Genomic DNA, 115,343 nt, shown 5'->3' with positions numbered 1-115,343 from the left:
ACAACCACGGTACCCTGCGCGTTTTTCAGCTTGTCAGCAATTTCTTGAACGATGACTTGTTTTGCTTCAATATTCGGCATTCGTGCACCTCCTTCTTCTTTATTGTTCGGAGTGGTAAACACCCCTTTGCAGTAGCTTGTTCCCAATCGTCTGTCGCCTTTGGCTCGGACTCTTGGACAAGCCTTGCATAGGTGCTGTTGACCAAATCAAAGATTTGGACAGCACCAGAGAAGTATAAAGCTCTCTCCACAACGGTGAAGAGAGCTTGGAAATTTCGTAATATCTAAACTCTTACTTCAGCCTCGGTAGGATGTTTAAACGACTGTCCCTACTGTCTATGGATGAAAGAAGCTTTATACAACTTTATTTAGTTTAACATTTCCGATGGAACCCGTCAATTAGATTTTTGCTGGGTTGATTTTGACACCAGGGCTCATGGTACTGGCGATGGTGACACTACGGAAATACTGACCTTTGGCAGCCGCTGGCTTTGCTTTTTTAATGGTTTCCAGCAGTGCACTCATATTGTCAAGGAGCTGTTCTTCGGTGAAGGAAGCCTTCCCGATAATAACGTGGATGATGTTGGTTTTATCCAAACGATATTCCACCTTACCAGCCTTAGTATCCTTAACAGCCTTTGCGATATCCGGGGTTACTGTACCGGATTTCGGGTTAGGCATCAGGCCCTTTGGCCCAAGAACACGCCCTAAACGGCCAACTTTCCCCATCATATCAGGGGTTGCAATGAGAACATCGAAGTCGAACCAGTTTTCTTTCTGGATCTTTTCAATGATTTCATCTTCGCCGAAGAAATCGGCACCAGCTTCTTCTGCTTCTTTGAGCTTGTCGCCCTTTGCGACGACCAGCACACGGACGTCATTCCCTGTCCCATGGGGTAATACCATAGCACCACGGACCTGTTGGTCTGCGTGGCGGGAATCAACACCTAGACGGATGTGGAGTTCGATACTTTCATCGAATTTTGCCGTTGCCATTTTTTTAGTCTGAGCGATGGCAGCATCCATATCGAACAGTTCTTGTCTGTCATAGGATTTGACAGCGTCCTGATACTTCTTACCTCTTTTCATATTGCCTCCTTGTGGTGGTTATAGCGGATAGAAAATACTTTCCTCCCACTTAAGGTGTGGCTTTCGCCACGGGTGTACTATTTCTTCTTCCGAATTATTCTTCTACGGTGATACCCATGCTGCGAGCAGTACCAGCGACCATGCGCATGGCAGCTTCAACACTGGCAGCATTGAGATCGGGCATTTTTAAGGTTGCAATTTCACGGACTTGATCCTGTGAAACTTTAGCGACCTTTGTTTTATTGGGCTCGCCAGAAGCTTTATCCACACCAGCTGCTTTCTTCAGCAGAACAGCTGCCGGGGGAGTCTTCGTCACGAAGGTATAGGAGTGATCCTGATATACCGTGATGACGACAGGAATAATCATTCCTGCTTCATTTGCTGTTTTTGCGTTAAATTCCTTACAGAACCCCATGATGTTAACACCGTGTTGACCCAGTGCAGGACCAACTGGTGGTGCGGGGGTGGCTTTTCCAGCCGGAATCTGTAATTTAATCAGTCCGATAACTTTTTTAGCCATACTAACACCTCCTTCATTTACTTAGTGAAGAATAGTTTTCCTTAAGTGTTCTTGATTTTTTCTATTTGTTCAAACTCCAGTTCAGTCGGGGTTTCCCGTCCAAACATGGAAATATTGACCTTAATTTTTGACCGTTCCATGTTGATTTCCTCAACCAGCCCGGCGAATCCTTCCAGCGGACCATCAACGACTTTGACCTCGTCTCCGACTTCCAAATCAATTCTGACGGTCGCCTGCTTAATCCCCATGCTTTTGAGCTCGGCCTTGGATAAAGGCACAGGCTTACTGGCCGGTCCAACAAATCCGGTAACGCCACGGGTATTCCGTACAACATACCATGATTCATCGGTCATAAACATCTCGACCATGACATAACCGGGAAAAAGCTTCTTTTCTTTGATGACCCGTTTGCCGTCCTTCGTTTCCACGACCTCCTGCACGGGCACCTGAACCTGAAGGATTTGATCCTCCATATTGCGATTTTCAACCGTTGCTTCGATGCTGGCTTTTACCTTATTCTCATAACCGGAATAAGTATGGGCCACGTACCACATCGGTTGATCGTTATTTTCATATTCCATAGTGTTCCTCAGTGCTATTTAGAGCCAATGAGCAAGGCCGCCAGCGCACCAAGTCCCGAGTCAACAACCCAGGTCATTAAAGTCATGATGGCTACGATCCCAGCGACAACCGATGTGCTTTTCATCAGTTCGTCACCAGTGAGCCAGCTGACCTTTTTGAGTTCCGCAAAGACACTTTTAATAAAATCAATGGCACGAACGATGATGTTCGGCTTTTTATTCTTAGCGGTCTTTTTAGGTGCTTTATTGGCTTTGCTGTTTCCGTCTTTGGCTTTCTTGTCCGCTGTCACTTCATTCTTTTCCTGCTTTACCACTTCTGGTGTCACAGTATTCTGTTTAGTGACATTGGACCGTTTCTGGCCTGACGGTTTGCCCTTTTTAGTCTTTTTCTTTGCAGCCATCTTTTTCCTCTTTTATCGACTGAAGCCAGTCTTACTTGGTTTCTCTGTGCAGCGTATGTTTCTTGCAGAAACGACAATATTTCTTTTCTTCCAAACGATCCGGATTATTCTTTTTATTCTTCATTGTATCATAGTTCCGTTGTTTGCATTCTGTACATGCTAAAGTAACTTTAACTCTCACGCCCAGCACCTCCTGTTACATTAATATCATTCATTATTTATAAACGAATCTTTACTTAAATTTGTTCACCGATACAGGATACCACATGAGATATCCCGCTGTCAACGGCACAATAAAAAAAGGCATAGGCTGCCTTTTCCTGACAATAGAATTATTATACCTGATTCTTTATTTTTTTTCAAGCTGTTTTTTCAAGGTTAACCATAAACCATCATAATTTTAGTCCCAACTGATAGCAATCCGTCGTTCGCCCGTCAATTTCCACAATATCCGGGAAAGTTCCCCATATTCTAAACCTGAATTTATGCGCCAGTCGGATACTCTTGAAATTATCTGCAAAGACGATAAGCATCAGATGCTTCAATCCTTCTTGACGGCTGACGTCAATAACATAGGCCATCAGGATGGATCCGATACCCTGGCTGTGGAAATCTGAATCAATATAATAGCTGAGTTCACAGGCCTTTCGGAACCCCTCCCGACCTGATCGATATGCATTAATCGCCATCCAGCCCAATACAAAGCCATCCTGGTCTGCCACGTAAATTGAATGGATCCCATCCTCATGATCCTTAAACCATTGCTTTCTTCCCTCCATGGTTACCGGCGTTAACAGTGCCGTCACCTCTCGCCCTGCAATGGCCATATTCAAAATATCCAAAATCCGCTGGTAGTCTTTTTTCTCAGCCTTTCGAATAATGACGTCATTTTTCTTCACTTCTGTCACAAATCCAAGCCTACTTTCTCTCATTTTTATTTTTAAATGCAATGATCACAGTTATGATGAAGAGAATACACACAAAACCCGCGATCCCGATAACCGGAGAAAGAACAATCCCCAAAAGGGCAATAAGTACTGGTGTACACAGTGCCAACAGGACTAATCCTCCCAAAAGGATGAGGTATTTTTTCCAATCATCCACAAGGTTCCCCCCGATGACTAAAATAATGAAAAAGTGCCTGGGTCCCTAAATCCCCGTACCCCTCTTCTTCCAGACAGCGATACATGGCCAAGACTTCTTTTAAGATAGGGAGTGACATCCCTTTCTTTTCCGATTCCTCCAGACTAATACCCAGGTCCTTAACCATATGTTTCAGGAAGAAGCCCGGTGCATCATCCCCTGCCACCATCTTCGGTCCGAGGTTAGACATCTGCCAGCTACCAGCCGCCCCTGCTGAGATGCTCTCAAGCATCCGATTCAGATTAAGGCCCTCAGCTTTACCATAGGCCAGGGCTTCACACACGCCGGAAATAGCCCCTGCAATGGCAATTTGATTGGCCATCTTTGTATGCTGGCCCATTCCCGCATCCCCTTCGTAGATGATATTGCTTCCCATGGCTTCAAAAATGGGCAGCATCTGGCTAAACACAGACTGATCTCCGCCAACCATAATAGAGAGTGTTCCTTTTTTTGCGCCGACATCTCCCCCTGAAACCGGTGCATCCAAAGCCGAAAGGCCCCGAGCTTTTGCTGCGGCGTAAATCTTCTGGGACAAACTGGGACTCGTCGTTGTCATGTCAATGAGAATAGTTTCTGGAGCCGCCATATCAATGATACCACCTTCACCGAAATACACTCCCTCAACATCCCGCGGGTAGCCAACCATGGTGATCACCACGTCCTGATTTTGAGCACAGGCTCCAGCATTTTCAGCCAAGCGTGCCCCATCCTGAACAAGACCCTCAGCCTTGGATTGGCTCCTATTATAAACCGTCAGACAATGTCCTGCATCCATTAAATTTTTTGCCATGGATTTCCCCATGACACCAGTACCGATAAATCCAATTTTCATCTGATTACCTGTTTCTAAAAGTATTTTGGTGAGCTATTATAGCATGATTATTGTCCCTTTGCCAACTTTTTTTCATAAAAATATAATCCTATTTACTGTCCATCCTTTTACAACGATCCCTTTACCACTTTCGGTCACTTTGTGATCTATTTTCATACCCTCCAAATGTTATGTCCTTTCCAGTGGTTTGTGAATGAAGGATTAATCTGTTGCAATTTAAATGGGTTTATGCTATCATAGCACCGGTTGCGCCCCCGTAGTTAAATGGATATAACAAACCCCTCCTAAGGGTTAGTTGTGAGTTCGATTCTCGCCGGGGGTGCCATATGGCACCTGGCACTGACTGTCCGTTATTCGACGGACTTATTTTTTTGCCTTCTCTTACACAGTAGAACTTCAACGAATATTTTGCATTGCATTTAATGTTTTTTTAAGGTATCATGACACCATATCAATTCGTAAATCCAGCTTTAAATTCTAGCCTTATAAACAGCATTACTTTTTGGAAATACCTTAGGGGAAGAAAGGGAATGATCACGCATGAAAAGGAAAGTTCTCATTGTTGATGACCAATCAGTTAACCGAAAAATTCTCAACAAAATTCTATGTGACCAGTATACCATTTTAGAAGCCTCAAATGGTCAGGACGCTCTGACGATTCTTAAAGATCAAGGGCCAACGATCTCGGCCGTTCTCCTCGACCTGATCATGCCCGTTATGGATGGATATGATGTGTTAAACACTTTATCGGCAGACCCAGCATTATCGTCTATCCCAATCATTGTTGCTTCCCAAATGGATAAAGAGGAAAATGAGGGCAAGGCCCTGGAACTTGGTGCCCGGGATTTTATTGTAAAGCCTTACAACCCCTCGGTCTTACGGAAGCGTCTTGACAACCTCATTGAGCTTTATGAATCGAATATTTACCTAAACCGAATTGAACGAGATCCTCTAACCGGGCTGTATAATAAAGAAACCTTTTACCGCCGGGCGACAGATATCCTGGAGAAGGACTCCAAGCTTGAATATACACTTTTAGTGGCCGATATCGAGCGTTTCAAGCTGGTTAATGACAGTTTTGGCCGGAGCGAAGGGGATCGGCTCCTTTGCTATATTGCAAAACAACTTGACCAAGCGGTCTCTGCCCGCTCTGGGATCTGTGCCCGGCTTAACGCGGACCATTTCGTTACACTGCTCCCGGAAGCCCTCAGTGAAAACACTTTTTCCAAAATTGTATCCATCACAGAGGAACATCTATCCCACTATCCCCTGAGCATGAAAATCTCTTTAAAATTTGGTGTTTACCCCATTATCGACCGGGAAATTCCAGTGGAAGGGATGTGTGATCGGGCGATTTTAGCCGCCGATAGCGCAAAGGGGCAATATCACTGTGTTTATACCTACTATGATGATTCAATCCGCACACGAATGCTGCGGGAGCAAAAAATTATCGACAGCATGAAAAACGCAGTGCAGGAAGAACAATTTTTGGTTTATCTGCAGCCGAAGTATGATTTAGAGAGCGAACGCATTGCTGGTGCCGAAGCCCTTGTACGGTGGGAGCATCCTGAGCTCGGATTTTTAAGCCCCAATGAGTTTATCCCCCTTTTTGAATCCAATGGTTTTATTACTGAAATGGACTGCTATATCTGGGATAAAACCTGTGGGATTATTTCAGACTGGGTACGAAAAAGCAAAAAATATGTTCCTGTTTCTGTCAATGTCTCCCGGAAAGATATTTATCAGGCTGATCTCCCGGCGATTCTTACCCGTATTACTAAAAAACATGGGCTTCGCCCAAGTCAGCTCCATTTGGAGATTACCGAAACCGCCTACACTGAAAATCCAGAGCAGCTGATTGGTATTGTCACTCAATTAAAGAATTTAGGATTCATCATCGAAATGGATGACTTTGGCAGCGGCTATTCCTCACTCAATATGCTTTCGGAATTGCCCTTAGATATCCTTAAGCTCGATATGCGCTTTATCCAAAAGGAAACGGATAAAGACAGTAGCCGCAATATCTTAAGCTTTATCATCAGCCTGGCAAAATGGATGAACTTATTAGTTGTTGCAGAGGGCGTCGAATCCCGTAACCAAATTGAACTTTTGCGCAATATGGACTGTACCTATGTCCAGGGTTATTATTATGCCAAACCCATGCCATCCACTGAATTCACTGCAATGTTAATGAATGCTCAATTGGCCGCTCCCATTTCCGCAGCGGACAAGGATTGGCAGGAAGGCGCCATCCATATCCATAAGGATAATGGCAATGAGGTCATGCTCATTGTCGACGATATCCAATTAAACCGTGCTATTTTGGCCGAATATTTTCAAAATGCCTACACCATCGTTGAAGCCGATAATGGAGAGGTCGCCTATCATTATATTGAAGAGCATTTTGATGAAATTGCGATTATTCTTTTGGATCTTATTATGCCAGTAGCTGATGGTTTTCAACTTCTCAAACGACTTCGGTCAAATCCCCTCCTTACGACGATTCCAGTAATTGTGACTTCCCAAGCGGGTGAAACCAGTGAGGCACAGGCATTTGAACTGGGCGCAAGCGATTTTATTCCTAAGCCGTATAATATGGATATCGCCATCCATCGGGTCCAGAATGTTACCGCCCGTAACGCCATTCAAACCTTGGAACGCGAAAAACGTATGCTCACCAAAATGAAGCAACTTGCTCTAGAAGCGAAACTGGACCAATTAACAGGAATTTATAACCGCATGGAAATGGAACGCCAGGTTCAGGAGTTTTTTTTGACCAATCAGGATCAATCTGCTATTTTTTTCATGTTGGATATCGATAATTTCAAAGCCATTAATGACCGCTTTGGACACGACCAGGGGGATGTTGCCATCCAACGAGTAGCCAATACCTTACAAACAATGTTTCGGGAGGACGATCTCGTCTGCAGAATGGGGGGCGATGAATTTGCTGTTTTTATGCGGGCACAGTTTACCCACGTCCAACTCATCCATCGTTTGGAACAAATGAGTACTAAATTACGCTTTAAAATAGGGCCTATTGAGGTCACTTGCTCCATTGGGGTCTGCATATCACCAAACTATGGCACTGAATATCAGGATGTTTATCATAATGCCGATGTTGCTTTGCTCACCGCTAAGCGTTTAGGGAAAAACCGCTATCATATTTTTGGTGGCGAAGCACGCCTCCCCGACCAAGTCATCCATCGTAATTTAGACTGGCTCCTCGACGAATCCAGCGATGCCATCGTCGTTATTGATCCTGAAACCTATGAAATTTATTATCTTAATGATGCTGCCTGCACCTTATCTGGAAAGAATAAAGAAACGTGTTTATCCCTGCCTTGTTATAAAGCAATTTGGAATAATTCCAAACCGTGTTCCCATTGTGTTCACATTAGTAAGTTAACACGTGATTATTGTGAGCATGAAATCCAATCGGAGTACTCTGAAAACAGCTATATCATCAAAGGAAAGCTCATCGATTGGGGAAATCAGCAGGCCCGAATCCAGTATATCCAGGATAATACTAATCGGGCCCGCATCTCCCGAAAAGCGGAATCTTTGGCAAAAGATCGCCAGTTACTCTTGGATTTACTTCCTGGTGGCCTCATCCGATATAATGCATCGACCTTGGCACTGACCTTTATCAATGAAAATATGTTAAATAATTTGGGCTATGACCAGGACACATTCCGCCAAAAATACAGGTATCGTTTCGACTTGATGATCCCCCCGGAAGATCGAATGCGTGTCTTAGAAGAGATCCAAGAACAACTAACACACGGCGATACCTATACCAGTCTCTACCCAATTGAAAGAATTGATGGCTCTTTCTGTACCGTCTACAGCACCGGTCACTATACTTCAGGCCCACGGGGTGGCGAGATTTATGCCAACCTCATAGAAGTCCCTCATATCACGGAAAAAAAGCCAGCTGACGTTTTGTGACGTCGGCTGGCTTTTTTTGGCAATAATTTTTTATGCCGTCAATTCTTTTGCCTTGGTTGCTGCACTCGCTGCATCGTCCGCATAACCATCGGCTCCAATTTCATCTGCAAATTCCTGGGTGATAGGGGCCCCACCCACTAATACCTTGAAGTCTCCCCGACTATCCATTTCGTTAAGCACTTCTACGGTACTCTTTAAAGAGGGCATGGTCGTGGTCAACAATGCCGACAACGCCACCACTTTGACATCGGGATTGGCTTTTACGGTTTCAATGAATTTTTCCGATGGGACATCCACCCCCAGGTCAATGACTTCAAAGCCAGAGCTTTCCAGCATCATCCCCACCAGGTTTTTCCCAATATCATGAAGGTCCCCAGCGACGGTTCCCAGGATGAGTTTCCCGGCTGCGCCTACAGAATCTCCGGCGAGATGGGGTTTGAGCACATCAACCCCCTTCTTCATAGCCCGGGCAGCGACTAACATTTCCGGAACAAAGATTTCATTTTTCTGGAATTTTTCCCCGACAATCCCCATGGCATCAATCATTCCAACATTTAAAATTTCATTGGGATCACATCCTTCTGCAACGGCTTCCTGAACTAATTGGACGACAACCTTTGATTTCCCACCACTGACTGCTTCTGCGATTTCTTGAATTTTAGACATTTTTCTACTCCTCTACTCTCTTAAATCTCTTTGAATATCCCGCTAATATAAAAAACTATTTCGTCGGCGGATTGCCGAATACGCCTTCTCGATAAGCACCAATGTATTCCATACAATAGTCATCCAGTCCCAATAGGGCTTCCGTTGCAAAAACCATTCCCATCAAGTCACGGTTTAAAGGATCAAATATCCCACTATCCATTCCAGCATTCATTGCCAGAACAGTAAAGGCTTGGTTAACCATCTTTCGGGCCGGCAGATTAAAGGAAATATTGCTGACAGCCCCGGTGACATGGATGGTGGGGTAAGCCGCCTTAATGGTTGTAATGACCTCTACCACCATGGCAATCCCATCTTCTGAGGTACACAGCATTTCTACCAGGGGATCAATATGAATCCGGGATGGATCGATACCAGCCGCATTGGCTCGGTCCATAATATTGTGAAAAACCCGGAGACGGTCCCCAGCCGTCTTAGGAATACCCGTATCATCCGACAAAAGGGCCACCACTTCCCAGGGCGTATCTGCAATAGCGGGGAAAACAATATCCATTTTATCCCCTTCGCCACTAACGGAGTTGATGATTCCCGGACGTTTACAATATTTCATCGCATCAATGCAGATTTGTGCATTGGGGCTGTCTACCGAAATGGGGGTATCGGTTACTTCCTGGACCAGGTCGATAAGCCACACCATTGTTTCAAGCTCGATGTCATCCCCCACAGATGCACAAACATCGATGTAGGTGGCACCAGCATCTGCCTGAGCCTTGGCAATCCCCCGAATATACTCTTCATCCCTAGCCGCAATGGCCTTCCCCATGGAGGGGATGGACCCATTGATTTTCTCTCCAATAATTATCATAGGCTACCTCACTTCTCTTGTGTTTATTTCATAGTCAAAGTATACCAGCTAGGGAAATTTTGGGCCATGTACGGATTATATGAAGGCATCGGATAGTTTTTTGTAATGGATTGGATAGATTGTACAGACGTTTGCAAACCATCATTCCTATGGTCATTTGACGATTTTGGATGTATAATGAATACTATATTTAAAATGAATACGTCTGTTAATGAGGAGAACCTATGAAAACAAAAGCCTATTTAAAAATGGATGCCGTCGGCGAGCAGTACCTATATCAGAATACGGACCGCTGTCCCAATGCCCCCCGTTATGAAGTCACCATGACTGAAACCATTGACCCTGATAAGCTGACTGCTGCACTCAATGATGTATACGCCCGCTTCCCACAAATGGCCGTTGGCATCGAAGAGCGCGGCAACTACATTGGCTACCGTGAAATCACAACCCCAGCGAAGGTTTATCCTGAAGAGGGACAAATCATCACCCTGGGCACCGAGGATTCCGACGGGCATTTAATCTATGTAACCTATGCCGAAAAAACCATTTATTGCGTGATCTTCCATGGCCTGGGAGATGGCCTGGGCTTTAATGTCTTTGTAAAATCCCTGGTCTTCCGCTATGCACAGCTTATGGGATATCCCGTAGAAAATGACGGCAGTATCCGCAGCGTGGATGAGCCCTTCGACCCCCTGGAAGCCGAGGATCAGGTGGAAAAGTACTGGAACCATTCCTTTGGTGCGCTTAAAACCATGCCCCACTACTCCGCATTTATGGTTCCCCTTGAAGAAAAGGAACCAGATGCGGGAGACACCATCGTTGAGATCAAGATTCCTTTCAAGGCACTCCACGGTGTAGCAAAGGCCTACCAGGCCTCGCCTTTAACCTTTCTATCCCCTGTTTTTGGAGCGGCAATTTATGAAAAATATGAAGAGCAGCTCGAACCGGGAAAACCGATTATTGCCGGCACCCCCATTAATCTAAGGCAGTTTTTCCCGACCCCTACCACACGCTATTTTGCAGTAACGGGGGGATTGGCCATCGGGAAAGCCTTCGATAAAAAGGATTTTTCTGAGATCCTTAAGGAAAACAAAGCCATTCTCGATGCACAAATGGATGGGGAATATCTCCTTAATGAATTTCTTAAGACCCTTCGATCATCGAAACCCCTCCTTGAAGCCAATATTCCCAATGAAAAGAAGCGGGAAATCGTGTACGAAGCTGTCACCTCCTTTCTGGATCAGTATACCTATCTGCTCACCAATATTGGGAACGTGGTCATGCCGGATAGCCTGCTGACCTATGTTGAGGACTTTAATGTGGTGCTTCCTGCGGGCATGACCCCCTTTACCATCGCGGTGACCTCCCTCAAGGGCATTATGACCCTCAACATTGCTCAATACAATAAAAGCACCGACATCTGTGAGCGCTTTGTGGAAATTCTAAACGCCCTAGATATCGGTGCGAAAATAAACCGGGTTTATTCCTTTCATACGATGCGGCAGTATCCGTAAAGCAGCATACTGTCCGGTCCTTTTATTATTCCTTCTCCACATCCCGCTCCCTTGCCTCGTCCAAAAGAAAGGACAGCAGCAAATGGTTTCGGGTCTGAATATTTTCCAAATCCACATCAAAGATCTCTTTAATCCGCTGGAGACGATAGAGTAAGGTATTGCGGTGAATGAATAATACCTTGGCCGTCTCCCGTTGATTGCGCTCATGGAGAAGGAATTCCCGCAGGGTGTCGTAATACTGGGTATCGTTTTTGCGGTCATGGGCCTTGAGCACCCGGACTGCCAGGTGGCGGATATCTGTGGTCAGATTCTCCCGGAGGACGTCCATGGCATAATCCAAGGCGTAATCCTCACAGCGATGGACCCGGCCTTCCGATCCTGCCCCATAGGTCAGGGCCATATCCGCCTGGAGATAGTAGCTGCATAAATTAAATACATTTTTAAAGGGATAGCTCACCCCGCAGCTGGTATCACTGGTGTTTAACAGCTCAATGAGCTCCTTAAACATCACGCTCTCCGGGAATTGGGCCAGATTTACAATGAGCATGATGGCCCCCTTGTACTCAAAGGTATAGCACCCCACAAAGGTTTTATCCATAATGCGCCGTACGGAATGGAGGATTCGATCCCCCGCCTCAGTACGAATCCGGATCAGCAGCTTTTCATCCGCCGCCATCCAGCCGATGGCATTGAGTCTTGCGACAATTTCTTCCTTGTCCACGGCTCCCCCTTCGAGGATTTCCAGAAAGACATGGGATTGGGAGGTCAGCTCCGAATCATCGGCATTGTATTCCTTCCAGGTTACTATCCGCCGGCCCAGGACCTGGAGAAGCTGGCACATTCCCTTGGTGAAGGTTGCATTGATTTCTCCAACAGAAATAAAGCCCACCAGCTCCTCCCCGGAAAATAGATTCTGATACATGGTCCGCCACCCCAAATAGGACAGGCGATGGACATAGGGCGTTTGATTGCGCTCGTACACCGATAGCTCCCGATTGTACTGGGCAATACGTTCAAAGGATGGAAAATGATTCTGCTCCAGGCTGTGATAGTATTCCAGATCCCCCTCCCCCAAATCAAAGGGGATGGTCGTCCCCAGGACCATGTAGCTGGCATCCATGACCACAATGGGGTTATCCCGGAACACCTCCCGGCTTTCATCCAGCATGGCCCGGATAGTACATCCCCTGAAAATCATAAGCTTGAGCTTCTCATCCCAATCCTTGTAATAATCGAAGGCTGCCAGGATCTTATTGTACACATCGTACACCGCCGTGGCATCCAATCCTGGAAATAAGAGGGTGTCTTTGCCGTGGGCGCAGAGCACCCCCTCCCGGGCACCACCAAAAAATTCCTTAATTCCCCCAATATACAGGGTATCTGCCTCTGTCTCCCCATCACTGGGGAAAAAACAGACATGCTGAATATCCGGCTTTCCCTCTTTGATATAAACCTCTTTATCATAATCTGCAAACCAATCTAACAGCAGATACATGCTGATCCTCATAATATCCCCCTCCCCCTCATAGTGATTCACATTTCACTGATAGCATATCATCCCCTGCCCTTGGGCACAATGTACAAAATGTCCAATTCACCTTCTCCCCAGGATATAATCCTTTGTACCTGGAATTAAGATCGATTGAGGGATGCCCGGGGAATGCCAAAGGCTTGCTCCAGGGTATCGAAGCGCACGGCCGGGGATGCCACCGAGTAAGTCTCCTTTCCTTCTGGGGTCCATTGGGTAAAAATATCCCCGGTAATGGCGCAGCTTCCCCCTGGCGTCCGGCGATTGACCATGCGCAGCTGTCGGAAAATAGACTGGGGGTGGTTCTCACAATAATAATTAAGGGCGATAAAATCCACAGGGTCAACAGGGTTCGTACTAAACTCCAAAATTGGCTCCGGGCCCTCGGCGGTTTCCCGGATCAGGGCCCACCAACTGCCTCCCTTAAAGTTGAGGCGGAAAGCCGTATCCACCAGATAGCGCCGGGACCCATCCTCAACGGGAAGGACCCCAGGGGGCATGGGGCCGCCGTAGCCCACATCCCCAAAGAAAAGCCGACCATCCATTTCAATGATGGTGCCCCGGTGAAGGACTGGAGGGGTAAAATCCTTCCCCCGTACAATCCGACAGATACAAGGCCATGCTCTAAAGCCACAGTCCCGAAGCAGGGCGTGAAATAAGGCGTTAAGTTCAAAGCAATAGCCGCCCCGCCTGCCGGTGATAATTTTTTGATAGAGCGCCCCAATCCTCAGATTGATGGGGGCAAGCCCCTCGAAGACATCGAGATTTTCAAAGGGGATGCTCATCTGATGGGCAAGGATCAGTGCGTCCAGCCAGGGGGTATCCCGGTGGATGGGTCCGGAAATGCCCAACCTTTCAAAATACCCATCTATATCTGGAATAGGCTCATATAATGCCTGATACATTTCTGTGATTCCTCCTCTACAATCATTAATTCAAACATTATACTCAGCCTCTAACCCCATGTAAAGCCCTGATGGATGTCTTCAGCTTCTTTCCTACAATGCGTACAGTTTTTCCCACGAATTCTTCTCGTGTTCGTCGGATTGAATCCCCTCTGGGAAGCTTATATAATGAATTTAGCGCAAAATGGTACCGTTTTATCGTTCAATCTTTTTTGGAGGGAGTATCTACATGTTAACACCAAAACAGAATTTTTTGGAAACCATCAAAATTGATGGTAAGCCGGATCGGCTGGTCAATCAGTACGAGGCCTGTATCCCCATTATGAATGATCCTATCCAGGTTTATACCCGGGGCAATCGGGTCCGGGGGAAAACCACCAATGACCGCTGGGGAACAGAAATCCTTTTCCCGGAGGACGCCCCAGGCCCCATGCCCCATGTAACCGAGGCCAATAAGGTTTGCCCGGATATTACCAAATGGCGGGAGTACGTTGTCGCTCCGGATTTAGTGGCCCATTGCTCCCAGGGGTGGGAACCGGCTCTGGAGGCCGCCGCCGCTGTAGATCACGATCAGTACCTCACCATGGGCTTTATGGGCACCGGGGTCTTTGAGCAATCCCATTTTCTCATGGGCTTTGAGGATACCCTGGTCAATCTATTGGAGGAGCCTGAGGCCATGCACGAGCTGGTGGATTACGTGGCGGAATACCGCTTCCAATACGCCAAGCTTCTGGTAGATAATCTCCACCCGGATGTCATCCTCTCCCATGACGATTGGGGCAGCAAGCTCTCCTTATTCATGCAGCCGGATACCTGGCGGGAATTTTTTAAAGATGCCTATATCCGCATCTACGGCTACATGAAGGACCACGGTGTCATCGTCATGCACCATGCTGATTCCTTCTGCGAACCCATCATCCAGGATATGATAGACATGGGAATCGATATCTGGCAGGGTGTGCTGCCGGAGAACGATATTTTAAAAATTCAGGCAGAAACCCAGGGGAAGATCACCCTTATGGGCGGCTTACGATCAGATTTTGATGTGGCGGATTACAATGAAGCCACCATCCGCCAAAATGTCCGCCAGGTGTGCGAAACTTACGGTCCCGGCGGTCACTTCATCCCCTGTATGACCTACGGCCTCACCGGAACCATCTTTCCGGAAGTGGACGATATCATTCGGGATGAAATTAACGCTTACAACCATGAAATCGATCCATTGAACTAAACTGTTTCTTTATCATTTATTCTACGAGAGGGATATTATGAGTGACAATACTGAAAACAAAGTGGGGACAAACACCCCTGAAAATAAGCCTTTAAGCAAGGCTCTACGTTATTTCTACGGTGTCGGGGACTGCGGTTTTTCCTTGATGACCAATGTTGAATCTTATTTCTTTAATTTCTTTCTGACCAACCTGGCCCAATTCAGCCTGGCCACCGTCACCATGATTACCACGGTAGCCAGTACGGTAGACGCCTGCCTGTCCTGGATCTACGGGGCGGTGCTCAACAGCATTAAGCCGAAAAAATGGGGACGGTATCGCTCCTGGCTTATCCTTCTGCCCTGGATGGTCCCCTTCCTCTTCGCCTTCCAATTTATGAAGATTGGAGATGGCCCTGTTTCCGCCATCATCATCATCGTTGCCGCCATCCTTTCCCATGTGGTTTGGAATTTCCCCTATGTGGCCAATGTCTCCATGATCGCAGTTGCCGGGAAGACCCCGGAAGACCGGGCTCAGCTGGCCTCTACCCGTGCGGCCTGGGCCAATCTGTCGAAGGTCATCTTCTCCTACGTGGGGGCTCCCCTGGCCGCCTTTTTCGCCGGTATCATCGGAGAGACCAGCCAATACGCCGCCACGGCCTTTGTCCTCGGTATCGTGATGGCCGTTCTGTATTTTGCCCATTTCAAAATGTTCGACGGCTATGAAGAAGTGGAAAACACCTCAGATGAAGATCTGGCAAGTGCCAAGGCCGCCCAGGATAAGGATAAGACCAGCGGCATGGACCTGGTCCGGGCCCTGGGTCAGAATCCACCCCTTATCATTCTGTTATTGGCAGATCTGGCCAAATGGTCCTTTAACTTTGTCTGCTCCGGGGTGGCGGTCTATTACTTTACCTATGTTGCCCACGATAAAGGCATGCTGGCCATGTATATTCTGATTTCCAATATCCTTTGTGTCGTTGGGTCCTACCTGGCTAAAAATCTGGCAGCTAAATTCTCCTCCCGGATGACGACCATCAGTACTTTTGTCATCATGGCGATCTTTATGTTCCTGGCTTACTTTATGTTCCAGAATATGTGGGCGGTCATTATCCTGATGTCCGTGGCCCAGTTTGGCTATGGCGTAGCCTATGCCCTGACCCCGGCCCTCTATGCTGATACCATTGTGTACTCCGAATGGAAAACGGGTAAAAATGCCACCGGCTGGATCAGCGGTCTCCAGAATGTGCCCCTGAAGGTAGCCATCATGACCCGGGGGATCATTATTTCCGGATGTCTGGCTGCTGGTGGCTTCAGCAGCGAAATCGACCCCGCCAGTGCCTCCATCGCCCTGCAAAAATCGGTGTGTATGGGCTTCATGACCATTCCGGCCATCGAGCTTCTCGTTGCTGCCGTTCTCCTGTTCTTTGGCTTTAAGATTACCCGGGATAAGGTGGAACAGTATCAGCTGGAAATCTCTGCCCGTCAAAACTGACAATGAAAAAGACACCACTTATCGGCGGTTTCCTGGCTGCAGCCATCCTCATCGGGATGTTTTTCGTCCCTGAAGCCGCCGGATTGACCGGTACCGGTATCCGTGCCCTGGGCATTATGATTGCCCTCATCGTCCTGCTGGTAACCGAAACCTTTCCCATTGGGGTGAGCTGTATTTTAGGCATCGCCCTGCTGGTTATCTTTGGGGTCAGCCCCACGGTTGCTTCGGCCCTTTCGGGGTATACCTCCCACGTTCTTTTCTTTGTGTTGGTCAGCTTTGGCATCTCCCAGGCCATTGTCAAGGTTCCCCTTTCCCGGCGTCTGCTGCGTTTTCTTATCCACCTTTTTGGCTATGAGAGCAAGCGCATTCTCCTGGCAATCATGCTCTGTGCCGGGTTGGTCTCCTCGATTATGTCCAACGTGGCCACCACGGCGGTCTTCATTACCATCGTCGAGGGAATCCTGGGGGCTTACGATCATGGCGTGGATCGGAAAAAAAGCGGCAAGGCCTTTATGATTGGCCTGCCCATTGCCAGCATGGTAGGGGGTATCATGACCCCAGCCGGCAGTCCCATTAATCTATTGGCCCTGGATTATCTGACCCAGGCCGGTATCCAGATTACCTTTGTCCAGTGGATGGTCATCGGAATTCCCATTGGCATCATCGGCCTTCTGCTTTCCTGGTTTATCATCAGCCGGGTTTTCTGTCCGGCTCTCCTGGGCGCCGGACGAATGGCGGCCTATTTGGAGTCTCTGGATATCCCAAAACACTTTGATGCCCAGGAACGCTATGTATTCATCCTGATTTCCGGCATCTTCATCCTGTGGGTATTGTCGTCCTGGATTCCTGTCTTAAATATTACCATTGTGGGCATCCTGGGATTTACCCTGCTCTTTTTGCCAGGCTTTTCCATTTTGACCTGGGGGGAATTCTGCGGCGAAGTCAGCTGGGCGGCTTTCTTCCTCATTGGAACCATGATGTCCATGGGCAATGCCCTGACCCAAAGCGGGGTCAGCGATTGGTTAGTAGGGACGGTGTTTCCTTCCTCAATGGCCATGCCCATCCCCATCATCCTTCTGGTGTTCAGCCTGATCTTCTTTGCCCTGCTCCTGCCCATTCCCTTGGGCCCGGTGCTCATCTCCATGCTGGGCGGACCCCTGACTGCTCTGGCCATCAGCTGGGGAATTTCCCCGGCACTGCTCATCCTGGCCCTGGCCATATGTGCGTCCTGCTGCTTTATTCTGCCCCTGGACACCGTCCCGCTTTTAACCTATGTTAAGGGCTATTATAAAATGCAGGAGATGCCCCGGGCATCCCTTCCCATCCAACTTAGTATTGCGGTTTGTATTGCCCTGTGGGTGCCCGTCGCCCTTGGTATCCTCGGTCTGGCTGGATAGCCTCAAAAAAAACATCTAAAGGAGAATAAAATGACAACCTTCAACCCTTCTGAACTCGATATTATCGGCGAATATAGCATGCCGGGGATCTACGGTGCGCCAGATTCCGTGGAACCCAAACGCAATTACCCCATTACTCCCAAGGAAAATATGCTGCGGATGCTCCGTGGCGAAATGCCCCTTTGGGTCCCTAACCAAACCACGGATAACAATGCCATCCAGCCCATGGTCATGCCCGATGCCACAGCCCGTGCCTTTGGGGGTACCGACTGGTTTGGTATTGAATGGGAGTACGAACCCCTGACCAAGGCGGCCATGGTTAAACCCGGAACCCGACGCCTCTCTGACATTACCCAGTGGGAATCGGAGATTATTTGGCCCGACCTTAACGCCATTGACTGGCAAAAGGATTACGAGGAGCACTACAAGGACCGCCTTGCAGAGGACCGCTTTTCATATTTTGTTATCGTCAACGGGCTCTTTGAACGCACGGCTGACCTCACCAGCTTTGAGGATACCTTCTGCTACCTTCTGGAGGAACCCGAGGCCCTCACCGCCTTTTTTGACAAGCTGGTGGACTGGCATATTCAGCTCATTCACATCGCCAGGGAGGTCTACCATGCGGATATGATTCTATTCCACGACGATATGGGCACCCAGATCAGCACCTTTTTCTCACCCAATACCTACCGGGAGCTTTTCCTGCCCCAGTACCAGAAGATCACCAAGGCCGCCCATGATTTAGGGATGTTCGTCTGCCTCCATTCCTGCGGCAACGTGGGCACGCTGATGCCCCTCTTTATTGAAGCGGGCTTTGATGCCTGGGAGGGACAGGACTCCGCCAACGATAAGGCTGACATCATGGCAAAATACGGTGCGGACCTGGCCCAGTGTACCCTATACATCGTCCCTGCAGATTTATCGGATGAGGACGCCGTGGCGGATATCCATAAACGGGTGGACGAGCTGGCGACAACCGGTCGCTTTGCCTGTCGCCTCCGGGATGAAAAGGCAGATCGGAAGGTCAACCTGGCCGAAGAACTCTACCGCTACAGCCGCCAGAAATATCTGGACCTTAAGGGTTGAGCGTGATAGAATACCTTAACACGAATCGATGGAGGTAAGGGCAGATGGTACAAGGGGATGCTTCCCAGGGTTTTCAACTGAATATCCAGGTGCTTTCCGATGCCCTGGAGGAGCATCTCTTTCCCAGTGAGATTCATCTCGGCCTGAACAAGCCCTGCCTAACGGGGGTTCGCCATTACCGGACGACCCCCATCCTTGATTCTTCCGTCGTCTACTTTCTCCGGGGGGATGATCTCCCGGCTAAGTGGCCAGCCCCCTATCTGAACCTCATCATCCTGGGGGATTGTGATGACAGCCAGATTCCCGGAGCTTTTTCATGGGTGCAATTTTCATCCACTGCCGATGGCGCCGTTCTCTTTTCCTTGGTTCAGGACATTTTTGATCGTTATGCTGACTGGGATATGGCCCTCCAACGTGCTCTATCCAGCGATGCGCCCTTTGAGGAGATGGCTAAGGTCAGTCTCCCCATCCTTAAAAATCCGATTTTTATCCACGACAGCGATTTCTATATCCTGGCCTGCCCCTGGAGCCCCGAAGGCATGGCTGGCTTTGACCGGGATGAACGGACCGGCCGCCGGATGGTGCTCTTCGACACCCTGAATACCTTCAAATTTGATGCGGAGTACACTCACTCCCTGGGTACCCATGGCCCCACCATGTTCTACAACAGCCCCAATGGCTATCGTATCCTCTACTTAAACCTTTGGTATGAAGGCCGCTACGAGGGACGAATCTGCGTTAACGAGCTTCGGCGCTCCATTGCCGACGGCGACTATTTATGCCTGGATTACCTGGGGCAGATGGTCTGCCAGCATATCGCCCGGTACAACGTGATTTGGAGCAGCTTTGTCAACGAAATTGACCCCTTCATTTCCAGGGTCCTTTCCGGTGAAGTCCTTAAGGACCATGAGATGCGTCTGAAGCTAGGCTACCTCCATTGGCATCCCGATGATGACTATCTGTGTATCCGTCTCCAGGCTCTGGAGTACGCCGAGGGGGAGCTCTCCCCCATTGGAGTCATCAGCTATATCGAGGCCCAGATCCGCCACTGCCACGCTTTCCCCTACGCGGAAGGCATCACCGTCATTGTCAATCTTACCCTGATTCAGTCCAGCACCTCTGCCATTTCATCCAAATTGGCCACCGTGATGCGGGAGGGGCTCTATCGCATTGGCCTATCCAATCCAGTGACTGGCTTTTCCCACCTTCCCAAGGCCTACCAGCAAGCGAATATTGCCCTGGGCTTCAGTATTAAATCAAACAGTATGATCTGGAGCCATGGCTTCAGGGAATATGCCCTGGATTTTTTTCTGGAAACAGCCAGTCAAAAGCTGCCTCCAGAGCGCCTTTGCCCCCAGGCTCTGTTGACCTTGAAGGCCTACGATGCCCAGCACCATGCCAGCCTTTACGACACCCTGGGCTGTTATCTGGAAAATGAGCGCAATGTCACCCGAACCGCCCGGGCTCTGTTCCTCCACCGGAGCACCCTGCTGTATCGGCTGTCCCGAATTGAGGCCCTCACCCACCTGGATCTTGAGGATCCCCAGCTTCGGCTGCATCTTGAGCTTTCATATCTTATGCTAAGCAGTACTGATTAAAGGAGAAATACCATGTCAACATCCCAAGAACAAGGCATCCACTTCGGCCGCCAATTACGGATATCCTATACACTCCTCACTATTTTGGTTTGGCAGGCGGTCATCATCATCGCCATCATGTGGCCCACTATCCCAGAATCCATCCCCACCCAATTTGCCTTAAACGGTGCCGTCACGGGCTACGGCAGCAAAACCACCTTGATTTTGCTGTGTGGTATTGGCATTGCCCTCTATGTCATGCATCTCATCCTCATTAATACCGTCCCGAAAAAAGCGGGGCCTCAACACTTCTTTGGTTATCGTCTATCCGCCTCGGCCAAAACCGACGATATTGCCCGGGGCCGAGAGATCATCATCGGACTGGTCACCTGTGTCGATGGTGCCATCGCCATTCTCCTGGACGTGGTCATCCTCTGTTCCGCCTTTGGCCTTCCCACCGGCCCCATCCTCCCCATTACCGCACTTTTGATCCTCGCCTCTATCCTGGTGTACGAGCACCGAATGAAGACAGTCCGTGTCCAGCTGGAGGAACGCATCGCCCACAAAGGGCATCCACTGCAAAGCTGAGGTTTCCCCATGCTTCCCACGAAAGACTATGCTGCCCCATATCCATTGCTCGATGGCTTTTATCCCGGTATCCAGATTATTATCGATGCCCTGGAAAGCCAGTATGGCGCCCTTGAGGTCTACCATCCGGATTTCACAAAACATTATTTAGGGGTCCGTTTTCTGGTGTCCCAGGATACGCCCTCCCCTCATTATCTCTATCTGGCAGAGAGCCATGGGGCTGCCCTCCTTAAGCAGTATCCCGGCGTCGACTGTATCATCGTCGGAGAAGCTTTCCAGGGGTTTTCATTTTCGAATGCCAAAGGCACCCTTCTTCACGTTCAAGGCACCCAAAGCCTGGAAGGGATGAGCGACTATTGCCACGCCGTCTTTGAGCGTATTTTCGCTTGGGATCGGGCCCTGATCAAGGCTATGGACAGCCAAACGCCCCTGGATGATCTCATCGAGGCCTCAAACACCCTCTTCGATAATCCGATCTTCGTCCACGATCGGAATTTCTTTATTTTATCCTGTCCCTGGCACGTTCCAGGGATGCTGGTCTTCCAGCAGGATATGAAAAGTAGAAAGTTGATTATCCCACCGAGTGTCATTAACGAGTTTAAATTAAGTAAGGAGTACCAGCACACCCTGACCACCCATGGCCCGGACATGTACTCCGCCGACCATCGGGGGTTTCGCATCCTTTATATCAACCTCTGGCAAAATAACCACTATCTGGGCCGGATCTGTGTGGATGAGCTGTCCTCGGAAATCAAGACCGGGGATGCCCAGCTTTTAGACCACCTGGCCTATTATGTACTCCAGGTGGTGGATCGACACAATCGTTTCTGGGTGGGCTCGGACCACTCCGGGGAGCAGCTCTTTACAGAGCTTTTGAGGGGAGAAGCGCCAGATCCCGGAGCCCTTTCGGATCTCCTCCATTATTTATCCTGGGAAGCAGAAGATACCTACCTATGTCTGAAGCTTTATAACGATCAGATGCGATTTACCGATCTCTCCTCCTCCAGCACCGCGGCCCTCATTGAAAGCCATGTCACTTCCAGCTATGCTTTTTTTTATGAGGATAGCATTGCCGTGGTGGTTAACCTGACCCACAGCGGGTGCCAGCCGGACCAGGTCATGATGAATATCGCCGTGGTCCTTCGGGAGTACCTCCTCAAAATGGGAATGAGCAACGTTCTCCCTGGCATCCACTGTCTGGGTAGCGGGTTCCTCCAGGCCGCCATCGCCCTGGAGGCGGGACAAAAGGCCGATGGCACCATCTGGCGTCATCAGTTTAAAGACTACGCCCTCTCCTATATGCTGGCTTGTGGCGAAGAGGCCCTGGCCGCTGATTATCTCGCTGACCCTGGGATTATTGCCCTCCGCCGTCACGATGCCGCCCATCCGTCCCATTTGTACACCACCCTCCAGGTGTATCTGGACTGCGAACGCAACCTGGTAAAGACCTCTGAGTGCCTGGGTATTCACCGCAGCACCCTCATCTATCGCCTATCCCGGATTAAAGAAATCATCCCCCTGGATCTGGACTCTCCGAGGAATCGAACGTATCTAAAGCTGTCTTTTTTGCTGCTCAATCAAAAAACTCGCCCGAAGGCGAGTGAAGCCCCAAAATGAACCCTTCCTTTTTTCTCTATCCCTTAAACAAAAACAACGCCGTATAGGCAATGGTATGCTCCCCATAATTGTAGGCAAGCCCATTATCCACACACAGCTGATTCACCAGCAGGCCATAGGCCTCCACAGAGGATGCCGCCGCCTCGGGGAAACGGCAGGGTGCATCGGGGTAGGCGCAGGTTTTACAGTGGGTACAGCTTCCCGCCGCAAGGGCCAGCACATCACCGGCTTTTTCCGTGTTCTCCTGGATCTGGCTGCGCAGCCGGGAAAAATTCTCCCAGTGGGTACTTCCCGCTGCCGCCATTCCCTCAAAGTCAAAGGAATCCTCCAGCTGTGCCACGGTTTGGACAATGAGGCCACAGTCACAGGCCAAAAGGGCACTGGCGCATTCCTCTAAATCCCCGCAGCCCGGAGGACAGGCCCAATTTTTGCCATACTGCCCACAGGCATTGGCCGCGCACATTTTTCGCACCTCCGGGTTGACCACCAGGGTTTCCATCTTCAGCGCGGCCACCTCAGAAAAGCCAGCCCCACGGGCCTGGTCCTTCCAATAAGTTAAATCCATCGACATATTCATTACCCCCTTTTTACCTATTATATCGGCTTTGCAGTCTTTCAAACCATAGATAATCTATCTAATTCCTAAAGACACCCAGAGGGGGATCCTTGTACAGTCCGCCCAATGGTTGATCAGGAATCTGATTCATGGATAAGATGGGCAACTACCGCCATCAGCTCATCCTCATCCTGAATGATAAAATCCGGTGGGGCGACCGCATCCTCCGGCAAGGGATTCCTTCGCCGATTGACCCAGATACTCTGCCAGCCCGCATTCTTGGCTCCCAGGACATCGTTGTGGAAGGCATCCCCAATAAACACACTTTGACCCCCATCAATGCCCAGCCGCTCTTCCACCATCCGAAAGGCTCGGATATCCGGCTTAGCCACTCCCATCTCCCCCGAAATAAAGAAGGATTTCTCAGGGAACCAATGCTTTAACCCCAACGCTTCAATTTTCCGGCGCTGATGGGGTCCCGGACCATTGGTGATAATCCCCATCACCACCCCCCGTTCCTTTAGCCAATCCAAAATCCGGATGATTCCCGGCAGCAGCTGCATATTTGCCTGATTCTTGGCATAAGCCTCCTGGAACGCCATGGCCCTGTCTTCAGATAGGATTGCCCCGCAATCCTCGAAGGCCTTACACACCCGATAAGCGTACATTTTCTCCGGTGGCAGCTCCCCAGCCTCCACCATGCCAAACACCTCATCACTGCGTACCCGGCTGCGTACGAAAAGCGTCTCGATAGGAAGCTCATCCCCATCCCCAAAAATTTCCCGATAAGCCCCTTCAAAAATATCCTTTTGATCGTATAAGGTATCGTCGATATCAAAAATAAAATTCACTCAATTTCCTCCGTTTTTTACGCTTTCTCTTATTATATCACAATCCTTTTTCCCCATTCTATGCTACAATAAGAATAATATTTTACAGGAGGTTTGTTATGGCCATTCAAAGGATTTTAGCCGTTTATTTCAGTGCTACTGGCACCACCAAATCCATCGTCACCACCATCGCCGAAGCCCTGGCCGGGCACCTCAAGCTGCCCATGGAAATCCTGGATTTCACCCTTCCCCAAAACAGACAAACACCCCTATCCTTTACCAAAGAGGACCTTGTCATCCTGGGGACACCAGTCATCGCCGGGCGTGTCCCCAACGTGCTGCTGCCCTATCTGTCCACTATGGAAGGGGGCGGCGCTTTATCCATCCCTGTGGTGGTTTTCGGTAACCGCCACTACGATGATGCCCTTGTAGAGCTCCGGGATATTCTCTTAGATGCCCACACCCACCCCATCGCCGCTGGTGCTTTTATCGGTGAGCACTCCTTTTCCCGTATTCTGGGTGCCGGCCGCCCGGATGACGAAGATCTCGCCACTGCTGTTTCCTTTGCCCACCAGGCCGCCGCATATCTGGAGGCCGCCACCCCTGTTGCCGTGGATGGAACACCCAAGCCCTACCGTGGGTATTACAAGCCCCAGGACCACCTGGGCAACCCCATTAATATCCTTAAGGTGAAACCAAAGACCAGTGATGCTTGTAATGGCTGTGGCCTTTGTGCCCACCGCTGCCCCATGGGCTCCATCAACCCAGGGGATTATACCCAAATTACCGGTATCTGTATTAAATGCTGTGCTTGTGTAAAAGCCTGTCCCCAGGCTGCCAAGTACTATGATGATCCCGGGTATTTATACCATCAACGCGAACTTGAGGAGATGTACCAAAGGCGAGCCCAGCCCCAATTGTTTTTTCCCAAGGATGCCGACTAGCCATTGAAAGGACTGACCTGCCATGCTTTTATTTCCCCTCAACTCCAAACTTGAAATTTTTGTCTTTATCTTAAATATCATTATGACCTTTGTCATCATTTTTTTGGAACGTAAAACGCCTAAAAGCACCTACGCCTGGCTTCTTTTTCTTTGGATTATTCCCATCCTGGGCTTTGTATTCTATCTCTTCCTCTCCCAAAACCTGACCCGGCGTAAAATTTATCGCTATGATACCCCAGAGGAAGAGGAGTACCAAAAAATGATGCTTGGAAAGAGCCTTATCCATTTCGGCTCTGATGACGACACCCAAAAACAGCTTTTTCACCAATACCATAACAACATTGATTACAACATTAACACCTGTGAAGCCTTTTTCACCAATAATAATTGCATTGACATCTATACGGATGGCCATGCCAAATTTGAAGCCCTCTTTAAGGCCATTGAGGAAGCAAAATCCAGTATCCACCTGGAATACTACATCATCAAATACGATGATCTGGGGCGACGACTTCTGACACTCCTTACGCGTAAGGCTTCCGAAGGGGTGGAAGTCCGACTCCTTTACGATGAAATGGGAGGACGGTATATCCCCCGACGAAAGCTAAAGGAATTTGCCCGGGCTGGTGGAGAATATGGGGCCTTTTTCCCCACTAAGCTCCGGGTGGTCAATTTGAGGGTTAACTACCGGGATCACCGAAAAATTGCCGTCATCGATGGACAAACCGCTTTTATCGGGGGATATAATATTGGCGATGAATACCTGGGGAAAAACCCTAAAATGGGCTACTGGCGGGATACCCATCTTCGGATTTCCGGCTATGCCGTATACGAACTCCAGAGACGATTCTTTTTAGACTGGCGCACCAGTGATAACATTGATCCCATCGATTTAGACCCTGGTTGCATTGGCCGTTATTATCCCGATATGCCAAAAATCTGTGGTGCCGGTATTCAAATCGTATCCAGTGGCCCAGATGATCCCAACCAGGTGATCAAACAGGATTTCCTGAGGATGATTACCAATGCCAAGGAACATATCTACATCCAAAGTCCCTACTTCGTCCCTGACGAAAGTGTCCTGGAATCCTTAAAAATCGCCATTTTATCCGGGGTCGATGTCCGGATTATGATTCCGGATAAGCCCGACCACATCTTTATTTATTGGGCAACCCTGGCCTACGTAGGTGAACTGGTGGAGTACGGTGCCAAAATTTATATTTATGAAAATGGCTTTCTTCATGCCAAAACCATCACCGTGGATGATGAAATCTGCGCCGTGGGCTCCTGTAATTTCGATATCCGAAGCTTCAGCCTGAACTTCGAATCCAACGCCTTTGTTTACGATCAAGGCACCGCCACCGCACTGCGTCATATTTTTCATAGGGATATTGAAAAATCTCAGCGCTATGATCTGGAGACCTACCGCAGCCGTCCCCGACGGATTAAAATCAAGGAATCCATCTCCCGATTATTTGCACCACTATTATAAAAAACGCCCCCTTATCCAGGGGGCATTCAAAGTGAAGACAAAGTGGTGTAGCACGGTCAGAGAGAGGATAAAAAAGATTCACCCCGGACCCCAGGCGCTGACGAACAAAGGGAAAACCCTCAGTCGTCAGTGCGCAAAACCTTCGGTTTTGATCAGGTTTAAGGCGGGTTTACTTTCTTAATTTGATGGCAACCAAAACGCCAGCCCGCAGGGGCAACCGGGGTTCTCGTATTTTTATCATCACCCTGACCTGGGTTTGTCGACACACTGAACGCCCCCTTATCCAGGGGGCATTATAGACTGTGTACAAAGAGGTACAGCCCTTACCGAGGGTTTAGTTCCAGCTCTGAAGCATCCAGAATCTCGGTAATCCGGGGTTCATAAGCCTTTCCAAAGGTTCCCCGGCGATCAAGGACCATGATCAGACCAAAGGCCGCCGCAGTGAGTAGAATCCCCGTGAAAAATGCGGTGATGGCTTGATCCCAGCCCAGGGCAGGCGCCGCAAAGAAACCTGCCACACAGCCTAAAATAAAGGCAACCAAGGGGATACCATAGGCAATACTCGTAGCCTTCATCACATTGCCAAATTCCATTTCCACAGCCACGGTATCTCCCACCACTGCACCCAAGGGATTCTGGGCCAGGGTGGTCATGGTCATCTTATCCTTACCCACCTGGCAGGCCCCACAATCACCACAAGCCGCATGGCGCTTAATGATGACCTTCGCTTTATTTCCATTTCGCTTTTTAACGATTCCAATTTCTTTCATGGGTTTACCCTCCTTTGAAAAAAAACGCCCCCGTAATGGGAGCGTCTTCCATTAAATTAATGGGTCATCAATGCTGATGCCCAGATCAATGAGCTGGTCCAGCTCTGCCGGTGCCGGCGCATCACTCATCAGACAGCTATGATTCTGGGTCTTGGGGAAGGCGATGACATCCCGGATATTATCAATATCCAGAAGCATCATGACAAGGCGATCCAAACCAAAGGCCAATCCACCGTGGGGCGGTGTGCCATATTTCAGGGCTTCTAAGAGGAAGCCGAACTGACGCCAGGCGGATTCCATGCTCATGCCCAGGGCCGCAAACATTTTTTCCTGGATGTCCTGGTTATGGATCCGGATGGAGCCCCCACCCAGTTCAACTCCGTTGACGACCATATCGTAGGCATCGGAGCGCACCTTGGCCGGATCGGTTTCCAGCATCGGAATATCCTCGGTCAGCGGTGCCGTAAAGGGGTGATGTTTGGCAGTATAACGGCCGGCTTCTGCATCGTACTCCAGGAGTGGGAAGTCAATGACCCAGAGAAAATTGAACTTACCTGAGAGGTCGAATTCCAGCTTCCGAGCCAGTTCCAAACGCAACTGGCCTAAAGAGGTACAGACGATTTCGTCGGTATCGGCCACCATGAAGATCATATCTCCAGGTTCTGCACCCATCCGGGCGAAGATGGCGTTCTTTTCTTCTTCGGAGATAAACTTTAAGATGGGGGATTTCATATCCTCTTCTTTAACATCAATCCAGGCCAGTCCCTTGGCCTTGTAAACCTGGGCAAATTTTTCCAAATTCTTGATGGTCTTTTTCGACAGCTTGCCCTGGGCATCCTTGGCGATGATGGCCCGGACAGAGCCGCCTTTTTTAATGGCCCCAGAGAAAACTTTGAACTCACTTTCCGCCAGGATGTCCGACAAATTCGTAAGTTCCATCCCGAAGCGGGTGTCTGGCTTATCGGAGCCATAGCGATCCATCGCTTCAGCATAGGTCATGCGCATAAAAGGGGTTTGAAGCTCAATCCCTCGGATTTCCCTGAAAATTTTGGAAATCATTCCCTCCATAATGGGCAGAATATCATCCTTAGTCACAAAGGACATTTCCATATCAATCTGAGTAAATTCTGGCTGACGGTCCTGACGAAGATCCTCATCCCGGAAACACTTAGCAATCTGATAATAGCGGTCCATGCCGGAAATCATCAGAATTTGTTTAAAGAGCTGAGGGCTTTGGGGCAGGCCAAAGAACTTGCCATTTTGAACCCGGGAGGGCACCAGGAAGTCCCGGGCCCCTTCTGGGGTTGGTTTCCCTAAAATGGGGGTTTCGATTTCGCAGAAACCTTCATCGTTTAGATAATTCCGGGCGATGGACATGACCTTTGCCCGGGTCATCAGGGTTTTCTGGTTCTTGGGTTTACGCAGGTCCAGATAGCGGTATTTCAGGCGAACGGCTTCGTTGGATTTATCATCATCCTCCACATAAATGGGAGGAGTGGCTGAAGTATCCAAAATGGTTAGATCCGTTACCATAACCTCAACCTCACCAGTGGGCATCTTGGGATTGACATTGGCGGCTTCCCGCATCCGGACGGTCCCTTCAATGCACAACACATATTCGCTGCGAACGGTTTCGGCCTCAGCAAAAACAGCAGGTGCCACTTCTTCATTAATCACTAATTGCACAATCCCGGAACGATCCCGGAGATCCACAAAAATAACCCCGCCCAAATCCCTTCGGCTATCGGTCCAGCCCGATAGCTTGACGGTTTGTCCATCATATGTTTTATTCATCTCGCCGCAAAGGGCGCTTCTAAAATGTGTTTTCATTATGCCTCCTGAAAAATTCACGTTTCATATCCCCTAATTATATTCAATAGACCCGTATCCTGTCAAGGAAGATTCTCGCTGTAAGCCGCAATCTTCCGTTCGATAATGGATGTGATCCGTTCATTATAGGTTCGGATATCTTTAACCGTGAATATCTTGCCGAAACGATCGGTATCCGCGTGGTATACTTTGCCGGAGGAGCCAGCTCCAATGCCGATGATGGTTTGACGTTCTGCCATCATCAGGATATTATAGATGCCGTCACAACCTGTCCGGGCATAACCAATGTTTTCCCCATTCCCCTGGGTGTACTTCTGGCGGTAAAGGTAGTAGGGGTGATATCCTCCGGCTAACGTTCGCCGGGTGATTTCCTCATAAAAGTCCTCATCGTAAAGCTGGGTCACCTGATGGCCCTGGGCCTCCTTGATGGCTGATCCCTTTTTAATGGCCAAGCTATGGACCGTCAGGTTTTCCGGTGCCATGGCGATGACCGCGTCTAAGGAATCCAACACCCGCTGGGGAGCCTCCTCAGCCAATCCGACAATGAGGTCCATATTCACGCTTTTAAATCCCACCTCCCGGATGATTTCCAGAGTTCTTCGGATATCCTCAGGGCTGTGGTTTCGGTTGATGGCCCTTAGGGTTTCGGCATTCATGCTTTGGGGATTGAGACAAACCCGATCCACACCGTGGCCCTTTAAGAGCACGAGCTTCTCCCGACTCGTCGTCTCTGGCCGCCCGGCTTCAAAGGTAAATTCCCGGAGATCCCGGTGGATGAAGTCCCCTTCCAGGGCATTTAGCAGGATTTCCAGCTGGGCCGCTGAAAGGATGGAGGGGGTGCCCCCGCCAATGTACAGAGTGTCGATGGTGAGTTCCTTTTCCCGCACCATCTGTGCCATGGCCTTTATTTCCAAGAGCAGGCTGGTCAGATAGGTCTCGGCCAATTGACCTTTTTTGTCGGCCACCGTGGAGACAAAGGAGCAGTAGCTGCATTTTGCCGGGCACAAAGGAACGCCAAGATAGACACTCACCCGCTTTGGGTCCAGGGGATAGACAATGGGCATCTCCCCCTGGGCCAGGGTAGCCGCCAGCATGGCCTTTTCCGGAGAAACATTGTAACGCTTCACCATCTGCTTCGCCGCCCCCTGGGTATCCTGCCCCTCCTTCACGATGAGCTGATGGGCAATTTTAACGGGCTTCACCCCGGATAAGGATCCCCAGGCCATGGGGTGCCCAAAGAATGTGACTAAAAACAGATAAAGAAACCCTTTGAAAGTATCTTTTTCAAGGGGTTTCCCGGAAAGATTATATTCTTTTTGATACTTCCTTCCCGCCTTATCCCATCCCTCAAAGGTCAGAATATCTCCGGCGTAGGTAATGTTAATATTCCGGGGGCCCTCACCATTAAAGACGAGCTCAGCAGCTGGGTCGAATTGCTGAATGAGCTCCAGACAGGGCTGCTCCCACAGCCCCGGCTGAAGCCCAAAGTTGAACCGGTTAATCATTATCCCCTCCGAACGAAGGGGTTCGCCCGCTTTTCATAGCCGATTACGGAATCTTCCCCGTGTCCCGGCAAGACCTTCATATCCTCGTCGTATTGGAGCAGGGTGCCCAGGGAATCGATGATTTGATCATAATCCCCACCGGGAAAATCCGTCCGTCCGATGGAGCCCTGGAATAGGGTGTCCCCAGTAATCATAAAGGTCTCATCGATGAAGGATACCCCTCCTGGGGTATGTCCTGGGGTGTGCACCACCTTCAGCGCCTCCCTTGGTCCGATTTTGATCTGATCTCCGTGCTGCATCAGCACGTCCGCTGCCTCGAAGGTCATGGGATTTCCCACCATAGTGGAAATGTTTTCCCCGGCAGAAGTCAGACAGCCGGCATCATCTCTGTGGATATACACCGGTGCTCCAGTCAAATCCCGGATTTCCTGAAGCCCACCGATATGATCGAAATGGCCGTGGGTCAAAAGAATCTTCGAAACCTTCAGCCCTTCCCTTTGGATGAAATCCACCACCCGATCATCGGGATAGCCGGGATCCACCACGGCAGCATCCTTCGTGGCCTTATCCCACAGAATATAACAATTGGCACCCATGGGGCCAACCATGAATTTTTTAACTTCCATCACTTACCTCTAAAAATTCTTCTCACTGTCCAGGAGGATCGTTACTGGGCCATCGCCAAGGATGGTCACTTCCATGTCCGCCTGAAACGCGCCAAAGGCCACCCTTTTAATGGGCTGGGCACTGATTTTCTCTACAAAACGTTTGTATTTCTCCTCAGCCAGTGCCACCGGACCGCTTCGTATAAAACTGGGGCGACGGCCCTTCCGGCAGTCGCCGTAAAGGGTAAATTGGGACACGACTAGCAATTCCCCATCCACATCACCCAGGGAAAGGTTCATTTTATCATCTGCGTCCTCAAAGACTCGAAGACCCACCACCTTATTGATGATATAATCCATATCTGCCTCCGTATCATTTTCCTTGATTCCCAGAAGCAGGTTAAATCCCTTCCCAATTTCACCAACCACCTCACCATCCACCGTCACCGATGAGGCCTTTACTCGTTGTATCACTGCTCGCATCGCTCCTCCTATACCCGCTTAACCGTAATGATCTCAGGAATTTTATTAATATTTTTAATGAGGAGATTCAGCTCTCTCCTGGACTTCACTTCAAAGCTGGCTTCAAAAAAATCATACTCCCCACGTTCATTTCGGGCGGTCAGGGCATTTAAAGGAATATTCATCTCAATAAAAAGCTTGGACAGTTCAATGAGCAGCTCTCGCTTCTCATGCGCTTTAATGTGAATTTCCGCATTAAAGCTGCCATCCACCCCAAATTTATTCCACTCCACCGTAACAATCCGGGACGGATCCGTAATATTCAGTACATTGGGACAATCCGTCCGATGGACCGAAATCCCGTTGGTCTGGGTGATGTAACCGATAATTTTATCCCCAGGCACGGGGTTACAGCATTTGGAGTAATGGACATCGATATCGCTCTGTCCAGCTACCACCACATTGCTGGTGGTTTTTCGCTTGGTGGTCGGTTTTTTAATGACAACCTCTTCCACCTCTTCCGGAAACTCTCCAGGGAAAAGAAGGCGCATCTTCTGGAAAACCGTTCCCATCTTCACCCCATTATACCCCAGGGCAGCGTAGAAATCATTAATGGTCTTGTAACCCAGTTTATCGCTGAGAATTTCCAGCTCGGCAGCACTGGCCAACTTGGTATCGGTCAGCCCTTGTCGCTTAAGCTCTGCCTCCAACATCAACTTGCCCTTGGAGACATTTTCTTCCTTTTCTTCCCGCTTAAAATACTGCCGAATTTTATTCCGGGCATGGGCACTCTTCACAAAATTCAGCCAATCCCGACTGGGTCCATTGGAATTCTTAGAGGTCATGACCTCCACAATATCTCCATTGTTCAGGGTATAATTCAGAGGCACAATTTTATTGTTAACCTTCGCACCTACACAGCTGTTTCCGATATCGCTGTGAATCCGATAGGCAAAGTCCAAGGGACAGGAGCCCATGGGCAACTCAATGACCTTTCCCTTGGGAGAAAAGACATACACCTCTTCGTTGAGAAGATCCACCTTAATGGTTTCCAGTAAATCCCCAGCATTATCCAGCTCGCTTTGCCATTCCATAATCTGGCGGAGCCAGGACATCTTATTCTCGTAGCGGAGCTCCTTACCCTTGCTTTCACCCATGCCCTCTTTATATTTCCAATGGGCTGCAATCCCATATTCCGCAGTTTCATGCATTTCCTTGGTTCGGATCTGGATTTCAAAGGGCTCACCATTGGGTCCGATGACCGTGGTGTGGATGGACTGGTACATATTGGGCTTTGGCATGGCGATATAGTCTTTAAACCGGCCAGGTATGGGCTTCCACTGGGTGTGGACGATGCCCAAAACCCCGTAGCAGTCCTTCACACTTTCCACAATCACCCGAACCGCCACTATATCGTAGATTTCATCGAATTGCCGGTGCTGAGCCTTCATCTTACGATAAATGGAATAAAAATGCTTAGCCCGGCCATAAATTTTAGCCTGAATCCCCACATCCCCAATTTTAACCTTGAGGACATCGATGACCTTGCCAATGTATTCCTCCCGGACCTGCTTTCGCATCTTTACCTGTTTGACCAGATGGTAGTAAGCCTCGGGATCCAAATATTTCAGTGCCAGATCCTCTAACTCTGCCTTAATGGCCTGGATCCCCAGACGATTGGCAATGGGGGCATAAATATCCATAGTCTCCCGGGATTTTTCCTGCTGCTTCCCAGGGGTCATGTATTCCAGGGTCCGCATATTGTGAAGGCGGTCCACCAGCTTAATCAGGATTACCCGGATATCCTTGGACATGGCCATAACCATCTTCCTAAGATTCTCCGCCTGATTTTCTTCCTTGGACTGGAATTCAATCTTCCCAATCTTCGTAACCCCTTCCACCAGCTCTGCCACTGTCTCACTGAACTCCTCAGCAATAAAATCGTGGGTATAGATGGTGTCCTCAATGACATCGTGGAGCAGGGCCGCCACAATGGTTTCCACATCCATGTGGTATTCCGCTAAAATATATGCCACTGCCACAGGATGGATAATATAATCTTCTCCGGATTTTCGCTTCTGTCCCGAGTGGGCCTTATCCGCCAGATCGAAGGCACGCAGGATCATCGTCGTATCCGCTGATGGATCGTACTGCTTAACCAGCTTGATGACGCTGTCGATTTTGTTACTTACTGCTTGGTTCGCCATGCGATGCCTCCTTTCTTATTTGCCATGTCAAAGCCATCCCTTAATAGGGATAAGAGACGATGCTGGATACAAAATAATCCTTCAGCAGATCCCGTCCACCCAATTCTGTCAATTCAATGACAAAAAGGGCCCCACACACCTCACCACCAAGGTTTTCCACCAAATCGATGGCGGCCTTCATGGTCCCACCGGTGGCCAGCAGGTCATCGATGATGAGTACCCGATCCCCAGGCTTGATGGCATTGTGCTGAATTTCAATGGTATTGCTGCCATATTCCAGAGAATATTTTTGGGAAACAACCTTTCCAGGCAGTTTTCCAGGCTTACGAACCGGCACCAACCCTGCACCTAAGCGATAGGCCAAGGCAGAGCCAAAAATATAGCCTCTGGCTTCAGGAATGACCACAATATTGACATCCAAAGCCTTGGCAATTTTATACAAATCATCAATCACCGCTCTAAAAGCATCCGGATCCTTAATCAGGCTGTTAATATCCTTAAAACTGATACCTTCCTTGGGGAATCCTTCGTACACTGAAATTTTGCTCTTAAAATCCATCTTAAAACCTCTCCTCTGATTCTTTAAGAAAGTACTGATTCGATCAATCAGCGCCTCCAAGATATTTCTTTAATTTTAGCACTAATGGGGCCTTTTGGATATCTTTTTTTTCATTGGTTTTACATTTCTTCCCATAAATAACCCCCCGTTTTAATTTAAATTCAATGAGTCCCACCTCATTCAGGGCATTTAAACCCACCAACAATTGAAAACTATTCATTCCAGGACAGTAAGACCGGACATCATCAAAGGGAAGCGCCCGTATTTTTTCAAAATCCATCATCTTGTAAACAGCAATCAATGCGTTGCGTTCAGGTAGCAATCTATTACAGGGATAGTGCCAGATTGGCAATGCCAGAAGATTCTCCCCCTCTTCCTTTTTTAGGGCAGACACCCACTCCCAGGCCTGCTGATGATCCATAAGGGGATCTCCCTTTAAATCCACCACCATGGGCTGGATGGTTTCATTTCCATTAAAGGCATTCATTTTTAGTTTGCAAAGCAGGGACACCGCTCCGCTCCGTACCTGGGTATCGCACTCACCCAAGCCAAAACCCACACACCGCAGGCCATCCACCGTAAAAGATAAATGATCCTGGTTTTTCCCCATTCGCCTTACATCTGTGGCGTGGACCTCCCCCATCTTAAAGACCGGGCCAGGGTTTCCAATACCGTAGGGCTCACAGAGGGCAAGCTCCTCCATCAGCCCTTCATCCACAGCATCCGCCGTAATCTCCCCATCATAATAGATGGTCTTTTTCAAATGTTTCCTGGCACCGGTAGACTTTCCCCAGTCCTCCAGGCCCTTTACAAGCTCTGGAATACGCTCAGCCGCCAGGGAAAACCCCGCCGCCTGCTCATGACCACCGAAGGACGCAAAGAGGGACGCACAGCTGGATAGGGCCGCGAAGATATCAATCCCAGGCACACTGCGGCAGCTCCCCTTGGCAACACCATCCTCTCCGATACCCATGACGATCACCGGATGATACCATTTTTCCTGAATCTTACTGGCCACAATGCCAATGACCCCAGAGTGCCATCCCTCACCAGCCACCACCATAAACAGATGATTGTAAAGACCTTCCGCCGCCACCTTTTTCTCCGCAGCGATTTGGATTTCCTGTTCAATATCCTGGCGTTTCTTGTTTTCATCCCTTAAAAAGCAGGCGATGGGCATGGCCTCAGAAATGGTCTCTGCCAGATAAAGATCCACTACCCGGCCCGCTTCTCCCAGACGTCCGGCAGCATTGATCTTTGGGGCAAGGACAAAGCCGATATTTCCAGCATTCACCACCTCAATCTCGCTGACCTCTATAAGGGCAGCAATCCCCGGTGTCAGGGGACCTTCATTCATGGCCCGGATCCCCAGGCTGACCATCACCCGGTTTTCATCCTTCAAGGGCACAATATCCGCCACCGTGGCCAGGGCAGCGCATTCCAGATATCCCATGAGATCCCCATCTCCCCCCTGTGCCCGGTCCAGCGCTTGAACCAGCTTAAAGGCAATGCCGGCCCCGCACAGCTCCGAGAAAGGATACTGGGAATCCGGGCGCTTGGCATCAATGATGGCCAAGGCCTCGGGAAGAGCCGCCTGGCACTCATGGTGATCCGTCACAATGACATCCATTCCCTGGGCATTACAAAAGGCTACCTCTTCCACTGCTGAAATCCCATTATCCACCGTAATAATCAGGCTGGCCCCTGCGGCTTTTACCTCGGCCAGGGCCGTCGTATTCATCCCATAACCTTCCTCTAAACGATTGGGAATCCGGTAGAAGGCATGGATTCCAATTTCTTTAAAATACCCCAGGAGGATGGATACGGCCGTGGTGCCGTCGGCATCATAATCTCCGTAAACACAAACGATTTCCCCATTTTCCCGGGCAGTCAGAATCCGTTCTACCGCAGTTGACATATCCGGCAATAGAAAGGGATCCTGCAGATCCTCCCAATCTGGTTCTAAAAAAGCCATGGCCTCCTCGGCGGAGCCACAGCCACGTTTGATCAGTATCGATGCCGTCAGTGGTGAAACACCGCAGTCCATCACGATTTCCTCAACAAGGGTTTCCCCATTTTCCCCGCCTAAATCACGCGCTTTCCAAATGGTTTCCATTTTTCCTCCAAAGTCGAAAAGCCGGACAGCCTAGGCTGTCCGGCTCATTGTGCTTCTAATCTTACACCTGGGGTGCTTTTTCCTGCCGTTTATCCCGACGTTTACGATTATTTTTCTTCTGGTTTTTCGTATTGTAACGGGTATTCTTAAACTTCTTCTGGAATACCACCCACAGGGGACTGGCCACGAAAATCGAGGAGTAACAGCCGCAGGCAATCCCGACGATGAGGGGCAGCGCGAAATCCTTAATGGCCGCCACACCGAAGATATACAAGGCCAGAATCGCGATCAAGGTGGTTGCCACAGTATTAATACTTCGCTTCAGGGTCTGGTTCACACTGACATCCACTAGAGTCGTCAGATTCTGCATCCCCATCACATTTTCATTTTCACGGATACGGTCGAAGACCACAATCGTATCATTGATGGAATACCCCAAAATGGTCAACACCGCCGCGATAAAGGGGGCATTCACCTGGATCTGGAAAAGGGCATAGACCCCAATGACCACAATAATATCATGAACCAGGGCGAGGACCGCCGCCAGGCCAAAGTAAAACTCAAAGCGGAAGGTGATGTACACCAGCATCAATGCTATGGCCACCACCGAAGCCAAAACTGCATTACGGGCGGTTTCTGTCCCCACGGACGGGGTAATGGTATCCACGGATACTAAATCTGCATCGGTCAGCTTATACTCCGTTTTAAAGGCATTAAAGAGATCGGTTCGCTGCTCGGTAGTCAGACTTTCCTTGGTGCTGATAACAATTTGCTCCTGGGCATCTCCCGAATAAGTGATATCTGCATTTTTATCATACTGATCAGTGATTTTTCGGGCATCATCCGTATTAAAGGTGGTGTGCAGGTCAATGGTGACAATGGTCCCCCCCACAAAATCAATCCCGAAGTTGAGGCCTCGAATGGCCAAGGCTCCCAGGCTGATAACGATCATAATCAGGGAGATAATAAACCAAAGCTTTGTTTTTTCAACCAATTTAAGTTGTCTTTTCATTTTACTCTCCCTCCCTAAATTCCATAAAACTTCGTGCTATTAACCAGATGGGTTCCCAACACCAGCTTGATCAGATGCTTGGTTACCACCACAGCGGTTATCATACTCAGCACGATCCCCACAACCAGGGTGAGGGCAAAGCCCTGGACACTGCCGGAGCCCAGGAAGAATAACACGAAGCCTGCAATCAATGTGGTAATATTAGAGTCTACAATGGTCCCCATTGCCCGTTTAAACCCAGCGTCAATGGCTTTATCCATGGAGCCGCCGTTTTGTGCCTCATCCTTAATTCGCTCAAAGATAATGACGTTGGCATCCACAGCCATCCCGATGGATAGGATCATCCCAGCGATACCGGGCAGGGTCAGGGTAACATTCATTTCAACCATGATAATGAGGTCCACCATGATGTAGACTAACAATGCCAAATCGGCAATAAAGCCTAGTCCCCGGTAAAACAGCAGCATAAAGATCAGAACAGCGGCGATACCGATGGCCCCGGCAAAAATACTTTGCTGGAGAGAATCCTGTCCCAGGGTCGGCCCGATGGTAGTCACCTCAATGGGCTCCAATTCCAGGGGAAGGCTACCGCCCCGGATGAGCTCGGCCAGCCGGCTGGCTTCATCCATATCGGACATCCCCTCAATGATGGCTTCGCCATTGGTAATGGCCGCATTGACCTTTGGGGCACTGATGGTTTCACCATCTAACTCAATGGAGATCACCTGATTTAAGTACTTCTGGGTTGCGGCGGCGAATTTTTGGGTCCCTGATTCATTGAATTTCAAGGTAACGACAGACTCTTCCACGCCACTGCTGTTATTCTGCTTCACCGCTTTGGAATCAGACACATCATCCCCGGTGAGGATCACGGTCCCATCCGGTGCAAGGAATTCCAGTTTAGCCGTTTTCCCGATAAGGTCTAAGGCCTGTTGTTGATCCTGGATCGAAGGGATGGAAACCCGAATACGATCATCTCCCTGTTTCGTGACTGTGGCTTCACTAACCCCCAGGGAGTCCACCCGTTTTTTAATGGCTGAGACGGTACTGTCCATTTTTTCTGAATCGACACCGGAGCCATCCTCGGTCTTAGCTTGAAGGACCACATTGACCCCACCAGTTAAATCAAGGCCATAGTGCATTCGGTCTCCAATTTTTCCGATATCATAACGACCAATGGTGATCCCATTAAAGAGCACATAGCCACAAAAGGCCAGAAGGGCCATAAAGACCACCAATATCACGGTTTTTTTCACATTTACTTTTTGCTTCACTGGTTCCTCCTCATTTCTTTTGCCAAATTATCTTAGAGGGCTTCCAAAACCTTTGAAAAACGCACCAAGCGCTTCAACAATTCTTCTTTTCCCAGTACTTCCATAATCATGGCCAAATCCGGTCCATGCATTTCACCCGTCAGCATAATACGTGTCGGCATATAGAGCATTTTCCCTTTAATTTTCTCCGCTTTATGCTCCTTCTGGATGGCCTTTAAAATAGCCATCATGGACGGTGCATCCACCACCTCAGCCGCTTCAATCTTTTCCATCAAAGCGCCATGGAGTACCGGAACGCTTTCTGCCTTAATGATTTCCAGGCTTTCTTCATCGGTGATTTCAAAATCACTGTTAAAAATCAGGGCCACTTCATCAGGCACCTGGGCAAAGTATTCCAGACGGTCTCTAAGAAGCTCTGCAATCGTCCCAATCCATTCCCTCTTGTTCTCAATATCATCAGCCGTAATGTAACCAGCCTCCAAAAGATAAGGAATGCAATGGTCGGTTAGAGCCTCTGGTGATAAGGCCTTAATGTAGTGGGCGTTCATCCAGTTAAGCTTGCTGCGGTCAAAGACGGCCCCGGAGCGGTTGATCCGGGATAAGTCGAAGGCCTCCACCAATTCCTCCATGGAGAAAATTTCCTGATCCCCTTCAGGGCTCCAGCCCAACAGGGCCAGAAAATTCACGAGTGCCTCTGGTAAATAGCCCTTTTTCAGGAAATCCCCAACAGAGACATCCCCCTGGCGCTTGCTCAGCTTTTTATGATCGTCATTTAAAATATTGGATAAATGAACGAATTGGGGGGCTTCCCACCCCAGGCATTCATAAAGGTATACATGCTTTGGTGTAGAGGGCAGCCATTCTTCCCCACGGATGACATGGGTAATGCCCATAAGATGGTCATCCACTACCACTGCAAAATGGTAGGTGGGGAAGCCATCGGCTTTAATCAGCACCTGATCATCAAGATCATCGGTATTGATCTCAATATGCCCCCGGACCGCATCATCAAAGGCAATGACGGTATTTTCCGGCAGCTTTAAACGAATGACGTAAGGCTCACCTTCAGCAATCCGGCGCCCAATCTCCTCGGGATCAAGATCCCGGCAGTGGCCATCGTAACGGGGGGTTTCTCCTGCTGCCCTTTGGGCCTCCCGAACCGCTTCCAGCCGTTCCTTGGTACAAAAGCAATAGTACGCCTTACCCTCTGCCAGCAGCTGTTCAATATAACGTCTGTAAATATCCAAACGTTCAGACTGGATATAAGGGCCGCAGTCCCCGGATTGCAGGATGCTGCCATCCCTCACCATCAGTCCCTCATCCGGACGAACCCCGGTGATGTCCAGTGCGGCCAGCAGGTTTTCCACGGCGCCTTCTTCATAACGGGTACGATCTGTATCCTCTAAGCGCAGCAGAAATTGACCGCCGTTTTTTTTAGCATATAAGTAGTTGTAAAGTGCAGTCCGCAAGCTTCCCACGTGGACATTCCCAGTGGGGCTTGGGGCGAATCGATCTCTGATCATGTTCTCTCCTGTTACTATATAATGTAATATTTCTGGTCTATTATAACATTTATAAAAGACCTTAACATTCTTTTTCTAGAAACTTTAGCAATAATTTTGAATTGCGTACCAGAGTTTGGCATCCCCGCCAGTGGAGGGCACTCCCTGTAAAGACGGCATCAAAGGTGGCCTCATCCATTTTGGACAGGGCCTTTAGCTCCGGCCAGGCCGCATCCATGGGGCCATCCTCCCAGCACTCCTCTGGCAAATGGGCGTTGTAGGGACAGGCCAGCTGGCACAAATCGCAGCCATAAACAAAGTATTGTACACGCTGCGCCTCTACCTCACTCAGCTTTTTCTTTTGGGTTAAGTAAGAAATGCACCGGCTGGCATCCAGAGAAAACCCCGATTCCAAGGCCCCGTGGGGACAGGCATCCAGACAACGCCTGCAGCTGCCGCACAGGCTTTTAAGGGGAATGGCTGGCACAAAGGCGATGGGTGTGCTCACCAGGATTTGTCCAATAAAAAATCCACTGCCATATTGGGGATGGATAAGGGTATTGTTTTTGCCATAAAACCCTAAGCCTGCCCGCCAGGCACTCCCCCGATCAACCAACTTCCCATTATCCACAAACAAGCGATAATCCAACTGGGGGTGCTTGACCTTCAAGGCAGCCATGAGGGCCTCCATCTTCCGGGATAACCGCAGGTGGTAATCCTCACCCCTGCAAAAAGCAGAAAGACGTCCCTTCCCCTGGGTGTTTTTCGGGGGGGACATCTTGAGTGTATAGGGCAGCCCGATGACAATAACGGCGGCGGCATCTCCATAGGCCTGACGATAGTCCACCCGTTTATCCGGAGGCACCCCCACAAATGGCGTCGGGCCATTCGTGGTCTGTCGTGCCTCCAAATGGGGTTTAATCTCTAAAAGAGGGGTTGCCTCTGTAAATCCGATAATGGGAATGCCCAGGGATGCAGCGACCCGTCGGACTTCAGCCTCCTCAAGCATCGCCCTGGCCATTTTCAGCCGAGGCAATCCGCGCCTCGATAACAGCCCAGGCCTCTTCCTTTCCCCGGCGTTCTGCGGCAGAGAAGAGAAACACATCGGAACGCTGGCGCAGACCCAGGGTCTTAGCAATATTATCCAGGGCCTTTTTCTGCCGGGTTTTGGAAATCTTATCCGCCTTCGTGGCGATGACAATGGGGTCGAGTCCATAATAAACTAACCAATCGTACATGAGCTTATCGTCCTCGGTGGGTTCATGGCGGCTATCCACCAGCTGAATAATTAAAGCCATATTTTCCCGGTTTTGGAGATAATCTTCAATCATCCGTCCCCATTTCTCCCGTTCAGTCTTCGACACCCGGGCATAGCCATAGCCTGGCATATCCACAAACCGAAAGGTATCATTAATCTGATAGAAATTCATGGTCTGGGTTTTTCCCGGCTGGGAGCTGGTTCGCGCCAATCCCTTTCGATTGATCAGGGTGTTGATGAAGCTTGATTTGCCCACATTAGATCGGCCCAATAAAACGACTTCCGGAAGGGCATCCTGGGGATATTGGGCTTCACTGACCGCGCTGATGATAATCTCAGACTTGGTTACATTCATTTTTGACCTCCGAATACAAGTGCGGTGACCTCTTCCATGGTGGAAACCGGATGAATGTTCAGGGCATCCGTCACCACCTGGGGCACCTCTTCCAAATCCTTCAGATTCGCTTTGGGCAGAATGATCTCCTTCACTCCTGCCCGGGTGGCCGCCGTTAGCTTCTCCCGAAGCCCGCCAATGGGCAGCACCCGTCCCCTTAGGGTAATTTCCCCTGTCATGGCCAAATTCCGGGGCACTGCCTGGCCCGTCAGAGCTGAAATCAAGGCGGTGGTCATGGTAATCCCAGCTGATGGGCCATCCTTGGGAACGGCGCCTTCCGGCACATGGAGATGGATATCCTTGGTTTCATAGAAATCCCCTTCAATTCCAAGGGCATCACACCGGGACCGGATATAGCTAATGGCCGCCTTGGCCGATTCCTGCATAACCTCTCCCAATTGACCCGTGATGGAGACTTTCCCTTTGCCTTTGAGAACAGCTACTTCGATCTCCAGGGTCTCTCCGCCAACAGCGGTCCAGGCCAGACCATTGACCAGGCCAACCTCTTTGACGCCATCAACGGTATCAAAGGTGTATTTTTTCATTCCCAGATAGTTTTCCAAATTCTTTGGCGTAATGGAAACCACCTCAACGCCATCCTCCACAATGGCCTTCGCAGCGCCCCGGCACACTCTGGCAATCGTCCGTTCCAGCTCTCGCACCCCGGATTCCCGGGTGTAATAGCTGATAATCCCCTGGAGGGCTTTCTTGTTGATTTTAAAATTCTCATGATTCAGCCCGTGGATTTCACACTGCTTGGGCACCAGATACCGTTTGGCAATTTCCAACTTTTCACTTTCTACATAGCCATTAAGCTCAATGATTTCCATCCGGTCCAAAAGGGGTCTTGGAATAGTAGAAAGGGAATTGGCGGTGGTCAGGAATAAGACATCCGATAAATCGAAGGGCAGCTCCAAATAATTATCTGTGAATGTATTATTCTGTTCAGGGTCCAATACCTCCAGTAGTGCCGCTGCGGGATCTCCCCGAAAATCCTGACTCATCTTGTCGATTTCATCCAGCAAAAAGAGGGGATTGCGGCTCTTCACCTGTTTGAGATGGTACAGAATTCGTCCAGGGATAGCCCCAACGTAGGTTCTGCGGTGTCCACGGATTTCCGCTTCATCCCGCATCCCTCCCAGGGACATCCGGACATATTTACGGTTTAAAGATCGGGCAATGGATTTGGCAATGGAGGTTTTACCCACCCCCGGCGGTCCCACTAAGCAGATAATGGGGGATTTCAGATTATCGGCCAGTTTCAGAACGGCAATGTATTCCAAAATCCGCTCCTTCACCTTATCCAAGGCGTAATGGTCTTTATTGAGGGTACGGCGGGCTTTTCCGACGTTAATCTCCTCTTTGGTTTCCGTGTTCCAGGGCAGGTCCAGTACCCATTCGATGTAGCTTTCAATGACACCGGATTCGGAGGAACCGCTGGGAACCTTGCTTAAATGGGCAATTTCCCCCAACACCTTTTCCCGGACTTCATCACTGACATCCAGGGCTTCCAGGCGCTCTTTATATTCCTCAGACTTCCCGATGACATCGGTATCCCCCAGCTCATCCTGGATCACCTTGATCTGTTCCCGAAGGACATATTCCCGTTGGTTTTTGTCCACTTCCTCTTTGACCTTCTCGTCGATATCCTGTTCGATTCGCGCCATCTCGATTTCATCCACCAGTACTTCATAGGTGGCCATCAGACGCTTGTTAATGTCTGTTTCCTGGAGAATGCGCTGGGCCTCGGGGAGGTCGAGCATCAAATTCGCACAAATCAAATCGATGAGTCGGTCCGGGTCATCCACCATGTCCAGGGTTGCAGCCATATCCCCTGCAATCTTCCGGGTCATCATCATATATTGGGTAAAGGTTGCGCGGATCATCCGCATCAAAGCCCTGTTTTCCTTGTTATCGTAAAAGATGCTCTTTACCCCTTCATAAAGCACCGCAAAATAAGGATCGATACACAAGTACTGGGTAATCTTTGCCCGTTCCTTGATTTCTACTAATACGCGCATTAAGCCATCGGGCATCTTAAGGGTCTGTTTTACCTTGGCAATACAGCCGACTTCAAAAATATCCTCTGGTGCCGGATCTTCCTTTTGGGCATCCTTTTGTTCCACCAGGAGGACCATTTGATTCTGGGTCATGGCCATTTCCAGTGCATTAATGGATTTTTCCCGGCCAATATCGAAATGAATGACCATTCCAGGAAAGACGCTCATCCCGCGCATGGGGATCAGAGGGATACCATCTACCACTTCCAGTGCCAAACGTTCGAGTTCTTCAAAGGCCTGGCCCATTTCAGGCTGAAGGGTTTCTGTGTTCTCATTATTAATTTTCATTTTCCACTGACTTCCTTTATGTTAAAAAGAGCAATCGTAATGATTGCTCTGTCATCGCTATGATACATTCGCTTTTGTTACCTTTGCATCTTCATCCTTTCGGATAATAGTGGGTTCAGCAGTATGATCTACCGCTGCCTTGCTGATGATGACCTTTTCCACCCCTTCTTCCGATGGAATGTCGAACATGATGTCCGTCATCAGGTCTTCAATAATTCCCCGCAACCCCCGGGCCCCGGTTTTGTTGTCCAAGGCCTTTTTGGCAATGGATACCAATGCATCGGGTTCAAACTCCAAGGTAACCCCTTCAATGGCAAACATCTTTTGATATTGCTTCACCAGGGCATTCCTGGGCTCCGTCAAAATCGAAATCAATGCTTCTTCATCCAGATGCTTTAGGGTGGCAATAACGGGAATCCGGCCAATGAATTCGGGGATCAGACCATATTTCAAAAGATCCTGGGGCTCCACCTTTTGCAGCATGGCGTCCTCTTCCTTTTCCTGGGTGGTCTTTACTGTAGCGCCAAAGCCCATGGACCCCTTTTCAAGGCGTTTTTCAATGACACCCTCCATTCCATCAAAGGCTCCGCCACAGATGAACAAAATACCCGAGGTATCAATTTGGATGAATTCCTGGTGGGGGTGCTTCCGTCCGCCCTGGGGCGGCACATTGGCCACTGTTCCCTCCAGTATTTTCAGGAGGGCCTGCTGGACCCCCTCCCCACTCACATCCCGGGTAATGGATGGGTTATCGCTTTTCCGGGCAATCTTGTCGATTTCGTCAATGTAGATAATGCCCTGCTGGGCACGGTCCACATCCATATCCGCTGCCTGGAGAAGCTTTAAGAGTATGTTCTCCACATCCTCGCCCACGTAACCTGCCTCGGTCAGGGAAGTGGCATCCGCAATGGCGAAGGGCACCTCCAAAATCCGGGCCAGGGTCTGGGCCAGAAGGGTTTTTCCAGAGCCCGTTGGGCCGATGAGCATGATGTTGCTTTTTTGCAGCTCCACATCATCGTCCCCCTGGACTTCTGAGTTAATACGTTTGTAATGATTATATACCGCCACTGCCAGGGCTTTTTTAGCATCATCCTGGGCAATAACGTAGGCATCCAGGCAATCTTTAATTTCCCTGGGTACAGGTACAACCTCATAGGTAATGGCTACCGGCTCTTCTTCACTACTGATGATTTCTTCGCACAGGGCGACGCATTCATCACAAATGTAGACACCGGGCCCGGCGACCATGCGCTTCACCTGGGATTGGGTTTTTCCACAGAAGGAGCAGGTCACCTGGTTGATTCCATCATTAAATTCTGACATGATAATCCCTCGCTTCTATCGTGAGGCGATGACTTCATCGATGAGACCATAGGCCTTTGCTTCTTCAGCGGTCATAAAGTTATCACGGTCCGTATCCTTGGCAATGACATCCAGGGGCTGTCCCGTGTTCGCACTCAGGATTCGGTTTAATTTCTCGCGTGTCTGCACCAAATGCTTGGCATGGATTTCTACATCCACACTTTGGCCCTGGGCGCCGCCCAGGGGCTGATGAATCATGACCTCGCTGTTAGGCAGTGCCAATCGGCGACCGACGGCCCCCGATGAGAGTAAAAATGCCCCCATGGATGCCGCCATTCCTACACAAAGGGTTGATACATCACATTTGATGAAATTCATAGTATCGTAAATGGCAAAACCTGCCGTAACCGAGCCTCCGGGACTATTGATATACATGGATATCTCCTGATCCGGATTTTCAGCCTCCAGGAAGATCAGCTGAGCAACCACTAAGCTTGCTGTGGCATCATTGATCTCACCGTCCAGGAAGACGATACGTTCTTTAAGCAACCGTGAATAAATATCGAAGGAGCGTTCTCCCCGACCGGTCTGCTCAATGACCATTGGAACCAGATTCATATCCATCGTCCTTCCTGATTATTTCTGTACTGCAGCGTCAACCAGGAAGTCTACGGTCTTTTTCCGTTTGATGTTGGCATCCAGGTATTCACGCATTCTGTCATCCACGGTTTCTTTATAGGCTTCAAATTCATGGTTGAAGGCATCGGCGTAGACTTTAATCTCTGCATCCATTTCTTCTTCAGTCACTGCCATCGCTTCAGCTTCCGCAATATCTGCCAGGACTAATTCCATCTTGATGTTCTTTTCAGCGTCTGGCTTCATGTTTTCCCGGAAATCTTCACGGCTGCTACCCGTGAATTTGAAGTAGTCGTCCAGGGAAATTCCCTGAGCCTTCATCTGCTGTTCCATGCTTTCCATGCTGCGATCCACTTCTTCTTCGATCATCAGGTCCGGCACTTCCAGCTCTGCATTTTCGATGGCAAATTCAATAACCGCTCTTTCGGCGTCAGCGCGAAGGGTACGGGTCTTTTCTTCCTTTAATTTTTCAGAAATATCGGCCTTCAGCTCATCTAAGGTATCAAATTCGCTGACATCCTTGGCAAATTCATCATCCAGCACGGGTAATTCCTTTACCTGAACTTCCTTTACCACGACTTTAAAGACAGCATCCTTACCCGCCAGATTATCCGCATGGTATTCTTCTGGGAAGGTAACCTTAACATCGACGGCATCGTCCTTTTTAGCCCCGACTAATTGATCTTCAAAGCCTGGGATAAAGGTGTTGCTGCCCAGCTCTAAGCTATGGCCTTCATCCTTACCGCCAATGAAAGGCTCGTCATCCACAAAGCCTTCGTAATCAATGATGACCGTGTCCCCTAATTTAGCGGCTGCTTCATCATCAGAAATAATCCGGGCGTTTTGGTTTTGCATTTCTGCAAGCTTGGCGGCAATATCTTCTTCGGTAATTTCGGGCTCAAGTTTATTGATTTCTGCCCCTTTATAGTCTTTAAGGGTAACTTCCGGCTTAACCCCAACTTTGACGATAAAGATTGCACCTTCTGCTTCGTCCACCTTTTCGACCTTTTCAAGAGTCGGCCGGGTCACGGCTTCAATTTTGGTTTCTTCCAGGGCATCCTTGTAGGCGCCAGGGAAAGCAAAATCGATGGCATCTTCGACAAAGACACCTTTGCCATAGTGAGCTTCAATAATCTTCCGGGGTGCTTTACCCTTTCTGAAGCCCTGAATTGAAAAATATTTCTTATTCTTTTGATAAGCCTGATTAATTGCTGCTGTAAAATCTTCAGCGACAATGGTTAATTCCATGGTAACGACATTCTTTTCCGTTCCTAAAATCTTTGCGCTCATTGTATCCTCCAACACTCTATATATATTCTTTCTCAATTTGTTCAGTATAACATAGTGAAAAATTTGAATCAAGGGTTTTACCCTGGCTTCATAAGTTTTCCCACAGAATCGACGCATAAAACGAGCCTGGGTTTTTACCCAGGCTCATCGTATTATCCACCTAAATAAGCGGACTGGACTTCGTCATTTGTCATTAATTCCTGGGCATCGCCGGAAAGCTTGATCTTTCCCGTTTCCAGTACATAGGCCCGATTGGCAATGCGCAGGGCCTTTTTAGCATTTTGCTCCACTAAAAGCACGGTCACGCCAGCATTATTGATGGTTTGGATCATGCTGAAGATTTCATCGACCAATATGGGCGCCAATCCCATAGAGGGCTCATCCAATAAAATCATCTTCGGCTTGGTCATCAGTGCCCGGCCCATGGCCAGCATCTGCTGTTCCCCGCCGCTCAGGGTGCCAGCCACTTGCTTGGCACGTTCCTTAAGCCTTGGGAAATAGGTATAAACCATTTCCATATCCGAGGCAATCTCCCGCTTATCCTTTCGGATAAAGGCGCCCATCATCAAATTTTCGTAAACAGACATTTCGGCAAAGACCTGACGTCCCTCTGGGACATGAGCCATTCCCAAATCCGGAATCTGAAAAGCCTTCACCTTGGTAATGTCCTCTCCATTAAATGAGATGACACCACTTTCAGGCCGCAACAGGCCCGAAACGGTTTTAAGGGTGGTCGTTTTACCCGCCCCATTGGCTCCGATGAGGGTCACAATTTCTCCATCGTTCACCTCAAAATCAATGCCCTTGATGGCATGGATTTTACCATAGTATACATTTAAATCTTTAACCTTTAACATGGCATCCTCCTCCCATCAATCGCCTAAATAGGCTCGGATAACATCCGGATTGACTTTGATTTCATCCGGTGTCCCCTCTGCAATGGTCTTTCCATAATCCACCACCAGGATCCGTTCACAGATCCCCATGACAAGCTGCATGTCATGCTCAATGAGGAGCACCGTGATATCAAATTTCTCCCGGATGAAGTGAATGGTTTCCATTAACTCTGCGGTTTCATTAGGGTTCATCCCGGCAGCAGGTTCATCCAGCATCAGTACTTTGGGATTCGATGCCAATGCCCGGGCAATTTCCAGCTTACGCTGCTGGCCATAGGGCAGGTTTTTTGCCTTGGTCTGTTCATATTCCCCCATGTCGAAGATATCAAGCAACTTCCGACACTCATCGTAGGCCCGTTTTTCTTCCTTCCAGAATTTTGGTAAACGGAACATCCCCTGGGCCAGATTATATTTGATAAAATTATTGTAAGCGATCTCCACATTTTCAATGGTGGTCAGATCCTTAAAGAGACGAATATTCTGGAAAGTCCGGGCCGCACCCATGGCCACCACCTGATGGGGATTTTTCTTCAGAATACTCTTTCCTTCAATGAGGACATCCCCTTCGGTAGGCTCATACACCCCCGTCAGGGTATTAAAGATGGTGGTTTTCCCGGCACCGTTGGGGCCAATCAAGCCCACCAGCTCATTATTTCCAAGGGAGAGGTTAAAGTGATCCACAGCTGTCAGACCACCAAAACGCATGGTTACATCTTTCGCTTCTAAAACAGCCATTACATGTCACCCCCATCTAGTGAATCACTGGCTTTACGCCGCTTATCCATGAGCCCTTCAATAAACCGGGTCAGGGAGAATTCATAACGGCCGAGCATTCCCTGGGGTCTGAAAATCATCATAATGATAAGGGCCAAAGAGTATACCAGAAGTCGATATTCCGAAAATTGACGCAGGAGTTCCGGAAGCACGGTCAAAACGATGGCCGATAGAATGGAGCCGGTCAAGCTTCCCAGCCCCCCAAGGACAACAATCACGAACATTTCAATGGAAAACATAAACTGAAATTTACTGGGGTCCAGATATCCCTGGTAGTGAGCATATAAAGAGCCGCCAATTCCTGCAAAAAAGGAGGAAATGGTAAAGGCCAGAACCTTCACTTTGGTGGTGGGAATCCCTGCAGCTTCCGCTGCAATTTCATCCTCCCGGATGGACATGATGGCCCGTCCGTATCGGGAACGTCCCAAGGTAAAAATGAGCACTGTAACGATGATCATCACCCAATATACCGAACCCAAACCCGCTAAACGAGGAATCCCTTTAAGGCCCTGGGCACCACCGGTGGGTTCGAAGTTGACAAAGAAAATTCGAATGATTTCGGCAAAGCCAATGGTCACGATCCCTAAATAGTCTCCCCTAAGCCGCAAACTGGGCGTCCCAATGAGAATACCCACGGCACCGGCTGCAATCCCTCCAACCAGGGACGAAATAATGAGTAGAATAAGCCGCGGAAATTCTGGCATTGCCCCGGTGACAGCCAGACTGACACTAGCCGCTACATAGGCGCCAATGGCCATAAACCCAGCATGACCCAGGGCCATTTCACCCAGAAAACCCGCAACAATATTCAGGCTCAGAGCCATAATAATCATAATGCAGGTCAGAATAACAATACCACTAAAATAAGTAGAGACAATTTTAAAAGTAATCAGCGAATAAATAATAGCAAAAATAGCAAGAATGGCGATAGAATTGACAATATAGGATTTCTTGATGTTCTTTGACATTTCTTACACCTTCTCTTTCATGTTCTTACCGAGGATTCCCGTCGGCTTAAACAGGAGTACCAGGATCAGCACGCCAAAAACAATGGCATCTGCCCAGGTTGAGGATAAGTAGGCTTTGGTCATGGTTTCCACCATCCCAATGATAAACCCACCCAGCATAGCGCCGGGTACGCTCCCGATACCCCCTAAAACAGCGGCAACAAAAGCTTTAAGCCCTGGCATGGTCCCCATTGTGGGTTCGATAATCGTGTAAGCCGTACTGTATAAAATCCCCCCAAGGGCCCCTAAAGCGGAACCGATCAGGAAAGTAATGGAAATGGTCCGGTCCACATTAATCCCCATGAGCACTGCCGCATCCTGGTTTTCAGAAACGGCACGCATCGCACGTCCCTGCTTCGTCTGATTAATAAAAATTTCAAGTAAAACCATAAAAACCACTGAAAGCCCGATGGTAATCAGGGTAATGGAGCTGATTTCCACGCCGCCCACATTAAAAACAACCTGGGGGAATATTTTGGGCATGACCTTGGGATCGGCACCAAAAATAGCAAGGGCCAGATTCTGGAGGAACATACTCACACCAATGGCTGTAATCAAGGCGGATAAACGTGGTGCATTCCGCAAAGGTCGGTAAGCGATGAATTCGATGGCGACTCCCATCACCGCCGTTAATACCATAGAGAATAGAATAACCGCCCAAAAAGGCCAGTTTAAGGTTGCAGCAGCAATAAATGCAAAATACGCACCAAACATCATGATTTCGCCATGGGCGAAGTTAATGAGTTTCAGGATACCATACACCAGTGTATAGCCAATGGCAATAAGGGCGTAAATACTTCCTGAATTCAATCCATTGATGAATTGCTGCAAAAACATATTCATATAGGATAACCTCCTGTTTCTAAAAAAAGATATAGAAGAGCCGAAGCCCTTCTATATCCGACTTTTTCTCATTTAATTCTTGGGCAAAATCAGTCGCCGGTAACAGTGGTGACGTATTTTAATTGGCCATTTTCAATTTTGATGATGGTGATTTCTTTACCCTTGGGGTTACCATTTTCATCAAAAGAGAACTTCCCGGTTACACCATCGTAGGTCATTTCTTTTAATGCTTTAATAACGGCTTCCTTATCCGTGCTGCCTGCATTTTCAATGGCTTTTGCCATGCAGTCCATGGCATCGTAGCCTAATGCAGCAAAGGAGTTTGCAGCTTTACTGTATTTGTCCTTGTATGCCGTAATAAATTTCTGAACGGATTCTTTAGGAGAATCGGCCGCATAATGGTTTGCAAAATATTGGCCTTCTGCTGCTTCAGCATATTCTTCCTGGACACTGTCCCAACCGTCTCCACCAACAAAGGTTGCGGTAATTCCCATTTCCTTTGCTTTCTGGAGAATGGGACCAACGGTTGAATAGTAATCCGGTACGTACACAACTTCAGGATTCAGCTGTTTGATCTTGGTCAACTGTGCGCTGTAGTCATTGTCCTTATCAGAATAAGATTCAGTCCCGAGGATTTTGCCACCCTTGCTTTCAAAGGTCTTGGTAAAGGCAGAAGCTAAACCTTCGGAGTAGGCATTCCCTTTACAGACCAGGATAGCGGCATTCTTAGCCCCTAAGACATCCACTGCATAGTTGGCTCCGGCATTTCCCTGATAAGCATCAAGGTAGCAAACCCGAAAGCTGTTATCTGCACCGACTGTAACATCGTCAGCTGTCGCTGTCGGTGATAGGATCGGCATATTATCTTCCTTCGCTAAATCCTTGATGGCAAGGGCTTCTCCCGAAAGAACCGGTCCAACAATGGCAACAACACCATCATTATCACGCAGTCGATTATAGGCATTGACGGCTTCGGTCGCATCACCCTTGGTATCATAGGAAACTAATTCAATCTTCTTTCCTAAAACACCACCAGCTTCGTTGATTTGATCAACTGCCAATTCAATCCCGTTTTTAGCCGCATTCCCATAGCTGGCTGTATCACCAGTATAAGGGCCAAGTGTTCCGATTTTGATGACATCATCAGAACTGGATGATCCGCCGCCGCAACCACTTAAAGCAAATACGGACAAACAGAGCATCACGACCATAGCTAAGCTGATTACTCTTTTTTTCATATATTCCTTCCTCCCATGAAGTTAATTTAAGGTAATTTTAATATAATCTCACTGGAATATCAAGGAATATCTTCAAATTGTATACATTATTTTTTTAATTCTTTATTTTCACGTTTATAAGTATCACAATAAGGGTTCAAAACACAACTCTCACACTTAGGGTTTCGTGCCGTACATACCTTCCGTCCATGCCAAATAATCCAGTGATGGGCCCGGGACCAATAGGCCTTAGGAATATTCTTCATCAGAGAATGCTCCACCTGCAGCACATTATTCCCTTTGGCCAAGCCGATCCGCCGGGATACCCGAAAAACATGGGTATCAACCGCGATAGCTGGAATATCGAAGGCATTGCTCATCACCACATTGGCAGTTTTCCTGCCAACTCCCGGAAGGGCGGTCAGCGCTTCCATGGTGCAGGGAACAATTCCTCCATGCTCCGCCAATAAGAGGTGGCAGGTCAGCAGAATATTTTTTGCCTTTGTATTGGCCAATCCACAGGTTTTTATTTTTTCCTTCAATTGTCCCTCATTTAAGGTCAGCAACGCTTCAGGGGTATTGTATTCTTTAAAAAGCTCGGCTGTCACCAGATTTACCCGAACATCCGTACATTGGGCAGACAGCATGGTGGCAATGAGGAGTTCAAAGGGGGTCTGATAATCCAACCCACAGACCTGATCCCCATAAACTTCTCCCAAAACTTCGATGACCTTCATTCGTGTTTCTTTATTCATTATCTGCCTCAAACAGGATAAGGGCCATCACCTCCAGGTCCCCCTGACCGATGTTTTGGATGGAATGGGAGCCCCCATTTTTCGTAATCATAACATCTCCCTCAGACAAGGTACAGGATACCCCATCGTCCATCCCCTGGGCGTCTCCCTTTAAAATATAATAAATCTCCCGTTCATGAATATGATCGTGATTTCCCACAGAATGGCCTGGCGGCACAATCATTTTAGCGTACAGGCGTCCGGCGCCACACATTTCATTTTCTGGCAGTACATGCTCAATAACGACATTACCCACACCACCGCGCATTTCCTGTCGCTCTTCAATTTTTTTGTCGGATTTTCGAATAATCATGGAAATAACCTCCTGTTGTTTTAATCCATTATAACATAAAGCCCCCGGTCTTTTTAGACCGGGGGCTTTATTTAATCTTTTTACTGTGCCACAAGAACATCCTCATTAATCAGAGTTCGGACATAGGTCCCGTAGATTCCTGCCGGTATATAACTCCCACTTCCGATGGGGGTATTGTCCGGTGCACCGCACCATACCGAACTTGAAATATTTGCCGTCATCCCATTGAACCACAGATCGACTTCGTTATCCGTTGTCCCGGTTTTACCGGCGGTGGGCAATGAATTTGCCGCACTGGTTCCCGTCCCGCTGGTAACAACCTGCTGGAGAATACTCCACATGGTGCTGGCCGTATTGGAACTCATGACCTGGTGAGTATCCAGTTTGAACTGGCTCTTATCAAACACCTGGTCACCATTTGTCTTTTGAATCTGAACCACAAAATAAGGTTCATTGTAAACACCGTTATTATTAAACACATTAAAGGCCGCTGCCATTTCAAGGGGCTTGATCCCATTGGTCATCCCCCCCAGGGCTGTGGATAGATTATAGTCATCATCTACAATCGTATTGATTCCGAACCCTTTAATCCATTGAATGGCATTATCAACCCCCATGGCATCAAAGGCTTTAACCGCCGGAATATTTTTTGATTGAATCAGTGCCTGACGGTAGGTCATTGCACCGCTGTAGCTGTTACCGTAGTTCTGTGGTGACCAGCCACCAAAGGTGGTCCGTTCATCCATCACCGTCGTATCCGGGGTGATGACACCCTGTTCAAAGGCGCCGCTATAATAAAGAGGCTTAATGCCTGACCCAGGCTGACGGGCAGAATTTGCCATATCTACATCCGTATTCCCACCATAGTAGGCACGCACAGAACCATCGAGGTCAACGGTAACCAGAGCCCCCGTAAATTCATCGCCATAACCAGCATTAGATAAACCAGAGGTAACCGCATTGATGGCGGAGTTCTGATAACGGGTATCAATGGTTGTATAAATCTTATAGCCACCACTGGCAATATTCGTCCGAATATACTCAACCGCTGCATCCTCACTGAGACCCTGCTCCTTCATGATCTTCGGTGCCTGACTCAAGGCATACTCCTGAAGAGCTTTATTGACAAAGGCCTCGTACCCCGGCGTAATCTGATTGTTCAGCTCATCTGCAGACCACGGCACGATGGTGATTTCAGTTGCGTAGGCTTCATCCGCCTGCTGTTGGGTAATATATTTTTCCGACACCATTCGATTAAGAACGACCTTCTGTCGAGCTTTTGCTGCTTCAAAATCACTATTTGGTGCATAGGCAGATGGTGCCTGGGGTAATCCCGCCAGCATCGCACATTCCGCTAAATTACATTCAGCCACCGTCTTGCCGAAATAGGTTTCAGCCGCTTCTTCTACACCGTAGGCAGAAGACCCAAAGTAGTATTCATTAAGATACATTTCCATAATCTGATCCTTGGAATATTTTTCTTCCAATTGCCAGGCAATGGATATTTCTTTAAATTTTCGGTTGATCGAATCGGAAAAGGTTTGCTCTGACCCAATATCCGGCAAATATAAAAGTCTGGCAAGCTGCTGGGTAATCGTACTCGCCCCCTGCCCAGTGGCACTTCTGTTGACAAGGTTCCCCACCAATGAACGGGCAATTCCAAAGAAGTCCACTCCGTTATGGGTATAAAAACGGGAATCCTCCGTCGCAACCAACGCATTCCTTAAGTCCTGGGGGACTTGATCTAAGCTAACATAGCTCTGATTTTTCGAGAAAATTTCCGCAATGACCACATTGTCTGAAGAAATAATCTGGGTTTTTTCTTTTGTCGTATAGGTATCACCTGAGATGTCTACACGGTTCGCCTGATATAATGCAAATACAGTAGCACATCCTGCAATAAAAAGAATGCCTAACACGATCAACACAATCTGCCAGGGTCTGAGTTTTGCCTTATTCTTTTTGGGCAATCCGCGTTGTGGTGAGCCTTTGCCCCCAGTGGTCTTTTTCCTTTTTGGCAATCCTTTTGCCATTATGTCCTTCACCCCTTCTTTTTTTTCCGTCTCTATCTTCTTAGATTGACTCTCTTCAGTCCCACCTTCAACCTGCTTAGGGGAATCGTTCTCCTGAAGACCATTTTTCTTTTCTTCGTTACTCATGTTTCCACCTTTTTTAATTTTCTCGTATCTTTTCCCAAAGTTCCTGCATATCATTTTTAAAATCTGCCCGAAGATGGACCACCCCAGCCTTCGGCAGTGTTACACACATTTCTGTTGAATGGAGAGCCTGACGCTCCATTCCATAATTTGGTAGTCCCTCCACCCGATACATGCTGTCCCCAATAATTGGATGGCCAGCATGGGTTAAGTGAACTCTGATTTGATGGGTCCGTCCCGTCTCCAGCTGCAGTCTTAACAGACTGGCTTCATTATATTCCTCAATCACCTCATAATGGGTGATGCAGGGCTTTCCGGTTTCCAGAACCTGACGCTTAATGCTTTCCTCTGATATTCGCCCAATGGGGAAGGCAATGGTTCCACACTTCTCTTTTAACCGTCCGTGTACCAAGGCCATATAAATCTTTGTGGCCTTCTGGCACATTTTCTCAGACTGAACAAAATGATGGACATAATTATTCTTCGCAATCAGAACGATCCCGGAAGTATCCATATCCAAGCGATTGATAAAGCGAACCTTTGCGTTTTGACCCGTTGATTTAAAATAATGGGCCACAAAATTACCGAGGGTATCGTCCTGATGCCGCTTCGTAGGATGGGTCACACATCCTGCATCTTTATTAACCGCCAACACCTCATCATCCTCATAGATGATATCAAGGGCCCCTGAAACAGGCAAAACATCCACCGCTTCTTCAGGCATCATGACTTCGATACGATCACCAGCAGCCACTGTATCACACAACCAGCAATCTTTACCGTTGATGGTCACGCCCCCAAGGCGCTTAATCCGCCTTAAAAGCCGACTGGAATAACCGAAATCCCTGACCAACAATCGATTTAACGGAACAGGCTCCATCTCTCCGATGCAATATTCATAATGATTGATTCCAGATGGTTCGATGGGACACGCCTCCATTTCCAAGCTTATCTTTACAATTTTATTTCAAACAGCATTGATTTTCAATGGCTATTTCAAAAAACTCGAATTTATTATATCATTACAAGAGCGAGTCTTCCTTAAAGCTCAGATAGGAGTCACTGCCTACAATAATATGATCCAACACGGGAATCCCCACCAGCTCTCCCGTCGCCCTTAAACGATCGGTAATCCGCTGATCCTCACGACTCGGCGCAGGGTCCCCTGAGGGATGATTATGCGCCAGAATGATGGATACTGCACGCTGGCGAATGGCAGCGCTAAACACCTCCCTGGGATGAACCAGGGATGCATTGACAGTTCCGACAGAAATCTCTTCAACCTTGTAGATGCGATTTTTGGTGTTCAGCAATAAAATGACGAAATGTTCCTGCTGATAAAGGCGCATCTCTTCTAAAAGAAAATCCGCCACCTCCTTCGGATTGGTCACCTGGGGGTATTCCACCTTCCCACGGTTTATCCGTCGTCCCAGTTCAACAGCTGCCTTAATTTTAGCGGCCTTTGCTGGTCCAATGCCTTTAAGCACCGGGTTTCCCATCAGTTCCTCAACGCTTGCCGTTAACAGAGCCTCTAATCGATTATCAAAGGTTTTTAATATCTGTTGACTGAGCTCAATGGCTGTTAAATCCGGGGTACCGGTGCCGATGATAATGGCCAAAAGCTCCGCATCGGTAAGGCAGTGGCTTCCGAAGCGACACATTTTTTCCCTCGGTTTATCGTCCTCCGGTAAATCCTTTATTCCAAGATGGTCAATCTTTTTCATTTTTCTACCTCTGTTTACCATTATAGCAAAGGGGGTGTTGGGAGTTGCTTTCGTTTTTTTAACTTTATGTATTAACTTTGTAACAAAATGAAAAAGCAGACCATCTTCTGGCCTGCTCATTCATTTATTCACATTTTATACGATCTTCTTATAATCGATCGGCGGATACTTTCTTTGTTCCTAACACCAGGTTTTCAAAGCGACGTTTCAAATCTTCAGGGTCCTCAGGCATACGGGCATGGGTCCATGAGACAATAATCCCCACCAATCCAAAGGCATAAAATGAAGCGATAAATTCCCGATCCCTGGAGTCCATTTCAACGCCCTTTGCCAATTGATCAATGAGCGATTGGAACATTTCCTGGACCGCATGGGTCAAGTAGCTTTCAAACTCCTTGCTTCCCGAAGCTTTAAAGGCGTTGATGTAAAAATAACTCTCCGCCTTCATGGTTTTCAACATTTCATAAACTTTGTCACTCCAATTATCCAGCGTGAGATCATCCACCAGATAATGAATGGCTTCATTATAGTAAATCCAATCCAACAAATCGTACTTATCCCGAAAATGGTAATAAAAGGTTTGACGATTAATGCCACAGGATTTAGCAATATCCGATATCGTGATCTTATCAAACCGCTTTTCGAACATCAGTCCTTTAAACCCCTTGGCAATGGCTTTCTTTGTCGTTGTTGAATCAGACATGTCTTACACTCTCCTATTGAAAGGCGTTCTTAACCTTGTCCCAGAATTTTTCTCCAGCCTGGTGATGGCCTTTTCCCATGGCATCGTCAAATTGTTTAAGAAGCTCTTTTTGTTTCTTATTCAGCTTCTGCGGTGTTTCAATTTTCACCGTGATAAACTGGTCACCCCGGCCATAGCCGTTGACATTGGGAACGCCTTTATTCTTCAGGCGGAAAACCTTTCCGCTTTGGGTTCCTTCCGGTACCTTCAGCTTAACTTTACCATCCACTGTGGGCACCGTAATATCACCGCCAAGAACTGCCTGGCTGAAGGTAATGGGCATATCGAAATAGATATCGTCCCCTTCGCGTTTAAACACCGGATCAGCCTTCACATTCATATAGACAAGCAAATCGCCACTGGGTCCACCATTGGGTCCCGCGTTACCTTCCCCTCGGAGAGGCAGCACTGAATTATCATCCACCCCGGCAGGGATTTTGATATTGATGGTCCGTTCCTTTTCGACAACGCCGGAACCATGACAGGTCTCGCAGGGATCCGAAATAATCGTTCCCTCTCCATGGCATTTATCACAAACGGCTGTCTGCTGAATGGTTCCAAAGGGAGTTTGCTGACGCACGGTAATCTGACCTGAACCACCACATTTATCACAGGTTACCGGTTCGCTCCCTGGCTTTGCCCCGCTTCCACCACAGGTTTCGCAGGTTTCCTTGCGTTTAATTTTAATTTTCTTTTCTGTTCCGAAAACAGCTTCTTTAAAGGACAGGGTCATATTGATCTTCATATCACTGCCGCGTCTTGGGCCACGCCGGCGGGAAGAACCGCCGCCGAAACCACCAAAGCCGCCGCCACTGCTGAAGCCACCGCCAAAGGAGCTGAAAATATCACTAAAGATATCTTCAAAACCACCGCCACTGAAACCGCCGCTAAAGCCGCCGCCGCTAAAGCCGCCGCCACCAAAACCGCCTTCCATCCCGGCATGGCCGAATTGATCGTAGGTGGACCGTTTTTCTTCATCACTTAAAACCTCGTAGGCTTCATTGGCTTCTTTAAACTTCTCCTCAGCCTCTTTGTCCCCGGGGTTTTTATCTGGATGGTACTGCATGGCCATTTTACGATAGGCTTTTTTTATGTCCTCTGCACTGGCACCTTTATCAACGCCCAGCACCTCATAGTAATCTCGTTTTTCACTCATTTTGTTTTCTCACCTCGCTTGAACATTGTACCTAAAAAACCGTTGTTTGTAAAGAGAATGGCAGCCGGTTAAAGCTGCCATTCTACTTAACAATCGGGTTTACTTCTAAGCGAAAGTCTTATTTATTTATCGTCGTGGATTTCTTCGTAGGTTGCATCTTCAACCCCATCGTCGGCAGCTTCTTCTGCTGCTGCACCATCGGCTGGCTGTTCCTGTTGGGTTTGTTCATACATTTTCTGAGCCAGGGGATAAAGGGCTTCGTTCAGGGCTTCGGTTGCAGATTTAATGGCTTCTACATCTTCCCCTTCACCAGCGGTTTTCAGGGCTGCAATGGCACCTTCAACCTTTGCCTTTTCATCATCCGTAATCTTGCCTTCCATATCCTTTAAGGATTGTTCTGCCTGATAAGCGGTGCTGTCTGCGGCATTCTTGGCTTCGATCAGATCTTTGATTTTTTTATCTTCAGCGGCGTGCTGTTCCGCTTCTTTAACGGCCTTATCAATATCCGATTCGCTCATATTGGTGGTGGATTTGATTACAACATTCTGGGATTTCCCAGTACCTAAATCCTTGGCGGATACATTAACAATCCCGTTGGCATCGATGTCGAAGGTGACTTCAACCTGGGGCACCCCACGGCGTGCTGCCGGAATGCCATCGAGCTGGAAACGGCCTAAGGTCTTATTGTCCTTTGCCATTTCACGTTCGCCCTGGAGCACATGGATGTCCACAGCGGTTTGGTTATCTGCAGCCGTGGAGAAAACCTGGCTCTTCTTGGTCGGAATGGTGGTGTTGCGTTCGATGAGCTTGGTGCACACGCCGCCCAGGGTTTCAATCCCCAGAGATAAGGGTGTGACATCCAAAAGCAGAACATCGTTCACTTCACCAGCTAAAACACCACCCTGGATGGCTGCACCAATGGCCACACATTCATCCGGGTTGATGCCCTTGTAGGGATCTTCTCCGGTTAAGGTCTTGACTTCATCCTGAACCGCAGGAATTCTGGTGGAGCCCCCGACAAGAATCACCTTGTGGAGTTCGTTCTTACCAACACCCGCATCCTTCATGGATTTTTCAACCGGTGTAATGGTGTCATTGACCAAGCCCTTGGTTAATTCATCAAACTTCGCACGGGTCAGGGTCAGCTCAAGATGCTGAGGACCTTCTGCCGTTGCGGTAATAAAGGGCAGGTTGATGTCGGTCTTCATCACAGAGGACAATTCAATTTTTGCCTTTTCAGCGGCTTCTTTCAAACGCTGGAGGGCCATTTTATCAGCCTTTAAGTCGATACCGTGGGATTTCTTGAACTCAGCAGCCATCCAGTCGATGACCTTATTATCAAAGTCATCCCCACCTAAGTGGTTATTCCCGCTGGTTGCCTTGACCTCAAAGACGCCGTCCCCTAATTCCAGAACAGAAACGTCGAAGGTCCCACCACCTAAGTCATAAACCATGATCTTCTGGGCATCGTCCTTTTCCAGACCATAGGCCAGGGATGCAGCGGTCGGTTCGTTGATGATCCGTAAAACTTCCAATCCGGCAATCTTACCGGCATCCTTGGTTGCCTGACGCTGGGAATCGTTAAAATAAGCGGGTACGGTAATGACTGCTTTTTCAACGGTTTCTCCAAGGTAAGCTTCTGCATCTGCCTTCAGCTTTTGCAGAATCATTGCTGAGATTTCCTGAGGGGTATAGCTCTTATCGTCCACGGTGACTTTGTAATCTGTACCCATATGACGTTTAATAGACGAAATGGTCCGGTCCGGGTTGGTTACTGCCTGACGCTTGGCCACCTGGCCCACCAGACGTTCACCGTCCTTGGTAAAGGCGACGACAGAGGGGGTTGTCCGGTTTCCTTCAGCATTGGGGATGACAACTGGTTCCCCACCTTCTAATACAGCAACACAAGAATTCGTTGTTCCTAAATCGATCCCGATGATTTTTTCTTTACTCATAATCTCTAATCCTCCTGATTATCGTTAATATTCAAATTTAATGTTATTTTCTTTTTTACTTTTGATTCACTTTGACCATCGCTGCGCGAATGACCTTTTCTTTGAATAGGTAGCCTTTTTGGAACACCTCCAGGATCTCCTGATCCGGCTTGTCCACATCTTCTCCCACTGCCACACCATGGTGGAAGTTAGGATCAAAGGCTTGGCCCAATGCATCAATTTCCTGTAGGCCTTCACCATTTAACACATTCATTAATTCCTTGAAGACCATCTGAACCCCTTCCCGATAGCTATCTTTAGAGTCATCGTCTGCCGCGGCTTCTGCACGCTCCAGATTATCGATCACTGGTAACAGCTTCGTCATTAAGGATTCCATGGCAAAGGTATAAACCTCTGATTTTTCCTTCTGGGTCCGTTTTTTATAATTCTCAAAATCGGCCTGAAGACGAACCAGTCTGCTTTTGACCTCAGCCTCGGCCTTTTCAGCCGCTGCGATGGCACTCTCAAGCTCAATATCCTCACCAGCAGCTTCCGCTTTACAGGTTTCCTCAGTATCGCTTTCGGCCTGGGTACTGTCAGCTTCTGGATTCACAGTCTCTTCCGGATTGATCTCTTCCTGGATTTCTTCATTTTTGTTTTCTGGCATTTTACCACCTATTCCGTTAATAATTTTGTAATATTGCTATTAAGCTCGTTCCGGATGGTTTCCAACACAGAACTGACTTTATCATAATTCATACGGGTTGGCCCAATGACGCCAAAGGCCCCCAAGGGATGACCATCAACCTCATAGGTCGTGGTAATGACACTGAACTCCTTCATGTTTTCATCGCTGTTTTCTTCACCGATGGTCACACGCAGAGCCTTCTGTTGACCATTTTGCTGTGAAAGCACATTGGCAAGAAGTGGTTTTTCCTCAATAATATTGACTAGATTCTTGATACGGTCAACATCATTGAACTCGGGATAGCTAAAGAGATTGGTCAACCCACCAGCATGAACATTCGAAGCCTCCGCTAAAAGCTCTTCCCGTAGGACGGGCATGATTTCCCTTAACAGAACACCTTCTTCTTCATTTAGCTCTTGTATTTCATCGATCAGCTCCGTTCCCATTTCCTGAAAGGCAATATTTTTTAGGATGCTGTTCAGGACGTTACTCAGCTTCAGTGCTTCTCCAGTATCAATTTCCCGGCTCAGGGTCATTTCGATATTTTTCGCAATGCCCTCCACCGTTACCACAATCATTAACACCCGTTCCCGGATCAAAGGAATGATCTGTACGTGCTTACAATTAAATCGCGATACCCTTGGCGCTAACACAACCGACGTATAGTTCGTCAGGCTGGACAGCACCTCAGCCGTATGGTGCATCGTATTGTCTATTTCCCGGGAATAATCCAAATACCCCCGATGGATATCATTACGCAGCACCTTGGCCAGCTTTTGGATCTGCATGATCTCATCCACATAATAACGGTAGGCCTTCTGGGTTGGAATCCGCCCCGAGGACGTATGGGGCTGTGCTAAAAAGCCCAACTCTTCCAAATCTGACATCTCATTCCGGATGGTCGCCGGACTGATGCCCAAATCATACCGTTTCGATAAGGTCCGCGATCCAACAGGCTCAGCGGTATTGATATAATCTTTAACGATTGCTTCTAAAATCTTCTGTTTTCGGTCTTTCAGTTTCATCTTACACCCCGTTATTAGCACTCGTCATTTGTGAGTGCTAATATCTTGACTATAATATAACACCTGCTCAAACCTTTGTCAACAGATTTCTATAAGAATAGCATCAAGTTTTAAATAACTTTTAAGGTCAGACAAACGCCATAAAGACCTGATTGGCCAGATCCATTCCCCGTGAACTCAGGCGAATTCGGGTGTCCTCCCGGACAATGAGTCCAGACGCCAGCAACCTCTGAATTTCCTTCGCATAATCATCAAAAAAATGTCGGCCGAATCGTTGCTGATAATCCAAATCATCCACACCTCTATTTCGTCTTAGCCCCAGGAACATAAAATCTCCCCGGGCTTCTCGATCCGAGAGTCTGTGTTCCCCTTCAGTAATCGGATATCCTTGCTCTAACCCTACATGATATTTATTAAAATCAGCTGTATTTGACCAGCGTTTATGGCAAAAAAAGGAAGACGCCCCTAACCCTAAGCCAATATAATCCGTTAAATCCCAGTATGAGCTGTTGTGCCGGCTTTCAACGCCTGGCTTCGAAAAGTTGGAAATTTCATATTGCTCAAACCCGTGTAACCTAAGATAATCGATCAAACGATGATACATTTCCCGCTCCAGTTCTTCCCCAGGCAGGGCCAATCGGCCCTGGCGTTCCCAGAGATCAAAGGCGGTTCCCTCTTCTACTTTTAAACTATAGCAGGATAGATGTTTAATCATCGGAAGCCCTACCAGCATCTGAACGGTTTCCAGAACATCCTGGAGGCCCTGGCCCGGCAGCCCAAACATCACATCCGCCGACACATTATCAAAGCCTGCCGCCTCTGCCGCACCGTAAGCCAGCTTAAAATCCTCCAGGTTGTGGACACGCCCCAGAACCTTTAATAAATGATCCTGGGCACTTTGTAAACCGATGCTCAGCCGGTTGAATCCCATTTTGCGGTAGGCCTCTATCTTTTCTGCCGTTCCACTCCCAGGATTAACTTCAATGGTTTTCTCCAGAAGGGGGTCCTGGGGATCGAAGGAAAAAGCTTTTCCCAGAGCTTCCATGGTCTCTTTGATCGCATCTGCAGGTACGGCCGACGGTGTCCCGCCGCCAAAATAAACCGTCCGCACCTCATATTCCTTCGTTCTTCCCGCGTAGCTTTTAATTTCTTCTCTTAAATCCTTAAAATAATCCTGGACCTGCTGCCCATCCCTTGGGCACCAGGAAGTAAAGGAACAATAATGACACTTCTTGACACAAAAAGGAATATGGATATAGAGTCCCAATGGTTCCACGATACCACCTCCGTTTTTCTCAAATATAAAAGCAGGACATTTCCTGCAAGTTATGATAGAATAATTTTATCACATTATTAATTATAAAGAAGCGAGGTATAGTGACAGATATGAAAAAATTCCAATTTGTCGGTCTTGGCGCCCTGGTTGCCGCCGCTGCTGCTGTTCCCTATCTCATCCACAAAAAACGACAACGTCGTGTGGAAGAGGGCATGATGGATTCCCAGGCTCCTACCCCAGCCCTTCCATCTCACCATACAGATTTTAAAGATCAGGACCATCTGATCTTTTGCGATGAATCCCAATTAGGGCGTCGTTTGATTCAGCTGGAAAAAACCATCAACATGCGGGATATCGGCGGTTACACCGGATTAGACGGCCGTAAAACCCAGTGGGGCAAGGTCATCCGCAGTGAAGAGCTGGCCCATTTAAGCGATGCAGATGTCGAGTATTTAAATGACCTGGGCGTCAAGCACGTCTATGATTTCCGGGATGAGGGCAAGGCTAAAGGCACACCAGACCGCCTGCCAGATTCCGCAGATTATACCAACCTCCCTACCTTAAAGGGTATTCCCTTTAGCCATCACGAGCTGGATTTCACCCAGCCCGATGCCATCGACGGCTTTATGCGTAAAATTTACACCTATCAGGTGGAAAACAAAGCCCCGGAATTTGCCAAAGTCCTTAAGATGCTGGCAACCGAGAGGGAAACTCCCATTTTATACCACTGCACCAACGGGAAAGACCGCACCGGCTTCATGACCGCCCTCATTCTGCTAATCTGTGGCGTTCCGGAGGAAACCATCCTCTCGGATTACACCCTATCCAACCTCACCTTTGACGAGGCCTTCCAAACCCTTGGCTCCATTATGGCCGATGAGCTGGAAGACGAGCGAGACGATTTCGATAAGAATCAAATCCGGGATTTCTTTGGCGTTAAGCCTGAATGGCTTAAAATACAACTCAATTATATTAAGGAACATTACGGCAATGTCGATGCCTATCTCCTCGATAAAACCGATCTGACCTCCGATGATTTAGAGCAAATCCGAAGGGTTATGTTAGAGCCAAAAGCTTAAGTGTTTCAAACACCTTTGAATAAACTTGCACAAAGGTGTTTTTTTATTTGGCTTTTTGCGCCGTTAAAGTTATAATTAAGAAAACACAATGGAGGGAATTTATGAAAAAAAGAGTATTTAGTTTGTCCGTTCTGCTTGTCTTGATTGCCGTATTCACCTTTGCTGGCTGCGGAGGGGGGAATACAGCCAAGAGTACGGATCCCCTGGAAGATGGTGTGCTCAAGATTGGAACGAACGACACCTACGTCCCTTTGGAATACCGGGATGAAGAAAATAAAATCGTCGGCTTTGATATCGATCTGGGAGATGCTATCGCTAAAGAATTGGGCGTAAAATCCGAATGGGTCTCCACCGCCTGGGATGGTATCTTCACCGGTCTGGACGCTGGTCAGTACGACTGCATCATCAGCGGTACCAGCATCACCGAAGAACGTCAGAAAAGCTACAACATGTCAGATCCCTATCTGACCAACGGCATTATCATCGTCTCTCGTAACGATGACCCCACCAAGGCAACCAAGGCCACCGATCTCAACGGCAAAAAAGTGGGCGTGCAGTTGGAAACCACCGCAGACATCGCGGCACAAGCCATGATTAATAAAGATGGCAACACCATGCAGCTGTCCCAATTCGACGGTATGCTGGATGCCTTCGCCGCACTGGAAGGTAAAACCATCGATTATATCTTAACCGATGAACCTGTCGGCTCCTTCTACACCGCATTGAAGCCGGACGTTTACTCCGTGACCTCGGATATCCTGTCCAACGAACCCATCGGCGTTACCTCCCGTAAAGCCGATACCGAATTTGCCACCAAGATTAACGAAACCTTGAAAAAGCTCCAGGATAACGGCACTATGGCCGAATTATCCAACAAATGGTTCGGTAAGGATGTCACGAAGAACATTAATATGGAATTGAAGACCATTGAGTAGTAAAGAATAAATCTAAAAATTAAAGCCCTGGTGTTTTCGCCAGGGCTTTTAATTTTATCATTAGTTTATTGTATCCTATTTTTATCACCCTTGTGCCGATAGCATTCCTTTATGCTGTCCCCAGGTATCCAACTCCTTACGCTTCAGACGAACAAACATCACGCCGACGTAAATCAGATTCAGGACATCCGAAACCACGAAGCCCAGCCAAATCCAATCCACTCCCCACAGATAGGAGAACAGCCAGGAAAAGGGCAGTAACAGAATCATCTGACGCAGGAAGGAGGAGAACATGGAGATATATGCTTTCCCCACCGCCTGGAAGGCATTGGACAGGGGAATGGAGATTCCTGCGGTCACAAAGGACCAGCTGATGACGCGGAAGCATTGTACCCCCAGGACCATCATGTCGTCAGAGGCGTTGAACATTCTAAAAATCTGCTCTGGGAAGAACTGGAACAGCACGACGCCCAAAATCATGATACACTCTGAGATAATGCAGGCTACCTTGGCATTTTGTAAAAACCGGTCAGCTTTCCGGGCTCCATAGTTATACCCATAAATGGGCATGGCTCCCTGGCACAGGCCAAAAACCGGCATAAAGATGAAGGACTGTACCTTAAAGAATACGCCGAACACCGCAATGGCCGTGGTGCCGTACTGGGTGAGGATGAGGTTATAGAAGGTGACCATAAAGGAGGCAATCCCCTGCATAACAGCAGCAGGAAGGCCAACTGCTATAATATCCTTCATGATGGTTCCGTCAAATTTAAACCCATGGATATGGACCTTTAAGATATTCTTCTTCCGAAAGGCCACGACACACAGGACATAAATCATGGCGACGATTTGCCCGGCAACCGTTGCAACAGCCGCACCGGTTACGCCCATGGCCGGAAAACCCAGGAGCCCAAAGATCATGATGGGGTCCAGAACGATATTAACCACCGCCCCAATCAATTGGCCAATCATCGGCTGAATCATATCCCCTGATCCCTGGAGCATGGAAAAGCCCGCCTGGGTAATGATACTGCCAAAACAAAACACACAGCAAATCATTAAATAGCTGGTACAGCCCGCGATGATTTCTTGATTATCGGTAAAAAGGGTCACAAACCCATGGGAAAACAATCCCCCGAGAACAGCCAGAATAACTGAAAGGATAATCGCGATTAAAAATCCGTGCTCCGCGACCTGCTCAGCATCCTTATGACGGCCTTCTCCCAGCCGCCTGGAAATACCGGAGTTTATCCCAACACCCATCCCAACAAAACAGGATACAATCACCATCTGTACCGGGAAGGCCAAGGATACCGCCGTCAGGGCATTCTCGCTCACCTGGGCTACGAAAATGGAGTCCACTACATTATACATGGCCTGTACGAACATCGAAATGATGGCCGGCAATGCCATTGATACTAAAAGCTTGGGGATGGGCATTTCACCCATCTTAGTTTCCCGACTATACCCTTTTTCCATCCAATTCCTCCTACTATTTACTCTTTTTCTTTTTAGTAATTTCCGCCTTAACTTTGCGTCCCTTAATACTCTTACCCGTTAACCGTTTTTCAACTTTTTTGGCAACTTCATCGGCCACATCCACAAAGGTAAATTTCGAATACATTTCGATATCCCCCACTGCTGAAGAAGGAATTCCCGCTTCTCCACAAATTGCGCCTAAGACATCCCGTTTCTTCGCCCCATCCTTGGCCCCAACTGAAATGAACAGGCGTTTGGTTTTTTCTGGTGCGAAGGTATTCTTGCGGCCCTTCCCCTTGCGCTCGCCCTTATCGTCACGGTTTCGACGCTTTCTGGCATTTTCAAAGGTAACGTTCAAATCCTCTGCATCCGTTAACGGAAGTCTGGAGCGTAATAGCACCGCCGAAATATACCGGGGGTCATAGCCTCGATCCATCAGCTCATCCACAATGGATAAATAACGGACCATATCCGATTCATCCTCAGCCCGCAGGGCAAACCGCTCTTTAAAATGTGCGACCTTAATATCGTTAATGGCTTCACTGGTAGGAATGAGGTCCCGTTCAATACTCTTTTTCGTATAATCGGTAATTTTACGCAGCTTAAACTGATCCCGACGTCTGGCCAGGGTCAGGGAGAGGCCACTTTTACCGGCACGACCGGTCCGGCCGATACGATGAACGTAATATTCTTCATTATCAGGAACATCATAATTGAAAACAATATCCACATCATCCACATCAATCCCCCGGGCGGCGACATCCGTTGCCACTAAGATATTGAGCTTGCCCTGACTGAAGCGGCGCAGAACCGCATGACGGGATTCCTGACGCATATCCCCATGGATTTTATCCACGGAGTAGCCCCGTTCCTGGAGATCATTGGTAATTTCATCCACAAAATGCTTGGTATTGCAGAAAATCATGGCACGACTCGGTTTATACACGTCCAACAGACGGGTTAAAGCTTCAAATTTCTGATGATCTGAAATATTGAAATATTTCTGCTCGATGCCAGAAGCCACCATATCCTTGGGGGCAATTTCCACTTTTTCCGGATTTTTCTGGTAAAGCTTCGCTATCTTTAAAATCGGTGCTGGCATGGTGGCCGAGAATAAAACGGTCTGGACGGGATGATCGATTTGATCCAAAATCAGCTCGATATCCTCTCTAAAGCCCATGTTGAGCATTTCGTCTGCTTCATCCAGCACCACCAGCTGTAATTCTGCTAATTTCAAGGTTTTTCTGCGCATATGGTCCATAATTCGGCCAGGGGTTCCCACAACGATCTGTGCTCCGCCCCGTAATTCCCGGATTTGCTTTTCCATGGAGGATCCGCCAAAAACTGCCACGACACGAACCTGGGGTTTATGGGAAAGGACCTTTTCAAATTCCTGGGCAACCTGAAGGGCCAGCTCCCGGGTGGGGAGCAGTACCAGCACCTGGGGCTGCTTCATGGTCCCATCGATTTTTTCGATGGCCGGGATGGCAAAGGCCATGGTCTTCCCCGTTCCAGTCTGGGATTTCCCAATGAGGTCGCCCCCTTCCATGAGTAACGGAATTGCCCGTTCCTGGATTTCGGTCATTTCTTCAAATCCCATCTCTTCGATGGATTTTTTTAAGGCCTCGTCTATATTGAGTTCTGTAAACTTCATAATTCTCCTGTTCTTATCTGTTTTACTAATTGCAAATTTTACATAATAGTCTAATTTATTATTTTAATCTGGTTATTACAATCTGTCAAGTTTAATTTCAAAGTATCTCCTTTGCCGTTTTCAGTCCATAAAGAGGCGTAGCACTTAAAACGGCATCTGCAATAGCCCTTGCCATGACATCAGCTGCCAGGGTTCCGGCAACATCCTCATCCACCGACACCTCTCCCCGGGATAGGGCATAGATGCTGTCCCCATCCATGGAGGTATGGACGGGACGGATCGCCCGGGCCATGCCGTTGTGAGCCATACTTGCGATCTTTCCGAGCTGGACCTTATTAAACCGGCCATTGGTGATGATGGCGCCAATGGTGGTATTCCCCATGGGCATCCCATGGGTCGCCTCGGTTAAAGTGTACATGGCCTGGCAGGAATCCTCAAAGCCCGTGTGGTCTGCATTAAGAAGTCCGGCCAGCTTCCTCCCTGTGTCTGCGTCGTAGATATCCCCCAGGGCATTGACAGAGACGATGGCCCCCAGCTTCAATTTCCCCAGGGAAACGGCATAGATTCCCAAGCCACTTTTCATCATCCGGGATGGTCCCTTGATTTTTCCAACGGTTGCCCCGATTCCGGCCCCAGCATTGCCCCTTGCGGGTTCATTTTTTTCGGCATCTAAACAAGCCGCATAAGCCATCCCTGGATCCGGGTAAGCCTCGGGGCTGCCGACCCCAAGATCGAAGATATCCGATTGACACACCAGGGGAATTCGAGCAATCCCCGTATCAAAACCTATCCCCCGTTCCTTAAAATAATCCATCACACCCCCAGCCGCCCCCAGGCCAAAGGCAGAACCACCAGAGAGAACCAGGCCATGAATGGCCTGGGCGGCTGCCCGGGGTTCAAGTAATCCACTTTCCCGGGAGGCCGGACCACCACCCCGGATATCTAATCCCGCCGCCATTCCTTCATCACACAGGATAACAGTACAACCCGTTCCACCCTCCAGGTCCTGGGCATTTCCAATCCGAAAGCCTTCAATTTCACTGATGCTTATTCTCTCCACGGTCCTTACCTCCATTTGATTTCTTAAGTCTATTATACACTATTTTTTATAGTCCTTGACAAATATTCTCTTAGGCGTATAATTTTTAAGCATCTAAATATTTTAGTAACTTAAATATTAATCCGTATCAATGAAAGGAGCCCTATGCAATCACAACTCAGTTTTGGTGAACAGCTTTTCCATATCCTCCACCAAATCAAAAAAACGGTTTTTTCCTATACTTTAAAGGATGATGACCAGTACCATGGACTGCGCTTAAGCGAATTCACCCTGCTCTGGCAGCTCTCCCGATCCTGGATGGCCGCAGATCCCAAAAGCACCGGCATTCCCGTTTCTACCCTTTGCCAAATGAGCCATACCTCTAAATCAAATATCTCCCAGATTTTAAGAGCACTGGAGGAGAGAGCATTCATCCAACGCCTCACCTCCCCCGAGGATCGGCGACTTATCCTGGTACAGCCTACCGATACCGGAATGGCTGTTGTAGCCAACAGCCGCTTTCCCGGTATCGATGTCTTAAACGATGCTGCCCAATATATGGGATCTGAAAGGTCAAGGCTTTTGTTAGAATTATTGGAAGCCTATAATGAAGGCATCGAGCATATTACATCCCATTCAAAAGAAGGAGACATCAATGACAAAGCTTAAGAAATATCTTAAACCCTTTACTGGCCTACTCATCATGTGCGTCATTTTGTTATTCATCCAGGCCATGTCCGATCTTAACCTGCCTAATTTCATGTCTGATATTATCAATGTCGGGATTCAACAGGGGGGCATCGAGCATGCCGCACCGGAGGCAATCAGTGCCGATGGTTATGATTTTATAACCACTTTTATGACCGAAGATCAGCAAAAAACCGTATCTGAGGCCTATGAATCCATCACACCAGAGGATGCCACTGAATCCCAGAAGAAGGACTATCCGCTGCTCAATGATCATTCGGTTTATCTTTTGACCAACACCTCAAAGGGTAGCTGGTCCACCTTAGATACTATTTTCGGTGAAGCGGACTGGACCTTTATCAATTTCATCCAGGATAAGGATAGTCAGGAGCAGCTTAAAACCGCTGCCATGGGCATGGCCCCCAGTGGCCTGGCTGCCCAAAGTCAGGACACCCCTAAAATGGATACCATGGATTTTAGCGCCGCAAACATGAGCGGAAATCTGGACGAAATGGACATTTCCCAAATTTACCCGCTAACCCCAATGCTTAAAACACTGCCCCAGGATGCCTTTGATGCGGCTCGAACTAAGGCCTTAAACACACCGGAATCCACCCGGAATCAGACCGGAGCCATGCTCACCAAGATGTTCTACTCCGAACTGGGGATGAATACCGGGCATATTCAGACCATGTATATCCTCAGAATCGGTCTGTACATGCTAGGCTTATCCCTTTTGGGTATCACCGCTGCCATCATTGTCGGTTTGTTCTCCGCTAAAATTGCGGCAGGTGCCTCCCAAACCCTCCGGCGGGATATCTTTAAGAAGGTGGAATCCTTCTCCAATTCTGAATTCAACCGTTTCTCTACGGCTTCTCTGATTACCCGGAGCACCAATGACATCACCCAGCTCCAGACCATGCTGATCATGGGGATTCGGCTGCTTTGCTATGCCCCCATTATGGGAATCGGCGGCATCATCATGGCTATCCGTCAAAGCTCCTCCATGAGCTGGATTATCGCCGTAGCCGTCCTTGTGCTTATTGGAATGATCAGTATCGTCTTCTCATTGGTCATGCCTCGATTTAAGATTATCCAAAAACTGGTGGACCGCCTGAATCTGGTCATGCGGGAAAACTTAAACGGTATGTCCGTTATCCGGGCCTTTGGCAATCAAGCCTTTGAAAAGGATCGTTTTAAGGAAGAGAACACCCGGGTTACCCAGAATAACCTCTTTGTCAATCGGGCCATGGTCTTTATGATGCCTGCCATGATGCTGATTATGAACGGTATTACCCTTGTCATTGTCTGGGTTGGTGCCCATCAGATTGCAGCATCCACCATGCAGGTCGGTGATATGATGGCCTTTATGCAGTACGCCATGCAGATTATCATGTCTTTCCTCATGATTTCCATGATGTTCATTATGATTCCCCGGGCCTCTGTCTCGGGTGATCGTATCGCAGAAGTCCTGGATGTGGAACCCGCCATCAAGGACCCCGTCACACCGGTCCACTTCCCGGGAAAGAACCCTGGGAAAATGGTCTTTGACGATGTCAGCTTCCGTTACGACGGTGCCGATGAAGATGTTCTCTACGCCATTAGCTTTGAGGCTGTCCCCGGACAGACCACTGCCTTCATTGGCTCGACAGGTTCCGGTAAATCAACCCTCATCAATCTGATTCCCCGGTTTTATGATGTGACCGCTGGCCGCATTACCTTGGACGGCACGGACATCCGGGACGTAACCCTCCATGAGCTCCGGGATCACATCGGTTACGTTCCTCAAAAAGGGGTGCTGTTCTCCGGCACCATTGACTCTAACCTGCGTTATGGAAGACCTGATGCTTCGAACGCAGATATTCGGGTGGCCGCAGATATTGCCCAGGCAGCGGGTTTCATTGAATCCGAGGAGGACGGGTACGCCCGGGAAATCGCCCAGGGCGGCGCCAATGTCTCCGGCGGACAAAAGCAGCGGCTGTCCATTGCCAGAGCCCTCACAAAAAAACCAGATGTCTATATCTTTGATGACAGCTTTTCTGCCCTGGATTTTAAAACAGATGTGGCCCTGCGTTCCGCGCTAAAGGAGTATACCGAAAATGCGACAGTACTCATTGTAGCCCAACGAATCAACACCATTATGAATGCCGAACAAATCATCGTTTTGGATGAAGGCCGAATGGTGGGCAAAGGAACCCATGCCCAGCTTTTAAAAACCTGTGAAACCTATCGGGAAATTGCCTATTCACAATTATCAGAGGAGGAACTCGCCAATGCCTAAGAAAATTACTAAAGATGCGACACCACGCGGTCCTCGCCGCAGAGGCCCCATGGGTGGTGGCCATGGCCCAGGTGCCATGGTACCCGGTGAAAAGGCGAAGGACTTTAAGGGTACCTTCAAAAAGCTGGTGGCCTATCTTGGACGGTATAAATTTGCAGTGGCCTTGGTTCTGATCTTCGCCATCGCCTCCACCGTCTTCACCATCGTCGGGCCTAAGATTTTAGGACAGGCTACCACAAAGATTTTTGAAGGGGTCATGAATATCATCGCCAATACTGGCTCCGGTATCGATTTTAACTATATCGGAAAAATCATCCTGATTTTAGTGGGACTTTACCTGATCTCCGCCCTGTTTTCTTACATCCAGGGATACATTATGACCGGTATCTCCATGAAGGTGACCTATCGCCTTCGGGAGGATGTTTTCGCTAAGATTAACCGCTTACCCTTTAAATATTTTGACAAAACGACCTATGGGGAAGTGCTCTCCTTCCTGACCAACGATATTGAAACCATCAACCAGACTTTAAACCAAAGTCTCACCCAGATTATCACCTCGGTGACCACCCTCATCGGTATTCTGGTGATGATGATCTCCATTAGCTGGCAAATGACCCTGGTGGCTCTGTGCATCATCCCCTTATCCTTTATCTTCATTATTATGGTGGTTAAAAAATCCCAGGTCCACTTTGGCCGTCAGCAGGAATATCTGGGACATATCAACGGGACCATCGAAGAAACCTATGGCGGCCACACCGTGGTCCAGGCCTTTAATAATGAAGAAGCGGCCTTTGAAACCTTCGACCACTACAATAATACCCTGTACACCTCAGCCTGGAAATCTCAGTTTTTATCCGGCCTGATGATGCCGGTCATGACCTTTATCGGGAATCTGGGCTATGTGGCCGTGTGTATTTTAGGGGGATGGCTGGCGGTGAACAGTGCGCTGACCGTGGGGGATATTCAGGCCTTCATCCAATATGTCCGCCAGTTTAACCAGCCCATCACCCAAATTGCCAATATTTCCAATATTCTGCAAATGACCATGGCGGCAGCAGAGCGGGTCTTTACCTTCCTTGAGGAGGAAGAAGAGGTTCCCGATTCCCTGGATCCTGTGAATCCCGAGGGTATTGAGGGCTCCGTCTCCTTTGACCATGTTCGCTTTGGCTATACTCCTGATAAAACCATCATCAAGGATTTCTCAGCCCAGGTGGAACAGGGCAAGAAAATTGCCATTGTTGGGCCCACTGGAGCAGGCAAAACGACTTTGGTTAAGCTGCTCATGCGATTTTATGATGTGGATGCCGGTACCATCAAAATTGATGGCCATAATATTATGGATTTCCGCCGAAATGACCTCCGCCATCTCTTTGGTATGGTCCTTCAGGATACCTGGCTGTACAACGGCACCATCGCCGATAATATCCGCTACGGCAAGCTGGGTGCCTCGGATGCCGAGGTGGAACGGGCCGCCAAAATTGCCCAGGTGGACCACTTCGTCCACACCCTGCCCGATGGCTACAACATGGTGTTAGGTGAAGACGCCAATAATGTCTCCCAGGGTCAAAAACAGCTGCTGACTATCGCCCGGGCGGTTCTGGCCGATCCCAAGATTTTAATTCTGGATGAAGCCACCAGCTCTGTGGATACCCGGACCGAGTCCCTTATTCAAAAAGCCATGGATAACCTCATGGTGGGCCGGACCAGCTTTGTCATCGCCCATCGGCTGTCCACCATTAAAAATGCCGATTTGATCCTTGTCCTTAAGGATGGGGATATTGTGGAGCAGGGCACCCATACGGAGCTTTTAGCCCAAAGTGGATTCTATGCTGATTTGTATAATTCGCAGTTTGAGGAAGCGTAAAGCGTTTCTTGAAGAGCCATTGCTTCGGCAATGGCTCTTTTCTTAATGAAAACTTTATCATGTGAAAACAAAATATTATAATGACCGAACCTTTCTGTTTCCTTTAAATTTTCAAACTTTTTAAAGAATCACCTTGCGCTTGTCAGGGGATGATGCTAAAATGATGTAAGTTACATTATAAGCTAATTTAAAGGTTACCCTAAAGCACTAATTAAGAAAGAAAGAGGTTCGATTAATGGTCAATTTCATCTATGTCGCCTTATTTGTACTGGGCGCTCCATTCTTCGCCTATGGGATCTATTATATGGTCATCGGGCTAGTGGGCTATCGAAAGCACAATCAATTTGAGGTGGCACCCCCCACCAATCGGTTTGCTGCCGTCATCGCCGCACGGAATGAGGGACAGGTTATTGGAAACCTGATTGATACCTTGAAAAAGCAGGATTATCCCACCGAGCTGTTGGATGTCTACGTTCTGCCGAATAATTGTACCGATGATACCGAAGCTGTTGCCTTGGCCCATGGTGCTAAAGTTTTCCATTGTACCCAAGAAGTCCGCTCGAAGGGGGCTGCACTCGAACAATTCTTTGATGCCACCTTTGCAGAAAATGATATTTACGATGCCTTTTGTGTCTTTGATGCCGATAATTTAGTGGACCCTGGTTTCTTCGGTGCCATGAATAATGCGCTGTGCGCTGGTGAAACCATTGCCCAGGGCTATCGGGATGCCAAAAACCCCAAGGATTCCTGGATTTCTGGCTGTCAGTCCATCTTTTATTGGACCCTCAACCGTTTTATGAACCTGGCTCGTTACTCCATCGGGATGTCTGCTGCTTTAAACGGTACAGGCTTCATGGTTGCCGCGGATGTCCTTCGGGATGGTGGCTTTCGAACCTTCAGCATGACCGAGGATATTGAATTTACCACCCAGTCCATTATGAAGGGGCGCCGGGTTGCCTGGGTCCCAGAGGCTCTGACCTACGATGAGCATCCCCTGACCTTTGAAACCTCCTGGAAGCAGCGTAAGCGCTGGTCCACAGGAACCATCCAGTGCTTCGTCCATTACTCGCCGCTGCTGTGGAAGGCTTTTAAAGAAACGAAGAATTGGGGCTGTGCCGATATGATTTTGTACTTAAGTGCTCCACTGGTTCAGGTTTTAACGGCGATTTACAGCGTATGCTCCTTTATCATCCTAAGCCTTTTGTTTGTGAATACCCAGGTGTGGTCTGATGCCTTGACCTTCGCGATTATTTTCAGCGTCGGCGGGATCTTTATCAGCTTCCTCTTCACGGCCATGGTGGTAAAGCTGGAGCATCATCAACTTAAGCAGGTTAAGAATTATTCCTTCTTCTCCTTCTGGTTTTTCTTCTTCTCCTGGATCTTCATCAACATCGTCTGTGTGGTGAAGCCCATTGAGACCTGGGAACCCATTGAGCATACCCAGAGCATCAGCATGTCCCAGCTTGAACTTGGAAAATAATATGATCAACATAAAAACCCGCAATCCTTTTAAATAAAGGTATTGCGGGTTTCTTTCATTTATCAACGCTGATAGCAGCTTCGCTTACTATCCGATAAAGGAATAGTTAGATATAGCGATAAATCACTCACCAAGTGCCCTTATCTTCTTTATAAACTACCATTTATTGACCGTCCTTTCTGATGTAGCATAGCTTTTCCATAAAAAATTTCTTATTTACTCGTCCTGCAATGGTGACATATTCTTGTGCTTTGAGTTCAGCATTAAGTTTTTTCATCATCTTACAGGCGAATGATTTTATCCCCCTAAAACCTCTGCCACATCTTTTGCTCTCATAAAATTGTTATCCATATAAACCGCCTTCCTGCAATACAATTCAGATACTATACTAATTTGTATAGTATAAGGTTGTAATACTGTATAGCGTAATCTTTGTCAATAGATCTCTATACTTTTTTATTTTACATACCTTGTTTTATCAAAACTTATATGTTATATTTCGGTAAGCTACAACAAATATGATACGATGTGAAACATTATGGCAAAGAGAATATCATTGCAGATATAGCACAGTCTTTAAATGTTTCCACAGAAGCTTTAGATGGGCCTAATATTGATAGCCACACTGGGCTGATGCACACTTTTTTTGCCCAGGAAGATATTTATGGTCTGCGTATTGTCGAGATTGACGGTGAAATTTGTCTGCGCTTGAGTAAGGCTGATAAAGCGAAGTATTATGCTATGTTTGATATGCTATCTGCTTGAAACTAAGTATCTCAAAAATTGAAAAGATGAAAAGTGTTACTGCATCTACCCTGTGGGTGAAAATGCCACCTGATTTAAACTTTAGAGAGGAAGGGTAAATCATGAAGATTGATAGAGAAAATCTAACAGAAAATCTTATTTCCAAAGCGCTTAACATTAAAGATTACACGGAAATCATAACAACATTGAATAAAAGAAACCTTTCTACAGACCAAGATTTTCAGAAAACTTTTAATCGTTTCTATGTTGTAAGACGTAACGAAACGTGGCGTAGATTTTATTATGAATTCTTTGAGCAACAAAAGCATCGGAAAGACATCACTTTTAAAGAGATTTTATATGCCATATTTAAACACACAGGGCAAATTGAGCACTCTTTTTCAAGCAAAATGCTTTCTACCATTGACCCCAACATGCCTATATGGGATGTTTATATCTTGAATCATATAGGGCTAGAATTAAGTGGTAAAAGCAAAGATGAGCAACTAGAAAATCGTGTAAAGTTGTATAATCAAATTATTGCTTGGTATGATGATTTCCTCGCTACCGATGAAGGAAAATCCTGCGTTGAACACTTTGATATGCTAATGCCTAACTATTGTTGGCTTACTCCAATTAAGAAGATTGACTACATAATATGGGGTGTCCGTGATTATTAATTGCCAAGTAAAATTGACCCACCTGATTAGTGTGTAATTAAATGATAGCCATCTTGAATCAAAGTAGTTTTATCTACGATGACCCGTTTCGATAGTGAATCCATCGTGACATATTTACTTAGTTCTAATAACCGATTACCAATGAGTTCCCAAATCAGTTTATCCATCGCCGCCGGTCGACTGTCCACTTCTTGTTGCGCTTGGGTTGTAACATGCTGGGGAAAAATTGGCGCACAGAGTTCTTCCATGCTTAAAAAGACAGCTTCTGAGGAGGGCATCCCTTCAATCGCAAAACAATCTTTTTCTTTGTCACAAGATAAGGTTGAATCAGCGACCATCCGTTTAAATAGATTTGTTGGATTTTTTATAGTGTACTGCGTTCTCATCAAATGATAAAGCGCATGTTTCCCATTGGCATTATACGCTCTTGCCAGTTCGCTTAAAAAAGTACTTGAAAGATTAGAAAGCCATGGTTTTTAGAGCCAAACCAGAGCCACGGCGTATAAAAATAACCCGCAACCCTTTTAAAAATAAAGGCATTGCGGGGTTCTTTCATTTATTCCCACTCAATCGTAGATGGTGGCTTACTCGTAATATCATAAACAATCCGGTTGACGTGGGGCACCTCATTGACGATGCGGGTGGAGATGGATTCCAGCACATCAAAGGGAATCCGGGCCCAGTCGGAGGTCATGCCATCCACGGATGTCACAGCACGCAGGCCGATGGTGTAATCATAGGTCCGTTCATCCCCCATGACCCCAACGCTGCGGTTACCCGGGAGGACGGCAAAGTACTGCCAGATTTCCTGATCCAATCCTGCTTTGGCAATTTCATCCCGGAAGACATAGTCGGCTTCCCGAAGGATATCCAGCTTTTCACCGGTGACCTCACCCATAACACGGATGGCCAGTCCTGGCCCTGGAAAGGGTTGACGCCAAACCAAATCATGGTCTAAGCCCAGCTCTTCACCTAAGGCACGGACTTCATCTTTAAAGAGGTTACGCAGGGGCTCGATGAGTTCAAAATCCACATCCTCGGGAAGACCGCCAACGTTGTGATGGCTTTTAATGACCGCTGCATCCTTGGTGCCACTTTCGATGACATCGGGGTAAATGGTCCCCTGGAGCAGGTATTCCATCCCCTTTAGTTTACCGGATTCTTCCTCGAAGACCCGGATAAATTCCTCTCCGATAATCTTCCGCTTGCGTTCCGGATCCGTTACTCCGGCCAGCTTGGACAGGAAACGATCCTGGCAATTGGCACGGATGAAATTCATCTTAAAGCGATCCTTAAAAATGGCCTCAACCTGATCCCCTTCGTCCTTTCGCAGCAGGCCGTGATCCACAAAGATACAGGTCAGCTGATCGCCGATGGCCCGAAAGACCAGGGTTGATGCGACGGAAGAATCGACGCCGCCGCTTAGTGCGCACAGCACCTTCTTGTCCCCCACCCGTTCCCGGATGGCGGCAATTTGTTCCTCTACAAAGTTGGCCATGGTCCAGGTGCCTTCACACTGGCAGATATTGTAGATGAAGTTGTGCAGCACTTCTCTGCCACACTCCGTATGCTCGACCTCCGGGTGGTATTGCACGGCGTATAATCCGGCTTCCGGATTTTCCATGGCAGCCACCGGACAGGTTTCGGTAGTGGCGGTTATGGTAAATCCCTCTGGAATTTGGTCAATATAATTGGTGTGGCTCATCCAACAGACGGAGCCATCCCGAACGGATTCCAGCAATTGGCTGTCCTTTTTTATGTTCAGGGCTTTTTTTCCGTATTCCCGAATTTCAGCGGAATCGGTTTTCCCACCATTTTGTTCCGCCATCAGCTGGGCGCCGTAGCAAATGCCTAAAACAGGGATACCCAGTGTATAGATTTCCGGATTACAGCGTGGGGCACCTTCCTGGTGAACACTGGAGGGACCGCCGGTAAAGATAATGCCCTTGGGCGCCATTTCCTTAATCCGCTCGATGGATACATCGTAGGGGACGACTTCAGAATATACCCGCTCTTCCCGAACACGGCGGGCAATGAGCTGATTGTATTGTGCTCCAAAGTCAATGATTATAATTTTTTCTTGCTCTGACATTGGTACTCCTTCAAGTTTTATAGGGTTATTGTAACAGATTCATTTCAAAAATGCCAACGTTGCTTCAGATAATACAGAGGATGCTGCCGGATAGGCGTGAAGGGACCGTTTTAAGTCCTCGATTCCGCCCCCCATGGCATGGATGGCATGGGCCTGGGAGATAAGCTCTGCTGCCCCCTCACCATAAATACAGACCCCCAACAGCTCGCCACTGTCTACATCCGAAATAATTTTGACAAAGCCAGTGGTCGCGTCGTCCAGATAGAGCTTAAGATTCGTGGCTAAATCCATGCGATCCACCTTGACGGGATAACCGTTCCGCCGGGCTTCCGCCTCACTCATTCCAACCACGGCGATTTCCGGAAGAAGGTGGATGGCTTTTGGAATCCAATGGGTTTTTAGTGTCTGCGGTTTCCCTGTGATGGTATCCACCACCTGGATCGCCATGGCCACGGCAGCACTGGCTGATGCCATTCCAGATACCAAATCACCAATGGCATACACCCCGGGTACAGAGGTAATCCCACTGAAATCTGCAATGACCCCATCATTTTTTACCTTAAGATCCAGACCGGATAGTCCCAGTAAATTGGGGCACCGTTCCTTTACCACTAAAATATCGGAACAAATAATCATTTTATCCCGATTTCCTAATTTAACATCCAGATGAATATCCCCCAAGGAATCCTCAAAGACATCCGAAACGGTGACATTGTAGTGGATATCCACCTGCATGGCGAGTAGGTTCTGTTCCACGGCCTCCTGGATGGCACCATCCATCTCCTGGGATAATAGATGGTCTTCTTCAACAAAAAGAATGACCTTGGACCCCAGCATGCTGAACAAGGTGGCATATTCACAGGCCCTTCCCCCACTGCCAATGATCACCAATTCCGGTGGAATTTCCTCAAGGTCATGGGCGTTCTCGTCGGTGAGAACCTCTGGCATGGATTGATATTGCTTGGGAATACGACCGGTAGAGCCGGTGGCCAAAATGATATTTTCTGCCTTGATCCGACCTTCGATTCCGTTACCCATGGCGATTTCTATGGTTTTATCGGCACTAACGGTCGCTGTTCCCATAAAAATATCGACGCCCCGGTCCTCGAGGCGTTCCTTCATCCCTGCGATGTATTTTCTGATTTTCTGATTTTTATCCCGCATCATACGGGGCAGATCCAGCTCAATGCCTTTAATAATCAACCCTCGCTTTTTGGCCTGGGCACATTCTTTGATAAACTGAACATTTTTATATAAATACTGGATGGGGATGCAGCCCTGGTTGACCCCAGCCCCCCCCAGTTGTATACGCTCAATCAACGCCGTTTTTAAACCGGCATTGGCCGCTCGAACGGCAGCGGTATAGCCACCGACGCCACCGCCGATGACAACCACATCATAGGACCTTATTTCCTGTTGTACTTCGTTTTCCATTCTTACCTCAATCTAAAATGATATTGCCGCCGGATGTTCAAGCTCCTTTTTCATGTCCTGTAAAAAACCAGCTGCCGTACCAATGCCAGCAATCCGGCTGTCTAACAGCAGCGTTGCCCGAACCACTGGACGGTTGGAGCCCACACCCTGATAATAACGATAACGCTCGACCACATCTCCGACACAGAGCATTGCCCCAAGGCCTTCTGCCAGGGGCAGGGTGGCGGTTAATAGCCCATAAACACCGAGATTGACTAAATCAAAGGTGCTGGCTTCTTTTTGCTCAGGGATCCTTCCCTGTTCTTTAATTTCTCCAAGAAAACCATTCCGTGCCTTCACAACCTCGCCAAAGCTTTGATTTTGAACGTTGGCAATGACGGGAAAGGCTAACCCATCTCCATGGCTTATGCCAATCCCCAGATGCACCTGGCTTTTAGAAACAAAGGCATCACCTTCGAATCGGCCGTTTAATTGGGGATGCTGCTTCAATGCTTTTGCAACCGCCATAAGGATAAAATCGGTATAGGTACAGCGGCATCCCGTTTGGATCTCTACCCGTTTGGCAATGCGCTTTCGGGTTTCCTTCAGTTCAGTTAAATCAATTTCCATGGTCAGGGTTAAAACCTTTGGAGACTGAATCCTTCTTTCGACACAACCTGGGAACAATTCTTCCATTTCTGGCTCGGATTGGGGGAGGATGTCCTCTAATTCCCCGGCCATGTCAGATTCTGGTTCAACTGGAATAACCGCTGGAAGAGCCGGTGCCTCAAAAATAACAAGATGGGCATCGGGATATGGGGGCTTAAGCCCATTTAAATAAGCGGTAATATCCGCCTTAATAATGCAGCCATCCGGCCCCGTTCCCTTTTCAATGAGGGTGAGGTCGATGCCTTCAGCCGCTGCCATGGCCTCGGCCAGGGGAGACGCCTTAATAACCGGAACTGCCAAGGGTGCGGCCACTGCCACAGCTTGTACACGGTCGTCTGCCTCATCTTCTTCTGAAGTCTCTTCCTCTTCCCTTTTTTCAGGTTCTGGAATGGGCTCTGTGGACTGAAGGCGTTTCTCCTCCAGGGCTTCAGCCTGGGCAATCATCTCTTCCTTTTCCATTTCCTCTTCGACGGCCTTGAAGACTTCCTGTTCATCGGGTAAAAAGCCCGCATCATCGGGGACGATGCGACTACGGTATGCCTTTTGCTTGGCAAAAATCTGACGCTGCTCCAAGTAACGGTCAATATCCTCAGGCTGAATGCGCCGTCCGGGTATGGTCGCTGCGACATCCGCTAAATCCACGCCCTTCTCCACTGCATACCGTCTCGCCACTGGTGTCGCTCGTACGGGTTCCCCCGTGGCCATGACACGCTCTGCTGGTCGCCCTTCACCAATGCTGCGCAACCGGCTTCGTTCTTCTCGGGATATCTGACGATCATCTCGTTCCATGGCACCCCTCCATTAGGCGTCTATGCCCATCAGGCGATAGACGGCATCTACGATATCCTCCCTTTGGGGCAGGACCGCGCGTTCCAATCCTTCACTATGAGGAATGGGCACATCCAGTCCCCCCAAACGAATAACAGGAGCCTGCATATAATCAAAGCAGTCACTTTCAACGACCTTAGAGACAATCTCACCCCCAACGCCGCCGGTTTTAGCAGCCTCGTGAACCACCAGCAACCGCCCTGTTTTTTTGACGGAGTCATAGATGGGTTCCATATCCATGGGATATAAGGTCATGGGGTTAATCACTTCGATATCAATGCTTTCTTCTTCCAGGGCACCGGCTACTTCGATGACATCGACCAGACAGCGTCCCCAGGATACCACGGTGACATCGCTGCCCTTACGTTCCACAAAGCTCTTCCCCAGAGCAATGGCGTAATCCGCATCCACTGGTACAGGACCCTTCATGCCATAAAGCATTTTATGCTCAACAAAGCACACCGGGTTATTATCCCGGATGGCCGCTTTTAAAAGACCCTTGGCCTGGGCCGGAGTCGATGCTGTCACGACCTTCAAGCCCGGCACATGGCAAAGCCAGGCCTCCAACGACTGGGAATGCTGGGCTGCGGCTCCAGTACCTGACCCTGATGGCAGGCGAAGGACCATGGGTACCTGAGCTTCACCACCAAACATATAGCGCAGCTTAGCCGCCTGATTGGCCAGGGAATCCATCCCAAAGGCAATAAAATCCATAAACATCATTTCACAGATGGGGCGCATCCCCGTTAAAGCTGCCCCTGCCGCACACCCTACGATGGTGGATTCTGAAATAGGGGTATCTAAGACACGCTCTTCGCCAAACTCATCCAGCATCCCGGTGGATACATGGAAGGTGCCGCCGTAGACACCAATATCTTCTCCCAGAAAAATAACATCCTCATCCCGGCGCATTTCCTCGGACATGGCCAGCCGCAAGGCTTCCCGGTAGCTCATTTCTTTGATTTCCATTGCTCATCCTCCTCTATGCGTACACATCATCCAAAACCGTGAGTATCTCCGGTTCCGGGCTAGCTTTAGCGAATTCTAAGGCCGCATCAATACTTGCCTGGGCCTTTTCTTCCAACTGATCAAGCACGGATTCCTCAATGGTACCGGATTCCAATAGATAGGTGCGCATATTCAAAATGGGGTCATAGGCCCGCCATTCATCAACCTCTTCCTTGCTTCGATACACCTGGGGATCGCTTTTGGAGTGACCATTGTAGCGATAGGTTTTCGCTTCGATCAGGAAGGGGCCCTCCCCAGAGCGGGCGTATTCCAGGGCTTTCTTTGTCGCTTCATAAACTTCAATGGCATCATTACCATCAATGGTCATCCCTGGAATGCCGTAGGACACGGCCCGATCGGCAATATTCTCAATGTTCATATGCATCTCAATGGGGGTGGAGAGGCCGTAAAAATTATTTTCAATGAAGAAAACCACGGGCAGCTTCCAGATAGAGGCTAAATTCAAGGCTTCGTGAAAGTTCCCCTCGTTGGTGGAGCCATCCCCACCAAAGCACAGGACAACCTTCTCCGTTTTCTTAAGCTTCTGGGTAAGGGCCGCTCCACAGGACAGGGGATAGCCTCCGGCCACGACGCCATTGGCCCCAATATTACCGGAGTGCAGGTCGGCAATATGCATGGAGCCCCCCTTCCCCTTACAGTAACCGTCCGCCTTCCCCATGATTTCGGCCATCATCCGGGAAACATCTAAACCAAAGCCAATGGCCTGGGCATGCCCCCGATGGGTCAAGCTCACTAAATCCCCCTCGGACAATGCCATGCAGGATGCCACCGCCGATGCTTCCTGACCCATGGCCATATGGCTGGTTCCATGGATGAGTCCATGGGAAAGCATCCATGCTACCTTTTCCTCAAAGTCCCGGGCTTGGTTCATCCGATAATAAAGATTACCTAATAATTCTTCGTTTAATACCATGGGTGATTTTCCTCCCCTTGATTGTATTTCACATTAACCTATTATACGTTATTATATCCCTTTTTTACTTAAAAAGAAAGAGAGGATATGCCTCTCTCAGACTGTCGACAAACCCAGGTCAGGGTGATGATAAAAATACGAGAACCCCGGCGCCCCTGCGGGCTGGCGTTTTGGGCTTTCATCAAATTAAGAAAGCAAACCCGCCCTAAACCTTATCAAAACCGAAGGTTTTGCGCACTGACGACTGAGGACTTTCCCTTTGTTCATCAGCGCCTGGGGTCCGGGGTGAATCTTTTTTATCCTCTCCTTGACCGCGCTACACCACTTTGTCTACGCTTTGAGAGAGGATATGCCTCTCTTACACCAGACTCTACCGACTCACCGCAATGATGGATTCTGCGATAATGAGATCCTCGGGTGTCGTGATTTTAATATTATTATAATGCCCCCGAACAATCTTGACCGGGACACATAAACGTTCCACCAAAGAAGCATCATCCGTCCCCTCCACCTCGTCCTCAATGGCCCGTTCATGAGCATCCATAATCAGCGGATAGGAAAAGGTTTGGGGGGTTTGTACCTCGTACAAAAAGTCCCGGTTCGGAGTATATTCCACAATACCAGCTTTTTTAACCACCTTAATGGTATTTTTGGCAGGGACGGCCACGATGGTCGCCTGACTCTGGATGGTTTCGTAAATACAGCGCACCAAGATCTCTTCACTAATCAGCGGGCGGGCACCGTCGTGGATCATGACGATATCACAGGCCGGGCTTACGGCCTTTAATCCCTCATAAACCGACTGCTGGCGGGTTGCTCCCCCTTGGGTAATTCGAACCTTTTTAAACTTGCCGGGCCCTAACACCTGATGCTTACAGATTTTAAATTCATCCTTATTAATCACCAAAATAATTTCATCAATGAGGGGACACTTTTCAAAAACTTCCAGGGTGTAGGATAAAATCGGCTTTCCCCGAAGGGTAAGATATTGCTTATTAATGGGAGCATTCATCCGACTCCCCTGTCCGGCAGCGGGGATGACAACACTGGTAAAGGCTTTTTTTATCTGCTTTTCATCCAATACACTCAAGTCCCTTCGCCAATTGTTCATCGGTTGTTTCGATGGTAATCCGTCGTTCATCAGCGTGACCCGTATATTCCAGGGTAACCACAGCCGAGCGATCAAAGGGATAATCCCCTAAAATCTGAGGCCATTCAATCATCACTGGCACGCCTTCCGTCACAAACTCATCAAAGCCAATTTCCAGCAATTCGTCAAAGTCTTCCAGGCGGTATAAATCAAAATGATAGGCTTTATGTGTCTCTGTACCATAGGTATTCACCAGGGTATAGGTCGGGCTGACCACTAAATCCGGCAATCCCATCCCTGCGACAATGGCTTTTGTAAGGGTGGTTTTACCCGCCCCTAAATCTCCAATTAAAAGAAGGGTCGCCGGGCATTTTGCCAAGAGGCCGCCCATAGCCCTTCCGACGATTTCGGTGGTTTCAGGGCCATCACTGATTACAATCATCTGCATCGTCTTCTTCCTTTCCTTCTTCGTCCTCTACTATTTCATACTCCACTGATACGTTATGGCTTACGATTTTTTGCTTATCCTTAATGAGGATAGACAGGATGATGTACACCCCAATACTGGCCACAGTGGACACCCAGGTCAGCACAAAGGGTAAGGCCGGAATGACAAACAATGCCCGAAATATCCACGGACTTAGCTCAAACCGTTCTCCCAGCCCCTGGCACAGGCCAGAAAAAATGCCCGCTTCCTTATCCCGCATCAGTCGCTTTTTCATCGTGCTCACGCCTGAATATAATTCGCCATAAACCGCTCTAAACGATCCATGGTCTCTGCCAGCTTGATGGGATCCGGCAAAAAAACCACTCGAAAATGATCAGGCTCCGACCAATTGAAACCAGTCCCCTGGACCAAAAGCACCTTCTCCCGCTTGAGCAAATCCAATGCGAATTGGGTGTCATCCGTAATATTAAAACGCTGCGTGTCGATCTTCGGAAAAGCGTATAATGCGCCATCGGGCTTCACACAGGATATTCCCGGAATTTCATTGAGCCGTTTGTAAACAATATTCCGCTGCTCATAGAGGCGTCCGGTGGGCGCAATCAAATCGTCGATGCTTTGGTACCCCCCAAGGGAGGTCTGAATGGCATGCTGAGCCGGGACATTGGCACACAAGCGCATGGTGGAGAGAATATCGATTCCCTCTATATAATCCTGGGCACAGGCCCGATTTCCAGAAAGCACCATCCATCCTACCCGGAACCCCGGAACCCGATGGGATTTAGACAGCCCATTAATGGTAACCACCAAAGTTTCATCCGTAATCGTCGCCATGGGATGGAAGGGGATCTCATCATAGATGATTCGATCATAAATTTCATCTGCAAAAATAATCAAATTATTTTCCACCGCAATTTTCGCAATCTCTTCCAGCAGCTCTCTGGGATAAACTGCACCGGTGGGATTATTGGGGTTGATAAGCACGATTCCTTTGGTGTTGCTATTGATCTTGTTACGGATGTCTTCCAAATCCGGATACCAGTTTGACGACTCATCACACAGGTAATGGACCACCTTGCCCCCGGCCAGGGTGGCTGCTGCCGTCCACAGGGGATAATCTGGCATGGGGATGAGAATCTCATCCCCGCTATCCATCAAAGCCTGGGTACACAATTGGATGAGTTCGCTGGCACCGTTCCCGATATAGACATCATTCACCGTGATTCCCATAAGCCCCCGGGTCTGATAGTATTGCATAATGGCTTTACGTGCCGAGAAAATACCCTTTGAATCACAATATCCTTCGGAATTTCTCAGATTGGCCCGCACATCGTGGATGACCTCATCCGGGGCATTAACATTGAAGGTGGGTGGATTTCCCGTATTAAGCATGATGATATCCATTCCTTCATCCTGCATCCGGCTGGCCTCCTGGACGACAGGTCCCCGGATGTCATAGCATACATTGTCCAGCTTTTGGGATTTTCTGAACTTCCTCATTTCTTGTACGCCTCCCCTGTCATTCGTTCAATGATGGTGCGGTAGCCCGTACCATGCTTCAGGCACCGATTCACGCGGCTAATGGTCGCGGAGCTGGCACCGGTCGTATTTTCAACATCAATAAAGGTCTTGCCTGCATAAAGCAGCAAGGCAATATGGAAGCGGTTGGCCATATCATCGACTTCTTTAATGGTGCACATATCCTCTAGAAGGCTTAAGCACTCCTGCTCATCCTCGATGGCCATGATCGCCGTCGCTAAATCTTTTAATTTCGTATCCATGATTTACCTCTTTTAAGTGATTAGAAATCATTATACCACGCACCGAACTAAAGTAAAATACCTATGTTTCCCAGTCGAAAAAAAAAAACGAGTATGTTATAATACAATTAGCTTTTATGGAGGAAAACAATCAAATGAAATTATATAATACCTTAACCCAGCAAAAAGAAACCTTTGTTCCTCTTACCGAGGGTAAGGTCCGCATGTATTCCTGTGGGCCCACAGTTTACAACTATTTCCACATTGGCAACGCCCGTCCCTTCATCGTTTTCGATGTATTACGGCGGTTTTTAAAGTACATCGGCTATGATGTCAAATTTGTCCAGAATTTCACCGATGTGGACGATAAAATCATCAATCGCAGCCTTGAAGAAGGTATTACTGCCAAAGAAGTCGCCGATAAGTATATTGCAGAATATTTTAAGGATGCCGATGCCCTGGGGATTGAGCGGGCCGATGTCCATCCCCGGGTGTCTGACCATATGCCGGAGATCATCCAGATGATTTCAGACCTGGAAAAGAACGGTTTGGCTTATAATGTGGACGGTAACGTCTATTATCAGGTGGAGCATTTCCATGACTATGGCAAGCTTTCCCACCAAAACATCGATGATTTAAAAAGCGGTGCCCGCATTGAAGTCAGCGACGAAAAACGCAGTCCTTTGGACTTCGCCCTGTGGAAAAAGGCCAAGCCAGGGGAGCCCTTCTGGGACAGTCCCTGGGGTAACGGCCGGCCAGGCTGGCATATTGAATGCTCTGCCATGAGCCGCAAGCATTTAGGAGAGCGCATCGATATCCACGGTGGTGGCCAGGACCTCATCTTCCCCCATCACGAAAACGAAATCGCCCAGTCTGAAGGCTCCTGCGGGTGCAAATTCTCCAATTACTGGGTCCACAATGGCTATATCAACATTAACAACGAAAAGATGTCCAAATCCAAGGGGAACTTTTTTACCGTTCGGGATATTGCCAAACACTTCGATTTGGAAGTCGTCCGGATGTTTATGCTGATGGCCCACTACAGAAGCCCCGTCAATTTCTCTGACGAATTATTAGAGCAGGCCAAAAACGCCCTGGACAGACTGTATAACGCCAAGTACCAGATGGAATACCTTTTGGATCATGCCAAGGCCGAGGCGGCCACGCCAGCAGAAAGGGAATGGATGGACACCCTCTCCCAGTATAAGAACAGCTTTGTTGCCGCCATGGAAGACGACCTGAATACAGCGGACGGCATCGCCGCTATCTTCGAACTGGTTCGGGAGATCAATTCCACCTTAGATGATGCCTCTTCAAAGGAATGCATCGCCGCGGCTCTGACCCTTTTTACAGAACTCACCAGGGTCATCGGCATCGCTGTTCAGGAGAAAACGGAGGACCTCAGCACCGAGGTGGAGGCCCTCATTGAAAAACGGCAGCAGGCCCGTAAGAATAAAGACTTCGCCATGGCGGATCAAATCCGGGATGATTTATTAGCCCGGGGCATCGTGTTAGAGGATACACGCGAAGGGGTCAAATGGAAAAAAGCGTAATCGCGGATTTTTTGGACCGCACCTACACCGAGGCAGAAGCCAGGGCCATGAACCCACTGACCCTGGCTTACATTGGAGATGGTGTTTTTTCGGACTATATTCGGAAATATCTGGTGGCCCAGGGCATGGCCAATGTCAACCATCTAACCAAAGCATCCATTAGCTATGTCAAGGCCGATGCCCAGGCCCGGATGGTCCACACCCTGATGGATCAGCTGACCGATGAGGAGCAATCCATTGTCCGCAGGGGCCGTAATACCCGGAGTACACCGCCCAAAAATGCGGATAAAATGGACTATCGCTATGCCACGGGATTAGAGGCCTTGGTGGGATATTTGGAGCTCACGGGGAACCAGCGTCGCCTCCGGGAACTTATGGTGACCGGACTTGAACACTTAGAAAACGCTCTGGAGTGTTGATAATTTTCTTTCCCTCAAAAACAGGAACCAAAGGTGTTATCCCTGCACCTTTGGTTCCTGTTTTTTATTTTGATTGACACATTGTCTTAATTATTTCATCAAACACCTTGACAAATATCCTTGTCAGTATTACACTCATTATGACAAGGATATTTGTCGTATTGACTCGTTTTATTGTCGATTCAAAGGAGGAATTGTTATGCCCTTACTCAACCAACTCAAAATGTATCGGGCTCGGGATCAGCTCAACCAACAGGCCCTTGGAAAGCTGGTGGGGGTTTCCCGGCAAACCATCAGCTTAATTGAACGGGGGGATTATTCCCCATCGGTAACACTGGCCCTTAAAATTGCCAAGGTATTCCAAGTACCCGTGGAAGCGATTTTCAAATATGAAGAAGACGAGGAGGTCTAAGTCAGATGAAAGTTCAAGAAAGTAAGCATGTCTATTCTAAATTTTTCGGTATTCTCATTGCCGCAGGCTTTTGCGGGGGGCTGCTGGGGTTTTTCTGCTTCCGCATCAGTGATTATATGAACCAGGATGGTGCGGCCCTTGGGGAAGCCTTTATTCCCCTGCAGCTGCCTTTGTTTATCCTGGTTTGCGGGGGTCTGCTTTTAGTCTCTTTGATCCAATACTGGCAGGCCCGTAAGTGCATCCAGGGAATTAACCCTGAGGCAGATTTATCCCCTGGGGACGAAGGGCAGCTAGCCCGGGCCGATGGAATGATTAACCGTTCTGTGGTCTTCGCCAGTCTCTCCCTTATTGCCGCTTTTGTCTTTCTGGCCATCCTGGAAGTCCATGAGAATTACGTCGCCCTGGCTGGTGTTGGCTTTTTTATCCTGGTTACTATTCTCGCCACCACAATGCAGGTCCTGCCCATTAATCTGCTTAAAAAAATCAATCCTGAAAAGCGGGGGAATCCCCTGGATTTTTCTTTCCAAAAGATTTGGCTGGCTACCTCGGATGAGGGCGAAAAGTTCACCCTTTACCAGGCAGCCTATAAAACCTACCGTTTGGTCCAGAATGTCATTATCGGCCTCATTTTGCTCGCCCTGATGGGTAACCTCTACTTTGACACCGGGGTCTTCCCTGTTCTTCTCCTGGCCATGATCTGGGCCATTCAGGTCATTGCCATTTATGCTTACTCCCAGAAAGGGGCCACTTCCATTTAGAGATCTTTACTGCTATAATGATAGTAAAATGGAAGCAATAAACTTTCTACCGGGATGTGAGACGATGAATAAAGATTTGACCCAAGGACCTGTAATACGCTCAATGCTGCTTTTTGCCGTCCCCATGATTGTAGGGAACCTGCTGCAGCAATGCTATAACATCGCCGATACCCTCATTGTGGGGCAATTTCTTGGAAAAAACGCCCTGGCTGCTGTGGGCTCTGCTTTTACATTGATGACTTTTTTGACTTCCATCCTGTTGGGGCTTTGTATGGGCAGCGGAGCGTTGTTTTCCATCAAGTTTGGTCAGGGCGATGAAAAAGGACTGGGTGAAAGCATCTTTGTTTCCTTTGTCATGATTGCCGGTATGACCCTTCTGCTTAATGGTCTGGCCTTTTTCTCCCTGGATTTTATCCCCACGCTCCTTCGGGTGCCTGGGGAGGTCTGGGATCTTTTGCGCCAATACCTTATCATCATTTTTTATGGCATTACGGCGACCTTCCTCTACAATTATTTTGCTTCATTCCTCCGGGCCATGGGGAACTCCGTCGTACCCCTTATTTTTCTGGCAATCTCTGCCGCACTGAACATCATCTTAGACCTATGGTTTGTCCTGGGGCTTGGGCGGGGTGTATCCGGGGCAGCAGAGGCGACGGTGATTGCCCAATATGCTTCGGGTATTGGGATTACGGTGTACGCGCTGATTCGATGCCCAGCCCTTCGGATTCTCACCAGGGGCTGTACCATTCGCTGGGGATGTGTCCGGGAAATTGCCAGCTTTTCCTTCTTAACCTGCATCCAACAGTCCATTATGAATCTGGGCATCCTGGCGGTACAGGGGCTGGTCAACAGCTTTGGTCCCACCATCATGGCGGCCTTTGCGGCGGCGGTTAAGATCGATGCCTTCGCCTATATGCCCGTCCAGGATTTTGGCAATGCCTTCTCCACCTTTATTGCCCAAAATTACGGTGCCAAAAAGAAAGACCGCATTGGCGCGGGGCTCAAAGCGGCGGTCTTCGTTTCTCTGGTCTTTAGCATTGGGGTATCCATTGTGGTGTGGGTGTTTGCTTCCCCGCTCATGACACTTTTTGTTCCCCCGGGGGAGACTGAAATCATCCTGGAGGGGGTTCGATATCTCCATATTGAAAGTGCCTTTTACTGCGGAATCAGCACGCTATTCCTGCTCTACGGCCTGTACCGGGCCCTGGGAAAGCCTGGGATGTCCGTGACTCTCACCATTATCTCTTTGGGGTCCCGGGTTGCCCTGGCCTATGGGCTATCGACTCTTCCCGCCCTGGGCGTTAGCGGCATTTGGTGGTCTGTCCCCATTGGCTGGTTCCTTGCCGATTTCGTTGGTATTCTTTATTATATTATCCGAAAAAAGACCCTGCTTTCCCCAGAGGACAACGCCCTTTATTAAGGGATATAAAAAACGGCCTGTGCACCAGGCCGTTTTGCGCATTTTCATAATCACACGGAGATTCTTAGCTATTTTTTTTCGATTCTTCTTCAGCTTCGGTGACTTCTACTATTTCTTCAATGACATCTTCTGCGGTATCCGCTTCCTCATTCCCAGCAGCTTCGATTTCTTCATCAACTATGAGAACGTCAGCTTCTTCGTCTGAAGCATCTTTAGCTTCCGGTGTATGAGCCTTTTCTCTTGCCGGTGTTTCAGGCTTAACCTTCACACCACGCTGGAGGACATCGACCACATATCCAAAGCTCCCCAGTACCAATGTGTAAAACACATAGACCGCCACATTGGTCACGAAATATGCAATAATATCTGTGAAGCTATCTGCCATGGTAATATAACCAGAGGCCAGCATCTGCCCAATATATTGGGAGGTGTTCACCAATGCATAAATAGCGTATAGCCCAAAGATAACTGCAAAAACATACAGTACAACCGGTATCCAGTTGATTTTTTGTCGTTCCATAAAATTCTCCTTCGTCTTTATAGAATAATTGCACTATTAAGTGTATATAATAACCCTTAAAAGTGAAAGCCTTTTGTTAAAAAAGTGATCGTTTTGTGAAAATTTAAGGTTTTTGCAAGCTGTTACTTCCAAAAGCTTGCACGGCCATCCCGGTCAAACCCCATCACCATTTGGCTCAGTTTTTCCGCACTTTTAGGGAAGAGTCCCCCACCGGGATAATTACGGACCGCATTTTCCGCCCGGGTCCCTGCACAGATTTTAAACAGGTCCGTCATCACCGATTCCACGGCGGCTCCCCCACCCATAATACGGGGCAGGATATTTTGCAGTAGCGCATGGTCCAGGGCATTTTCCTGGGTCATCAGGCCATATTCCGCATTGTACAGCAGATAGAAGCAGATTTGATCTCGAACACGATAGCCGATTCCAGCATCAGCCCCAGCCAGGATCCCATTGATGGCCTCTAGCAGGGTAACCACCTCCTGGACCATTTCCCGATGATGGGTACAGCGTTCCAGCACCAACACCTCACTTTTTAGAAAATCCGATCCTAAAGGAATGGCCTGGGGTGCGGTGGCCGGAAGGGTTTGAAGCTTTAGCCCTGCCGGACGGATTTCGATTTGTCCGGCCCGGTCTAATACCTTACGGCTCAGACCACTGCGCGCTTCCGCATTGGTAACCGTCCCCACCAACATCAGATTGCCAGGCAGGTACAAATCCCCATAATATTTCCGGGCTTCTTCATCCCGGCCAAATAGAGCATTCCCCAAAAGGGAATCCGTGATAATATGATTTTCCCTTTCCCGACGGGTTTCCAGAATAGATAGGATTTCGCCAAAATACCCTTCTAAGGGGGCGACCCCCATTTCATCCAGACACAGAAAGAAGGGAAGCTCCGGATTATCCACGGCATCAGCGATAAAGTCCACCATCGACCCTGGAATATAACACCCATTAGCATCTAAGTAGCCCAGCAGCTCCCGGGAGTCCTTCCAATCCGACCGAACCGGGATCTGCAAATACCGTTCATTATCCGTATTGGCCCCCATGGCCTCGGCAAACAGGCGGACAAACTGACTTTTTCCCACCCCAGAGCCACCAGTTAGGAGGACGAAGGGTGTTGACTTTAGACTTAAATAAAAGTTTTGGACTAAATCCACTTCACAAGAAAAGCCTCCAGAGATGATATACTCGGTCATTCGTCTGAGGGTCCCGGGTAAGTCCACCGCCTTAGCTGCTACCTCCTCAGTTCTTTTTTCAGACCGATCTCGCTTGTTGAGGGAAGGCGTGGCTTCTTTTTGCGTGGATGCCATGATCTGCTGGAGCGCCTTCAGGGTTGCGGCGTTCAGAGCCGCTCCACCGTCTCCCCCTGCTGTCTCTTTTTTCCCCGGATGTTTTTTCTTTGTTTTTTTATCCCCAGTCTTGGTTTCTGGTGTTTCCTCGGTAAGGGATTCGGCCATGGTCATGGCCATATCCAGGGCCGCTTTAGCGTCCTCATCCCCAGCCAAAGCTTCTGTCCCAAGGACTGGCTCTCCCTCTATTTCATTCTCGTTATCTTCGGTTTCCAGCCATTCTTCCTCTTCGGTCCAATCTTCATCCTCCGCCCCTTCATCCTTTGTATCATCCAGGATTTCATCCTCTTCGGACTCCCCTTCAACCCCTTCGGTTTCCTCAGCAGCGTCCTCTATTTCGTAGGGCACTTTGAGGATAACGCGCTCATAATACTCATTATAGACGGCCAGCATTTCTTTGAGGTCCTCTTCCAAAATGGCATTTCCAGGTACTGTGTACTGGTATTCCCGGAAGAAAATAACACTGGCTCGATGGGCATCGTCGGGTAAATCGACCTCAGAATTATCCGATGCAAAGCTGCCCGGGCGGACGATGGTCTTGATTTCATCAACCAGTGGCTCCAGGGCCCCCTCAACAGCCACTCGAACCGTGGCATCATTTTCCAGGCCATTTTTACGCACCTGGGTTTCGATTTCCTTATACCCCTGACAAAGGGCCAGATAAAGCTTCTGGGTATCCTTATTGAGTAAATAGGAAATATAAACCCCAGTTCCTGGAAAACGGGTCACTTCTTTGTCGAGGATGCTGACCCAGGGCACTAAGGCCCATTCTTCATCTCCGGCAAAGCCGACGGTCTTGTAGCGCTTCCCCGGCAGAATTCGAAGTCCCCCCAGACAGGCAGGAATGGATTCGGTTAGAACATCCTTGAAGGAGTAACGGAAGTCCTTGGTAAAAAAGCTGGCGTACTCATTCATCAGGGTGGTCAGGTTCTCCTGGAGACCTGGTCCATCTAAGCGTTCAAAATAATATTCAATTTTCTGATCCAGCATTTCGATGATGAGGCGGCGGTCATCGGTGCTTAATTCATCGATTAATGCACTTTCTACCGTAAAATAGAAGTGCTCATCCACGGTTTCCATGGCCATTAGACCCTTTTCGGCGTAGCTCATGTAGGGATGCTCCATCAAGAAGGATAACACATCATCAAGGCCTGCCGTAGCAATATTCTCAATAATGGCCTCGGCATTTTGATCCTGGTCCTTTCCCGCATTAACCCGGGCCATATAAAACTTTTGCACCTGGGCTGAAACCATAAACACATCCGAGCGCCACCGATTATCCACCTGTTCCATATAGTATTTTAAAAATACCATCTCATAGGAATCGGTAAAGGCGGCCACGGATTTGCCTGGCCCCAGGAAATCAAAGAGGGACTGCTTCAGGGTCAGAGCAGCATCTGACGGAAGAATGAGCTTTAAAAGAAACTCGGTTTCCTCCATTTTTTCAAAATAAACAATTGGGGTTTCGCCCTCATTATATTCATTGACATTCTCAAAGAAATGCGCATAATCCGGAAAAAGCCCGATAAATTTGCTGTTGAGGGCTTTACTCCAACTCAGTTTATAGTTACCGTCTCCCCCCTCTGATTCCAGATAAGAGGGGTACTCCCGGCCTTCAAATAGAAAAACGATGCGTTTCTCCCGGGCATCTGTACCAAAAAAATCCTGCAGCCCATCCGGAATGTATAATTCGCCGTCAGAAAAAACCCGTGCATTGGTCACACAGGTTGCCACATAATCATTCTGAAGGGTCCATTCATTATTTTGTCCAAAGGTTAATTCACTCATTGTCATTCTCCATCATTTTTTACAATATTAATTATTGTATCATGGATGGCTCAAAAAAAACAGACCCGAAGAGTCACAGCTTATAATTCACCCCCTTCGCTGCACTCATTTACGGCCTGCGACGTGTAGAAACAGAAGCACTAAAAAAGCCGAAGCCCTTTCCCATGGAAAGGCCTCCGGCCCATCGCAAACAGCGATTGTGATTTGTCTAAGGTGTCCGTCTCAGATGTTCGTTTTAGAGATTTTCTTTGAAGAAAGCTTCCAGTTCAGCCACAACACTGTCTTCATCGGCACCTTCTGCTCTAACGGTAACAACTTCACCATTCTTAGCACCAAGCCCCATAATGCTGAGCATGCTCTTTGCGTTAGCTTGTCTGTCTTCTTTGCAGATGGTGACTTCCGATGCGTAAGGCTGTGCCTGTTTAACCAAAAGACCTGCAGGTCTTGCGTGGATACCAGCGGGATCCGTAATGGTATACGTAAATTCTTTCATCAATGCGCTCCTTCGGATAATTTATTTTCTGTTTACATTTTATCATTGATTCATTGAAATTCAATGAAAATTTAATTGTAATCAATCATCAACTTTATCTACAGGTAAAGGTTTCTTTAAAATTGCAAGAAGAACCATCCCCACTAATGCTCCCACCACCAGTGAGACCACATAGAACAACGGATTACCCACCACAGGGAATACGAAGATGCCTCCATGAGGAGCCATGAGGGTGCATCCAAAGAACATTGACAGACCACCGGCAACGGCTGAGCCTGCAATACAAGATGGAATCACCCTTGCCGGATCTGCAGCTGCAAAGGGAATGGCTCCCTCTGTAATAAAGGATAGGCCCATCACATAACAGGTTAAGGCTGACTGCCGTTCTTTTTTGGTAAACCGATTTTTAAAGAAGGTACTGCATAAAGCAATGGCAAGGGGTGGAACCATCCCACCAACCATAACAGCCGCCATAATATCATACTGCCCGCTGGCCAGGGAGGCCGTACCAAAGACGTAGGCCGCTTTGTTAAAGGGTCCACCCATATCGATGGCCATCATCCCGCCAAGGACGATGCCTAAAATGACTTTGGAACTTTCGCCCATGCTATTCAGGCCATTGGTCATTGCTGTATTCAGCCAGGCCACCGGAGGATTGACCACAAAGACCATAATGGCCCCGATGAGTAACAATCCAAAGAAGGGATACAGCAGCGTTGGCTTAATGCCTTCCAGGGTTTCCGGCAGCTTATCAAAGAGTTTTTTCAGACCTAAGACCAAATACCCGGCGATAAAACCAGCCAATAGAGCCCCAAGGAAACCTGAGGTTCCTCCGGTGGCAATGGTAAGGCTGCCATTCACCGTTGTCAGGATGTAGCCTTCACTGGCAAGGTATCCTCCCACAAAGCCCACAGCCAAGCCTGGCCGGTCCGCAATACTCATGGCGATAAAGCCCGCCAGCACCGGCAGCATAAAGCCAAAGGCTGCCCCGCCCACTGTTTTAAGAAAGGCTGCAAAGGGGGTGTTCATCCCAAAGTTTGAGGGATCGATGGAATAATCATCAAAGAGAAAGGCCAGGGCAATGAGAATCCCGCCGCCAATAACAAAGGGCAGCATATGGGAAACCCCATTCATCAGATCCTTATAAATACGCCGGCCAATGCTTTCCTTGCCATCACCGCCCATTTCCTCTGAATCCTCTCCAGTCGCCTGAAAGATGGGAAGGTCTCCTGCCATGGCCTTCTCAATGAGGTCCTGGGTTTTGTTAATACCGTCGGAAACCTTGGTTTGAAGGACTGGCTTACCGGCAAATCGGGCCATGGCCACCTTTTTATCGGCTGCGACGATGACACCCTTAGCCCCTGCAATGTCCTCAGGCGTCAGGGCGTTCTTTACCCCCCCGCTGCCATTGGTTTCGACCTTAATGCGAACCCCCATTTTTTTGGCTTTTTCCTCCAGGGCTTCGGCTGCCATATAGGTATGGGCAATTCCCGTGGGGCAGGCCGTTACTGCGACGATATCGTAGGGTCCGCTTTTGGGAGATTCTCCCCCAGCGTCAATTTCTGCTGCCACTTCGGCATCCACATCTGCCACAGCCTCCCGTTCATCCTCTGCGAACTTTTCACGTTCCTTGGTGTCAATCAGCTTTAGGAATTCATCCTTATTTGCTGCGTTAATGAGCGTATTCCTAAAATCCTCATCCATGAGCATCATGGACAAACGGCTGAGGAGCTCCAGGTGGGTATCGTCGGAGTTATCCGGCACCGCAATCATAAAGATCAAATAGACGGGCTGCCCATCCATGGCATCGTAGTCCGTCCCATTTTTGCACACCATGGCCGCGAGCCCTGCCCGCAAGACCGCCGGTGATTTCCCATGGGGAATGGCAATACCTTCACCAACCCCAGTAGTTCCCTGGGCTTCCCGATCCAGAACCGCCTTTTTATAGACTTCTTTATCCTTTAAATTTCCCGTAGCCGCCATCAAATCAACCAGGATATCGATGGTTTTCGCCTTAGAGGCGGAGGGACCATTTAAATCGATACCTTCTTTTTTTAATAAATCTGAAATCCGCATGTTTTCCCCCTGCGTTAAAAGATTAAATTGAATTGAATAATGCCATGACGTCTGCCTTCGTGGCCAGTTCATCTGAAAATGCACTGGCACTGCCTGTGGCCAGGCCCATTTTAAATGCGGTTTCCATATTGCCCGTTTGTAAATAACCGGTAAGGAAACCAGCAACCATAGAATCTCCTGCACCCACTGAATTCTTTAACACGCCTTTAGGTGCCGGGCTTTGATAAACCCCACCATCCTCAGAGAGGAGAATGGCGCCATCACCTGCCATGGACACCAGTACGTGGCGTGCCCCCATTTCCTGGAGCTTTTTGCCATAGGTGATCATATCATCCTCACTTTTTAAGACAACGCCAAACATCTCCCCAAGCTCATGATTGTTGGGTTTGATGAGGAAGGGGTGATAGGGTAAAACGTTCAAAAGCAAATCCTTTGTCGCATCTACCACAATCTGAACACCCCGTCCTTCAAGACGAGCCATAATTTTTTCATACACATCTGCGGGCATACTGGCCGGAATACTTCCAGCCAACACCAGAAAATCCCCGGCATTCAGTTCATGAAGCTTTCCATAGAGCTGTTCAACATCTGTCTGACGAATAGCTGGTCCCATCCCGTTAATCTCTGTTTCCTCATCGGAACGCAGCTTAACATTAATTCGGGACATTCCCTCGGCTATGGTTATAAAGTCAGAGCGGCAGCCATAATCCATCAGTCTTTCAGCAATTTCTTTCCCAGTGAATCCAGCAATAAATCCCAGTGCTGTACTTTCAATGCCAAGATTATTCAGTACAATGGACACATTAATGCCCTTTCCCCCTGGGAAAAGAAGCTCCGACGTCGTCCGGTTTATGATGCCTGGTTTAAAGCCGTCCACCGAGGCAATATAATCCAGGGATGGATTAAAGGTTACGGTATAAATCAATTTATTTCACCTCAACTATTTCCGTTACCTGCTTATACCGAAGATCCGGTAAAGCGTTAGTAATAATCCGGGCCCCTTCCAATGGTCCAAAGGTCACCGGTGTAATTTGATTAAATTTGGATGTATCCGCCAACACATACGCACATCGGCATCGACCAAAGGCCTCCTGTTTAATCCGGGCTTCGCCGACATCCGGTGTGGTATATCCAGCCCGAATATCGATGCCGTTGGTTCCGAAAAAGCCAATGGTAAAATGATATTTTCCAATGGCCTCTAGAGCTTCTGCCCCAACGATCGCTTCTGTTTCCGGGCGCAGCCGCCCTCCGGGCACATAAACCGAGCACCCCTTCCTAAGAAGCTTTTCCGCATGGACAAGGCCATTGGTCACATAAACCGCCTGGGTCTCCGTGATTGCTTCCACCAGGGCTTCTGTAGTCGTCCCAGCATCAATATACACAAAATCCTCGGGCTTTATAATATCCGCTGCCCTTCTGCCAATCGCGTGTTTTTCCTCACCAAACTGGCTTTGTTTAAAATGCACATCCTTCTCAGACGCTGAATAGGCACTGCTTTCCAGGGCCGTCGCACCACCATGAACCTTTTTAAGCAGTCCCTTCTCGCCCAGGGTGGTCAAATCCCTGCGAATGGTGGATTCCGACGTTTCTAAAATATCCGTTAATTCCCCGACTGTAATGGCACCCCGTTCATTTAAAACCTCAAGTATAATTCCTTGTCTCTCCTCTGTCAGCATCCATTACTCCTTTCTTGTTCCCAGAATATCACCATTTCCATTCAAAGTCAATCATTTTTAATCATTTATAGTCATATTCAGTCGTTTTTAAGCTTTGATATGACTGTTATTGATTATATTGTAGCAAGAGAACATTAAAATAACCACTGTATTCATGATAAATACAGTGGTTATTTTGCAATTGCTATTTTTCTTTGCGTATTAAATCCATGGGTGCCACAGGACGATCCATTTTCATTTGGTAAATCATCTTGGGATGGGGCGTGGACTCCAAAGCATTTCCCTCCCCGTCCATAATGAGCGCCACCCTCTGAGTGTAATAAAGGGCATCACCAATGGGCGAAATCAATTCAATAGTATCTCCCACCGTCATCTTATTTCTCTGTTCGATGGTGGCCATACCCGTATCATCCTCGTAATCCAGCACCACCCCGATAAAATCGTAATGTCTTGTGTAACTGCTTGTTCCGTAATTTTGATCCTCACCAGAGGTCTTTCCATAATAGAAAGCCGTGGTGTAATTCCGGTGGCTGACCTTGGTCAATTCCTCGATCCAGGTATTGGGTACCACAAAATCCGGATTCGCCCAACAGGCATCGATGATTCGGCGATAAATGGAAATAACGGTGGCCACGTAATAAGGACTTTTCATCCGTCCTTCAATTTTAAAACTCGCCACACCCATGGCCATCAGTTGGGGTATTTCCCGGGCCAGGCATAAATCCTTTGAATTAAAAAGGAAGGCACCGCCCTCTCCATCCTCCAGGGTAAAAGCTTCTCCCGGGCGGGTGGCTTCCACCAGCTGATAATTCCATCGGCAGGGCTGGGCACAATCCCCTTGGTTCGAGTTCCGCCCCGTGAGATAATGGCTTAAAAGGCAACGCCCAGAGTATGAAATACACATGGCTCCGTGGACAAAGGTTTCAATCTCCATGCCCTCAGGGGCCTGGGCCACAATATTCTGAATTTCTTCTCCGGAGAGCTCCCGGGCCAACACAATGCGGCTTGCCCCCAGCATATGCCAAAATGACACCGTCTCTGAATTCGTATTATTGGCTTGGGTACTCACCGTAATCTTCAAATTCGGGGCATGGTGCCGAACAATATTAAAGACCCCAGGGTCTGCGACCAAGACCGCATCCACGCCAATAGATTCTAAAAAGCGAACATATTCCGGCAATGCCACCAGATCCGCATCGTGGGGAATCATATTCAGGGTAACGTAAAGGCGCTTTCCCCGGGCATGGACAAAGGCTACTGCTTTTTCCAGCTCTTCGGATGTAAAATTATCCGCCCTGGCCCGCAGGCCAAACTTCTTTCCAGCACAATAGACGGCATCCGCACCATAATGTAAGGCATAGCGCAGCTTTTCAAAATTACCCGCTGGTGCCAGCAATTCTGGTTTCGTTTTTGTAATCATCTGGATTGTCTAGTCTCCCATATATTTCTGGACATCAGCATTGTGCCCTTCCAAGGTCTCGTTAAAATACAGCTTCCCACTGTCCATATCTGCAACAAAGAAAAGATAGGTCGTCGTCGCCGGATAAAGGGCTGCTTCCAAAGAGGTTTTACTGGGTGAGCATATTGGGCCCACGGGTAACCCCAGATTTTTATAGGTGTTATAGGGGGAATCCACCTGGGTTTGTGCTTCTGTCAGCACAGCGTTTTTCGTTCCCAGAGCATAGTCTACTGTAATATCCGATTGAAGGGGCATTCCCGCTGCAATCCGATTGTAGAATACGCTGGCACAATTAGCCTTATCCTCTGCCAACTTCGTTTCCAGCTCAACAATGGACCCCATAATGACAATTTCATCCACCGTCTTTCCCATTTCCTGGGTTCGCTGCTCCATGGAGGCATTATAAACATCCACAAAACGATCCAACATATTGGTGACGATAACCGATGGCTCCGTTCCTGTTCCCCAATTATAGGTATCTGCAAAGAGATAACCTTCCAAAGTTCGATCCTTCCCATCGGGAATACTGCCTAATATGGGATACTTCGCCTTATACTCGGTAACCTTCTTCGTTTCTGCAATAAAATCTGCCGCCGTACAGACATGGTTTTTTTCCAGAATTTCAGCCATTTCCTTAATATTCCGTCCCTCTGGCAGAGTGATGGCCACAGCACCAGTATAAGCCTCACCATTAAGCATCTTGTTAAAAATCTGGGGGACCGACATGGCCTGGTTAAATTCGTAGTTGGCCGCCTGAATTTGCTTGGACCCACGGCTGTGCCGGCCGGCATAGCTTTCAAAAACAAGGGTATTCCGGATGAGGTTCTTATCCTGTAAGATCCGGGCAATTTCATCGATAGTTGAACCATCGGGGATATCGACCACCACATTCTCAGTGTTGGTCCCCACTGGCTGTAAATTCATATTGTAAAACACCATCCAGCCCCCAATGAGAAGGGCGGCAAAAAGAACCAGAGCAATCAGCCCGATAATCATCCGCTTTACTGGTGAGTTCCCTGGTTTTCCAGTCTGGACCGAGCGACGATTTCCCCCGCCTGCTCCAGCTTGGGGCTTTCTAGGTGCAGCGGCCGGTGATCCTGTCCTTACCTGTACTTTAGGCTTTGTCCCGGTAGTACTCTTTGCCCGGGTTCCTAGCTCACGTTTTCGATTTGCACTGGGTATGGATGATTTCTTCGTATTCTTTTTTTTCTCATTCTCCATTAGCGTTATCCTCTAAGCACCGGCATTTCCAAAGAAATCCATATCGATTCCGGCGGCATCGTTAACGATTTTAAGGACGTCCTGATAAATGGTGATAAAGGCCATTTGTGCCTGAATATATTGGGCCACATCGGGATTCCCCATAACCGCCGTTGCCTGAATGTTAAAATCCGCAATTTCTTCCTGGGATAATTCCTGTCCCATCATCTGTCTGGTCTGTACCATCATCTGCTTTGCAAAAAAATCCTTGGCCATCCGTTCGCTGTCCGGACTAGCTTTCAAACGGTCTTGTGCTTCCCGGAAACGTTGTCCCTCGGGTGATTCTTTGATGGCTTGTGCCAGGTTATGTGCTTCATCATAAATATTTTTCATTGTTTTCCAATCCTCTACTTTTCAGTGATTCTTTTTCATTGTAACATAAGTGTCACAATTTTGTTAGCCTTTTTACGAAAAAGAACGCCTTGGGCCAAGGCCACTTTAGCGTTCTTTCCTTCTTTTTATACAATATCCCCCAGGCCTAAATCAAAATAATCCGTAATACATTGCTGGGTTCCCCCAATTCGGATTTCAAAATGACAATGGGGCCCGGATGAATTTCCGGTGCTGCCCATAAGGGCTATAACCTGACCTTTACTCACGCGATCACCTGCGCTGCATTTAAACTCGGAGTTATGGGCCATGAGGAAAACGGTCCCGTCATCCGCCTCAACCTGGACGGTTAAACCGTAACTGCCGTATTCCTGGGCCATGGTCACTGTTCCATCCTTTGGTGCGTAAATCGGGGTTCCCTGGGCGGCGGCAATATCAATGGCCTTGTAGCCGGCATGACTGCCGCTTTTATCCGTTGAGGTAACATCTCCCGACGCGGGGAGAATGAAATCTCCCTTTTTTGCCCCCATAGTGGGATAGGTATTATTTCCAACAGCAATAATCTGGGCAACGGGTTCCTTGGTCACGGTCTCAGACAATTGGGTCTGAGTCGTGACAACGCCGTCGACATACTGGGATTCCACCACATGCTCCCGAACCCCAGCCTGACCAGGCTGACGGATTTGGATCTGCCCGACATAAAGACTGGAATCTTCCTGCCGTACAACATCGTAGGGAATGGCCTCTTTAATCACCGACTGCTTTGTGACATCCATCTTCAGTACAGGCGTTTCTTCTGCTTCAGACTGTACTGATTCAGCTTCGACCACCTTATCCAGTGCTGTCACCGCGCCACGATTGACCTGTTGACCAACTCCTGCAGAAGCCACGGTCTGAACAGTGGTGGCTTCTGACGCTGACGGTCCAGCTGCCAAAAGCGTCCCCCATTCCTTTGTGGGTCTGACTTCCGTCACATCGAAGGTTTTATCCTGATAAGTAATGTTTGAGTGTATCTGATAATTGACGACTCGGTCATTTTCACCCACTACAGCACTCGTCTTAACCGCTGCCTCCAGGGCTTCCTGGGCCTGTTTTTCTGAAACAAAATTACCCGCTGCTTTTCCATCAATGGACATGGCAACACCAGAAACACTCACATCATGATCCTTTGCAACGAGTTCCCTGGTAAAATCCGACTCACTGCTTTCCACCTTGTCAAACACTGGAACATGCTGGATTTGAAATTCGTCGGAAACCTTGGCGGTATCAACACCATATGCCGCCTTCATAATATCATCAATTCGGGTCAAGCTGTCTGTAAATGCCTGGGTGTCCTTAGTATAGCCAATGATTCGACCATCCATGCTAATCTGATAACCCATTCCAAAAGTAGAAAACAGTCCAATGAACAGGACTAAAACAGCACCCACAATGAGTACCCATTCTCTTTTCTCCAACAACCCACAGACCTTCTGGTCTGTGACACTCTTTCTCACTTTAATACGGATCCACCGCCTTCCTTCGTTTTCGTCTTTCCCTATTTGTTTCGAACTTGTAACAATTATAACTTATTATTTACAAAAAATCAATATCCTAAAGAAAAGCCTTAAAGGATTGCCCCACCCTCATCAAATTTTCCCAATTTTTCAGTTTCATACAAATACTTCACCACTTCACCTGCAATACCTTCATCGATGACTAAATGCTTAACCACATGGGTATTCAGACATCCAATGACAGCGGAGGCACTGCCTCCAGCGGGCGCAACGCCAATGAAATTCCGGATGCGTCCCAGTTGTTTTAATGGCATTTGAATCGCACAATCATCTTCTCCCCGTATGGCATTGCCATGGATATCAAAAAAGAAGGATAGCATATTGCCCACCGCCCGTTCAGACACCAGCCGCCGTCCAAAACGGGAGGCAGTGGCGTGGTCCGGTACACAGGGATATCCTCCTAGGGTGACCATACAGGTATCCATGCGTTTCCATAGGGTATAAATATTAGCATAGTTTTCTGTATTAATGAATAATCGGTATTCTTGCCTGGTGGTTGGGAAGGCGGGTGAGATTAAGAATTCTGCCGGAATACCCAGCTTTTGTGATGCATCGGTACACAGCTCATTGGGGTGATAACCTTTATGGGGAATGGTTGCTGTCCCAATCATGGGGCACAATGTTGCGGATGGCTTATCCTTTATCCCCCGCTGACAAAGCGCTCCGACAACCTGTCCCATATTATAGCCCCAGCCCAACCCCAAAACCCGGGTTCGGGGTAAAACACTCAAAAGGGTATCCACCACCTGATTGGAGATATTCTGCTCCGTTTCCTTCTTCGTCCTTCCAACGGAAACCACCTGGCAGCTTTTTAAATCAAAATAATTCCTAAGGACCTGGGCCTTTCCAAAGGTGGTGCTTTCAAAGGGTTTTACCGTAATAGTGACCAATCCCTCTTTTCTGGCCCGGGCTAAAAGATTACTCACCGATGGCCTGGAAATCTCCATTTCCTTGGCAATTTCAGCTTGGGTCATATTCTGTTCATAATAAAGCTGGGATGCTTTAATTAATCGGATTAACTCTTTTTCTTTCACTTAGGGTCCTCCATGTTATATCCACTATTTCTGACAAAAGTCAGAATCAAAAATCATTATAGCATTTAATTAACATATGTCAATTTAAATTATAAGGATTATCCCATCATTATTCTGACATATGCTATATAATATACTAAATATAGGCATTTTTACGTTTAATTTTATTCCATTGGCTTTTATGATTTGACCAATGTTATTTTCGCTGATATACTGATGGCAAGAAAATGACCTATGGAGGTATACATATGTCTGTCGATCCCATTAAAATTAAGAACATGCTGCTCACCTCAGCACAGACCATCCTGGATCACATCCCAGAGCTCACCCGGTTAGACTGTGACCTGGGCGACGGAGACCATGGCACCACCATGGAAAAAATCGCTAAAACCATCCAGTCCCAGGTCAATTCCTGGGATGAAAAAACAGATGTGAAGGAAGGCCTGGAGTCCCTCAATGATGTCCTGGAGGATGTCAGCGGTGGCTCTGCAGCACCCCTTGTCGGGTCCTATTTCTGTGGTATGGCCGAAGCAGCTGATAACACAGAGGATACGGATTCCTTTATCAAAAGGATCCTCCTGGGTGGCTACGATGAATTCTACGATATGTCCGGTGCAGAGGTTGGTGGAAAGACCATGATGGATGCCATCTACCCTGCCATCCAGATTATTCGCTCCAGTGATACACTTTCAGCCCAGGTGCTGGAATCCGCCGCTGCCGCCGCCAAAGCCGGTTCTGATGCCACTGCTGATATGCTGGCTAAATTCGGCCGGGGCCGCTATATTGGGGAACGGGCCCTGGGGCATATCGATCCTGGATCTGTGACATTCGCTCTGTTTTTTGAAGGATTAGCCAAAGGCTATCAAATATAAGGTGTTTAAGGAGGTACGATGATGTACGAAATCATGCATGTTGGAGTCCCTGTAAAGGAAACGGTGCTCCCCGAGGATTATGCCGAGGGCTTAAAGGTTTATATCTCTGGTCCGGATAATAATCCTTTAAAGTTCGAGTATTTACGTTTTGAAGAGGGCACGCCCCTTCACCCCGATGTGGTGAATAAAACCCATGTGGCTTATAAGGTTCCCAATATCGACAAATTTGTTGAAGACGAAGGGGCCACTGTTTTAAATGGCCGTATGGCCGTGGATGATACCCTGGATATCGCCTTTGTCGATGTCAATGGTACCTGTCTGGAATTAATGGAATTTAAAAACTAATCGAATCGTATTTAAATCGTATTGCAAACTGGGAGGGAAATATTATGGTTATGAAAAAATTCTTGAATCAACCTGAAAACATTACTGCTGAATTACTGGAAGGCTTGGCTCTGTCCAATCCCGATTTAGTGGAAGTTATGGGGAACAATTTAGTCGTCAGCAAAAAGCTGGCCGATGCTGACCGTGTCACCATCGTCACCCTTGGTGGCTCCGGACACGAACCCGCCATCGAAGGTTTTGTCGGTGAAGGGATGGTCGATATCTCCGTCGTTGGCGATGTCTTTGCTGCTCCAGGCTACAAGGCCTGTATTGAAGCCATCAAAATGGCCGATAAGGGCCACGGTGTCCTCTTCGTCGTCCTGAACCACGCCGGGGATATGCTCACCGGTAAAAAAACCATGAAGGAAGTGGAAAAGCTTGGCCTCAACGTGGCCAAGGTGGTGACTCAGGAGGATATCTCCAACGCACCCCGCTCCAATTCCGATGATCGCCGGGGCTTAGTGGGTTGCATCGCTGTTTATAAGATTGCCGCTGCCGCTGCTGCCCAGGGCAAATCCCTGGACGAGGTTGCTGCCATTGCCCAGAAATTTGCCGATAATATGGCGACCATCGCCGTGGCAGCCAAAGGAGCGACCCACCCGGCCAATGGTGAAGTCATTTCTTCCTTAGGGGATGATGAAATGGAAGTCGGCATGGGACAGCATGGTGAAGGCGGCGGTGGCCGTCAGACCATGAAAACCGCCGATGAAACCGCTGTGATCATGGCCGATGCCCTCATTTCTGATCTCGACTTAAAAGCCGGAGAAGATGTTTTAGTCTTTATCAATGGTTCTGGTGCCACCACCCTTATGGAGCAGCTCATCGTGTTCCGTAAAACCTATAAACATCTGGCGGACAAGGGAATCAACGTTGTAGCCAGCTGGGTCGGTGAAATCCTCACCGTCCAGGAAACCGCAGGCTTCCAAATGTTTATGGCCCGCTGCGACGAGCAGGAATTAAAATACTGGAACGCTCCCTGCAACACCCCCTATAAGGTTGTCCAGTAGCACGCGAATTTTAAAAAACAAGGGCGGCCAACACCGCCCTTTATTCATGGAGGAAAACACATATGGCAGATAATATTGGTAATAAAAAAGCTAAAGATTTTGGATTTGACCGCCCCCAGGCGAACACGTCCTTCCACGTTAAAGGTATGGAAAATGTCGACTGGGGTATGAAATCCCGATTATCCCAGATCTTCGATCCCCAAAGTGGGAATACCATCATGCTGGCCTTTGACCACGGCTATATCATGGGACCCACCCAGGGCCTGGAGCGTTTGGACTTAGCCATTCCGCCACTCATGGCTGATGCAGATGTCCTCATGGGGACCCGGGGTGCTCTGCGGACCTGTATCCCACCGGATTGTAAAAAAGCCACCGCCCTGCGCTGCTCTGCCGGCAGCTCTGTTGTTTCTGTGGGGGATGACATGAGCCACGAGGTCATCGGCGTGGACATTGAAGACGCCATCCGAATGAATGCCACCTGTATGGCCATCCAGACCTTCATTGGAGATACCGGTGAGTGTCAGAGTATTCATAACATCGTCAGAACCATCGACGCGGGCAACCGCTATGGCATCCCCACCCTGGGGGTTGTGGCTGTTGGCAAGCAGATGGAACGAAACAAGAAATATTTTTCCCTGGCTACCCGGATGCTGGCAGAGTTTGGCTGTCAAATCGTCAAGGTATACTATTGTGAGGATTTTGAAGAAGTGGCTGCCGCCTGTCCCGTTCCCCTGGTCATTGCCGGCGGAAAGAAGATTCCAGAGTCCGACGCCCTGGAAATGGCATATCAGGCCATTAAACGCGGTGCCCACGGGGTGGATATGGGTCGAAATGTTTTCCAGGCCGATCATCCCCAGGCCATGATTAAAGCCATCCGCCAGGTCGTCCATCACGGTGCCACCGGTGCCCAGGGCTACGAATGCTACCTGGATTTACAAAAATCCCTCTAACACCACGAAAAAAAGAAGCTTTCTCCCAGAGGATACTCTGTGGCGAAAGCTTCTTTTGCTTTTACACTATCTCAAGCATAAAGCGAAATGTCAATATGTTTAGCAGAAAATTCCGCTGGAACTTTTCCTTTAAGGTGGCCCTTGATGATCCCTTCTAATTCGTCATCAAAAAAGTCCATGATGACATTGTGCTCCCGGTCCACTAAATGGACATGGAAGTCTGTTTTTGCATCGTAGCGCATCACCTCGCTGGCATCGTGAACCCGAATAACCAGCCCCTTATCCTCAAAACACTCCAGGGTGTTGTACACCGTTCCAATAGACAGTTCAAACCCAGCCTCCTTGGACATCGTCATCAACATTTCTGCGGATGGATGGGTCGGTGTTTCCATCAAAATACGGAGCAGATGGATGCGCTGAGGGGTAGCCCGTAAACCAGCATCCCGAATGCGTTTTTTAACTTGCTCCTCACTTACCTTCATGTGGATCTCCTTCCCGTGCTTTTAGACCATAGTTTCTTATAAAGATTATAATTTAAACCTTACAAAATGTCAAGGGAGGACGCGCCTCTAAAGGACCATTTAAAGCGTAACAATGGTGACGCCGTCTCCCCCTTCATGGGGTGCCCCCATCCGAAAATCCTCCACATAGGGATTATCCTTTAAGTAGGCCTGAATGACCTGACGCAGCTTCCCTGTCCCCTTACCGTGGAGAATGACCAGCTGATGGGTCCCGGATACCAGGGCATCGGAAATCATTTTTTCCACCAGAAACAAGGATTCTTCCCCGTTACGTCCCCGTAAATCCAGACGGGTTTCCATGGCGTGGCGATCTGCTGAAGTAATGGGTTTTTGCCGTCTCACCGTCTTTGGAGCTTCCTTCTTTATGGCTACGGCATCGTCCATGTTAATCTTCATCTTCAGCATGCCCACCTGGACAAAATACTTCTTCTCTTTTTTAAGGACCTCCAGGACCTCACCGTCTTGGTGAAGGCTGTAGATATGAACCGGGGTTCCCTTGTCAATCTGGGTGGACACGGCCCGGGCGGGCTTTTTCTTCTTCTCACTCTTGATCTTTTTCTTATAGGTGGCATAGAGCCCCTTTTCCTGGTCAGAAATGTCCTTGCGCAGGGCCTCCAGCTTCTTATTGTCCCCCAGGCCGGCTTCCATGTTTTCCTGGATATACCGAATCTCCTTGTAAATTTCATCGGTTTTTTCCTTGGTTTCTGCGACAATCCGGGCGGATTCCTCCCGGGCCTGGGTTAAGAGTGCCTCACTCTGGCGCCGGGCGGATTCCTGTGCTCTCTGGGCCTTTTCCCTCAAGGCTTCAGCTTCCTCCCGGAGCAGTCGCATCTCCCGGGCTTCTGCCTCTACCCGATGGCGATTTTCTTCTAATTTTTCCAGGGTTTCTTCAAACTGAATGGAGCCGACCGCCATGGTACTCCGGGCGGCATCAATGATATTATCCTCAAGGCCCAGGCGACTGGCAATTTGAAAGGCATTGGATTTCCCCGGAACGCCAATGAGCAGGCGATAGGTTGGCCCCAGGGTAGCCACATCAAACTCCACCGAGGCATTGGTAATCCCCGGTGTGACCAGGGCGTATTCCTTCAGCTCGCTGTAGTGGGTCGTGGCTGCTGTCAGCCCCCCTCGCTGATGCAGGGTATCTAAAATGGCAATGGCCAGGGCCGCCCCCTCGGTGGGGTCTGTCCCTGCCCCCAATTCATCAAAAAGTACCAGAGACTTAGCATCAGCGGTTTTCATAATACTGACGATATTCGTCATATGGGAGGAGAAGGTGGACAGGCTTTGCTCAATGCTCTGCTCGTCCCCGATGTCCGCATAAACCTCCTGGAAGAGACGCAGGCTGCTGCCCTCCCGCACCGGGATAAATAAGCCGGACTGCACCATAAGACTTAAGAGCCCCATGGTTTTCAAGGTAACGGTCTTTCCCCCTGTGTTCGGGCCTGTGATAATCATGGTATGGATCGCCTCGTCCAACACGATATCCGAGGCCACGGCCTTTTTAGGATCCAGCAGGGGGTGTCGGGCCCGGAGCAGGCGATATTCTCCGTCCTCTGCTACCGAGACCCGTTCTCCGCCAATGGCCAGGGCATACTTCGCCTTGGCATAAATAAAATCCAATTCTGTGAGCACAGCGTGGTCCTCGGTGAGGACGGCCTGCATCATGGCCACCTTTTGGGAAAGGAGTTTTAAAATCCGGACCATTTCCTTTTCCTCTTCAATGGCCAGCTCCTTTAAATCATTGTTGAGTTCCACCACCGATAGAGGCTCGATAAACAGGGTCGCCCCACTGGTCGATTTATCCAGTACTACCCCAGGGATCATATTCCGGTATTCCTGTTTCACCGGAACCACATAACGGTTATTACGAATGGTGACCAGCCGTTCCTGGAGGTATTTTTCATTGGCGGTCGAAGAAATAATCCCATTGAGTTTTTCCGTAATTCGGCCGTTTTTAATAAGGATTTCCCGGCGAATCCGGGACAGCTCCTGGGAGGCATTATCCGCCATTTCATCCTCGGTCAGGATTTTTCGGCTAATTTCTGATTCTAACATTTCACAGGGGTCCAGGGCTTCAAATAAAGCCTTCAACCCCACCAACACGTCCATCTGTGTATCGGTATAATAGTAGTTATCCATATCCCGGGCCACACGCAGGAGGGAGGCAATGCGTAAGAGCTCTCCCATGGACAGCATGGCTCCAATGGCTGCACGGTGGACATAATCGTCCGTGTCTGCCAGCTCCGCCAGTGGAGGCCGACCGTTTCGAAGCACCATGCCAACGGCTTCTTCGGTCAAATCCAGGCTCTGCTGTACCTCCCCGATACAGGTCATGGGCACCAGGGCCTTTGCCATCATTTTTCCGCCCTGGGTAATGCAATTTTCCTGTAAGGCGGTGATGATCTTAGGATATTCCAGAACCTTCAAGCTTCTTTCATTCATTCTATATTATTCGACTCCTCTTTTAAAGTTCCCCTTTGTATAACGCCCGGTGTAATAGTCCCCAGGATCGGGAGCATCTTCTCCAAAGCCACTGCGGTAGGAGGCCACCACATATGATAATTCGGCAATGCCTTCATCCAGCACCTCAATCCGCCAAGTGGTCAGATGGGGGGCGTTCATCAGTTCTTTTTTTAAAAACAATTTATCCCCATTGTAAATATGGGTTATACCAAGGGCATCCCGGCGCAGGGGAAAGCGCATTCCACGGCTATCCTCTAAGTAAAAGAAGCGCCCCTCGGTACATTCGTTGCAATGCTTATTCCCACAATCCAGCAAACAATTGGCACTGACCATCATTTCCTGATGCCCATAAACCGTCAGGGTACACTCTAACCGGGTTCCCCGGGCAATGGTCTCAACCGCCCGCCCATCCAGCTCTGGGGAGATGACACCGGAGCGGCATCCCCATCGGTACAATGCTTCAGCCCCCATCCGATTAAAGATATGGAGGCTGCTGTCCGCTTCCAGGGAAAAGTCCGTATCCCTTAACAAATGGAGTGCCTCATAATTACGCACGAGTACCCCCACTAAGGGTAATCCCTTCAGAAGGTCCATCTGGGATTTGATTTTATCCGTCACGCCATCATGCATCACCTTGGGCAGTGCCAGGCGCGCCGCCTTTCCACAGGCGTCTACCCGGCAGATGGCCTCTGCCATGTCCTCTGGCCTTTCAAAGGCTTCGTATGGCAGGACGATTTCATCTACCTCCAAATTTAAAACCGCCTCCAGCTGGCTAAGCTGACTAAGTGCCAGAGAAAGGCGCGGCTTTCGCTTCACCGATTTACTTTCCGGGAGAATCTTCCCTATTTCCAAAACAGGGGCTTCGTTATGGAGTGCTTCCACTGGTTTTTTGGCATCGATCTCCTCTATAATGCTTCGGCGCAGGGCATTTAAGCTGCTTTTGGGTAAAAACAAATCCGGTGCCATTTGGAGGGTCAGCTCCGTGAGAAAATAGTCGGTATCCCCCAGCTTTGAAAGTTGTTCGGTTATAATATCTTCATCCAATGGACGATTTTGGGCTAGACCAGGGAGGATATCAATCTCCAGGTGATGGGCTTCTCCCTGGGCCAGGACCTCCACCTGGATGGGCTTTTGATAAGCAAGGGTCAAGGATAAGCGGAGTGGTTTTTTTTCTTCGGACAGCTTGGCCAGAGCCTTTTCCCGAAGGCCCGCCATCAACCGGGCATCCAGGGTCCGGAAGACGGGCATACCATCCACCACACCCCGGGGAATGGGTAGTCTGGCGGTGCCCCCACCGGTTTCCATCCGGGTGATTTTCTGACCGATGTGCCCCTCCTCGCCAAAGGCTAAGCCATCACCAAGATGAAGGGTTGCCCCGGGCAACAGGGTAATAATGGCCGTTCGTCCCCGAACTTTTTTGACCACCCCCACTGGAGTCCCTCGATTTTTCCCCATTTCAGGGTTTAGGTTCTCCGGACTTTCCATGATCCATCCCGTGGTAAAACCGCGGTTAAAGACCTGGGCAAGGGTCTGTCCATCAATGGTATCCCCACAACCAGAGGCCGCATCCCGATAAGCACGGGAAGCCGCATAAATGTACTCAGGGCTTTTCATGCGCCCTTCAATCTTAAGGGAATCCACCCCGGCTTCTGCCAGCTCCAAAAGATGTGCCCGGGTATTCAGGTCCCTCATACTCATCAGATAGCCCTGCTTAACCCGTTGGTTCCCATCGTCCCACAGGGTATAGGGCTTTCGACAGGGCTGGGCACATAATCCCCGGTTGCCACTGCGCCCCCCCACCAGGCTGCTAAAGAGACATTGTCCCGAATACGCATAACACAGCGCTCCGTGACAGAATACCTTTAGCTCAACCGCCACCTTCTGGCGAATGCGGCGGATCTCCGGAAGGGTTATTTCCCGGGGAAGGACCACCCGCTTAAAGCCAATCTCCTGGAAGAACAGGGCCCCTTCTGTGCCATAGACAGAACCCTGAGTACTGGTTTGAAGGGGCAATTCCGGGTAATACTCCCTGAGGATAAGCATTAATCCCGGATCCTGAACGATAATACCGTCTGGCGAAAGGGCCCTGAGAAAGGCCAGGTACTCAAGGACCCTGGGCCACTCACTGTCCTTAATGAGAATATTAAGGGTGATATACACCTTTAGTCCATGTCGATGGCATAAATCAACCATCTCACCCATTTCCTGTTCATCAAAATTATCTGCCCGCTGTCGGGCGTTGAAATGTTTCCCTCCGAAATAAACGGCATCTGCACCGCCATTAATGGCGGCGATGACACCCTGAACATCCCCGGCAGGCGCCAGAATTTCCATATGATGCTCCATCTTATTGCCTCCGAATACGCTTTAATCGATAGCGGGTCTTCCCCCCCAAACGGGCCCTCATCGGCATGGATGGCTGATCCTCAGATTCTGCTGCTTCCATGTCCAAAAAGGATTTTGGCAATGGCGTCTGCC

General features: G+C 48.5%; 105 protein-coding genes, 1 tRNA gene and 1 other annotated feature (2 of these 107 cut by a window edge). Of the genes, 29 read left to right on the top strand and 77 right to left on the bottom strand.

Annotated elements, in window-relative coordinates; genetic code table 11:
• The 9 genes from rplJ to BLU30_RS04215 form a co-directional block, all read right to left on the bottom strand.
• A protein-coding gene (rplJ, locus tag BLU30_RS04255; RefSeq protein ID WP_090243803.1) for a 50S ribosomal protein L10 crosses the window boundary here: on the bottom strand, positions 1-80 show its start. The gene continues 445 nt to the left of window position 1, outside the view; only the first 80 of its 525 coding nucleotides appear in the window; its start codon is at positions 78-80; its stop codon lies off the left edge, out of view.
• A gap of 144 nt (positions 81-224) precedes the next feature.
• Positions 225-359, bottom strand: a sequence feature (ribosomal protein L10 leader region).
• Between the two features lie 39 nt (positions 360-398).
• The gene (gene rplA / locus BLU30_RS04250) at positions 399-1,088 is read right to left on the bottom strand and encodes a 50S ribosomal protein L1 (protein WP_090243801.1); all 690 of its coding nucleotides are present in this window, start codon (positions 1,086-1,088) and stop codon (positions 399-401) included.
• Positions 1,089-1,182: 94 nt separating this feature from the next.
• Positions 1,183-1,608, bottom strand: a complete 426-nt coding sequence (rplK, locus tag BLU30_RS04245; RefSeq protein WP_090243799.1) for a 50S ribosomal protein L11 — start codon at positions 1,606-1,608, stop codon at positions 1,183-1,185.
• 41 nt (positions 1,609-1,649) lie between these two features.
• Positions 1,650-2,189 carry a transcription termination/antitermination protein NusG gene (gene nusG / locus BLU30_RS04240; protein WP_090243797.1) on the bottom strand — a complete coding sequence of 180 codons (540 nt, stop codon included), beginning with the start codon at positions 2,187-2,189 and terminating at the stop codon, positions 1,650-1,652.
• A 14-nt stretch (positions 2,190-2,203) separates the two neighbouring features.
• A complete protein-coding gene (gene secE / locus BLU30_RS04235; RefSeq protein ID WP_090243795.1) occupies positions 2,204-2,590 on the bottom strand; it encodes a preprotein translocase subunit SecE in 387 nt (128 codons plus the stop codon).
• A gap of 31 nt (positions 2,591-2,621) precedes the next feature.
• Entirely contained in the window at positions 2,622-2,771 is a 150-nt protein-coding gene (gene rpmG / locus BLU30_RS04230; protein WP_090243793.1) for a 50S ribosomal protein L33, read from the bottom strand.
• 211 nt (positions 2,772-2,982) lie between these two features.
• Entirely contained in the window at positions 2,983-3,498 is a 516-nt protein-coding gene (locus BLU30_RS04225) for a GNAT family N-acetyltransferase (RefSeq protein ID WP_242873503.1), read from the bottom strand.
• A 10-nt stretch (positions 3,499-3,508) separates the two neighbouring features.
• Complete coding sequence (locus BLU30_RS04220) at positions 3,509-3,694, bottom strand: hypothetical protein (RefSeq protein ID WP_090243789.1); 186 nt, start codon at positions 3,692-3,694, stop codon at positions 3,509-3,511.
• Entirely contained in the window at positions 3,687-4,589 is a 903-nt protein-coding gene (locus BLU30_RS04215; RefSeq protein ID WP_340148122.1) for an NAD(P)-dependent oxidoreductase, read from the bottom strand. Before BLU30_RS04215 ends, BLU30_RS04220 begins: the two co-directional genes overlap by 8 nt.
• 226 nt (positions 4,590-4,815) lie before the next feature.
• On the opposite strand from BLU30_RS04215, the gene BLU30_RS04210 reads away from it, so the two are divergent.
• Both BLU30_RS04210 and BLU30_RS04205 read left to right on the top strand, forming a co-directional pair.
• A tRNA-Arg gene (locus BLU30_RS04210) sits at positions 4,816-4,890 on the top strand.
• 215 nt (positions 4,891-5,105) lie between these two features.
• Positions 5,106-8,516 carry an EAL domain-containing protein gene (locus BLU30_RS04205; RefSeq protein WP_090243785.1) on the top strand — a complete coding sequence of 1,137 codons (3,411 nt, stop codon included), beginning with the start codon at positions 5,106-5,108 and terminating at the stop codon, positions 8,514-8,516.
• 30 nt (positions 8,517-8,546) lie between these two features.
• Here the strand turns inward: BLU30_RS04205 and BLU30_RS04200 are convergent, their stop codons facing one another.
• Together BLU30_RS04200 and BLU30_RS04195 are read right to left on the bottom strand one after the other, a co-directional pair.
• A complete protein-coding gene (locus BLU30_RS04200; RefSeq protein WP_090243784.1) occupies positions 8,547-9,182 on the bottom strand; it encodes a corrinoid protein in 636 nt (211 codons plus the stop codon).
• Between the two features lie 55 nt (positions 9,183-9,237).
• Positions 9,238-10,047 (bottom strand): methyltetrahydrofolate cobalamin methyltransferase, encoded by an 810-nt coding sequence (locus BLU30_RS04195; protein ID WP_090243780.1) that lies wholly within the window; start codon positions 10,045-10,047, stop codon positions 9,238-9,240.
• Positions 10,048-10,271: 224 nt separating this feature from the next.
• Here BLU30_RS04195 and BLU30_RS04190 point away from each other — a divergent pair, with 224 nt between their 5' ends.
• Positions 10,272-11,561 (top strand): hypothetical protein, encoded by a 1,290-nt coding sequence (locus BLU30_RS04190; protein WP_090243779.1) that lies wholly within the window; start codon positions 10,272-10,274, stop codon positions 11,559-11,561.
• Between the two features lie 25 nt (positions 11,562-11,586).
• On the opposite strand, the gene BLU30_RS04185 is transcribed toward BLU30_RS04190, so the two are convergent.
• Both BLU30_RS04185 and BLU30_RS04180 read right to left on the bottom strand, forming a co-directional pair.
• Positions 11,587-13,068 (bottom strand): PucR family transcriptional regulator, encoded by a 1,482-nt coding sequence (locus BLU30_RS04185; protein ID WP_090243778.1) that lies wholly within the window; start codon positions 13,066-13,068, stop codon positions 11,587-11,589.
• A 125-nt stretch (positions 13,069-13,193) separates the two neighbouring features.
• Complete coding sequence (locus BLU30_RS04180; protein WP_090243776.1) at positions 13,194-13,994, bottom strand: arylamine N-acetyltransferase family protein; 801 nt, start codon at positions 13,992-13,994, stop codon at positions 13,194-13,196.
• 229 nt (positions 13,995-14,223) lie between these two features.
• On the opposite strand from BLU30_RS04180, the gene BLU30_RS04175 reads away from it, so the two are divergent.
• The 7 genes from BLU30_RS04175 to BLU30_RS04145 are packed head-to-tail and all read left to right on the top strand — an operon-like array spanning position 14,224 to position 22,961.
• Positions 14,224-15,225 carry a uroporphyrinogen decarboxylase family protein gene (locus tag BLU30_RS04175; RefSeq protein WP_090243774.1) on the top strand — a complete coding sequence of 334 codons (1,002 nt, stop codon included), beginning with the start codon at positions 14,224-14,226 and terminating at the stop codon, positions 15,223-15,225.
• Between the two features lie 37 nt (positions 15,226-15,262).
• Entirely contained in the window at positions 15,263-16,696 is a 1,434-nt protein-coding gene (locus tag BLU30_RS04170) for an MFS transporter (RefSeq protein ID WP_090243772.1), read from the top strand.
• Positions 16,697-16,698: 2 nt separating this feature from the next.
• Positions 16,699-18,093, top strand: coding sequence for an SLC13 family permease (locus tag BLU30_RS04165; RefSeq protein WP_090243770.1), 1,395 nt, complete (start codon positions 16,699-16,701; stop codon positions 18,091-18,093).
• A 30-nt stretch (positions 18,094-18,123) separates the two neighbouring features.
• Entirely contained in the window at positions 18,124-19,179 is a 1,056-nt protein-coding gene (locus BLU30_RS04160; protein WP_090243768.1) for a uroporphyrinogen decarboxylase family protein, read from the top strand.
• Between the two features lie 44 nt (positions 19,180-19,223).
• The gene (locus BLU30_RS04155) at positions 19,224-20,777 is read left to right on the top strand and encodes a PucR family transcriptional regulator (RefSeq protein WP_090243766.1); all 1,554 of its coding nucleotides are present in this window, start codon (positions 19,224-19,226) and stop codon (positions 20,775-20,777) included.
• 12 nt (positions 20,778-20,789) lie between these two features.
• Positions 20,790-21,344, top strand: coding sequence for a DUF1648 domain-containing protein (locus BLU30_RS04150; RefSeq protein ID WP_090243764.1), 555 nt, complete (start codon positions 20,790-20,792; stop codon positions 21,342-21,344).
• Positions 21,345-21,353: 9 nt separating this feature from the next.
• Entirely contained in the window at positions 21,354-22,961 is a 1,608-nt protein-coding gene (locus BLU30_RS04145; protein WP_090243762.1) for a PucR family transcriptional regulator, read from the top strand.
• Positions 22,962-22,977: 16 nt separating this feature from the next.
• On the opposite strand, the gene BLU30_RS04140 is transcribed toward BLU30_RS04145, so the two are convergent.
• The gene (locus tag BLU30_RS04140; RefSeq protein ID WP_242873502.1) at positions 22,978-23,532 is read right to left on the bottom strand and encodes a DUF2284 domain-containing protein; all 555 of its coding nucleotides are present in this window, start codon (positions 23,530-23,532) and stop codon (positions 22,978-22,980) included.
• A 119-nt stretch (positions 23,533-23,651) separates the two neighbouring features.
• Positions 23,652-24,368, bottom strand: a complete 717-nt coding sequence (locus tag BLU30_RS04135; RefSeq protein WP_090243758.1) for an HAD family hydrolase — start codon at positions 24,366-24,368, stop codon at positions 23,652-23,654.
• Between the two features lie 98 nt (positions 24,369-24,466).
• Between BLU30_RS04135 and BLU30_RS04130 the strand changes: the two genes are divergently transcribed.
• On the top strand, positions 24,467-25,291 hold the full coding sequence (locus tag BLU30_RS04130; RefSeq protein WP_090243756.1) for a ferredoxin: 825 nt from the start codon (positions 24,467-24,469) through the stop codon (positions 25,289-25,291).
• A 22-nt stretch (positions 25,292-25,313) separates the two neighbouring features.
• A complete protein-coding gene (cls, locus tag BLU30_RS04125; RefSeq protein WP_090243754.1) occupies positions 25,314-26,783 on the top strand; it encodes a cardiolipin synthase in 1,470 nt (489 codons plus the stop codon).
• A 323-nt stretch (positions 26,784-27,106) separates the two neighbouring features.
• Here the strand turns inward: cls and BLU30_RS04120 are convergent, their stop codons facing one another.
• From BLU30_RS04120 to hemW, 33 genes are all read right to left on the bottom strand, one after another.
• Entirely contained in the window at positions 27,107-27,553 is a 447-nt protein-coding gene (locus BLU30_RS04120; RefSeq protein WP_090243752.1) for a SoxR reducing system RseC family protein, read from the bottom strand.
• Positions 27,554-27,604: 51 nt separating this feature from the next.
• Entirely contained in the window at positions 27,605-29,383 is a 1,779-nt protein-coding gene (gene aspS, locus BLU30_RS04115) for an aspartate--tRNA ligase (RefSeq protein ID WP_090243750.1), read from the bottom strand.
• 62 nt (positions 29,384-29,445) lie between these two features.
• Positions 29,446-30,888: a coproporphyrinogen dehydrogenase HemZ gene (gene hemZ / locus BLU30_RS04110; protein ID WP_090243748.1), complete on the bottom strand. Its 1,443-nt coding sequence runs from the start codon at positions 30,886-30,888 to the stop codon at positions 29,446-29,448.
• The gene (locus BLU30_RS04105; RefSeq protein ID WP_090243745.1) at positions 30,888-31,514 is read right to left on the bottom strand and encodes an MBL fold metallo-hydrolase; all 627 of its coding nucleotides are present in this window, start codon (positions 31,512-31,514) and stop codon (positions 30,888-30,890) included. Before BLU30_RS04105 ends, hemZ begins: the two co-directional genes overlap by 1 nt.
• A gap of 9 nt (positions 31,515-31,523) precedes the next feature.
• The gene (dtd, locus tag BLU30_RS04100; protein ID WP_090243743.1) at positions 31,524-31,976 is read right to left on the bottom strand and encodes a D-aminoacyl-tRNA deacylase; all 453 of its coding nucleotides are present in this window, start codon (positions 31,974-31,976) and stop codon (positions 31,524-31,526) included.
• An 8-nt stretch (positions 31,977-31,984) separates the two neighbouring features.
• Entirely contained in the window at positions 31,985-34,162 is a 2,178-nt protein-coding gene (locus BLU30_RS04095; RefSeq protein WP_090243741.1) for a RelA/SpoT family protein, read from the bottom strand.
• Positions 34,163-34,202: 40 nt separating this feature from the next.
• Entirely contained in the window at positions 34,203-34,721 is a 519-nt protein-coding gene (locus BLU30_RS04090; protein ID WP_090243740.1) for an adenine phosphoribosyltransferase, read from the bottom strand.
• A 43-nt stretch (positions 34,722-34,764) separates the two neighbouring features.
• The gene (gene recJ / locus BLU30_RS04085; RefSeq protein ID WP_090243738.1) at positions 34,765-36,837 is read right to left on the bottom strand and encodes a single-stranded-DNA-specific exonuclease RecJ; all 2,073 of its coding nucleotides are present in this window, start codon (positions 36,835-36,837) and stop codon (positions 34,765-34,767) included.
• A gap of 61 nt (positions 36,838-36,898) precedes the next feature.
• The gene (gene secF / locus BLU30_RS04080; RefSeq protein ID WP_090243736.1) at positions 36,899-37,849 is read right to left on the bottom strand and encodes a protein translocase subunit SecF; all 951 of its coding nucleotides are present in this window, start codon (positions 37,847-37,849) and stop codon (positions 36,899-36,901) included.
• A gap of 14 nt (positions 37,850-37,863) precedes the next feature.
• Positions 37,864-39,123 carry a protein translocase subunit SecD gene (secD, locus tag BLU30_RS04075; RefSeq protein ID WP_242873501.1) on the bottom strand — a complete coding sequence of 420 codons (1,260 nt, stop codon included), beginning with the start codon at positions 39,121-39,123 and terminating at the stop codon, positions 37,864-37,866.
• A gap of 32 nt (positions 39,124-39,155) precedes the next feature.
• Positions 39,156-40,646, bottom strand: coding sequence for a glutamate--tRNA ligase (gene gltX / locus BLU30_RS04070; RefSeq protein ID WP_090243734.1), 1,491 nt, complete (start codon positions 40,644-40,646; stop codon positions 39,156-39,158).
• 61 nt (positions 40,647-40,707) lie between these two features.
• Positions 40,708-41,661: a tRNA epoxyqueuosine(34) reductase QueG gene (gene queG, locus BLU30_RS04065; RefSeq protein WP_176770822.1), complete on the bottom strand. Its 954-nt coding sequence runs from the start codon at positions 41,659-41,661 to the stop codon at positions 40,708-40,710.
• Positions 41,627-42,238 (bottom strand): ribosome biogenesis GTP-binding protein YihA/YsxC, encoded by a 612-nt coding sequence (gene yihA / locus BLU30_RS04060; RefSeq protein ID WP_090243730.1) that lies wholly within the window; start codon positions 42,236-42,238, stop codon positions 41,627-41,629. The genes queG and yihA overlap by 35 nt, the downstream gene beginning before the upstream one ends.
• A complete protein-coding gene (gene lon / locus BLU30_RS04055) occupies positions 42,235-44,625 on the bottom strand; it encodes an endopeptidase La (RefSeq protein WP_242873500.1) in 2,391 nt (796 codons plus the stop codon). Before lon ends, yihA begins: the two co-directional genes overlap by 4 nt.
• A 57-nt stretch (positions 44,626-44,682) precedes the next feature.
• The gene (clpX, locus tag BLU30_RS04050; protein WP_090243728.1) at positions 44,683-45,948 is read right to left on the bottom strand and encodes an ATP-dependent Clp protease ATP-binding subunit ClpX; all 1,266 of its coding nucleotides are present in this window, start codon (positions 45,946-45,948) and stop codon (positions 44,683-44,685) included.
• Between the two features lie 15 nt (positions 45,949-45,963).
• Positions 45,964-46,545: an ATP-dependent Clp endopeptidase proteolytic subunit ClpP gene (gene clpP / locus BLU30_RS04045; protein ID WP_090243824.1), complete on the bottom strand. Its 582-nt coding sequence runs from the start codon at positions 46,543-46,545 to the stop codon at positions 45,964-45,966.
• A gap of 18 nt (positions 46,546-46,563) precedes the next feature.
• Positions 46,564-47,853 (bottom strand): trigger factor, encoded by a 1,290-nt coding sequence (gene tig, locus BLU30_RS04040; RefSeq protein WP_090243726.1) that lies wholly within the window; start codon positions 47,851-47,853, stop codon positions 46,564-46,566.
• A 152-nt stretch (positions 47,854-48,005) separates the two neighbouring features.
• On the bottom strand, positions 48,006-48,710 hold the full coding sequence (locus BLU30_RS04035) for an ABC transporter ATP-binding protein (RefSeq protein WP_090243724.1): 705 nt from the start codon (positions 48,708-48,710) through the stop codon (positions 48,006-48,008).
• Between the two features lie 15 nt (positions 48,711-48,725).
• Entirely contained in the window at positions 48,726-49,484 is a 759-nt protein-coding gene (locus BLU30_RS04030; RefSeq protein WP_090243722.1) for an ABC transporter ATP-binding protein, read from the bottom strand.
• Positions 49,484-50,491 (bottom strand): branched-chain amino acid ABC transporter permease, encoded by a 1,008-nt coding sequence (locus BLU30_RS04025; protein ID WP_090243720.1) that lies wholly within the window; start codon positions 50,489-50,491, stop codon positions 49,484-49,486. Before BLU30_RS04025 ends, BLU30_RS04030 begins: the two co-directional genes overlap by 1 nt.
• A 3-nt stretch (positions 50,492-50,494) precedes the next feature.
• Positions 50,495-51,373 (bottom strand): branched-chain amino acid ABC transporter permease, encoded by an 879-nt coding sequence (locus BLU30_RS04020; RefSeq protein ID WP_090243718.1) that lies wholly within the window; start codon positions 51,371-51,373, stop codon positions 50,495-50,497.
• Positions 51,374-51,462: 89 nt separating this feature from the next.
• On the bottom strand, positions 51,463-52,611 hold the full coding sequence (locus BLU30_RS04015) for an ABC transporter substrate-binding protein (RefSeq protein ID WP_090243716.1): 1,149 nt from the start codon (positions 52,609-52,611) through the stop codon (positions 51,463-51,465).
• An 86-nt stretch (positions 52,612-52,697) separates the two neighbouring features.
• On the bottom strand, positions 52,698-53,345 hold the full coding sequence (nth, locus tag BLU30_RS04010; RefSeq protein WP_090243713.1) for an endonuclease III: 648 nt from the start codon (positions 53,343-53,345) through the stop codon (positions 52,698-52,700).
• Positions 53,338-53,697, bottom strand: a complete 360-nt coding sequence (locus BLU30_RS04005) for a cupin domain-containing protein (protein ID WP_090243711.1) — start codon at positions 53,695-53,697, stop codon at positions 53,338-53,340. Before BLU30_RS04005 ends, nth begins: the two co-directional genes overlap by 8 nt.
• 80 nt (positions 53,698-53,777) lie before the next feature.
• The gene (locus BLU30_RS04000) at positions 53,778-55,856 is read right to left on the bottom strand and encodes a transglycosylase domain-containing protein (RefSeq protein WP_242873498.1); all 2,079 of its coding nucleotides are present in this window, start codon (positions 55,854-55,856) and stop codon (positions 53,778-53,780) included.
• 13 nt (positions 55,857-55,869) lie between these two features.
• Complete coding sequence (locus BLU30_RS03995) at positions 55,870-56,793, bottom strand: RluA family pseudouridine synthase (RefSeq protein WP_176770821.1); 924 nt, start codon at positions 56,791-56,793, stop codon at positions 55,870-55,872.
• Between the two features lie 82 nt (positions 56,794-56,875).
• Complete coding sequence (gene radC, locus BLU30_RS03990; protein ID WP_090243709.1) at positions 56,876-57,577, bottom strand: RadC family protein; 702 nt, start codon at positions 57,575-57,577, stop codon at positions 56,876-56,878.
• A gap of 148 nt (positions 57,578-57,725) precedes the next feature.
• Entirely contained in the window at positions 57,726-58,280 is a 555-nt protein-coding gene (gene dhaS, locus BLU30_RS03985; RefSeq protein WP_090243707.1) for a dihydroxyacetone kinase transcriptional activator DhaS, read from the bottom strand.
• A 13-nt stretch (positions 58,281-58,293) separates the two neighbouring features.
• Positions 58,294-59,475 carry a molecular chaperone DnaJ gene (gene dnaJ, locus BLU30_RS03980; protein WP_090243705.1) on the bottom strand — a complete coding sequence of 394 codons (1,182 nt, stop codon included), beginning with the start codon at positions 59,473-59,475 and terminating at the stop codon, positions 58,294-58,296.
• Between the two features lie 122 nt (positions 59,476-59,597).
• Positions 59,598-61,430: a molecular chaperone DnaK gene (gene dnaK, locus BLU30_RS03975; RefSeq protein ID WP_090243703.1), complete on the bottom strand. Its 1,833-nt coding sequence runs from the start codon at positions 61,428-61,430 to the stop codon at positions 59,598-59,600.
• 55 nt (positions 61,431-61,485) lie between these two features.
• The gene (gene grpE / locus BLU30_RS03970; protein ID WP_090243701.1) at positions 61,486-62,076 is read right to left on the bottom strand and encodes a nucleotide exchange factor GrpE; all 591 of its coding nucleotides are present in this window, start codon (positions 62,074-62,076) and stop codon (positions 61,486-61,488) included.
• Positions 62,077-62,084: 8 nt separating this feature from the next.
• A complete protein-coding gene (hrcA, locus tag BLU30_RS03965) occupies positions 62,085-63,122 on the bottom strand; it encodes a heat-inducible transcriptional repressor HrcA (protein WP_090243699.1) in 1,038 nt (345 codons plus the stop codon).
• A 127-nt stretch (positions 63,123-63,249) separates the two neighbouring features.
• The gene (gene hemW, locus BLU30_RS03960; RefSeq protein ID WP_176770820.1) at positions 63,250-64,398 is read right to left on the bottom strand and encodes a radical SAM family heme chaperone HemW; all 1,149 of its coding nucleotides are present in this window, start codon (positions 64,396-64,398) and stop codon (positions 63,250-63,252) included.
• 110 nt (positions 64,399-64,508) lie between these two features.
• Between hemW and BLU30_RS03955 the strand changes: the two genes are divergently transcribed.
• Together BLU30_RS03955 and BLU30_RS03950 are read left to right on the top strand one after the other, a co-directional pair.
• A complete protein-coding gene (locus BLU30_RS03955; protein ID WP_090243818.1) occupies positions 64,509-65,477 on the top strand; it encodes a tyrosine-protein phosphatase in 969 nt (322 codons plus the stop codon).
• Positions 65,478-65,578: 101 nt separating this feature from the next.
• Positions 65,579-66,412, top strand: a complete 834-nt coding sequence (locus BLU30_RS03950; RefSeq protein WP_090243695.1) for an ABC transporter substrate-binding protein — start codon at positions 65,579-65,581, stop codon at positions 66,410-66,412.
• Between the two features lie 84 nt (positions 66,413-66,496).
• Here the strand turns inward: BLU30_RS03950 and BLU30_RS03945 are convergent, their stop codons facing one another.
• From BLU30_RS03945 to BLU30_RS03935, 3 genes are all read right to left on the bottom strand, one after another.
• Positions 66,497-67,891, bottom strand: a complete 1,395-nt coding sequence (locus BLU30_RS03945; protein WP_242873497.1) for an MATE family efflux transporter — start codon at positions 67,889-67,891, stop codon at positions 66,497-66,499.
• Positions 67,892-67,904: 13 nt separating this feature from the next.
• Positions 67,905-69,545, bottom strand: a complete 1,641-nt coding sequence (locus tag BLU30_RS03940; protein WP_090243693.1) for a DEAD/DEAH box helicase — start codon at positions 69,543-69,545, stop codon at positions 67,905-67,907.
• Positions 69,546-69,642: 97 nt separating this feature from the next.
• Complete coding sequence (locus BLU30_RS03935; RefSeq protein ID WP_090243691.1) at positions 69,643-70,605, bottom strand: P1 family peptidase; 963 nt, start codon at positions 70,603-70,605, stop codon at positions 69,643-69,645.
• A gap of 144 nt (positions 70,606-70,749) precedes the next feature.
• Between BLU30_RS03935 and BLU30_RS03930 the strand changes: the two genes are divergently transcribed.
• From BLU30_RS03930 to BLU30_RS03900, 6 genes are all read left to right on the top strand, one after another.
• The gene (locus BLU30_RS03930; RefSeq protein WP_090243689.1) at positions 70,750-71,253 is read left to right on the top strand and encodes a MarR family winged helix-turn-helix transcriptional regulator; all 504 of its coding nucleotides are present in this window, start codon (positions 70,750-70,752) and stop codon (positions 71,251-71,253) included.
• The gene (locus BLU30_RS03925; RefSeq protein WP_090243685.1) at positions 71,240-73,552 is read left to right on the top strand and encodes an ABC transporter ATP-binding protein; all 2,313 of its coding nucleotides are present in this window, start codon (positions 71,240-71,242) and stop codon (positions 73,550-73,552) included. The genes BLU30_RS03930 and BLU30_RS03925 overlap by 14 nt, the downstream gene beginning before the upstream one ends.
• Positions 73,545-75,416 (top strand): ABC transporter ATP-binding protein, encoded by a 1,872-nt coding sequence (locus BLU30_RS03920; protein WP_090243683.1) that lies wholly within the window; start codon positions 73,545-73,547, stop codon positions 75,414-75,416. Before BLU30_RS03925 ends, BLU30_RS03920 begins: the two co-directional genes overlap by 8 nt.
• Before the next feature lie 235 nt (positions 75,417-75,651).
• On the top strand, positions 75,652-76,896 hold the full coding sequence (locus BLU30_RS03915; RefSeq protein WP_090243681.1) for a glycosyltransferase family 2 protein: 1,245 nt from the start codon (positions 75,652-75,654) through the stop codon (positions 76,894-76,896).
• Positions 76,897-77,424: 528 nt separating this feature from the next.
• Positions 77,425-77,661 (top strand): hypothetical protein, encoded by a 237-nt coding sequence (locus tag BLU30_RS03905; RefSeq protein WP_090243679.1) that lies wholly within the window; start codon positions 77,425-77,427, stop codon positions 77,659-77,661.
• A gap of 101 nt (positions 77,662-77,762) precedes the next feature.
• The gene (locus BLU30_RS03900) at positions 77,763-78,320 is read left to right on the top strand and encodes a hypothetical protein (protein ID WP_090243677.1); all 558 of its coding nucleotides are present in this window, start codon (positions 77,763-77,765) and stop codon (positions 78,318-78,320) included.
• A gap of 26 nt (positions 78,321-78,346) precedes the next feature.
• On the opposite strand, the gene BLU30_RS03895 is transcribed toward BLU30_RS03900, so the two are convergent.
• The 11 genes from BLU30_RS03895 to BLU30_RS03845 form a co-directional block, all read right to left on the bottom strand.
• Positions 78,347-78,706, bottom strand: a complete 360-nt coding sequence (locus BLU30_RS03895) for a hypothetical protein (protein WP_090243675.1) — start codon at positions 78,704-78,706, stop codon at positions 78,347-78,349.
• Between the two features lie 170 nt (positions 78,707-78,876).
• Positions 78,877-80,412, bottom strand: a complete 1,536-nt coding sequence (gene guaA, locus BLU30_RS03890) for a glutamine-hydrolyzing GMP synthase (protein WP_090243674.1) — start codon at positions 80,410-80,412, stop codon at positions 78,877-78,879.
• Between the two features lie 39 nt (positions 80,413-80,451).
• Positions 80,452-81,846, bottom strand: coding sequence for an FAD-dependent oxidoreductase (locus BLU30_RS03885; RefSeq protein ID WP_090243672.1), 1,395 nt, complete (start codon positions 81,844-81,846; stop codon positions 80,452-80,454).
• Between the two features lie 12 nt (positions 81,847-81,858).
• Positions 81,859-83,283, bottom strand: coding sequence for a 2-oxo acid dehydrogenase subunit E2 (locus BLU30_RS03880; RefSeq protein WP_090243670.1), 1,425 nt, complete (start codon positions 83,281-83,283; stop codon positions 81,859-81,861).
• Positions 83,284-83,295: 12 nt separating this feature from the next.
• Positions 83,296-84,291: an alpha-ketoacid dehydrogenase subunit beta gene (locus BLU30_RS03875; protein ID WP_090243669.1), complete on the bottom strand. Its 996-nt coding sequence runs from the start codon at positions 84,289-84,291 to the stop codon at positions 83,296-83,298.
• Positions 84,292-84,304: 13 nt separating this feature from the next.
• Positions 84,305-85,264: a thiamine pyrophosphate-dependent dehydrogenase E1 component subunit alpha gene (locus tag BLU30_RS03870; RefSeq protein WP_090243667.1), complete on the bottom strand. Its 960-nt coding sequence runs from the start codon at positions 85,262-85,264 to the stop codon at positions 84,305-84,307.
• Positions 85,265-85,634: 370 nt separating this feature from the next.
• Positions 85,635-86,405, bottom strand: a complete 771-nt coding sequence (gene ispD, locus BLU30_RS03865; protein ID WP_340148120.1) for a 2-C-methyl-D-erythritol 4-phosphate cytidylyltransferase — start codon at positions 86,403-86,405, stop codon at positions 85,635-85,637.
• Complete coding sequence (gene tsaE / locus BLU30_RS03860; RefSeq protein ID WP_090243664.1) at positions 86,338-86,802, bottom strand: tRNA (adenosine(37)-N6)-threonylcarbamoyltransferase complex ATPase subunit type 1 TsaE; 465 nt, start codon at positions 86,800-86,802, stop codon at positions 86,338-86,340. The genes ispD and tsaE overlap by 68 nt, the downstream gene beginning before the upstream one ends.
• The gene (locus BLU30_RS03855) at positions 86,780-87,076 is read right to left on the bottom strand and encodes a PspC domain-containing protein (protein ID WP_242873496.1); all 297 of its coding nucleotides are present in this window, start codon (positions 87,074-87,076) and stop codon (positions 86,780-86,782) included. Before BLU30_RS03855 ends, tsaE begins: the two co-directional genes overlap by 23 nt.
• Before the next feature lie 5 nt (positions 87,077-87,081).
• Entirely contained in the window at positions 87,082-88,299 is a 1,218-nt protein-coding gene (locus BLU30_RS03850; RefSeq protein ID WP_090243660.1) for a pyridoxal phosphate-dependent aminotransferase, read from the bottom strand.
• Positions 88,296-88,580, bottom strand: coding sequence for a YerC/YecD family TrpR-related protein (locus tag BLU30_RS03845; RefSeq protein WP_090243659.1), 285 nt, complete (start codon positions 88,578-88,580; stop codon positions 88,296-88,298). The genes BLU30_RS03850 and BLU30_RS03845 overlap by 4 nt, the downstream gene beginning before the upstream one ends.
• 134 nt (positions 88,581-88,714) lie before the next feature.
• Here BLU30_RS03845 and cysS point away from each other — a divergent pair, with 134 nt between their 5' ends.
• The 5 genes from cysS to BLU30_RS03820 all read left to right on the top strand — a co-directional run bounded on the left by cysS (position 88,715) and on the right by BLU30_RS03820 (position 93,121).
• Positions 88,715-90,112 (top strand): cysteine--tRNA ligase, encoded by a 1,398-nt coding sequence (gene cysS, locus BLU30_RS03840; protein WP_090243657.1) that lies wholly within the window; start codon positions 88,715-88,717, stop codon positions 90,110-90,112.
• Positions 90,097-90,531, top strand: a complete 435-nt coding sequence (locus BLU30_RS03835) for a Mini-ribonuclease 3 (RefSeq protein WP_090243656.1) — start codon at positions 90,097-90,099, stop codon at positions 90,529-90,531. Before cysS ends, BLU30_RS03835 begins: the two co-directional genes overlap by 16 nt.
• A 199-nt stretch (positions 90,532-90,730) precedes the next feature.
• Entirely contained in the window at positions 90,731-90,943 is a 213-nt protein-coding gene (locus tag BLU30_RS03830) for a helix-turn-helix transcriptional regulator (protein WP_090243654.1), read from the top strand.
• A 5-nt stretch (positions 90,944-90,948) separates the two neighbouring features.
• Positions 90,949-91,701: a DUF3169 family protein gene (locus tag BLU30_RS03825; protein WP_090243652.1), complete on the top strand. Its 753-nt coding sequence runs from the start codon at positions 90,949-90,951 to the stop codon at positions 91,699-91,701.
• 64 nt (positions 91,702-91,765) lie between these two features.
• Positions 91,766-93,121, top strand: a complete 1,356-nt coding sequence (locus tag BLU30_RS03820) for an MATE family efflux transporter (RefSeq protein WP_090243650.1) — start codon at positions 91,766-91,768, stop codon at positions 93,119-93,121.
• 64 nt (positions 93,122-93,185) lie between these two features.
• On the opposite strand, the gene BLU30_RS03815 is transcribed toward BLU30_RS03820, so the two are convergent.
• The 11 genes from BLU30_RS03815 to BLU30_RS03765 all read right to left on the bottom strand — a co-directional run bounded on the left by BLU30_RS03815 (position 93,186) and on the right by BLU30_RS03765 (position 106,665).
• Positions 93,186-93,641 (bottom strand): hypothetical protein, encoded by a 456-nt coding sequence (locus BLU30_RS03815; RefSeq protein ID WP_090243647.1) that lies wholly within the window; start codon positions 93,639-93,641, stop codon positions 93,186-93,188.
• Positions 93,642-93,763: 122 nt separating this feature from the next.
• Positions 93,764-96,781: an MrcB family domain-containing protein gene (locus BLU30_RS03810; RefSeq protein ID WP_176770819.1), complete on the bottom strand. Its 3,018-nt coding sequence runs from the start codon at positions 96,779-96,781 to the stop codon at positions 93,764-93,766.
• 235 nt (positions 96,782-97,016) lie between these two features.
• Entirely contained in the window at positions 97,017-97,274 is a 258-nt protein-coding gene (locus BLU30_RS03805; protein WP_090243643.1) for an HPr family phosphocarrier protein, read from the bottom strand.
• 81 nt (positions 97,275-97,355) lie between these two features.
• Positions 97,356-99,350, bottom strand: coding sequence for a PTS fructose transporter subunit IIABC (locus tag BLU30_RS03800; RefSeq protein ID WP_090243641.1), 1,995 nt, complete (start codon positions 99,348-99,350; stop codon positions 97,356-97,358).
• 22 nt (positions 99,351-99,372) lie between these two features.
• On the bottom strand, positions 99,373-100,275 hold the full coding sequence (gene pfkB, locus BLU30_RS03795) for a 1-phosphofructokinase (RefSeq protein ID WP_090243639.1): 903 nt from the start codon (positions 100,273-100,275) through the stop codon (positions 99,373-99,375).
• Position 100,276: 1 nt separating this feature from the next.
• Positions 100,277-101,026 carry a DeoR/GlpR family DNA-binding transcription regulator gene (locus tag BLU30_RS03790; RefSeq protein WP_090243636.1) on the bottom strand — a complete coding sequence of 250 codons (750 nt, stop codon included), beginning with the start codon at positions 101,024-101,026 and terminating at the stop codon, positions 100,277-100,279.
• A gap of 184 nt (positions 101,027-101,210) precedes the next feature.
• Positions 101,211-102,446, bottom strand: coding sequence for a peptidase U32 family protein (locus BLU30_RS03785; RefSeq protein WP_090243634.1), 1,236 nt, complete (start codon positions 102,444-102,446; stop codon positions 101,211-101,213).
• A 9-nt stretch (positions 102,447-102,455) separates the two neighbouring features.
• Positions 102,456-103,706 carry an endolytic transglycosylase MltG gene (mltG, locus tag BLU30_RS03780; RefSeq protein WP_090243632.1) on the bottom strand — a complete coding sequence of 417 codons (1,251 nt, stop codon included), beginning with the start codon at positions 103,704-103,706 and terminating at the stop codon, positions 102,456-102,458.
• 12 nt (positions 103,707-103,718) lie between these two features.
• Positions 103,719-104,078 carry a YlbF/YmcA family competence regulator gene (locus BLU30_RS03775; RefSeq protein ID WP_090243630.1) on the bottom strand — a complete coding sequence of 120 codons (360 nt, stop codon included), beginning with the start codon at positions 104,076-104,078 and terminating at the stop codon, positions 103,719-103,721.
• 125 nt (positions 104,079-104,203) lie between these two features.
• Positions 104,204-105,571: a peptidoglycan DD-metalloendopeptidase family protein gene (locus BLU30_RS03770; RefSeq protein ID WP_143024202.1), complete on the bottom strand. Its 1,368-nt coding sequence runs from the start codon at positions 105,569-105,571 to the stop codon at positions 104,204-104,206.
• Between the two features lie 110 nt (positions 105,572-105,681).
• Complete coding sequence (locus BLU30_RS03765; protein ID WP_090243626.1) at positions 105,682-106,665, bottom strand: sugar-binding transcriptional regulator; 984 nt, start codon at positions 106,663-106,665, stop codon at positions 105,682-105,684.
• 248 nt (positions 106,666-106,913) lie between these two features.
• Between BLU30_RS03765 and BLU30_RS03760 the strand changes: the two genes are divergently transcribed.
• The 4 genes from BLU30_RS03760 to lsrF all read left to right on the top strand — a co-directional run bounded on the left by BLU30_RS03760 (position 106,914) and on the right by lsrF (position 109,878).
• Positions 106,914-107,537: a DAK2 domain-containing protein gene (locus BLU30_RS03760; RefSeq protein WP_176770818.1), complete on the top strand. Its 624-nt coding sequence runs from the start codon at positions 106,914-106,916 to the stop codon at positions 107,535-107,537.
• A gap of 18 nt (positions 107,538-107,555) precedes the next feature.
• Entirely contained in the window at positions 107,556-107,882 is a 327-nt protein-coding gene (locus BLU30_RS03755; protein WP_143024201.1) for a hypothetical protein, read from the top strand.
• Positions 107,883-107,926: 44 nt separating this feature from the next.
• Positions 107,927-108,928 carry a dihydroxyacetone kinase subunit DhaK gene (locus BLU30_RS03750; RefSeq protein ID WP_090243620.1) on the top strand — a complete coding sequence of 334 codons (1,002 nt, stop codon included), beginning with the start codon at positions 107,927-107,929 and terminating at the stop codon, positions 108,926-108,928.
• A gap of 62 nt (positions 108,929-108,990) precedes the next feature.
• On the top strand, positions 108,991-109,878 hold the full coding sequence (gene lsrF, locus BLU30_RS03745; protein WP_090243618.1) for a 3-hydroxy-5-phosphonooxypentane-2,4-dione thiolase: 888 nt from the start codon (positions 108,991-108,993) through the stop codon (positions 109,876-109,878).
• A gap of 71 nt (positions 109,879-109,949) precedes the next feature.
• Here lsrF and BLU30_RS03740 read toward each other — a convergent pair whose 3' ends face one another.
• The 4 genes from BLU30_RS03740 to BLU30_RS03725 form a co-directional block, all read right to left on the bottom strand.
• Entirely contained in the window at positions 109,950-110,360 is a 411-nt protein-coding gene (locus tag BLU30_RS03740) for a Fur family transcriptional regulator (protein WP_090243616.1), read from the bottom strand.
• Positions 110,361-110,459: 99 nt separating this feature from the next.
• A complete protein-coding gene (locus BLU30_RS03735) occupies positions 110,460-112,844 on the bottom strand; it encodes an endonuclease MutS2 (RefSeq protein ID WP_090243614.1) in 2,385 nt (794 codons plus the stop codon).
• Positions 112,845-112,850: 6 nt separating this feature from the next.
• Positions 112,851-115,211 carry a U32 family peptidase gene (locus tag BLU30_RS03730; RefSeq protein ID WP_090243612.1) on the bottom strand — a complete coding sequence of 787 codons (2,361 nt, stop codon included), beginning with the start codon at positions 115,209-115,211 and terminating at the stop codon, positions 112,851-112,853.
• Between the two features lies 1 nt (position 115,212).
• Positions 115,213-115,343 carry the 3' end of a D-alanyl-D-alanine carboxypeptidase family protein gene (locus tag BLU30_RS03725; protein WP_090243609.1) on the bottom strand. 1,447 nt of this gene lie beyond the right edge of the window, so 131 of the gene's 1,578 nt are visible here — the last part of the coding sequence; its start codon lies off the right edge, out of view; its stop codon occupies positions 115,213-115,215.

Source organism: Eubacterium barkeri (genome assembly GCF_900107125.1).
GTDB classification, from domain to species: domain Bacteria; phylum Bacillota; class Clostridia; order Eubacteriales; family Eubacteriaceae; genus Eubacterium_O; species Eubacterium_O barkeri.
This window is presented reverse-complemented; position numbering and strand designations above follow the sequence as displayed.

What these genes read in the sequence shown, in the direction of transcription:
- rplA (WP_090243801.1), bottom strand. Translation starts at nt 1,088, where the DNA reads ATGAAAAGAGGTAAGAAGTATCAGGACGCTGTCAAATCCTATGACAGA.
- rplK (WP_090243799.1), bottom strand. Translation starts at nt 1,608, where the DNA reads ATGGCTAAAAAAGTTATCGGACTGATTAAATTACAGATTCCGGCTGGA.
- nusG (WP_090243797.1), bottom strand. Translation starts at nt 2,189, where the DNA reads ATGGAATATGAAAATAACGATCAACCGATGTGGTACGTGGCCCATACT.
- secE (WP_090243795.1), bottom strand. Translation starts at nt 2,590, where the DNA reads ATGGCTGCAAAGAAAAAGACTAAAAAGGGCAAACCGTCAGGCCAGAAA.
- BLU30_RS04205 (WP_090243785.1), top strand. Translation starts at nt 5,106, where the DNA reads ATGAAAAGGAAAGTTCTCATTGTTGATGACCAATCAGTTAACCGAAAA.
- BLU30_RS04200 (WP_090243784.1), bottom strand. Translation starts at nt 9,182, where the DNA reads ATGTCTAAAATTCAAGAAATCGCAGAAGCAGTCAGTGGTGGGAAATCA.
- BLU30_RS04195 (WP_090243780.1), bottom strand. Translation starts at nt 10,047, where the DNA reads ATGATAATTATTGGAGAGAAAATCAATGGGTCCATCCCCTCCATGGGG.
- BLU30_RS04190 (WP_090243779.1), top strand. Translation starts at nt 10,272, where the DNA reads ATGAAAACAAAAGCCTATTTAAAAATGGATGCCGTCGGCGAGCAGTAC.
- BLU30_RS04185 (WP_090243778.1), bottom strand. Translation starts at nt 13,068, where the DNA reads ATGAGGATCAGCATGTATCTGCTGTTAGATTGGTTTGCAGATTATGAT.
- BLU30_RS04180 (WP_090243776.1), bottom strand. Translation starts at nt 13,994, where the DNA reads ATGTATCAGGCATTATATGAGCCTATTCCAGATATAGATGGGTATTTT.
- BLU30_RS04175 (WP_090243774.1), top strand. Translation starts at nt 14,224, where the DNA reads ATGTTAACACCAAAACAGAATTTTTTGGAAACCATCAAAATTGATGGT.
- BLU30_RS04170 (WP_090243772.1), top strand. Translation starts at nt 15,263, where the DNA reads ATGAGTGACAATACTGAAAACAAAGTGGGGACAAACACCCCTGAAAAT.
- BLU30_RS04165 (WP_090243770.1), top strand. Translation starts at nt 16,699, where the DNA reads ATGAAAAAGACACCACTTATCGGCGGTTTCCTGGCTGCAGCCATCCTC.
- BLU30_RS04160 (WP_090243768.1), top strand. Translation starts at nt 18,124, where the DNA reads ATGACAACCTTCAACCCTTCTGAACTCGATATTATCGGCGAATATAGC.
- BLU30_RS04155 (WP_090243766.1), top strand. Translation starts at nt 19,224, where the DNA reads ATGGTACAAGGGGATGCTTCCCAGGGTTTTCAACTGAATATCCAGGTG.
- BLU30_RS04150 (WP_090243764.1), top strand. Translation starts at nt 20,790, where the DNA reads ATGTCAACATCCCAAGAACAAGGCATCCACTTCGGCCGCCAATTACGG.
- BLU30_RS04145 (WP_090243762.1), top strand. Translation starts at nt 21,354, where the DNA reads ATGCTTCCCACGAAAGACTATGCTGCCCCATATCCATTGCTCGATGGC.
- BLU30_RS04140 (WP_242873502.1), bottom strand. Translation starts at nt 23,532, where the DNA reads ATGTCGATGGATTTAACTTATTGGAAGGACCAGGCCCGTGGGGCTGGC.
- BLU30_RS04130 (WP_090243756.1), top strand. Translation starts at nt 24,467, where the DNA reads ATGGCCATTCAAAGGATTTTAGCCGTTTATTTCAGTGCTACTGGCACC.
- cls (WP_090243754.1), top strand. Translation starts at nt 25,314, where the DNA reads ATGCTTTTATTTCCCCTCAACTCCAAACTTGAAATTTTTGTCTTTATC.
- BLU30_RS04120 (WP_090243752.1), bottom strand. Translation starts at nt 27,553, where the DNA reads ATGAAAGAAATTGGAATCGTTAAAAAGCGAAATGGAAATAAAGCGAAG.
- aspS (WP_090243750.1), bottom strand. Translation starts at nt 29,383, where the DNA reads ATGAAAACACATTTTAGAAGCGCCCTTTGCGGCGAGATGAATAAAACA.
- hemZ (WP_090243748.1), bottom strand. Translation starts at nt 30,888, where the DNA reads ATGATTAACCGGTTCAACTTTGGGCTTCAGCCGGGGCTGTGGGAGCAG.
- BLU30_RS04105 (WP_090243745.1), bottom strand. Translation starts at nt 31,514, where the DNA reads ATGGAAGTTAAAAAATTCATGGTTGGCCCCATGGGTGCCAATTGTTAT.
- dtd (WP_090243743.1), bottom strand. Translation starts at nt 31,976, where the DNA reads ATGCGAGCAGTGATACAACGAGTAAAGGCCTCATCGGTGACGGTGGAT.
- BLU30_RS04095 (WP_090243741.1), bottom strand. Translation starts at nt 34,162, where the DNA reads ATGGCGAACCAAGCAGTAAGTAACAAAATCGACAGCGTCATCAAGCTG.
- BLU30_RS04090 (WP_090243740.1), bottom strand. Translation starts at nt 34,721, where the DNA reads ATGGATTTTAAGAGCAAAATTTCAGTGTACGAAGGATTCCCCAAGGAA.
- recJ (WP_090243738.1), bottom strand. Translation starts at nt 36,837, where the DNA reads ATGGAAACCATTTGGAAAGCGCGTGATTTAGGCGGGGAAAATGGGGAA.
- secF (WP_090243736.1), bottom strand. Translation starts at nt 37,849, where the DNA reads ATGAAAAGACAACTTAAATTGGTTGAAAAAACAAAGCTTTGGTTTATT.
- gltX (WP_090243734.1), bottom strand. Translation starts at nt 40,646, where the DNA reads ATGATCAGAGATCGATTCGCCCCAAGCCCCACTGGGAATGTCCACGTG.
- yihA (WP_090243730.1), bottom strand. Translation starts at nt 42,238, where the DNA reads ATGAATGTAACCAAGTCTGAGATTATCATCAGCGCGGTCAGTGAAGCC.
- lon (WP_242873500.1), bottom strand. Translation starts at nt 44,625, where the DNA reads ATGAAAATTAATAATGAGAACACAGAAACCCTTCAGCCTGAAATGGGC.
- clpX (WP_090243728.1), bottom strand. Translation starts at nt 45,948, where the DNA reads ATGTCAGAATTTAATGATGGAATCAACCAGGTGACCTGCTCCTTCTGT.
- clpP (WP_090243824.1), bottom strand. Translation starts at nt 46,545, where the DNA reads ATGAATCTGGTTCCAATGGTCATTGAGCAGACCGGTCGGGGAGAACGC.
- tig (WP_090243726.1), bottom strand. Translation starts at nt 47,853, where the DNA reads ATGAGCGCAAAGATTTTAGGAACGGAAAAGAATGTCGTTACCATGGAA.
- BLU30_RS04035 (WP_090243724.1), bottom strand. Translation starts at nt 48,710, where the DNA reads ATGTTAAAGGTTAAAGATTTAAATGTATACTATGGTAAAATCCATGCC.
- BLU30_RS04030 (WP_090243722.1), bottom strand. Translation starts at nt 49,484, where the DNA reads ATGGCTGTTTTAGAAGCGAAAGATGTAACCATGCGTTTTGGTGGTCTG.
- BLU30_RS04025 (WP_090243720.1), bottom strand. Translation starts at nt 50,491, where the DNA reads ATGTCAAAGAACATCAAGAAATCCTATATTGTCAATTCTATCGCCATT.
- BLU30_RS04020 (WP_090243718.1), bottom strand. Translation starts at nt 51,373, where the DNA reads ATGAATATGTTTTTGCAGCAATTCATCAATGGATTGAATTCAGGAAGT.
- BLU30_RS04015 (WP_090243716.1), bottom strand. Translation starts at nt 52,611, where the DNA reads ATGAAAAAAAGAGTAATCAGCTTAGCTATGGTCGTGATGCTCTGTTTG.
- nth (WP_090243713.1), bottom strand. Translation starts at nt 53,345, where the DNA reads ATGAATAAAGAAACACGAATGAAGGTCATCGAAGTTTTGGGAGAAGTT.
- BLU30_RS04005 (WP_090243711.1), bottom strand. Translation starts at nt 53,697, where the DNA reads ATGATTATTCGAAAATCCGACAAAAAAATTGAAGAGCGACAGGAAATG.
- BLU30_RS04000 (WP_242873498.1), bottom strand. Translation starts at nt 55,856, where the DNA reads ATGAGTAACGAAGAAAAGAAAAATGGTCTTCAGGAGAACGATTCCCCT.
- BLU30_RS03995 (WP_176770821.1), bottom strand. Translation starts at nt 56,793, where the DNA reads ATGGAGGCGTGTCCCATCGAACCATCTGGAATCAATCATTATGAATAT.
- radC (WP_090243709.1), bottom strand. Translation starts at nt 57,577, where the DNA reads ATGAAAAAGATTGACCATCTTGGAATAAAGGATTTACCGGAGGACGAT.
- dhaS (WP_090243707.1), bottom strand. Translation starts at nt 58,280, where the DNA reads ATGTCTGATTCAACAACGACAAAGAAAGCCATTGCCAAGGGGTTTAAA.
- dnaJ (WP_090243705.1), bottom strand. Translation starts at nt 59,475, where the DNA reads ATGAGTGAAAAACGAGATTACTATGAGGTGCTGGGCGTTGATAAAGGT.
- dnaK (WP_090243703.1), bottom strand. Translation starts at nt 61,430, where the DNA reads ATGAGTAAAGAAAAAATCATCGGGATCGATTTAGGAACAACGAATTCT.
- grpE (WP_090243701.1), bottom strand. Translation starts at nt 62,076, where the DNA reads ATGCCAGAAAACAAAAATGAAGAAATCCAGGAAGAGATCAATCCGGAA.
- hrcA (WP_090243699.1), bottom strand. Translation starts at nt 63,122, where the DNA reads ATGAAACTGAAAGACCGAAAACAGAAGATTTTAGAAGCAATCGTTAAA.
- BLU30_RS03955 (WP_090243818.1), top strand. Translation starts at nt 64,509, where the DNA reads ATGAAAAAATTCCAATTTGTCGGTCTTGGCGCCCTGGTTGCCGCCGCT.
- BLU30_RS03950 (WP_090243695.1), top strand. Translation starts at nt 65,579, where the DNA reads ATGAAAAAAAGAGTATTTAGTTTGTCCGTTCTGCTTGTCTTGATTGCC.
- BLU30_RS03945 (WP_242873497.1), bottom strand. Translation starts at nt 67,891, where the DNA reads ATGGAAAAAGGGTATAGTCGGGAAACTAAGATGGGTGAAATGCCCATC.
- BLU30_RS03940 (WP_090243693.1), bottom strand. Translation starts at nt 69,545, where the DNA reads ATGAAGTTTACAGAACTCAATATAGACGAGGCCTTAAAAAAATCCATC.
- BLU30_RS03930 (WP_090243689.1), top strand. Translation starts at nt 70,750, where the DNA reads ATGCAATCACAACTCAGTTTTGGTGAACAGCTTTTCCATATCCTCCAC.
- BLU30_RS03925 (WP_090243685.1), top strand. Translation starts at nt 71,240, where the DNA reads ATGACAAAGCTTAAGAAATATCTTAAACCCTTTACTGGCCTACTCATC.
- BLU30_RS03920 (WP_090243683.1), top strand. Translation starts at nt 73,545, where the DNA reads ATGCCTAAGAAAATTACTAAAGATGCGACACCACGCGGTCCTCGCCGC.
- BLU30_RS03915 (WP_090243681.1), top strand. Translation starts at nt 75,652, where the DNA reads ATGGTCAATTTCATCTATGTCGCCTTATTTGTACTGGGCGCTCCATTC.
- BLU30_RS03900 (WP_090243677.1), top strand. Translation starts at nt 77,763, where the DNA reads ATGAAGATTGATAGAGAAAATCTAACAGAAAATCTTATTTCCAAAGCG.
- BLU30_RS03895 (WP_090243675.1), bottom strand. Translation starts at nt 78,706, where the DNA reads ATGAGAACGCAGTACACTATAAAAAATCCAACAAATCTATTTAAACGG.
- guaA (WP_090243674.1), bottom strand. Translation starts at nt 80,412, where the DNA reads ATGTCAGAGCAAGAAAAAATTATAATCATTGACTTTGGAGCACAATAC.
- BLU30_RS03885 (WP_090243672.1), bottom strand. Translation starts at nt 81,846, where the DNA reads ATGGAAAACGAAGTACAACAGGAAATAAGGTCCTATGATGTGGTTGTC.
- BLU30_RS03880 (WP_090243670.1), bottom strand. Translation starts at nt 83,283, where the DNA reads ATGGAACGAGATGATCGTCAGATATCCCGAGAAGAACGAAGCCGGTTG.
- BLU30_RS03875 (WP_090243669.1), bottom strand. Translation starts at nt 84,291, where the DNA reads ATGGAAATCAAAGAAATGAGCTACCGGGAAGCCTTGCGGCTGGCCATG.
- BLU30_RS03870 (WP_090243667.1), bottom strand. Translation starts at nt 85,264, where the DNA reads ATGGTATTAAACGAAGAATTATTAGGTAATCTTTATTATCGGATGAAC.
- ispD (WP_340148120.1), bottom strand. Translation starts at nt 86,405, where the DNA reads ATGAACGACGGATTACCATCGAAACAACCGATGAACAATTGGCGAAGG.
- tsaE (WP_090243664.1), bottom strand. Translation starts at nt 86,802, where the DNA reads ATGCAGATGATTGTAATCAGTGATGGCCCTGAAACCACCGAAATCGTC.
- BLU30_RS03855 (WP_242873496.1), bottom strand. Translation starts at nt 87,076, where the DNA reads ATGAAAAAGCGACTGATGCGGGATAAGGAAGCGGGCATTTTTTCTGGC.
- BLU30_RS03850 (WP_090243660.1), bottom strand. Translation starts at nt 88,299, where the DNA reads ATGAGGAAGTTCAGAAAATCCCAAAAGCTGGACAATGTATGCTATGAC.
- BLU30_RS03845 (WP_090243659.1), bottom strand. Translation starts at nt 88,580, where the DNA reads ATGGATACGAAATTAAAAGATTTAGCGACGGCGATCATGGCCATCGAG.
- cysS (WP_090243657.1), top strand. Translation starts at nt 88,715, where the DNA reads ATGAAATTATATAATACCTTAACCCAGCAAAAAGAAACCTTTGTTCCT.
- BLU30_RS03835 (WP_090243656.1), top strand. Translation starts at nt 90,097, where the DNA reads ATGGAAAAAAGCGTAATCGCGGATTTTTTGGACCGCACCTACACCGAG.
- BLU30_RS03830 (WP_090243654.1), top strand. Translation starts at nt 90,731, where the DNA reads ATGCCCTTACTCAACCAACTCAAAATGTATCGGGCTCGGGATCAGCTC.
- BLU30_RS03825 (WP_090243652.1), top strand. Translation starts at nt 90,949, where the DNA reads ATGAAAGTTCAAGAAAGTAAGCATGTCTATTCTAAATTTTTCGGTATT.
- BLU30_RS03820 (WP_090243650.1), top strand. Translation starts at nt 91,766, where the DNA reads ATGAATAAAGATTTGACCCAAGGACCTGTAATACGCTCAATGCTGCTT.
- BLU30_RS03815 (WP_090243647.1), bottom strand. Translation starts at nt 93,641, where the DNA reads ATGGAACGACAAAAAATCAACTGGATACCGGTTGTACTGTATGTTTTT.
- BLU30_RS03810 (WP_176770819.1), bottom strand. Translation starts at nt 96,781, where the DNA reads ATGAGTGAATTAACCTTTGGACAAAATAATGAATGGACCCTTCAGAAT.
- BLU30_RS03805 (WP_090243643.1), bottom strand. Translation starts at nt 97,274, where the DNA reads ATGAAAGAATTTACGTATACCATTACGGATCCCGCTGGTATCCACGCA.
- BLU30_RS03800 (WP_090243641.1), bottom strand. Translation starts at nt 99,350, where the DNA reads ATGCGGATTTCAGATTTATTAAAAAAAGAAGGTATCGATTTAAATGGT.
- BLU30_RS03790 (WP_090243636.1), bottom strand. Translation starts at nt 101,026, where the DNA reads ATGCTGACAGAGGAGAGACAAGGAATTATACTTGAGGTTTTAAATGAA.
- BLU30_RS03785 (WP_090243634.1), bottom strand. Translation starts at nt 102,446, where the DNA reads ATGATTACAAAAACGAAACCAGAATTGCTGGCACCAGCGGGTAATTTT.
- mltG (WP_090243632.1), bottom strand. Translation starts at nt 103,706, where the DNA reads ATGGAGAATGAGAAAAAAAAGAATACGAAGAAATCATCCATACCCAGT.
- BLU30_RS03775 (WP_090243630.1), bottom strand. Translation starts at nt 104,078, where the DNA reads ATGAAAAATATTTATGATGAAGCACATAACCTGGCACAAGCCATCAAA.
- BLU30_RS03760 (WP_176770818.1), top strand. Translation starts at nt 106,914, where the DNA reads ATGTCTGTCGATCCCATTAAAATTAAGAACATGCTGCTCACCTCAGCA.
- BLU30_RS03755 (WP_143024201.1), top strand. Translation starts at nt 107,556, where the DNA reads ATGATGTACGAAATCATGCATGTTGGAGTCCCTGTAAAGGAAACGGTG.
- BLU30_RS03750 (WP_090243620.1), top strand. Translation starts at nt 107,927, where the DNA reads ATGGTTATGAAAAAATTCTTGAATCAACCTGAAAACATTACTGCTGAA.
- lsrF (WP_090243618.1), top strand. Translation starts at nt 108,991, where the DNA reads ATGGCAGATAATATTGGTAATAAAAAAGCTAAAGATTTTGGATTTGAC.
- BLU30_RS03740 (WP_090243616.1), bottom strand. Translation starts at nt 110,360, where the DNA reads ATGAAGGTAAGTGAGGAGCAAGTTAAAAAACGCATTCGGGATGCTGGT.
- BLU30_RS03735 (WP_090243614.1), bottom strand. Translation starts at nt 112,844, where the DNA reads ATGAATGAAAGAAGCTTGAAGGTTCTGGAATATCCTAAGATCATCACC.
- BLU30_RS03730 (WP_090243612.1), bottom strand. Translation starts at nt 115,211, where the DNA reads ATGGAGCATCATATGGAAATTCTGGCGCCTGCCGGGGATGTTCAGGGT.